The organism is Mesorhizobium sp. ES1-3 (assembly GCF_020164795.1).
Lineage (GTDB): Bacteria > Pseudomonadota > Alphaproteobacteria > Rhizobiales > Rhizobiaceae > Mesorhizobium.
Map to the genome: position 1 here is coordinate 113714 of NZ_JAIUGW010000006.1, position 112667 is coordinate 226380.

A 112667-nucleotide genomic window follows, 5' to 3' on the forward strand; every position below is an offset into this window, starting at 1 on the left:
GCTTGCGTGTGGTCATCAACATGTGTCACCTCATCTGTAACTATGGTCGTCGAGATAAATACCCGACGCTTCACCGCGTCCGCCGTCCCACCGGAAGATCAGCCGCCATTGGCTGTTGACGCGGATCGAATGGAAGCCATCGAGATTGCCGCGCAACTTCTCGAAATGGTTGCTGGGTGGCACACGCAAATCCAGATCGGTCATCGCGTCATCGATCATCTGGAGCTTGCGAAATAACCGGCTTTCAAGGTCGGACGCAATGATGCGGGAGTGAATGTCTTCGACGAAGAAGGCCCGTAGCCATCCGTCCCGAAACCCGACGATCACTTTCGACCTCCAGCGTGGAGGTAATGTACCACCCCTTGGGCCATTCGGCAAACCGTGATTGGCTAACCAGTCGATCCATCCGCGGGATCGTCCGTGGGACCTGAAACGTTGGTCGCCGATCATGTCTCCGATGTCAGATGCCGAGCTTGATGACCGCCAGCCATGCATAGCCCCGATAAAGCGTGCGAAACCGGAAGGTTGCGCCGGTTCGCTTAGCTTCCGATTCCAGGACTCCACGCAGGGATGCACGTGGCGTGACGTGGAATTTATTCAGCCATCCGCGTAGCAAGGTGCGGAACCAGCCCGGCAGACCTTCCTGCTGCCCGAAATCGACTATGTGCAGCGAGCCCGTGGGGGCGAGCGCGGCAAGTGCTGCCGAGACCGTCTTCTCCCAGCCCGGGATCATCGACAGCGAATAGGATACGAAGATGCGGTCGAACCGTTCGATGCCATAAAGCGCGCCCGCGTCGAAATCGGTGGCGTCGCCCCTTGCCAGTGTTACGCGATCCGACAGGCCTTCGCGGTCGATCGCCTTGCCGGCCGTCTCCAGCATTTCGGCCGAAATATCGAGCCCGAAGAAGCGCGCATCGGGATAGCCGCGGGCGGCCAGGATGATGTTGCGGCCGGTGCCACAGCCAAGTTCCAACACGGTACCGCCCGGCGGCAGGTCCAGCCCCGCGATCAGCCGGTCGCGGCCGAGCAGGTAGTATTTGCGGGTCAGGTCGTAGATGTGGCGCTGCCAGCGGTAGACGCCGTCCATCAGTTCGGCGTGGTTGGCCGGCAGCTCCGTCGTGCTCATGCCGCGCGCTTCACATAGAGGTGGAAGCCGCCATAGATGGCGGAGCGGTCACGGGCCGAGAATTCGCGCGATGCTTCATCCTGATAGTCCCACTGATCGAGCAGTGAGCTCGAGACGCGCCCCGGCAGCAGACTGGGCTCGGCGGCGGTGCGGAAGATGACGCGGGCCCCGGTGGAGGCGGTGCGGGTGATCTCCGACCACAGCGCGTTGAGCTGGTCGTCGGTCATCCAGTCTTGTGCGTCGAGCAGGATGAAGCGGTCGACGGCGCCTGCATCCTTGCCGGCGAGGAATTCGATCAGGTTGGCGTGATGGATGGCGACGCGGTCGATATTGCCGCGGATGGTCTCGTAGTTTTGCTTTTCCAGATAGGCGGGCAAGGCGGCCTCGCCGGGCTTGGGATAGCGGCGGGCAAAGGCTTGCCAAGCAAAATAGTTGTTTTCCAAGGGGAAATCGCAGGCGAGCTTTTCCAGCCGGGCCTTCAGCACGCTGGCCATGGTGCCGTCGCCGGAGGTGATCAGCGAATCATACTGCGCCGGCGGGATGCCGAGACCGAACAGGGAAGCTTTTCGCGAGGTCGCCCATTTCAGAAGCTTCTTGTCGAAGACGGGCGCCAGTTCCTCGTTGAAGAAGCGGCGCTGTTCGCCGATGTTCCTGGCGTCCATCATGCGGGCCGGGTTGACGCCGAAGAATTTCGCCGTGCGGTGGCCCATGGCGATGAACAGGCCGAGCAGACCGGTCTGGTAGAAATTGCGGTCGAAAACGCCGATGCGCCTCTTGCCACGCCAGTTGCGGCGCTCCCAGTAATGACGGCTGACGGGGTCGAGATGCGGGGCGATGAAGCGGTCGTAGGCTTCGGAATTGTGGCTTGTGTCCGCCGCACCGAAGAAACGGAACAGGTCGCCCTGCGAAGGCAGATGGCGCACCGCCTCCAGCTTCATGCGGTTCAGCGCGATGTGGGCAGCGTTGAGGTCGACAGCGTCGATCCGTGCCGGCGAGCGGGTGAGGTATGCCAGGATGTTGCAGCCGCCCGAGGCGATGGTGACGACGCGGTGACCCTGGCCAAGCTGCATCGCCTCCATGTCGACGTCGGGGTCTTCCCAGATCTGCGGATAGACGAGGCCGGAAAACAGGAAGGCGAACAGCCGCTCGGAGATGCCGGCTTTCGAAAGCGGGCGGTTCTGGTAGACGGCTTTTCCAACTTCCTTGCCGCGGCGAAAAACCAGATCCGAGGAGACGTCCGTCATAGCAATGTGATTCCCCATTTGCTTTGGCGCAAGCGGGTAACGCAGGCTGATGACAGGCCGGTGACAGCCTGTTGACGCCTTCTTTACAGTCTACCAAATCCCCCCGGCGTCGGCGTGGTCACAATGACAGCCTCGCCGGCATCGAGCACGGTCTGGTCGCAGGCCTTCAGCACGTCGATCGTGCCGTCGTTGCGGCGCACCCTGGTCGAGCCGACCTCGCCGTCGCCGCCGCCGTCCAGTCCTTGCGGCGGGCGGTTGCGGTGCGAGGACAGGATCGCGCATTCCATCTTCTCGAGGAAGCGGATGGTGCGTTTGGTGCCGTCGCCGGCATTCCATTTGCCCTTGCCGCCGGATCCCTGGCGGATATGAAAATCCTCCAGCACCACGGGAAAGCGCAGTTCCAGCACTTCCGGGTCGGTGAGGCGCGAATTGGTCATGTGGGTGTGCACGCCGGAGGTGCCGGCAAAGCCGCGGCCGGAGTTCATATGGCCGGCGGGGGAGCCGGAGCAGATCGTCTCGTAGTACTGGTACTTCTTGTTGCCAAAAGTCAGATTGTTCATCGTTCCCTGCGCGTTGGCCATCGCGCCCATGGCGCCGAACAGCGCGTTGGTGACGTGCTGCGAGGTCTCGACATTGCCGGCGACGACGGCGGCAGGGTAGGTGGGCTTGAGCATACAGCCATCGGGAATGACGATGTTGATCGGCCGCAGGCACCCGGCATTCATCGGGATCATGTCCTCGACCATGACGCGGAAGGCGTAGAGCACGGCGGCACGAGCGACCGGTTCGGGCGCGTTGAAATTGTTCTTCTCCACCTTCGACGTGCCGGTGAAGTCGACGGTCGCTTCGCGCTTTTGCCTGTCGACCGATATCTTGACTTTGATCACTTGGCCGGTGTCGGTCGGATATTCATACTCCGACGTGTCCGGCAGCCGCTCCAGCACGCGGCGCACGCTTTCGGCAGCATTGTCCTGGACATGGCCCATATAGGCCTCGACGACATCAAGGCCGAAATGCCCCACCATCTTGCGAAGTTCCGCCACACCCTTCTCGTTGGCGGCAATCTGCGCCTTCAGGTCGGCAATGTTCTGGTGCGGGTTGCGGGCGGGGTAGCGGTGGTCGGTGAGCAGTGTGTGCAACTCCGTCTCGCGGAATTTTCCGCGGTCGACGATGCGGAAATTGTCGAACAACACGCCTTCCTCGTCGACCGTGGTGGCGAGCGGCGTCATCGAACCCGGCGCGGTGCCGCCAATGTCGGCATGGTGGCCGCGCGAGGCCGCCCAGAAGAGGATGTCTTTCCGGGCATCGTCAAAGACCGGCGTCACCACGGTGATGTCTGGCAGATGCGTGCCGCCATTATAGGGGGCGTTCAAGGCAAAGACGTCGCCGGGATGGATGTCGCCGGAGTTCAGCCGGATAATGGTTTCGACCGAACGATCCATGGAGCCGAGATGCACCGGCATGTGCGGCGCATTGGCGACCAGGGCCCCGGTATGGTCGAAGACGGCGCAGGAAAAATCCAGCCTTTCCTTGATGTTGACGGAATAGGCGGTGTTCTGCAGCGTCACGCCCATTTGCTCGGCAATGGACATGAAGAGATTGTTGAAGACTTCGAGCATCACCGGATCGGCTTGTGTGCCAAGGGCACCGGCGCGCGCTTTCTTTTCCGTGCGGCGTATGACGACGTGATTGAGGTTGGTGATTTCGGCCTGCCAGCCCGGCTCGACGACGATGGTCTGGTTCGGCTCGATGATCAGAGCGGGGCCGGCGACCAGATTGGACGGTCCGAGGTTCTCGCGACGGTAGACGCCGGCTTCATGCCACTGGCCCTCCGTGTAGATACGCCGGGTCTCGGAAGAGGCTGACTTGACCCTCCCCGGTCCGGCGGGCGCATAGGCTTCGGCGGTCGTCTGGCCGGCTTCGGTGCCTTCGACGCCGACCGTCTCGACGATCATCGGTTTGTCGTCATAGACGAAGCCGAATTGTGCCTTGTGGGCGATTTCGAAATCGCGCCTGGCCTGGAAGATCGAGTCTGCCTCGAAATTCACCGGCAGTGCCGTGTCGGTGCCGTCATAGCGAATGTGCAGTACCGGCCTGGTGGCGACCACCCCCTCGGCGATGCCTTGCGCCGCCAACTCCGCGATCACGGCCTTTTTCAAGGTCGCGATGAGGCCGCCGATTTCCGTTCTGGATTCTTCGGCAAGCGGCTTCAGCAGGGCCTGCTGGCGCGAGGCAAAGACCGAGGCCAGGCCGATGCCATAGGCCGAAAGCAGGCCGGAGAAGGGATGGATCAGCACCGCCTCCATGCCGAGCGCGTCGGCGACCAGGCAGGCGTGCTGGCCGCCGGCGCCGCCGAAACAGTTCAGGAGATATTCGGTGACATCGTAGCCACGCTGCACCGAAATCTTCTTGATCGCATTGGCCATGTTCTCGACCGCGATTGTGACGAAGCCTTCGGCGACCGCTTCCGGCGAGAGGCCGTCACCGATCCCGGCGGCAAGAGCCGCGAATTTCGCGCGCACGGTTTCCGCGTCGAGCGGCGCGTCCTGGCCGGGACCGAAGATCGACGGGAAGAAATCGGGCCGCAACTTGCCCAGCATGACGTTGGCATCGGTGACGGCCAAAGGGCCGCCGCGCCGGTAGGCGGCGGGGCCGGGATTGGCGCCCGCGGAGTCCGGTCCGACACGGAAACGGCCGGCCTCGTAATGCAGGATCGAGCCGCCGCCGGCGGCGACGGTGTGGATTCGCATCATCGGCGCGCGGACGCGCACGCCGGCGACTTCGGTATCGAAGGCACGTTCATACTCGCCGTCATAGTGGGCGACGTCCGTTGACGTGCCGCCCATGTCGAAGCCGATGACCTTGTCGAAACCGGCGAGCCTCGCCGTCTCGACCATGCCGACGACGCCGCCGGCCGGGCCCGACAGCAGCGCGTCCTTGCCCTGGAACATGTCGGCGGCGGTGAGGCCGCCAGAGGACATCATGAACATCAGGCGAGGGGATTCGTCGTTTTCTCCCGCCGCGCCCAGTTCTCCCGCCACCCTTTGTACGTAGCGTGAGAGGATGGGCGACAGATAGGCGTCGACCACGGTAGTGTCGCCGCGGCCGACCAGTTTGATCAGCGGCGAGACCTCGTGGCTGACCGAGACCTGGCCGAAACCAAGCTTGCGGCAGACCTTGGCCACCGCCTTCTCGTGATCGGGATATTTCCAGGCATGCATGAAGATGATTGCAACGGCGTCGATGCCATCGGCCTTCGCTTGTTCTATGGCGGGCCGGCAAGCCGATATGTCGAGCAGCCGTTCGACGCAGCCATCGGCGAGCACGCGCTCGTCGATCTCGATGACGCGCTCGTAGAGTTGCTCGGGAAGAATGATCTCCTTGGCGAAGATGTCGGGTCGCGCCTGATAGGCGATCCTGAGCGCGTCGCGAAACCCCTTGGTGATTAGCAACAACACACGGTCGCCCTTGCGCTCCAGAAGGGCGTTCGTGGCCACCGTGGTTCCCATCTTGATGTCGCCGATCAGGCGGGACGGGATCGCGGCGCCCGTTTCAAGGCCGAGCAGGTCGCGAATGCCCTGAATGGCGGCATCGGCATAGGCTTCGGGATTCTCAGACAGCAGCTTGCGCGGATGCAGCCCGCCTTGCGGGTCACGGCCGATGACATCGGTGAAAGTGCCGCCGCGATCAATCCAGAAATCCCATTTCGCGGTCATGCGGCTGTCTCCGGTATTCCGTTTCCGGTGTCGTTGTTAAAGCGCCGAAGCGCCGGCAGCAACGTCGCCTGCATGCTATTGATGTTACAGGTGGAAACGCAACGTTACGAAACCCATGGCCACTTAGGGCATTTCCTCTTCGACCGTTCACCGCAATGTGAGCGTGTGCTGAAGGAGAGATGTTATGAAAAAGCTCATTCTTGCGTCGGTATCGGCGCTTACATTGTTTGGCGTCGCGGCCTGCAGCGACAGCGGCACCGACAAGACCACGACCCAGAGCACCAATCCGCCGCCTGCCGAGCAGCCGATGAAGCCCGCGGCCCCGGCTGACAAGTCGACCAAGCCTGCCGAGCCGGCTCCGGCAACGCCAGCTCCTGCGCCCGCGCAGTAGTTTGTAGCCAGTACGTGTCTTGGGAGAAAGGCCGGCTTTATGCCGGCCTTTTCTCGTGGAGACCGCCATCGGGACCGGCAATCGCCTTTTCGTGCACTTGCCCGGCAGCGGCCGTTATTGGCTTGATAGCGGGGACCGGTTGGCTTTATGAAGCTGGCCATGTCGATTTGGGACCGCCTCGGCGACTTCATCACGCGGGTTTCATCTTCGACCACATCTGGCGTCGCCGACGTGGTCGAGGCTGTGCGCACGGTTTTTTCCGGCGACGCCGACTTGCGCCGCCGCGTCGCCTTCTCGGTTGCGATGATCGCGCTTTCGGCCAAGATGGCCAAGGCCGACGGCATCGTCACCCAGGATGAGGTGCGAGCCTTCCAGGAAATCTTCGAAGTGCCGCCGAAAGAGACGCGCAACGTTGCGCGGCTGTTCCATCTCGCCCAGCGGGACGTGGCCGGTTTCGAAACCTATGCCGAGCGCATGGCGCAACTCTGCGGCTCCGGGCACTCCAATTGCGTGATGCTGGAAGACATACTCGACGGCCTGTTCCATATCGCCAAGGCCGATGGGCTGGTGCATGAGCGCGAAGGCATCTTCCTGCACCGTATCGCAGAGATCTTCCGCATCGATGAGACGCACTACGAATCGATCATGGCGCGGCACGTCAACCTTGGCGCCGGCGACCCCTATGTCGTGCTCGGCATCGAGCGCGGCAAGCCGTTCGAGGAGGTCAGAAAGCGCTATCGCAAGCTGGTGTCGGACAACCATCCGGACCGGCTGATCGCGCGAGGCCTGCCGCAGGAATTCATCAAGATCGCGACGACCAGGGTCGCGGCGATCAACGCCGCTTACGAGATGATCGAGCGGGGCCTGCGGCACGCATGAGCGGCTTCCTGCCCGACGAGCCGAGCGCCGAGGTCAGGGTATCGCCGAATTTCGGGCCAAGGCGCGACGCACAGAAGCCCGACATGATCGTGCTGCACTATACGGGCATGGCAACCGGTGCCGGGGCCGAAGCCTGGCTGTGTGATCCGGCGAGTGAAGTCTCATCGCACTATCTCGTCCATGAGAATGGCCACATCGTGCAGATGGTCCGGGAAAGCGACCGCGCCTGGCACGCCGGCCAGAGTTCCTGGTTCGGACGCACCGACATCAATTCCTGCTCGGTCGGCATCGAAATAGTCAATCCGGGCCACTCACTGGGCTATCACAGCTTTCCGAAACGTCAGATCACGGCGGTCATCGAGCTGTGCAAGGGGATTGCCGCGCGGCATCCGATCGTCGCCGAGCGGGTGCTGGCTCACTCCGACGTGGCGCCCGGTCGCAAGATCGACCCAGGCGAGAAGTTTCCATGGGCCGCGCTGTTCAAGGCCGGTGTCGGCCATCTCGTGCCAGCCGCTCCCGTCAGGCGCGGAACCGCGCTGATGCCCGGCGACCGCGGCGCCGATGTCGAGACATTGCAGTCGATGCTGTCGCTCTATGGCTATGGTGTCGAGATATCGGGCCTTTTCGATGATCGGACACGGGTCGTCGTTGAGGCCTTCCAGCGGCATTTCCGGCCGCGCCGGATCGACGGAGTTGCTGACGGCTCGACGATGCGCACGCTGCAGAAGCTGCTTGCTTCCATCCGGAATTGACCCTGGGGCAATTCCTGATCCAAGTAATCCTCCCTGGCCATAAAGTTACAAACTGTCACTTAAAGTGACTTGCCTCGCCTTCATTGGCGCCAAATCGGGCCTCAAAGGGCTTTTCGTACAGTTTGTCGGACGTCCAGCCCCCCGGGTGTTCCGATATTGATCAAGCGATGCCACGCGAAAATCTTCGCGCGGTCCCAACAGAACAGGATCACATGCAGAAATTGACCGTTTTAACGGCAGCTCTTGCTGCCGGGGTAATGAGTTTTGCCTTCAGTGCAGCCGACGCCGCGCCGTTCAGCCCACGGGCCGACCAGGGCTTCGTCGCGGCATCCGCCAAAGGCAAGGCCATTTCGGCCAAAAGCAGCAAGAGTGCTAAGGCGACGACGAAGAAGGCTTCCACGAAAGTGGAAAAGGCAAGCTGGACCAAGGCAAGGAAATCCTCTGCCAAGAGGCAGAGGAAGCGCGGCCGCAAAACCGTGGACATGACGACGACGGCATCGATCGGTCTCGGCAACGTCGCTGCGGCGACGGCGGCAGTGACGAGCGGCGGCCAGTATTCCGCGATTGTCGCCCGCTACGCGGCGAGCTACGGGGTTCCGGTGTCGCTGGCCCAGGCCGTCATCAAGATCGAGAGCAACTACCGGCCGAACCTGGTCGGCGGCGCCGGCGAGATCGGCCTGATGCAGATCAAGCCGGCAACCGCGCGGATGATGGGTTACAGCGGCTCGGCCAAGGGCCTGTTCGATCCCGACACCAACATCAAATATGGCATGAAGTACCTCGCCATGGCACGCGATCTCGGCGGCGGCACGACCTGCGGCACGATCCTGAAATACAATGCCGGCCATGGCGCCACCCGGATGAACCCGGTTTCGGCGGCTTACTGCAGCAAGGTCAAGGTTCAGTTGGCGGCGGTCGGCGCGCCGGTTTGACAAGAACCGGTCACGACCGGCTTTTTCGGTTGCGTTTTGTGGTGTGAACCCCTTTATACGCCCTGCCAGCTGGCCGGGCGGCCGCACCCGCAAACGCCGAAAGGCCGCGGGTGAGGAAAGTCCGGGCTCCATGGAGACACGGTGCCGGTTAATGGCCGGCGGGGGCGACCCCAGGGAAAGTGCCACAGAAAGCAAACCGCCCCGACTTTGTCGGGGTAAGGGTGAAAGGGTGGGGTAAGAGCCCACCGCGCGACTGGCAACAGGAGCGGCACGGTAAACCCCACCGGGAGCAAGACCGAATAGGGGCGGTGCGAGGGGAAACCCTCGAGGGCTGTTTCCGGCTCACCGTCCGGGTAGGTTGCGTGAGGCGCATGGCAACATGCGCCCAAGATGAATGGCCGCCACGTTCTCGCCTCGCAAGGGGCGAGGGCCATACAAAACCCGGCTTACAGGCCGGCTGGCAATTTTCTTCACGATATATGGATTAAGTCTTTCGTATCAGAAGGTTGCGCCCCACGGGTGCAGCTTCTGATTCAAGGGCGCGGCGCTATTTTGCATCGCCACGTGACAAAGTTCTCCACCGACTTTCTTGAAATTGGTGCGATTAAATCGCACCATCATGGCTCATACATCGGGAGCGTATCATGGGTCAGGTCGACAAACGCAGCATCACGCTTTCGCCCGAACTGGCGCGGGTGGTCGACGATGTGGTCGCGGCAGGAGAATACGCCTCGGCGAGCGAGGTGATCCGCGACGCATTGAGGCAATGGAAAGACCGCCGCGACCTGATGGGCTACACGGTCGAGGAACTGCGCAAGCTGGTGCAGGAGGGGATCGACAGCGGGCTTGCGCAAGACGGCCAGCCAATCATGGAACGATTGCGCGCGAAATACCTGAAGATGGCCGAGGCCAAAGGCTTTCAGGAGTGAAATACCGACTGCTTCCTCAAGCCACCGTCGATCTCGAAAGCATTGGGCCATGACCCGCGCGCTGCTGTTCGCCTCGTAGATGCGCTGGAAAGACGTTGGGATTTGCTGACCTTGCATCCTTTTTCAGGTGCGCCACGCGACGACATAGCGCCGGGTATCCGCCATCTGATTGTCGGCGAATATGTCACCTTGTACCGGGTCGGCGGTGATGCGATCGAAATTCTTCGCGTGCTGCATGGTCGCCGCAACATCGAAGCCGATGACCTCGGCTCGTAATCGATTTGTCAGCCACTGATCCTGTCCAGCGAGGCCTCGATCGCCTTCCAGAGTTCTTCCACGGGCTCACAGCCGACCGACAGGCGCACGAAGCCAGCCGGAACCGCGTCGCCTCGCTTAAGCCGCCGCTCGGCCGAGGTGTGGACGCCACCGAAGGAGGTCGCGGCCTGCATCAGGCTGCAATTGTTGATGAAATCCTCGGCTTTCTGCTCGGAAGCGAGTTCGAAGGAGATGAGGAAGCCGAAGCGCTCCATCTGGGCGCGGGCAAGATTGTGCGAGGGATCTCCTTCCAGTCCGGGATAGCGCAGGCCGGTGATCGCGCGATGCCCCTGCAGCCGCCTTGCGATCACCTCGGCTGACGAACACATGCGGTCGAAGCGCACGTCCAATGTTTCCAGGCCGCGATGCACCAGCCAGGCTTCGAACGGCCCGGGGATGCTGCCCGAGACCTCGCGCCAGCCGGTCACGGCGGCGATGATATCCGCATTGCGGCTGGCGACATGGCCGAACAACACGTCGGAATGGCCGTTGGGCGCCTTGGTGTCGGCAGCGACAACGATATCGGCGCCGTGATCGAGAGGGCGCTGGCCGAAGGGCGTCATCGTCGTGTTGTCGACCACCAGCAGCGCGCCGGCCTTGTGAACGGCTTCGGCGACAGCGGCGATGTCGCAGATGTCCAGCCCCGGATTAGCGGGCGTTTCGACGAAGGCCAGGCGGTAACCAGCGAAGCCGCCATCGAGGAAGGTCGATGTCGGCCTGACATCGTGGGTGACGCCGAGCGGCTTCAGGAAACGATCGGCCAGCGCCCTGGTGGTGTGATAGCCGTCCGAAGGCAGCAGGATATGGTCGCCGGCCTTGAGTACGGCAAAAAATGCCGCCGAGATCGCCGCCATCCCCGAGGGAAAACCGACGCAGGGCGCATCTTCCAAATGGGACAACATGTGTTCGACGGCATCCCAGGTCGGGTTGCTGAAGCGGCCGTACTGGTTGAAGCCGGTGGCATCGCCCGGTGCATGGAAGATGGCGGCCATGGTCAGGGGCAGGGGAATGGAATCGCCCATGGCAAGCCCGCTGCGACGCAAATGGGGCAGGGCTGCAGCGCGCGACTTCGCGGTTTCAGACATCGATTTCAAATCCCTTGGCGGTCGGTGAGATGGACGAGACGCTATGCCCGGCCGCGGCTCACGGCAAGGCGCCTCCAGTTGGGCCAGGCAGGCTCTAAACGCTTCGTTAGGCTTAATGGATCATAAAGACGAGGCGTGCTGTCAAAGCCTTTCTCGTCGGTGTGATGCGCGTGTTTGTGAAGCCTATTCCCGTTGACGCCCATAGTGCCCCATGATATCCCATTTTCATACCAAAGCCTTCGTTCCGCGTCAGGGTAAAGCGTACGCCAATCGGGCAGCCGCGGCGGCTGCGCGTTTGCCGGTTTTCGCCCGTGTGGACGAGGTGGGTGCGGGGCAGGCAACGCGCGGCGGTGGCGCGTGCGACACGACGAAGAGGGGTGCGGCGGCGCAAGCGGCTGCAACGTGTGATGGACCGGTTTCTGTCGAACACGGTGAGCAGGATCGATGCGAAGGGGCGGGTGTCCGTTCCTGCGCATTTTCGTGCCGTGGTGCAGAAGCGCGGCTATTCGGAACTCTATGCGCTGCGCTGCCTGGACCTGCCGGCGATGGATGTCGGCGGGCTAGACCTGCTCGACCGCTACGAGCAGCGCATCGCGCGGGAAGACCCGTTCCTGCAGACGGCGGACGACATGTCGTTCTTCTGCCATGGCGACGGCGCATTCCTGAAACTCGACCAGGACGGCCGTATCACCATGACCGACTTCATTCGCGAGCATGCCGGCATCTCTGCGGAAGTGGCCTTTGTCGGGCGCGGCAATTTCTTTCAGATCTGGGAGCCGGGGCGGCTTGCGGCCTATGGGGCGCAGGCGCGGGCCAGGCTTTTGCAGCTTCGGCAGGGGACGAAGGCTCACGAGGCCAAGGCTGGGGAGCGACCGGAATGACGGTGGGCCACGGCGATGATATCAACGCCGTTGGCGGATCGGTCCGCCACATTCCGGTCCTCCTTGGCGAAGTGCTGGAAGCGCTGGCGCCGGTGGAAGGCGACATCATCATCGACGGTACGTTCGGCGCCGGCGGCTACACCAAGGCCATCCTGGCCGCGGGCGCGTCCGTGGTTGCCATCGACCGTGATCCCGATGCCATAGCGGCCGGCCGCGACCTCGAGGCGCGGTCCGGGGGCCGGCTGAAGCTCGTGCAGGCGCCGTTCTCGACGCTCGACGAACACATCGAAAGCGTCGATGGCATCGTGCTCGACATCGGCGTCTCCTCGATGCAGCTCGACCAGGCCGAGCGCGGCTTTTCCTTCCGCAACGACGGACCGCTCGACATGCGCATGGCGCAGGCGGGCCTCAGCGCCGCCGATGTCGTCAACAGCTTCAAGCCGGGCGACCTTGCCCGCATCTTCGGCTTCCTCGGCGAGGAGCGTCATGCCGGCCGCATCGCCCGCATGATCGAGGCGCGCCGGGAAAAACGCCCGTTCGAGCGCACGCTGGAACTCGCCGACGCGATCGAGACGCATATCGGCCGCGCGCCGAAGGACAAGATCCATCCGGCGACGCGCGTCTTCCAGGCGCTGCGCATCTTCGTCAATGACGAGCTCGGCGAATTGGCCAAGGCGCTGTTCGCGGCCGAACGCGCGCTGAAGCCGGGCGGACGCCTTGTCGTGGTGACGTTCCATTCGCTGGAAGACCGCATCGTCAAGCGCTTCATAGCCGACCGAGCCGACGCCATGACCGGCTCGCGCCACATGCCGGAGGCGCAGGCCCGCACCGCGACCTTCCGCAAGGCTGGTGGTGGCGTGACGGCAGGTGACGCCGAGGTTGCGGCCAACCCGCGCGCCCGTTCGGCCAGGCTGCGTGCCGCGATCCGCACCGAGGCGCCGGCGCGCAGCGGCGATTTTTCGATCTTCGGCCTTCCAAAACTTCCCGGCATCGACCGGCCGGGGGAGAGGTAAGCACGTGTTTCGTACCAGCGATATCATCCTGATCGCCGTCATGGTTTCGGCCGCCGCCCTGACCTACAAGGCCAAGCGCGAGGCCGAGGACCAGTTGACGGCCGTGCAGAAGATCCATGCCGAGATACGCTACGAGGAAGACACGATCGACCTGCTCAAGGCCGACTGGAGCCTGCTCACCCAGCCGTCGCGGCTGCAAAAGCTGGCCGAGCTCTACAAATCGCAGCTCGCACTGGAGCCGGTCAGTGCCCGGCAGATCGTGGGCCTGGGCGACCTGCCGGCCAAGGCGCTCGACATCCAGGACATCCTGAATGGGCGCCAGGGCGCCATGGCCGACAATTCCGACAAGGCGCCCTCGGGCGACAAGGATCCCGTCGTGACCGGAGACATCGCCCAATGATCGGCAAACTGCTGAAGCGCTTCGCCGCGGTAGGCCGCGCCAGGACTGGCGGGGACGGGTCGATCGTGGTCGAAGGCGCCCGCAAGGCGACCGGCGGCAAGGGCAAGGCGCGCATCGTGATGACGATGGCGGTGTTCTTCGGCATCTTCTCTACCATATCGGGGCGGCTGGTCTATCTCGGTTTCCAGACACCGGACCTGTCGGGCGGCCCGCAGAGCCGGGTGACCGCGTCACGCCCGGATATTGTCGATCGCAACGGCGAGGTGCTGGCCACCGACATCAAGACGGCGTCGCTGTTCGCCGAGCCGCGCCGCATCGTCGATGCCGACGAGGCGATCGAGAAGCTGTCGACGGTGCTGCCCGAAATCGACTACGAGCAGACCTATCACAAGCTGAAGAGCGGCGCAGGCTTCGTCTGGCTGCAGCGGCAGCTGACGCCCAAGCAGCAGGCCGACATCATGCAGCTCGGCATTCCCGGCTTCGGCTTCCGCACCGAAAAGCGCCGTTTCTATCCGAGCGGCGAAACCTCATCCTACGTTGTCGGCCTGACCAACATCGACAACCAGGGCATCTCCGGCATGGAGAAATATATCGATGAGCAGGGACTGAGCGACCTGCAGGCATCGGGCCTGGCGGTGGCGAAGGATCTCAGGCCGGTGAAGCTTTCGATCGATCTGCGCGTCCAGCATGTGGTGCGCGACGAGATCGCCGCCGGCCTGGAGCGCTATCGCGCCATCGGCGCCGGCGCAGTCGTGCTCAACGTCAAGACCGGCGAAGTGGTGGCCATGGCCTCGGTGCCGGATTTTGATCCGAACAACCCCTATAATGCACAGGAAAAGGACCGGCTGAACCGGATGTCGGCGGGCCTTTATGAGATGGGGTCGACCTTCAAGAGCTTCACCTCGGCCATGGCGCTCGATTCCGGCAAGGCGACGATGTCAAGCCGCTTCGACGCTTCGCATCCAATCCGGGTCGGTCATCAGGCCATTCACGATTTCCACGGCAAGAACCGTGTGCTGTCGTTGCCGGAGGTGTTCCTCTATTCGTCCAACATCGGGTCGGCCAGGGAGGCCGAACTGGTCGGCATCGAGGCGCACCGTGAATTCCTGCATCGTCTTGGTATTCTGGAAAGGATGCAGACCGAGTTGCCGGAAGTCGCGCGTCCGACTGAACCGAAGGTCTGGAAACAAGTGAATTCGTTCACGATCGCCTTCGGCCATGGCGTGTCGACGACACCGCTGCAGGCGGCTGTCGGCTGCGCGGCGTTGATGAATGGCGGCTTCCTGATGAACCCTACCTTCCTAGTACGCACTCAGCAGGAAGCCATGGCCACCGCCAAGAGGGTTGTGAGCGAAAAGACCGTCGAGGGCATGCGCTACCTCTATTCGCTCAATGCCGAGAAGGGGTCGGCCAGAAACGCCCGGGTTCCCGGCTACCGCGTCGGCGGCAAGACCGGAACGGCCGAGAAGGTCATCAACGGCCGTTACTCGAAGGAGTTGAATTTCAACACGTTTGTCGCCGCATTCCCGATGGACGATCCGCAATATCTGGTGTTCACGATCGCCGACGCCCCGCATCCCGAAAAGCCCGGGATGACGGACGTCGCGGCCAACAATGCGGGGGTTATGGCCGGCAATATTATCAGGCGTGCAGCTGCCATGCTTGGCGTGAAGCCAGATTTCAGCCATGAAAATGGTGCAACGCTGGTTTCCTATCAGTGATTCTTGGGGCGCGCCGGCAACTGCGCGCTATTTTGTTGCGGTGAACGGGACTCGATGAAGCTCAAAGATCTAGCCGGTATCCTGCCAGTCGAAGGAACAGCTTCCGCCGATCTGGAGGTTACCGGCATCTCGTCGGATTCCCGCCAGGTAAAACCCGGCGTCGTCTTTTTCGCGCTCGCCGGAACCAAGGCCGATGGCGCGAGCTACGCCGCCGATGCGGCCCGGCGTGGCGCTGCCGCGATCGTCGCGGACAAAGCCCTTGCCGATCTGCCGGTTCCGGTGCTGGCGGTCGATGATCCGCGCCTGGCACTGGCGTTGAGTGCCGCCCGCTATTTCGGCAGACAGCCGCAAACCATGGTCGCCGTGACCGGTACCAGCGGCAAGACGTCGGTCGCCGCCTTCACCAGGCAGATATGGGAGCAGGCGGGATACGCAGCCGCCTCGATCGGTACCACCGGCGTGGTCGCGCCCGGCCGCAACGAATATGGTTCGCTGACGACACCCGATCCGGTCGCCCTGCACCAGTTGCTGAGGGAATTGGCCGTTGCCGGCGTCACCCACGCCTCGATGGAGGCCTCCAGCCACGGGCTCGACCAGCGCCGCCTCGACGGTGTGAAGCTCTCGGCTGGCGGCTTCACCAATCTCGGCCGCGACCACATGGATTACCATCCGACGATCGAGGATTATCATCGCGCCAAATTGCGCCTGTTCGATACGCTGCTGCCGAAGGGTGCACCCGCCGTCGTCTTCGCCGACGACCCGTGGTCGGAACCGACGATAAAGGCGGCGCGGACCGCCGGGCTCGACGTCCTGACGGTCGGCCGCCATGGCGACTTCCTCAGGCTGAAGCGGGTCGAGCACGAGCGTCATCGCCAGCGCGCCGAGGTCGAGGCCAACGGTGTGATCCACGAGATCGACCTGCCGCTCGCCGGCGATTTCCAGATCGCGAATGCGCTGGTTTCGGCGGGGCTTGCCATTTCCACCGGAACACCTGTCGCCAAGGCCTTGGCTGCATTGGAGAAATTGAAAGGCGCACCGGGCCGGCTCGACCTGGTCGGAACCACGGCGAGCGGCGCGCCGGTCTATGTCGATTACGCCCACAAGCCCGATGCGCTGGAGAATGTTCTGGCCTCGGTGCGTCCGTTCACCACCGGGCGCGTGATTGTCGTGTTCGGCTGCGGCGGCGACCGTGACCGGGGGAAGCGAGCGATCATGGGCGAGATCGCGACACGTCTTGCCGATGTCGTCATCGTCACCGACGACAATCCGCGCTCCGAGGCGCCCGAAACCATCCGCGCCGCCATTCTTGCCGCCGCGCCCGGCGCCATCGAGATCGGCGACCGGCGCAAGGCAATCCACGAGGCTGTCGGCATGCTGCATGCCGGCGACACGCTGATAGTCGCCGGCAAGGGCCATGAGGAAGGCCAGACGATCGGCTCGGAAACCCTGCATTTCTCCGATCACGAGGAAGTGCGCACCGCGCTCACGGAGCGTGCCGCATGAGTTTGCTGTGGACTTCGGAAGCGCTGGTTGCCGCCACGGACGGGCGGCCGCTCGGCCCGATGCCCGAAGGCATATCGGGCATTTCGATCGACAGCCGCAGCCTGCAGCCGGGCGAGGCTTTCTTCGCCATCAAGGGCGAGGCGATGGACGGCCATGACTTCGTCACCGCGGCCATCAAGGCCGGCGCCGGCGTGCTGGTGGTGGCGGAAGGCAAGCTGCCGTCTCTCGGTAGGTTGACCGCGCCGATCGTCGTCGTCGAGGATGTGCTGGTTGCGCTGGAGAAGCTCGGTGTCGCGGCGCGCGCCCGCTCGCAGGCCAAGATCATCGCGGTGACCGGCTCCGCGGGCAAGACCACGACCAAGGAGGCGCTTCGCCACGTGCTTTCGGCCGTCGGCAAGGTGCATGCCTCGGCGCAGTCCTTCAACAACCATTGGGGCGTGCCGCTGACGCTGGCGCGCATGGCGGCCGATTGCGACTATGCCGTGTTCGAGATCGGCATGAACCATCCCGACGAGATCCGGCCGCTGGTGAAGATAGTGCGGCCGCATGTCGCCATCGTCACCATGATCGCGGCCGCGCACCTTGGCTTCTTTCGCAACCTGGACGAGATCGCCAAGGCCAAAGCCGAGATTTTCGAAGGGCTGGAGCCTGATGGCGCCGCGGTGCTCAACCGCGACGACGCGCGTTTCAAGCTGCTGGACAAGATGGCACAGGCTGCCGGCGTCGATCATGTCTATGGCTTCGGCGAGAATGCGCGCTCGACCTTCAAGCTGGTCAAGTGCGAGTTGCATGCCGATCATTCCGACATCGCCGCCAGGATCGGCGGTCACGATATGATCGCTCGTATCGGAGCTCCCGGCCGGCACATGGTGCAGAACGTGTTGGCGGTGCTTGGTGCCGCGCATCTGGTCGGCGCCGATCTCGACAAGGTGGCATTGGCGCTGGCCGATCTGTCGGCCGAGCGCGGGCGCGGCAAACGCCATGTGCTGCGGCACCCCGGTGGCTCGACTTCGAGCCAAGCCGGTGGCTCGATCACGCTGATCGACGAAAGCTACAACGCCAATCCGGCCTCGATGGCGGCCGCCATGGCGCTGCTCAACGCGACGCCGGTGACGGGCGAGGGCCGACGCATCGCCGTGCTTGGCGACATGCTCGAACTCGGCGACCATTCGGCCAAGCTGCATGCCGCTCTTGCCGATCTCATCGTCGGCACGGGCACGCGGACAGTCTTTCTAGGCGGGCCGGAAATGCGGGCGCTGGCGGAAGCGCTGCCGGGCGACATCAGCACGGAATACCGCGCCGGCGTCGAGGAGTTGAAGCCGGTGCTGCTCGCCGCGCTGAAGCCGGGCGACGTGGTGATGATCAAATCGTCGAAGGGCATCGGTTTTGCAAAACTGGTCGATGCGCTGCTGGGCAAATTCCCGGCCGAGACGACAACAAGCAACCAGACCTAGTCGGGGACGAAAAGCGCATGTTCACACTGCTGGTCGATTTCGCGGACAAGGTCTCCGTCTTCAACGTCTTCCGCTACATCACGTTCCGCACCGGCGGGGCGCTGATCACCTCGGCGCTGATCGTTTTCATCTTCGGGCCGACCATCATCAATTCGCTGCGGCTCAGGCAAGGCAAGGGCCAACCGATCCGCGCCGACGGGCCGCAGACGCATTTCAAGAAGGCGGGCACGCCGACGATGGGCGGACTGATGATCCTGTCCGGCATCATCGGCTCGTCGCTTTTATGGGCGAACCTGTCGAGCATCTATGTCTGGGTGGTGCTTTTGGTGACAATCGGCTTCGGTTCGATCGGCTTTTATGACGACTATCTGAAGGTGACCAAGCAGTCGCATCTCGGCTTCTCCGGCAAGGCGCGGCTTGCGTTGGAATTCGTTATCGCCGGCATCGCCGCCTGGGTGATCATGCACAATGGCCAGGCGCCGTTCTCGTCGTCGCTGACATTCCCCTTCGCCAAGGAATTCATCATCAACCTCGGCTGGTTCTTCGTTCCGTTCTCCTGCTTCGTCATCGTCGGTGCCGGCAATGCGGTGAACCTGACCGACGGCCTCGACGGCCTGGCGATCGTGCCGATCATGATCGCGGCGGCATCCTTCGGCGTCATCGCCTATCTCTCTGGCAATGCGGTGTTCGCCGAATACCTGCAGATCCATTTCGTGCCCGGCACAGGTGAACTGGCGGTCGTGCTTGGCGCGGTCATCGGCGCCGGCCTCGGCTTCCTCTGGTTCAACGCGCCGCCGGCGGCGATCTTCATGGGCGACACCGGGTCACTGGCCATGGGCGGCCTGATCGGCACGGTCGCGGTAGCCACCAAGCACGAGATCGTGCTGGTCATCGTCGGTGGCCTGTTCGTGGTCGAGATCTTCTCGGTCATCATCCAGGTCGGCTACTTCAAGATGACCGGAAAGCGCGTTTTCCTGATGGCGCCGATCCATCATCATTTCGAAAAGCTCGGCTGGACCGAAAGCCAGGTGGTGATCCGCTTCTGGATCATCGCCGTCATCCTGGCGCTGGTCGGCCTCTCCACCCTCAAACTCAGATAGGCCGCCATTTGATCCCCGCCGCATCCTTCGCAGGCAAGCGTGTTTCGCTCTTCGGGCTCGGCGGCTCGGGGATCGCCACGGCGCGCGCGCTGATCGAGGGCGGCGCCGAGGTGCTGGCCTGGGACGACAATCCCGACAGCGTCGCCAAGGCGGCCGCCACCGGCATCGCCACCGGCGATCTGCGTGGCGCCGACTGGGCCGGCTTTTCCGCCTTCGTGCTGTCGCCCGGCGTGCCGCTGACCCATCCCAAGCCGCACTGGACAGTGGAACTGGCGCGTGGGGCGGGCGTCGAGGTCATCGGCGATATCGAGCTGTTCTGCAGGGAGCGGTCGCAGCGTGCGCCGGATGCTCCCTTCATCGCCATCACCGGCACCAACGGCAAGTCGACGACGACCGCGCTGACGGCGCATATTCTTCAAGCCTCCGGGCGCGACACGCAGATGGGCGGCAATATCGGCCGCGCGGTGATGACGCTCGATCCGCCGAAGCCTGACCGGCATTATGTGGTCGAGTGCTCGTCCTACCAGATCGACCTTGCGCCCTCGATCAATCCGACGGCCGGTATCCTGCTCAATTTGACGCCCGACCATCTCGACCGCCACGGCACCATGCAGCACTACGCTTCGATCAAGGAGCGGCTGGTGGCGGGCAGCGACACGGCGATCATCGGCATCGACGATTCCTGGTGCGCGCAGATCGCCGAGCGGCTGGAGCGGGCGGGGCGGCAGGTCATCCGCATTTCCAAGCGCCTGCCGCTGACCGACGGCTATTTCGCCGACGGCACAAATCTGATGGAGGCGGTGCATGGCCGCTACAGCCGCGTCGCCTTTCTCGAAGGCATCGGCTCGCTGCGCGGCCAGCACAATGCGCAGAACGCGCTGGCCGCCGTCGCCGCCTGCCTCAAGGTCGGGCTCGACCTTGGCGAGATACAGTCCGGACTGGAAAGCTTCCCGGGTCTCGCCCATCGCATGGAGCAGGTCGGACGCAAGGACCATGTGCTGTTCGTCAACGATTCCAAGGCGACCAATGCCGATGCCGCGGCACCCGCGCTGTCCAGCTTCAGCCGCATCTACTGGATCGCCGGCGGCCTGCCCAAGGAAGGCGGCATCGAGCCGCTGCGCGGCTTCTTCCCGCGCATCGCCAAGGCTTATCTGATCGGCGAGGCGGCACCCGCTTTTTCGGCGACGCTGGGTGAGGCCGTGCCCTACGAGATTTCGGGCACGTTGGCGGCCGCCATCGAGCATGCCGCGCATGACGCGGCCAAAGACGACGGCGGCGAGGCCGTGGTGCTGTTGTCGCCGGCCTGCGCCAGTTTCGACCAGTTCAAGAATTTCGAGGTCCGTGGCGAAGCCTTCAGGCAAGCTGCGAGCGCTATAGATGGTGTCAAACCCATCGGAGGGGCACGATAATGCAGAGCCGTCTCGATAAAAGTCCGGTCGCAACCTGGTGGTGGACCATCGACCGCTGGTTCCTGGCGGCGTTCCTGTCGCTTATGGGGCTCGGCATCGTGTTGTCCTTCGCGGCAAGCCCCGCGGTCGCCGAACGCATCGGCCTCGACAGTTTCCATTTCGCCACCCGGCAGATCATCTTCACCGTCCCGGCACTCGGCGTGATGCTGGCGGTCTCCTTCCTCGATTCCAGGCAGATCCGGCGCATGTCGCTGATCATGCTGTGCCTCATGCTGGTGCTGATGGTGGCGGTGCTCTATGTCGGCGTCGAGGTGAAGGGCGCGCGCCGCTGGGTGTCGCTCGCCGGCCTGTCGATCCAGCCTTCGGAATTCCTCAAACCGGCCTTCGTCATCATGTGCGCGTGGCTGTTCGCCGAACACAAGCGCCAGCCCGACATTCCCGGCAATCTGTTCGCCATGCTGCTGCTGGTGCTGGTCGTGTCGTTGCTGGTGGCGCAGCCGGACCTCGGCCAGACCATGCTGACCACCGGCACCTGGGGCATCATGTTCTTCATGGCGGGGCTACCTTGGCTTTGGATCATCGTGCTGGGCGCCGCCGGCGTCGGCGGCGTCTTCGCCGCCTATACGGTGTTTCCGCATGTCGCGCTGCGTATCGACAAGTTCCTTACCGGCGAAGGCGACACGTTCCAGGTCGACATGGGCCGCGATGCGCTGATCAATGGCGGGTGGTTCGGCGTCGGGCCGGGCGAGGGCACGGTCAAGCGGGTCATCCCCGACAGCCATGCCGACTTCGTCTTCTCGGTCGCGGGCGAGGAGTTCGGGCTGATCATGTGCTTCTTCATCATGTCGATCTTCGCCTTCATCGTGCTGCGCGGCCTCAATAGTGCGCTGAAGGAGCATGATGACTTCACCCGTTATGCGGTCGGCGGTCTCGTCACCGTGTTCGGCCTTCAGGCCGTCATCAACATGTGCGTCAACCTGCAGCTGGTGCCGGCCAAGGGCATGACACTGCCCTTCATCTCCTATGGCGGCTCCTCGCAGATCGCCATCGCCATCTCGATGGGGATGGTGCTGGCGCTGACGCGCAAGCGGCCGGAAAAGCGCAAGCAGATGGGCTTTACCCTGCCGCAGCGCGCCATGCCGGCGGAGTGACATGGCCAGAGGCGTTATCCTTCTCGCGGCGGGTGGAACCGGCGGACATCTGTTTCCAGCCGAAGCGCTGGCGCATGAACTGATCGAGCGCGGCTGGGCGGTGCATCTGGCGACCGACACCCGGGCCGAGCGGTTTGCCGCCCATTTCCCGGCGGCGGCCGTCCATCCGATCCAGTCGGCGACGTTGGGCTCGAAAAATCCTTTCGCCCTGCTTGGCGCCTTCTGGAAAATCTGGAGCGGCGTGCGTCAGGCCTCCGCCATCATCGGCAGGATCAAGCCGGAGGCCGTCGTGGGCTTTGGCGGCTATCCGACCTTGCCGCCCCTCTACGCGGCGACGCGGCGCAAGGTGCCGACGCTGATCCATGAGCAGAACGCGGTGATGGGGCGCGCCAACCGGGCTTTGGCCGGCCGTGTCGATGCCATTGCCGGCGGCTTCCTGCCGCAGGATGAGAGTGCGGCCGGCGCCAAGACGGTGACGACCGGCAATCCGGTCAGGCCGGCTGTGCTCGAAGCAGCCAGGACACCTTACGTGGCTTCAACCGGGGATGAGCCTTTCCGCCTGCTGGTGTTCGGCGGCAGCCAGGGGGCGCAATTCTTTTCCGATGCGATGCCGGGGGCAGTCGCGCTGCTTTCCGATGCACAGCGCAGACGCCTTGTCATTACCCAACAAGCTCGTGCGGACGACGTGGCGCGGGTGAAGGCGGCCTATGCCGCGCTCGGCGTCGCCGTCGAGGTCTCGCCGTTTTTTACCGACATGGCGGCGCGCATAGCGGCGGCGCATCTGGTGATCTCGCGTTCCGGCGCCTCGACCGTGTCGGAGATCGCCGTCATCGGCCGGCCGGCGCTGCTGGTGCCCTATCCCTTCGCGCTCGACCACGACCAGGCGGCGAATGCAGCAGCGCTTGCCGCCGCCGGCGGCGGCGAAGTGCATGTGCAATCGTCGCTCTCGCCCGAGCGTATCGCGGCACTGCTCGGCACCCTGATGGACCAGCCGGAGCGGCTCGCGACGATGGCCGCAGCGGCCAAATCGGTCGGCAGGCCCGACGCGGCACGGTTGCTCGCCGACCTCACAGAGGCTATTGCGTCCCGCAAAACAGTATCGGATTTCAGGAAGAGGACGCACCCATGAAGATGCCGCAGACCATTGGCCTCGTGCATTTCATCGGCATTGGCGGCATCGGCATGAGCGGCATCGCCGAGGTGCTGCACAATCTCGGTTACAAGGTGCAAGGGTCCGACCAGGCCGACAGCGCCAATGTGCAGCGGCTGCGCGACAAGGGCATCGAATGCTTCGTCGGCCACAAGGCCGAGAATCTCGGTGACGCCGAGGTCATCGTCGTCTCGACGGCGATCAAGAAGTCGAATCCGGAACTGAAGGCAGCACGTGAAAAGCTGTTGCCGATCGTGCGCCGCGCCGAGATGCTGGCCGAGTTGATGCGTTTCCGTCAGGCTGTCGCCATCGGCGGCACGCATGGCAAGACGACGACGACCTCGATGGTGGCGGCGCTGCTGGAAGCTGGTGGGCTCGACCCGACCGTCATCAATGGCGGCATCATCAATGCTTATGGCACCAATGCGCGCATGGGCGACGGCGAGTGGATGGTGGTCGAAGCCGACGAAAGCGATGGCACCTTCCTCAAGTTGCCGGCAGAGATCGCCGTCGTCACCAACATCGATCCCGAGCATCTCGATCATTATGGCAACTTCGACAATGTGCGTGAGGCGTTCCGCCAGTTCGTCGAGAACGTGCCTTTCTATGGCTTCGGCGTGATGTGCACGGATCACCCGGAAGTGCAGGCGCTGGTCGGGCGCATCGAAGACCGGCGCGTCATCACCTACGGCGAGAACGCACAGGCCGATGTGCGCTTCACCAACCATCGCATGGCGGGTGCGACCTCGGAGTTCGATGTGATGATCCGCGACCGCAAGGGGCGCGGCCAGACGACGATAGCGGGCCTGCGCCTGCCGATGCCTGGCCACCACAATGTGTCCAACGCGACGGCCGCGATCGCGGTCGCGCACGAACTCGGCCTATCGGCCGAGGCGATCAGGAAGGGCCTGTCGTCCTTCGCCGGTGTCAAACGCCGCTTCACCCACACCGGTTCCTGGAACGGCGTCGACGTGTTCGACGACTACGGCCACCACCCGGTCGAGATCTCGGCGGTGCTGAAGGCGGCGCGCAGCGCCACCAATGGGCGTGTCATCGCCATTGCCCAGCCGCACCGCTTCACCAGGCTGCACGATCTGTTCAACGAGTTCTCCACCTGTTTCAACGATGCCGACACGGTGATGGTCGCCCCGGTCTACGCCGCCGGCGAAGAGCCGATCGACGGCGTGACCTCGGATGCGCTGGTGTCGCGCATCCGCGCCGGCGGCCATCGCGATGCCCGCTATATCGAAGGGCCGGCCGATATCGCGCCTGTCATCCGCGACATCGCCAAGCCCGGCGACTTCGTCGTCTTCCTGGGCGCCGGCAATATCACCCAATGGGCCTATGCGCTGCCGAAGGAGCTCGCCGCCTCATGATGAACGGCCAGGCCCTGATCGACAGACTTGGCGACCGGCTGGCCGGCCTGCGCGGCCGGATCACGCCGAATGCCGAGATGGACAAGATCACCTGGTTCCGGGCAGGCGGCCTTGCCGAGGCGCTGTTCCAGCCGGCCGACGAGGAGGACCTTACCGCGTTCCTCAAGGCGGTTCCCGAAGAGATCCCCCTGACGATTGTCGGCGTCGGCTCGAACCTTCTGGTCCGCGACGGCGGCATTCCGGGTTTCGTCGTCAGGCTTTCCGCCAAGGGCTTTGGCGAGGCCGAAGTCGTTTCCCCGATCAGGATCAAGGCCGGTGCCGCCACGCCCGACAAGCGTGTGGCGGCGGTGGCGCTGGAGGCCGGCATTGGCGGCTTCCATTTCTACCACGGCATTCCAGGCGCCGTCGGCGGCGCGCTCAGGATGAACGCCGGCGCCAATGGCGTCGAGACGCGCGAGCGCGTCGTCGAGGTGCGGGCGCTCGACCGCGCGGGCAATGCCCAGACGTTGAGCAATGCCGAAATGGGCTATGCCTACCGCCATTCGGCGGCACCGTCCGGGCTGATCTTCACCTCGGCTGTGTTTGAAGGCTTTGCCGAGGACAAAGCGGCGATCAAGACGGCGATGGACGCGGTGCAGAACCACCGCGAAACCGTGCAGCCGATCCGCGAGAAGACAGGCGGCTCGACTTTCAAGAATCCCGAAGGCACCTCGGCCTGGAAGGAAATCGACAAGGCGGGTTGCCGCGGCCTGATGATCGGCGGCGCGCAGATGTCGCCGATGCATTGCAACTTCATGATCAACACCGGAACCGCGACCGGCTACGACCTCGAATATCTCGGCGAGACGGTACGCGCGCGGGTGCTCGAGCATTCCGGCATCCGCTTGCAGTGGGAGATCAAGCGCATCGGCAATTTCCGCTCCGGACATGCCGTGCAGGAGTTCCTCGGCCAGCTCCTTTAGCGCATCTTGAAGTTCACGTGATGCGTGAACTTCAACAGGATCGAAATGCCGTGAAACCGTTGCTCCGGGGACTCGGCGACACGGTTTTCGCATCCATTTTCTCAGAAAGTGAATCTCTCGGAATCATAAGTACTTGCCAGTGAATCAACTCTCTGATTCTCTGCCCTAAAGCGTTTCCTGATTTGAGTCGTTCGACGCGTTACTCGCGTTTTCCGTCTGGGGGGCAACCTGCCGGGAGACTCGGACTCAATGTTGCGGAAATCTTGGATTTTGGTCCGCGGTGAGAGGGGATGACGGGGAATGAAGAGCAAGCATGTGGCCGTATTGCTGGGAGGTTTCTCGTCCGAGCGGCCCGTGTCTTTGTCTTCCGGAAAGGCCTGTGCCGATGCGCTGGAGCAGGAAGGGTACCAGGTCAGCCGCGTCGATGTCGGGCGCGATGTCGGCTCGGTGCTTGCCGAGCTTAAGCCCGACGTCGCCTTCAATGCGCTGCATGGACCCTTTGGCGAGGACGGTACCATTCAGGGCATCCTCGAATATCTCGGCATTCGCTACACCCATTCCGGCGTGCTCGCCTCGGCGCTCGCCATGAACAAGGAGCAGGCGAAGAGGATCGTCAAACCGGTCGGCGTTCCCGTTGCCGAATCGAAGGTCACCAATCGCTTCTCCATCCAGAACAAGCACCCGATGAAGCCGCCCTACGTGGTCAAGCCGGTCAGCGAAGGATCGAGCTTTGGCGTCGTCATCGTGTCGGAGGGGCAGTCGCATCCACCGCAGGTGATCGGGTCATCCGAGTGGAAATATGGCGATATCGTCATGGTCGAGCGCTACATCCATGGGCGCGAGCTGACCTGCGCCGTCATGGGCGACGTGGCGCTTGGCGTCTGCGAGATCATCCCGACGGGCCATTCCTTCTACGACTACGATTCAAAATATGTCGCGGGCGGATCAAAACACGAATGCCCCGCAAAAGTTTCACCGAATATTTACCAAAAAATACAGACACTGGCGCTCAAGGCTCACCAAGCTGTCGGCTGTCGGGGCGTTTCCCGGTCGGACTTCCGTTATGACGATCGTCACTCCGAAAATGGCGAGGTTGTATGGCTCGAGGTCAACACTCAGCCGGGCATGACGCCGACGTCTCTGGTGCCTGAAATTGCCGCCCATGCCGGGCATTCGTTTGGTGAATTGTTGAGTTGGATGGTGGAGGACGCTTCGTGTCTGCGTTGAAATGGGGACAGGGCAAGGTGAGGGGCGCGGCCGGGCCGTCGCTGTTCGGCCTGCCATTGTCGTTGGACCATTTCGTCCTGCCGCGCGTGCTTCGCCGCCCCGTGCGCATCCTGACGCGCCTGGGCGACGGTGAATTCCAGGCGCCGCGATTCTCCTCCGCGATCATGTCGGCGGTGCTGCTGGCCTCGAGCGGGGCCTATGGCGCCTACCTTGGCGGTCATGCCGACGGCATCATTCAAAGCATCACCGCCCGCACCGGCTTTGCCGTCGATCAGGTCAAGGTGGTCGGCAATCGTCAGACTTCGGAGATCGACATTCTCGACAGGCTCGAACTCGATGGCTGGACGTCGCTGATCGGCTTCGATGCCGAGGCCGCGCGCGAACGCATCGCGACCCTGCCGTGGATCCAGGTCGCCGCGGTGCGCAAGGTCTATCCGCACACGCTGGAAGTGCGTGTCGAGGAGCGTGCGGCCTTCGCGCTCTGGCAGCAGGGCAATGATCTCTCGGTCATCGAAAAGAATGGCGCTGTCATCGCGCCATTCTCGGGCGGCAAGCAGGTGCTCCTGCCCCTGTTGATCGGCGCCGGCGCGCCCGCGAAGGCGCCCGATTTCCTGGCCAGGGTCGAACAATATCCCGACCTCGCCAGCCGCATCAAAGGCTATGTCCGTGTCGGCGAGCGGCGCTGGGACCTGAAGCTGGACAACGGCATCACCATCAAACTGCCCGAGGACGGCGAGGACCAGGCGCTCGCCGAACTCGTCAAGCTGGACCATGACAAGGGGCTGTTGTCGCGCGACATCGCCGCCGTCGACATGCGCCTGACGGACCGGCTGGTCGTGGAGCTGACGCCGCAGGCGGCAACACAGCGCGAGGCCGCGCTCAACGAGAAACCAAAGACCCTCAAGCACAAGCCGGAGACGAAGATATGAGCTGGCTTGGCGGTTCTGGCGATGCCTCGTCGCGCCGGTCGGGCACCCTGACGGTGCTGGATGTCGGCTCGAACAAGGTCTGCTGCATGGTGGCCAAGCTCAAGCCGTGCGATGACGGGAAACTGTTGCGTGGCCGCTCGCACCGGGTCCAGGTGATCGGCATCGGACACCAGAAATCGCAAGGCGTGAAGTCGGGCGTCGTCGTCGATCTCGATCGCGCCGAGCATGCCATCCGCCTCTCCGTCGATGCCGCCGAGCGCATGGCTGGGCTGACGGTCGACTCGCTGATCGTCAACATGACCGCCGGACGGCTGAAGAGTGAAGCCTTTTCGGCCACCATCAACCTTGGCGGCCACGAGGCCGACGAGGCCGACATCAAGCGCGTGCTCGGCGCCGGCGCCAAGCAGGCGCTCAAGTCCGAACGCGAGGTGATTCATTCGCTGCCTGTCGGCTTTTCGCTGGACGCCGAGCGCGGCGTGCGCGATCCGCGCGGCATGGTCGGCGATACGCTTGGCGTCGACATGCATGTGCTGACCGGTGATGCGGCACCGATGCGCAATTTGGAGCTCTCCATCAACCGTTCGCACCTGTCGGTCGAGCGCATGGTGGCGACGCCTTATGCCAGCGGGCTGGCGGCACTCGTCGACGACGAGCTGGAACTCGGAGCCGCCTGCATCGACATGGGCGGCGGCACGACGACGATCTCGGTGTTTTCGGAAGGCAAGTTCGTTCATGGCGATGCCATCGCCATCGGTGGCAACCATGTGACGCTCGACATGGCCAAGGGGCTCTCGACATCGCTCGATGCGGCCGAGCGGCTGAAGGTGATGCACGGCTCGGCGCTGCCGGGCAGCGCCGACGATCGTGACCTGATCTCGATCCAGCCGATCGGCGACGATGGCGACGTGCCGCTGCAGGTTCCGCGTTCGGTGATGACGCGCATCGTGCGCGCACGCATCGACGAAACGCTCGAACTCCTGCGCGACCGGCTCAACAAATCCGGTTACGGCAATGCGGTCGGCAAGCGCGTCGTGCTCACCGGCGGCGCCAGCCAATTGGCCGGCCTGCCCGAGGCGGCACGCCGCATCCTGGGGCGCAATGTGCGCATCGGTCGCCCGCTCGGCGTGGCGGGCCTGCCCGAAGCGGCGAAAGGGCCGGCTTTCTCGGCTGCGGTCGGGCTTCTGATCTATCCGCAGATGGCGAGCTTCGAGAGCCATCCGGCGAAAGGCATTTCCGGTCTCAGGATGACCGGAACGGGCGGAAAACTGCATCGCATGAGTCAGTGGTTGAGAGACAGTTTCTAATTGACGGGGACAGCCCCATAGGCGGCCGCGGCGGCGAAGCGGCGTGAAAGGCAAAGGACGGAGACAATGACCATCAATCTGCAGAAGCCGGACATCACCGAGCTTAAGCCGCGCATCACCGTGTTCGGTGTCGGTGGCGGCGGCGGCAATGCCGTCAACAACATGATCACCGCGGGTCTGCGCGGTGTCGAGTTCGTTGTCGCCAACACCGATGCGCAAGCGCTGACCATGTCGAAGGCAGACCGGCTGATCCAGCTCGGCGCGCATGTCACCGAGGGGCTCGGTGCCGGCTCGCAGCCGGAAGTCGGCCGCGCGGCGGCGGAAGAGTGCATCGACGAGATCATCGACCATCTCACCAACACCCATATGTGCTTCGTCACCGCCGGCATGGGCGGCGGCACCGGCACGGGTGCGGCTCCGGTTGTTGCGCGCGCAGCCCGTGAGAAGGGCATTCTCACCGTCGGCGTCGTCACCAAGCCGTTCCACTTCGAGGGCCAGCGCCGCATGAAGACGGCCGACTTCGGCATCGAGGAACTGCAGAAATGCGTCGACACCTTGATCGTCATCCCGAACCAGAACCTGTTCCGGCTAGCCAATGACAAGACCACCTTCGCCGACGCCTTCGCGATGGCCGACCAGGTGCTCTACTCCGGTGTCGCCTGCATCACCGACCTGATGGTCAAGGAAGGTCTGATCAACCTCGACTTCGCCGACGTGCGTTCGGTGATGCGCGAGATGGGCAAGGCGATGATGGGCACGGGCGAGGCTTCGGGCGAAGGTCGTGCGATGGCCGCCGCGGAAGCCGCGATCGCCAATCCGCTGCTCGACGAAACCTCGATGAAGGGCGCCAAGGGCCTGCTGATCTCGATCACCGGCGGCCGCGACCTGACCCTGTTCGAAGTCGACGAAGCGGCGACCCGCATCCGCGAGGAAGTCGACCAGGACGCCAACATCATCCTGGGCGCCACTTTCGACGAGGAACTCGAAGGCGTCATCCGCGTCTCGGTGGTCGCCACCGGCATCGACAAGTCGGCCGCTGAAATCGCCGCCGCGCCGATCTCGATCCGTGCCGCTCCGCCGAAGCCGGCTGCCCGGCCGGCCGTCGCCGCGGTGGAAAGCCGCCCGGCGCCGGTCCAGCACACGGTGTATGAGCCACGCGCCGCCGATCCGGTTGCCGAAGCCATCCAGTTGGCCGAAGCGAATGCCGCGGCCATGGCGCAGGCTCGTCCGGCTCCGGTCGCCCATGCGGACGATTTCCGCCCGCAGAGCAAGATCTTCCAGGCGCCACCCGCACAGCCGCAGCCGATGGTGCAGCCTGCTGTCCAGCAGATGATGCAGCCGGCCCCGCAGCCGCGCGAAATCCTGCGTGAGGTTCAGCAACCGGTCGCGATGGCGCCGCAACGCATGCCGCGCGTCGAGGACTTTCCGCCGGTCGTGAAGGCCGAGGTCGACGCCAAGAGCCGTCCGGCCGATCATGAGAACAGCGGGCCGATGGGTCTACTGAAGCGCCTGACCAATGGCCTGACCCGTCGCGAAGAAGAGCCTGCACGGCTGCAGCCGGCGCAGCCGCGCGAGCCCAAGCTGCGCCAGGCCGCACCGGAAGTGCGCCGCCTCGCCAGCCAGGATGCGCAGCTCTACGCGCCGCGCCGCGGCCAGCTGGACGATCAGGGCCGCCTGACGCCGCAGACCAGGGCGACTCAGGACGACGATCAGTTGGAGATTCCGGCGTTCCTGCGCCGCCAGGCCAACTGAGCCGTTAACGGACTGTAACAATTGTTAACAGGCAGGCGAGAAATTGCTTGCCTGTTAACGTTTAAAACGCCGCATAATCAATCAGTTACGGTGCCGTACATGTTCCAGTTCGCGGTTACAAAGAGTAAGAAACCGTGATTTGGAGTCTCTCTGCCGGGACATTATCTTCGCTGCCTACCATAGTCGGTTGGCCGGGATTTCGGGGGAGGTCGCCCAGTCAGCCGATTTAACAAGAGCCGCGCCCTCGGGCTGGAGAAGCGGACCTAGGCATTACGGGCTCATGGGGATTGTCTTGCACGACCACCAGACGACAGTGAAGACGCGCGCGTCGCTTACAGGCACCGGCGTTCACAGCGGCAAAGAAGTTTCCATCAGTTTCCTGCCCGCGGATGCCGACACAGGCATCGTGTTCCAGCTCCTCAATGGAGATGGGCAGGGCCGTGAGTTCCGCGCCCTGTTTTCAGAGATCGGCGCCACCGACCTTTGCACTATGCTCGGCGATCCCTCGGGCGAGCACATCGCGACAGTCGAGCACATCATGGCCGCCCTGTTCGGGCTCGGCATCGACAATGTCATCATCGAGATCGACGGCCACGAGGTCCCAATCCTCGACGGCAGCGCCATGGCATTCGTCGAAGCCATCGACCAGGCCGGCATCGAGGTGTTGGCCGTCAAGCGCCGCTATATCAGGGTGGTCAAGCCGGTCCGCATCGAGAACGGGGCTTCCTGGGCCGAGTTCAGGCCCTATGAAGGGACCCGTTTCGAGGTCGAGATCGATTTCGAAAGCCCGGCTATCGGTCGTCAGCTCTTCGCATCGGACATCAATGCCGATATTTTCCGCCGCGACATCGCCCGCGCCCGCACGTTCGGCTTCATGAAGGACGTGGAACGGCTGTGGGCCGCCGGCTATGCGCTGGGATCCTCGCTGGAAAATTCCCTGGTGATCGGTGACGACAATCGTGTCATCAATATGGGCGGCCTGCGCTATCCCAACGAATTCGTGCGCCACAAGACGCTCGACGCCATGGGCGACCTGGCGCTGGCCGGCGCGCGCTTCATCGGCTGTTTTCGCTCCTATCGCGGCGGCCACAGGCTGAACGCCGCTGCGCTGCGGCGCCTGCTGTCGGATCGCACGGCCTTCGAGATCGTCGAGACGACACGCCGCGAGCGTGGCCGGGGCGCCGAAATGAACGCCGTCAACGCGCCGCTCTATGCGCCCTGGATGATCTGATTTCCTTTATCTTTTTCGGATTCCATGGCGGCGTGGGTGTTGCATGAATGCATCATCCATCAGCGAAATTGCATAGATTGATACGCTGCGGTCCGCCGCCACAAAAATGTGCGATTGGCTGGACATAGCGTTGCCGGGCAAGGCGGTTATGGTTTATGGCTGCTGCCGTCGATCAGTGCATGTCGCTCAAAAGTGGGGACCAGTTTTGGGACAACAGCATGCAAGAGGCATTGAAATAACGCCGAAAGGGCGCAATCCAATCATGTTCTTCAAGCGAGTCGGTCAATCGAAAGCGCCGCAGCGGTCCGTTTTCCTGGCGCTTTCGGTGGTTGTTCCATCGCTCTTTCTGTCGGCCTGCATGTCGTCGGAGAAAGATATCGACCTGTCGACCTATGTCGACCAGACCGAGCCGGCCGACGTGCTCTACAATCAGGGTCTCGCCAACATGAATGCGGGACGCCTGGACGAGGCGAGCAAGAAGTTCGACGCCGTCGACCGCCAGCATCCCTATTCGGAATGGGCCCGCAAATCGATGGTGATGGGTGCGTTCGCCGACTATCGGAAGGGCAGTTACGACGACGCGATCCAGTCGGCAAAGCGGTACCTGGCGCTTTATCCGTCCACGGATGACGCGCCCTATGCCCAGTACATCATTGGTCTCAGCTACTATCGCCAGATCAAGGACGTGACGCAGGACCAGAAGGAAGCACGCCAGACCCTGCAGACGATGCAGGACCTGGTGACGCGCTGGCCGACGTCGGAATATGTCGACGACGCCAAGGAAAAGATCCGCTTCGCCAACGACCAGCTCGCCGGCAAGGAGATGCAGATCGGCCGCTATTATCTGGAGCGCCGCGAATACATCGCCGCCGTCAAGCGCTTCCGCACCGTGGTCGAAAACTATTCCAACACGCGCCATGTCGAGGAAGCGCTCGCCCGCCTCACCGAAAGCTATTACGCGTTGGGCTTGACCTCGGAGGCCCAGACGGCCGCCGCGGTGCTCGGTACCAACTATCCCGACAGCTCTTGGTACAAGGATTCCTACAAGCTGCTGCAGAGCAACGGGCTGGCCCCGCGCGAAAATGCCGGATCGTGGATATCCAAGGCCGGGAAGCTGATCACCGGCGCGTGACCGCAGAGCTCCGAGCGCAGCGCGCTTTTTCGGATTGATCCGAAGCCCAAACAAAAAGATAGTGCGGCGCTGCGACTCCACCTGTCGGCGCCGCCTTTAATCTCTTTGTTCTCGTGCCTGTCGTTATCCCGAGACCGGGTCCACTTTCGGGCGGCATGCAATAGGTCCGGTTTCTCATGCTTTCCAGACTGTCGATCCGAGATATCGTCCTGATCGAAAAGCTGGACATCGACTTCCAGCCGGGTCTTTCCGTGCTGACCGGCGAAACCGGCGCCGGAAAATCCATTCTGCTCGATGCCCTGTCGCTGGCGCTCGGCGCGCGCGGCGATGCCTCGCTGGTGCGCCATGGCGCATCGCAGGGCCAGGTCATCGCCGTGTTCGATGTTCCGCGCAACCATCCGGTGCGCGCGCTGCTTGCCGAAAATGCCATCGAGGACGATGGAGACATCATCCTGCGCCGCGTGCAGACAGCGGACGGCCGCACCCGTGTGTTCGTCAACGACCAGCCGTCCTCCGTGACGCTGATGCGCGATGTCGGCCGCGCGCTGGTCGAGATCCATGGCCAGCATGATGAACGCGCTTTGGTCGATCCCGGCGCGCACCGCGACGTGCTCGATGCTTTCGGCGGCCATCTGGGCGCCGTCCGCTCGACCGGCGAGGCATGGCGGCACTGGCGCGCCTGCGAGCAGGAGCTGACGCGCCATCGCGCCAAGGTGGCCGCCGCCGCACGCGAGGCCGACTATCTGCGCGCCGCGGTTGCCGAACTGACCAAGCTCGACCCGCAGCCCGGCGAGGAAACCGAACTTGCCGAGCTGCGCGCCCACATGATGCGCGCCGAGAAGATCGCTTCCGAAATCCATGATGCGCAGGATGTGCTGTCGGGCCCGTCGTCGCCCTTGCCGCAACTGGCAAGTTTGCTGAGGCGGCTGCAGCGCAAGGCAACGGAGGCGCCCGGCCTGCTCGAGGACGTGGTCAAGTCGCTGGATGAAGCGATGCTGTCGCTCGACGCGGCGCAGTCCGGCGTCGAGGCCGCATTGCGTGCCACCGAATATGACCCGCAACGGCTGGAAAAAGCCGAGGAACGGCTGTTTTCGCTGCGCGCGGCCTCGCGCAAGCACAGCGTCGCCGTCGACGATCTGGCGCAGCTGCGCGACACGATGGTTGCCGATCTCGCCGATCTCGATGCGGGCGAGGAGCGCCTGCATGGACTGGAAAAGCAGGCGGCCGCCGCGCGCGAAACCTATGACATCGCCGCCGCACAGTTGTCCTCGCTTCGCCATGGCGCGGCGGTCGGTCTGACCAAGGCGGTGATGGCGGAATTGCCGGCGCTGAAGCTCGAACGCGCGGCCTTCATCGTCGAGATGAAGAGCGAGGCCGAGGCCCGCATGGAAGAGGGCATCGACCAGATCGAGTTCTGGGTGCGCACCAATCCTGGCACGCGGCCCGGCCCGATGATGAAGGTCGCGTCCGGCGGCGAGCTGTCACGCTTCCTGCTGGCACTGAAAGTGGCGCTTGCCGATCGTGGTTCGGCGCCGACACTGGTTTTCGACGAAATCGACACCGGCGTGGGCGGCGCGGTGGCCGACGCCATTGGCCAGCGGTTGGCGCGGCTGTCGAAGCGCGTCCAGGTGCTTTCGGTCACGCATGCGCCGCAAGTGGCGGCGCGCGCGGCGACACATTTCCTGATCTCCAAATCGGGCAGCACCGACCGTGTCGCGACCGGCATTGCCGAGATGGACAGGACCGCGCGGCAGGAGGAGATCGCCCGCATGCTGGCTGGGGCGACGATCACCGACGAGGCGCGCGCCGCCGCCGAGCGGCTGCTGCGCGAGAATACAAACGCGGCATGAGACTATCCGGCGTCATGGGGCGAGTCAGGATATGGCTCCATCCTGCTGTTCATGAATGATCTTTTCCGAAAACCGGTTCCCACCTTTCGGGATCATGCTCTATGGTGACGCGCCACCGTTCAGGGACAAAAAAATGGCCGAAAAACCCGTTGATGCGCTCAGCGAAAGCGAGGCCGAAGCCGAACTTCAGTGGTTGGCCGAGGAGATCGCCGCTCATGACCGGCGCTACCATGCCGAGGACGCACCCATGATCACGGACGCGGAGTATGACGCGTTGCGGCGGCGCAATCTCGCCATCGAGGAGCGCTTTCCCGGCCTGGTGCGCGAGGATTCGCCCTCGCTCAGGGTGGGTGCCGCACCGGCGGAAGGTTTCACCAAGGTGCGCCATGCCGTGCCGATGCTGAGCCTCGCCAAGGCCTATACCGACGCTGACGTTGCCGATTTCATCGAGCGTGGCCGGCGCTTCTTCGACCGCGACAAGGACCTCGACATCGCTTTCACCGCCGAGCCGAAGATCGATGGCCTGTCGGCTTCGCTGCGTTACGAAAAGGGCGTGTTCATGCAAGGTGCGACGCGCGGCGACGGCGCCGTCGGCGAGGACATCACCGCCAATTTGAGGACAATCGCCGACATTCCCGCGAAGCTCAAGGGATCAGGCTGGCCTGAAACCATCGAGATTCGCGGCGAGGTCTACATGACCTATGCGGAATTCGAGGCACTCAAGGCGCGCTCGGCGGCTGTCGGCGGCCAGGATTACGTCAATCCGCGCAACACGGCGGCCGGGTCGCTGCGCCAGAAGGATCCCTCCGTCACCGCCAGCCGCAATCTCAAATTCTTTGCCTATGCCTGGGGTTATACGACGGCCGATCCAGCACCAACGCAGTACGAATCAGTGCGGAAATTCGCCGATTGGGGATTCAAGATCAGCCCGCTGATGGTGCGCGCGAAGTCGGTCGAGGAACTGGTCGCGCATTATCACCGGATCGAGGAGCAGCGCTCGTCGCTCGGCTATGACATAGACGGCGTCGTCTACAAGGTCGATCAACTGGAGCTGCAGCGCCGCTGGGGCTTCGTCACCGGCGAGCCGCGCTGGGCCGTCGCGCACAAATTCCCTGCCGAACAGGCAATGACGACCGTGCAGAGGATCGACATCCAGGTCGGCCGGACCGGCACGCTGGCGCCGGTCGCGCGGCTTGCGCCGGTGACGGTCGGCGGCGTCGTGGTGGAAAACGTCACGCTGCACAATGAGGACTATATCAAGGGCCTGGACAGCACCGGGCAGCCGATACGCGACGGTATCGACGTGCGCATCGGCGACACGGTCGTGATCCAGCGGGCAGGGGATGTCATCCCGCAGATCGTCAGCGTCGTCATCGACAAGCGCCCGCCCGATGCCGCGCCGTACGAATTCCCGCACACCTGCCCGATCTGCGGCTCGCCGGCGACGCGCGAGATCAACGAGAAGACCGGCAAGGAGGATTCGCGCCGCCGTTGTACCGGCGAGCTGATCTGCCCGGCGCAGGCCGTGGAAGGGCTGCGCCACTTCGTGTCGCGTGGCGCCCTGGACATCGAAGGCCTCGGCGCGGAAAACATCGATACTTTCTTCAATGCCGGGTTGATCAAGACAGCCGCCGACATCTTCACGCTCAGGGACCGCCGCCCCGCCGTGACCAGGGCGCTGGCCGAGCGGCGCGAGGAGCAGGCCAGGCAGCGCGAGGCGGCGTCCGGCAAGGCCCGCAAAAATGTGCGCAGCGTCGAGGACCGCAATTATGAGGGTCTCGACAAGCTGTTTTCGGCCATCGATTCGCGCCGCGCGCCGGAGCTCGACCGCTTCATTTTCGCGCTCGGCATCCGCCATATCGGCGAAACCACGGCCGCCGTGTTGGCCCGCACGTTCTCTACCATCGAGGAGCTTATCCGCGTCGGCAAGGAGACGGCGGCGGCGGAGGATCCGCATGCCGTCTTCCCATCGATCAACGGCATTGGCGACACGGTGATCGATGCGCTTCGCGATTTCTTCGGCAATGAGCGCAATGACGACGTGCTCGACAAGCTGCTGGAGCAGGTCAAACCGAAGCCGTACATCGTCACCGTCTCGGCCGACAGCGAGGTCGCCGGCAAGACGATCGTCTTTACCGGTTCGCTGGAAAAGATGACACGCTCCGAAGCCAAGGCAATGGCCGAACGTCTCGGCGCCAAGGTGGCCGGCTCGGTTTCGGCCAAGACCGATCTTGTGGTTGCGGGGCCGGGTGCGGGCTCCAAGCTCAAGCTTGCCAGTGAACTGGGCGTCGAAGTCATCGACGAGGACAGCTGGCTGCAGCGGGTCGGCAAGTCGTGACGGGCGAAGCGTTCAAAGGGTTCGGCCCCAAGGCCATTCCGTTCCTGAAGGCATTGGATTTCCACCAGAGCCGCGAGTGGTTCCTGGAGAATCGCGACTTGTTCGAAAAGGAATTGCGCGACCCACTGGGCGATCTCGTCGAGACGCTGACGCATCGTTTTACCGAGGCGGGCCTCGGCCTGCGCGGCGATCGCAAGAAGTCGCTGTTCCGCATCAACCGCGATGTGCGCTTCGCCAAGGACAAGCGACCCTACAACCGGCATCTGTCGGCTATCCTGTCGCCGGACGGCACCAAGATGGAGCAGGGTGTGTTCTTCGTCCATATCGGGCTCGAGCGCTGCTTTGCCGGCGTCGCCTGGTGGCAGCCGGCGCCGGAACTGCTGACGGCCATGCGCAAGGCCATCACGAGCCATCCCGAAGCGTTTCGCGCCGTGGTGGCGGCGCTGAGGAAGAATGGCCTCGAACTCGATGCCGAAGGCGGCATGAAACGAACGCCGCGCGGCTTCGAAGAGGTCGCCGACAAGGACCTCGTCGCCGCCATCCGCAACCGGCATTTCGCCGTCCGCCACGCGATCGATCCGGCTGGTATCCACGGGCCAGAACTGGTCGAGGAACTTGTCGATTTCACCATGCGCGCCAAGCCGCTGCTCGATTGGGGCAGGGCGATCGAGGGCAAGACCGAGAAACAATGAGCTTCCACGCAAGCGTCGCGACGATCATTTCCGCTGATCGTTTGGCTCAACCGAATTCGTGTGACACGGCAAACCATGCCACCTAAATACCGCCACTCCCTTTGTTGTCGTGCATGTCGTTGTCCCAAAACCGCTACTCAGTTTTGGGCGACATGCATCAGGAGTGGCCGATGGCGACGGACGTGATTTCAGAGAGCGGCGGCAAAAGCGACTTCTGGCAGGGCGTGCGGCTCTCCATCCCGGTCGTGGTGGCATCGGCGCCGTTCGCGGTGCTGTTCGGCGCGCTCGCCGTCGACAACGGCTTCTCGGTCCTCGAAGCCTTCCTGATGAGCGCGCTGGTCTATGGTGGCGCCAGCCAGATGGTCGGCATCCAGCTGTTCGGCCAGCATGTCGCGCCGTGGTTGGTCGTGTTGTCGATCTTCGCCGTCAATTTCCGCCATGTGCTCTATTCCGCCGGCATCGGCCGGCGCATCGCGCACTGGCCCGTCATTCAGCAGGCACTCGGCTATTTCATCCTCACCGATCCGCAATTCGCGGTCGCCGAGGCACGGGCGCAATCCGGTCAGACCGTGGGCTTCGCCTGGTATCTGGGGCTTGGCCTGCCGGTCTATCTGTTCTGGATCGTTGAAAGCGGGCTCGGCGCGCTGTTCGGCAAGCTCATCCCCGACACCCATGCGCTGGGCATCGATTTCCTGCTGCCGATCTATTTCCTCGGCCTCGTGATGGGGTTCCGCAAGCGGCCGCTGTGGCTGCCGGTGGTCGTCGCCAGTGCCTGCGCCTCGATCGTCGCCTACAAGGCGGTGGGCTCGCCCTGGCACGTGTCGATCGGCGCCGTTGCCGGCGTGCTGCTCGCCGTCATCCTGCCGCCGCACCACAGCGGCGTGGAGACAAGGCCATGAGCACCACATTCTGGATCATCATCGCCGGCGCGATCGCCACCTATCTCACGCGCATCGGCGGGCATCTGGTCATCTCCCGCTTCGAGAACATCCATCCGCGCGTGGAAGCCGGCCTCAATGCCGTGCCGGCTGCGGTGCTGACGACGCTGGTGGCGCCGGAACTGCTGAATGCAGGACCGGCGGAGTGGGTGGCTCTGGTGGTCACGGCCGCGGTTTCGCTGCGCGGCGGGCTGATGGCGATGTTTCTGGCAGGCGCTGCGGTTCTGATCCTGGCGCGGCAGTTCGCGGGGTAGGCGCGATCGGTTTGAATCGTCAGCGCCGCCCCTCATCGCCCTGCCGGGCACTTCTCCCCGTATAGTGACGGGGAGAAGGATGCTGTCATCGACGGTTTCGCCAATCATCAACGTTTCAGGAAAGAACGGGGAGGCTGCAGCCAGCCCCTTCTCCCCGTCACTATACGGGGAGAAGATGCCGGCAGGCAGATGAGGGGCAGCGCCAGCCTTGCAAGCTGAATATCGACCGCCTCAAATCTTCGCGTCGTGCGGCAGCGGTGCCGTCGCCTTTTCCAGCCAGGCCAGCGTTTCGCCGTCGAGCATCGGTCCGATCTCGGCCATCACGCGGGCGTGGTAGGTGTCGAGCCAGTGCAGTTCGTCACGCGTCAGCAAGTCGGTGCGCACCAGCCTGACGTCGATCGGCGCCAGCGTCAGCGTCTCGAAACCGTGCATGGCGATGTCGCCGCCCTCGATCTGTTCGGCCGGCGTCACCAGGATGAGGTTCTCGATGCGGATGCCGTAGGCGCCTTCCTTGTAGTAGCCGGGCTCATTCGACAGCATCATGCCTTCGAGCAGCTTTTCGGTGCCGGTGCGGGCGATGCGCTGCGGACCCTCATGCACGGCCAGATACGAGCCGACGCCGTGGCCTGTGCCATGGGCGAAGTCGCAGCCATGCTTCCACAACGCCATGCGGGCAACCGCATCGATTTCCGAGCCGCGTGTGCCGGCGGGGAAGCGCAGCGTCGAAATGCCGATCATGCCTTTCAGCACCAGCGTGTAGCGTTCGCGCATCTCTTCGGTCGGCTGGCCGATCGGCACGGTGCGGGTGATGTCTGTCGTGCCGTCCTGGTATTGCGCGCCGGAATCGAGCAGGAACAGTTCGCCGGCCTGCAGCTTGCGGCTGGTGGCGCGCGAGACGCGGTAATGCATGATGGCGCCGTTCGGCCCGGCGCCGGAAATGGTGTCGAAAGAGACGTCGCGCAGCGGCATCTGGGTTTCCTCGCCGGTCTGCCGGCGCGTCTCTTCGAGCCTGGTGACAACCGCGATCTCGTCGAGGGAGCCGGGTTTCTGGCGCTCCAGCCAGCACAAAAGCTTCGCCACCGCCGCGCCGTCGCGGCGATGCGCGGCGCGCGAGCCGTTGATCTCGGCAGGGTTTTTGGTGGCGCGCGGGATGCGGGCAGGATCGGGCGCGGCAATCACCGTGCCGCCATTGTCCTCGACCAGCATGCGCAGCCGGTCGGCCGCCAGCACCGGATCGAGCGCGATTTTCGCGCCGCTTTTCGCAAGCGCCACGATCGCGGCTTCGAATTCGCCGGGCTCATGCGGATCGGCAAGCTGGGTGAGGTAGGCCGCGACCTGACGCGAGAACTTGCGCCGATCCATGAACAGCTGGTGCGATCCGTCGGCGGCGAGGATGGCGAAGCCGAGCGCCAGCGGCGTGTGCGGCACGTCGCCGCCACGAATGTTGAAGGCCCAGGCGATCGAGGAGGGGTCGGTCAGCACGGCATGGGTGGCGCCGTCCTTGCCGATTGCCGTTGCCAGCCGCGCCAGCTTGTCCTTGGCGATCTCGCCGGCAAAGCCGATCGGATGCAGCTCGACCGGGGTCACGGGTGCGGCGGGCTGATCCTTCCAGATGATGTCGATCGGGTTCCTGTCGAGCGGCACGAGCACCGCGCCGTTCTTGTCGGCGGAGGCCTGCAGCGCCTTGACCTCGCCGATCGTGTGCAGCCAGGGATCGAAACCCAGCCGCGCCCCTTTGCCGATGTTATCCCTGAGCCAGACAGCGGGCGGGTTGTCGACCAGGCTCTCGATCGAGAAGATGCCGAGGTCGACTTCGCCCCGCACCTGCAGCGTGTAGCGCCCGTCGACGAAGACGAAGGCGCGGTCGCGCAGCACGACGGCGACGCCGGCCGAGCCGCTGAAGCCAGTCAACCATTTCAGCCGGGCCGAACGATCGGCGACATATTCGCCCTGGTGTTCGTCGGCGCGCGGAACGATGAAGCCATCGAGGCCATTGTCGCCGAGCCATTGGCGCAGCAGCGCCACGCGCGGCTTGCCGACCGCCGGGTCGCCCGCGGAATCGAAGGACTGGAACATGGTGGGTCTCCTGGTATTCGCGCGACCGTAACCTATGGGGCTGTAAATCGGAATCGATTTCCAGCCGGCGCAAACTGCTACAGCGTCGCCCGGCTGACAACCGATCGCGCTTGGTCCAGCCATGCCGGAAGGCTGAGGCGAGCGGACGATCTGACCGAGGTCGGATTCCGTGCCAAGCTGGTGCTAGAAGTCATTTTCTCGACGTCAGAAGCGCTCATGTCCATAGCCAATCGGCAACACCTGTGGGTTAAGTTCACCCTAATTTAGTCGCCGGTTGACTGTCTTTGCCGGCGCAAGGCAAACTTGTCACTTGAGGGACAACGGGGGTTTTCATGAAGAGGACATATGAACGGCCGAAACTTGTGAAGCGCGAGAAGCTGTCGACTGTGACCGCATGTCCAACTCCGTCGCTTTGCCCGATTTAGGTCGGAACAAGATAACGCTGCCGCGCAACGTCAATGTTTGAGGTGGATCGTCACCCAGCCCTCGCGATGCAAGGTACTGACGTGGCGGAAATTCTGGCCGACATAGGCCGAGATGACCGCGTCGCGCTGGCGATCGAGAATCCCAGACAGCACGATCGAACCGCCAAGCGTGATGTGGCCCGCCATTTGCGGCGCCAGCCGCATCAGCGGCCGCGCCAATATGTTGGCGACGATGAGGTCGAAGGGGGAGCGCCTGGCGAAGATCGGGTGATGAAAGCCCGGCGCTGTCACCGTCTCGATCAGGCCTTTGACGTGGTTCAGCCGCGCATTGGCGGCGGCGACCTTGACCGCCACCGGATCGATGTCGGTGGCCAGAACCGGAATATGCGCCAGCTTGGCGACGGCGATCGCCAGCACCGCGCTGCCGGTGCCGAGGTCGAGCGCGTTGCGCGGACGCTCGCGCCGCACGACTTTCTCCAGCATTTCGAGGCATCCGGCGGTGGTGCCGTGATGGCCGGTGCCGAAGGCAAGACCCGCCTCGATCTCTATGGCCAGTTCGCCGCTGTGGCGCTTCCTGCTGTCATGCGCGCCATGGACGAAGAAACGGCCGGCGCGCACAGGCTTCAGGCCTTCCAGCGAACGTGCCACCCAGTCGATGTCGGGCAGCGCCTCGCGCTCGAGCGGTCTCGACAAAACGAGGCCGGCGAGAATGTCCTTCAGCCGCGCCTCGACGGCGTCGACGTCGCCATCGGCGTAGAGCGAGACCTCGTGGATGTCGGCGTCTTCGTCGACCTCCAGCACGGCGATCGGCAGGCCTTCATCCTCGAAGGCCGTTTCGAGTGCCGCGAAGATGCGCTCCGCCTCGATCTTTCCGGTGGTGAAGTGGAGCCGCGTCTGGGTCATGTGAATTTTGTCAGCCGTTCGCGGCGAGGCGCTTCAGCTTCTCGACGGCGGTGTCGGCGCTCTCGCCATAGGCGATCGTGCCGGCAAAGTCGCCCTTGGCGTTGAGCAGCAGCACCGAGGCGGTGTGGTCCATGGTGTAATCACCGTCGCCGGTATCGACCTTCTTCCAGTAGATGCCGAACGCCTTGGCCATGGCATGGACCTTGTCCGGGTCGCCGGTGATGCCGGTGATGCGGTCGGAGAAATTGCTGACATAGGCGTTCATGACCTGCGGTGTGTCACGCTCCGGGTCGACCGAGACGAAATAGGCATGCAGGTTCTTGCCGTTATCGCCGAGCGTCTTCAGCCAGCCGGCGAGTTCGAACAGCGTGGTCGGGCAGACTTCGGGGCAATGGGTGAAGCCGAAGAAAACGACGCTGGGCTGTCCCCGGAAAGCGGCCTCGGTGATCGGTGCGCCTTTCTGGTCGACCAGGGTGAACGCCGCGCCGAAAGGCTCGCCGCCATAGTGGCCGCGATACCAGTCGAAGGTCAGCCAGCCGATGCCGGCAGCCATCAGAACGAGAATGCCGACCAGGATAGAACGCATCATCAGAAATGTCCGTCTGTAATGTCATGGGACGCGCCGGCCAAAACGGTGCGCCTCTTGTTCGGCCACAGTCTTAGCGGTTCGACGGGGTACACGCAAAGATGCCGCGTTGACGCAACCGGCTGTGGTGTTGACGCATCTGCTTGCAAAGCCGAACAGTTCGCCCCACCTGAGACCGGCAACTCGAACCGAGGAGGCTTCTTTGCTCGAACTGATTGGGCTCGAACTGACTGGGCGGAAACTGATCGGCGGCGCGTTGGCGGCATTTATCGTGCTTGGCGCCGGTAGCGCCGTTGCCGAGGAAGTCGGCAAGGTCGGCGTCGACTGGGTCGGCAACGACATCATCATCGACGCGATCAAGGACCCGAAGGTGGATGGTGTGACCTGCCATGTCGCCTATTTCGACCGAAGCATCATCGACCGCCTGCACAAGGGCAATTGGTTCGAGGATCCCAGCGATTCCTCGATCTCGTGCCGTCAGACCGGGCCGATCACCATCGGCGACATCGACATGAGCGAGAGCGGCGAGGAGGTGTTCAAGCAAGGCCTCAGCCTGATCTGGAAGAAGCAGGTGGTGAACCGCATCTACGACAAGAAGAGCGAGACGCTGATTTATCTGTCGCACTCGCGCCAGGTGCAGAACGGCTCGGCCAAGATGTCGGTTACGACGGTGCCGCTCTACGGCCAGAACGTGGTGTGGAGCAAAGCCACGCCGAAATAGGCGGGTCGGACTCCTCCTGGTCCTGTTCCGACGGACGATTGGCCCCGCTTGCGGGACCAATCGTCCTGACGTAAAGCCGCCGGCATGGACCGTTCCGAAGATCTCGTTGCGAAAGACCCCGAGCCGCGTATCCATCCTACCGCGGAGATGAAGGGCTGCAAGCTTGGCCGCTATGCCGCGATCGGCGAACGCGTCGTGCTGCGCGAGGTCATCGTCGGCGATTTCTCCTATTTCGAACGCCATGCCGAGGCGATCTATACGACGATCGGCAAATTCTGCTCCATCGCCGCCAACAGCCGCATCAATGCGCTGGAGCATCCGATCGAGCGGCTGACCCAGCACAAGGTCAGCTATCGGCCGAACGAGTATTTCCGCTGGCTGGGCGTCGATGCCGCGTTCCGCGAGCGGCGGCGGTCGAAGGCCGTGACCATCGGCCATGATGTCTGGATCGGCCACGGCGCGGTCATCTTGCCTGGCATCGCCATCGGCAACGGCGCGGTCATTGGCGCCAATGCGGTGGTGACGCGTGACGTGCCGTCCTACACGATCGTCGCCGGCGTGCCGGCCAAACCGATCAGGCCGCGCTTCCCCGTGGCCGTCGCGGCCCGGATCGAGGCTCTCGCCTGGTGGGACTGGCCGGTCGAGAAACTCGCCAAAGCGGTTCCCGACATGCAGGCAATGCCGATCGAGGCCTTCCTCGACCGCTGGGAAAACGACGCCGTTTAATCTCCCGCAGAGAACGGTTTGGACCTGCCGTCACGGCCGTGCAGGGAACTATTCTTGGCGCTCTGTGAAATGAAACCCCTTCCGCCATGCGGGGATGGCGCGGCGGAAGGGGCTGGAGGTAAACCGCCGTGAAGCGGAAGGAACAGGCTCTTGCCTGCGCGGCTACCATGACATTGAACCGATAAGGTGTGTTTTGTGCCGAATGCGCGCGCCGCGTGCATTTAATTGCATCGGTTGTATTTTTTGCGCGCGGGAACCCGAATGGCTGCCGGTTGTTTCTTCCGGCGTACCGAACGGCGCGGCGCTGTTTTGAGGGAGCCCATGATCGAGAAGCTTTTCACCAAAATCGCCAACCGGGTAGCTCACCTTGCTGGCCTGTCGCCGACATTCGCAGTCTGCTGCCTGATCGTCGTCGTCTGGGGAGTAAGCGGGCCACTCTTCGCCTTCTCGGACACCTGGCAACTGGTGATCAACACCGGCACGACCATCATCACCTTCCTGATGGTGTTTCTCATTCAAAACACTCAGAATCGCGACGGCGCGGCGATCCAGGCCAAGCTCGACGAGCTGATACGGGTCGGCGCGGCCAAAAACACCTTCATCGGCATCGAGCACCTGACTGAAGCCGAGGTCCAGGAGATCCGCGCCAAATGCGAGCGGGCGGCGAAGCGGCATGACGAGAAAGTCGCGACCATAGCGGCCAAGAAGGCGGTTGCCCAGAAGCGGGGCGCGAAAAAGAGCGCGGCTTGAGGCTCAGTCTTTCATGAACGCCGCGAATGCATCCTTGTGGTCGGGATGCCAGCGCGACAGAGCAGGACGGTTTTCGATGATGTCGCCGATCGCCCAGGCCATGCGCTTTTCGTCCAGTGGCCGCGCCACCTCATTGTCGGGACACAGGATGTAGAAGTCACCCCTGACCAGCGATTCCAGCATGAAATCAATGACCTGCTCACCGGTCCAGGCGCTGGCGGGCTTTTCCGTCGCGCCTTCGGTCAGGCCGGTATAGGTGAAGCCGGGGATGAGCAGATGCGCCGACAGGCGGGCGCCGGGCTCGTTGCGCAGCGCATGCGCCAGGCCCTCGGTAAAGGTCTTCACGCCAGCCTTGGAAACGTTGTAGGCGAGGTTGCCAGGCGGCGTGGTGATGCCTTGCTTGGAGCCGGTGTTGACGATCAGGCCTGGCTTGGCTGACGCCAGCATGCGTGGCGCGAAGGCTTCTACGCCATGCACGACGCCCCAGAAATTGATATCGAGCAGCCGTTTCCAGCCGTCGCGGTTTTCCCAGGGTTTTCCCGGGTTGTCGCCGATGCCGGCATTGTTCATCAGCAGCGAGACCTCGCCGAAGGCGCCGAATGCCCGGTCGGCCAAACGATCGACCTCATCGGCCTTCGACACGTCCGATGCAACGGCAAGCACGGCGTCTTCGCCGGCGATCGCGGCAACGGCCCGCGAGGCATCGTCGAGGCGCGGGCCGCCAATGTCGGCGAGCACGATCTTCATGCCCATCAGCGCCAGCCGTTTGGCCGCCGCAAGGCCAATGCCGCTGGCGGCGCCGGTGATGACGACGGTATTGCCTTGGCCAAGCGCTGGCAGGGCGGTCTGGATCTCGGCGTCGGGGATCATCTGCGATGGCTTCCTTTTTCGATGGCGCCGAACTTAGCGCCGGAACGGGCTTGTGCAAGCCTCCGTCAGGCTTGTCGGGTTGACCACTCCGGTCGTGGCTGCGCATGCTGCGACGCCAAAAGGGAGATTTCCGATTGACGGATTGGGTTGCAATTCTGAAGGAGCAGACCGCCACCGGCGACCAGATGGGGCGCGAGGTGCCGCAGATGCTGGCCAACCCGGACATCAGCGAAGCTCAGGTGAAAACCTTGTTCTCCGAATTGGAAAAGCAAGCGGAATTCGTCGAGAAACTGCGCATGGCTCTGGAGAAGTTCGGCCATGATTTCTCGATCATCAAGTCGGCGGAGCGGCTGGAAGAGCGCTATGCCGATCTAGCTGCTTCGGTGGCGGAGAAGCTGAAGGCGATGCGTAAATAGAATTACTTCTCCAGGACCCGTGCAAAGCGCGTGTCCGGCACCAGCCAGACCAGGGCGACGGCAACATAGAGTGCGACGCCGATCCACCGGTCGAGGAAGGTCAGCCCAACGGCCGCTATGTAGATGGCAAGCGAAATCCTTCCCTTGCGGTCGCGGCCGATGGCCTTGGCGAATGCGGTATCCGGCCCATGCAGCCGATGCAGCGCAATGACCAGGATGAAGTAGGCGGTCGCACACATTGCAAGGTCGAAACCGTAGACCGCGACGGGAACCGTGGCGAAATGGTTCTCGCCCATGAAGGCGGTCGTCACCGGCATCAGGGACAGCCAGAACAACAGATGCAGGTTCGCCCACAGCACGCGGCCGTCGACACGCTGCACCGTGTGGAACATGTTGTGCAGATTGTTCCAGTAGAGGCCGACATTGATGAAGGAGAGCACGTAGCATAGGAAGATCGGCCACTGCGGCAGCAGCGCCGAAAAATCCTCGCCTTCCGGTACCTTCAACTCCAGCACCATGATGGTGATGATGATCGCCACCACGCCGTCGGTGAATGCCTCGACCCTGCCTTTGCCCATGATCAAAACCCGGTCCGCGATGAATTGCTGAAAGATAGTAAATCGTTAGCGGATGTTGGGGCGCCGATAAACAGTGCGAGGAAAATTCCTCAACAATAGGCCCGGTTTCCTGCAAGTAGGACTGATTGCATTTGATACGGCACAAGGGATGCCGTGATGGATCGGGGCCGCTGGCCCCGATCCGCAATTGTGAGATCATCGGCTTGCCTGATCGGGCAAGGCCCACCGTGGTGTCAGGAGCCTGGACGTTCACTGGAACGCCGGCGGTAAGGGTGCGTTAACCTCGCGATCCCTGAAACTGGTGACGAGGTTGGCGATGGCCTTTCGTGATTTGGCGCAAACTCAGAACGAGGCCGGCAACGTCCTCGCGATCCCGACTGTCGCGGCGATGATCGCGGTGCTGTTTGCCGGCAGCACGGCGCTGACGCCCCTCTATATCATCTACAAGCAGCAATTCGGCTTTTCGCAGATCACCTTGACGCTGATCTACGCGGTCTATGTTGTCGGCAATCTCGGCGCCTTGCTGGTGTTCGGTGGCGTGTCGGATGTGGTCGGACGCCGACCCGCAGCGCTGGCGGCGATGATCGTGGCCATTGTCAGCGCGCTTATCTTCCTGTTCGCCGGGAATGTCGTCTCGCTCGACGTGGCGCGCATCCTGAGCGGACTTGGCATCGGCATCGGCGCGGGGACGGGGACCGCCTGGATTGCCGAGCTTCTCCCCGCCCCCGACAAAGCGCGTGCCAGCGTCATCACTACAGGCACCAACTTTCTCGGTCTCGGTTTCGGGTCGTTGATATCGGGCCTGTTGGCTCAATACGAGCCCTGGCCGCTGCGGCTGGTCTTCATCATCTATCTCATGGTGCTCGCGGTGGTGGCGGTCCTGGTCTGGCGCACCCGTGAAACGGTGGCCAAGCCGGGTGGCCTCGGGCGGATTTCGATGCGGCCGCGCCTCTCCGTACCCCAGAAGATACGCACCCGCTTCGTCGCGCCGGCGGTGACCGGTTTCGGCGCGATGGCGTTGGTCGGCTTCTATGCCGCGGTGGCGCCGAGCATCCTGGCGCAGCAGCTGCACGAAACGAACCATGCCGTTGCCGGCGCACTGTTCTTTGAACTGGCGATCGTCGCGGCGGCCAGCATCGTGGTGCTGATGCGCGTGCAGAGCAGCAAGGCGATGCTGGCCGCCCTGGCCTTGATGATCCCGAGCGTGCTGCTGGTGGTGGCGGCGCAGATTCTGGCCTCGATGGCGCTGATGATCGTGGCGACGGCCTGCTGCGGTGTCGTGGCCGCACTCGGCTACCGAGGCGGCCTGCAGGTGGTGAACGAGATCGCGCCGCAGGACCGCCGTGCCGAGGTCGTATCCAGCTTCTTCGTCTGCTGCTTTGTCGGCAACGCCTTGCCTGTCATCGGCATCGGCGTCGTGTCGACCTATGCAAGCCCTGTCGCCGCGAGCCTGGCCTTCGCGGCCATGATCATCGTGTTCGCGCTGGTGGCGCTCGCCTTCGGGCTCAGACAAAGGCGCTGAGACAGCCGCGCCAGCATGCGTGCTTCAGCCGTTCGGCGTCTGAGGTGCCATGTTCGCGCGCTGGCGCGGCACGCCGAGCCCGGTGTCGGGCGGTTCTCCGGCCGCTGGCCTGTTCTCGATCATGTGCAAGGTGCGCCAGCCGCCGAAGCGGTAGTAGGCCGCGGCCAGGGCCAGCGAGGCGATCGAACCGGCCGGGAAACTCCACCACAGCGCCTCTTCGCCGATCACGCCGCGCATATAATAGGCAAAGCCGGTGCGCACGATGAGCACCGAGATCACCAGGATGATCAGCGGCGGCATCACGGCCCCCGTGGCGCGCACGGTGGCGAACAGCACGATGGTGATGCCGAACAGGATGAACGACCAGGACGCGACCGTGTTGATGTGGGCGGCAATGTCGATCGCTGCGCTGTCACTGCTCAGGAACAAGCTCAGGATCGAGCGGTCGAAGACCCATAGCAGCGCGACGAGAGCGCCGGTCAGGACGAGGTTGAAGCCGACGCCGGAAGCGGCAACGCGGCCGATCCGGTCCCAGCGGCCGGCACCGACATTCTGGGCCGCCATGGAAGAGACCGCGGCGCCGATCGCGAGCGCCGGCATCTGGATGTAGGTCCAGAGCTGCGCGGCGATGCCGTAGGCGGCGGCGACCTGCGAACCGTACGAATTGACGATGCCCATCACCGTCAGTGCCGCCGCCGAGATGACGATCATCTGCAGACCCATCGGCACCCCCTTGAAGACGACGATGCGCAGCAGCGCCGGATCCGGGCGCAGCAGGACGAGATTGGCGCCGGCCAGCCGCAACGGATGCTTGCGCGTGTAGAGCACGACGAGGATGGCGATGACACTGACGGTCTGACCGATCAGCGTCGAGGTGGCGGAACCGGCGATGCCGAGTTCGGGAAACGGGCCGATGCCGCGGATGAGCAAGGGATTGAGCGCGATGTCGAGAACGACCGCCAGTGCCATGAAGATGAAGGGCGTGCGTGAATCGCCGGCGCCGCGCAGCACGGTCATGACGAAGGACAGAAGGTTCATCATCGGCACGGCGACGAAGATGATGCGCAGGTAGGAGTGCGCGAGCGCCAAGGCGTCGGCCGGCGTGCCAAGTGCGCCCAGGATGGCATCGACCCAGATCCAGCCGCAGACCGCGAAGACCACCGAAACGAGGAAGAAGAAAGTGGCGCTGGTGCCGACGATGCGGCGCGCCTCGGGCAGGTCGCGGGCGCCGACCGACTGCGCCACCAGAATGGTGGCCGCCATGCCGATGCCGAACACAGTGCCGAGGATCAGGAACAGAACGAGATTGGCGTTGGATGTCGCGGTCAGCGCCGAGTCGCCGAGGAAGCGGCCCACCCAGACGGCATTGACCGAGCCGTTCAGCGATTGCAGCACGTTGGAGCCGAGCACCGGCAAGGCGAAGAGCAGCAGCGTGCGTGGGATCGGGCCGCTGGTCAGGTCGCCGGTGCGCCGACGCGCGGGCATTTTTTCGTCCATGGGCGATAAGGCCTATCTCGAGTCCGGTGCGCGATGATCGCATGATTCAACCGAACAGGTCGATGCGGGGGCGGGGAGCTTCGTGCGCGGTGTCGGCTGCCGGCAAGGTCATCGAGCAGGACGGCCGAACCGATCGATGCGGGCGTGCCGAAGGACGCCGAGTTCTTGAAGTGAGTCTTCACGACCTGCTCAGGCGGACGCGCCAGGCGCGCCCGCTTGTGCAGTGATCGTTACTTCTTGCCGAGGCCGGGCAGCGTGACCTGATAGACCAGGAACATGGTGTCGACATCGGCGCCGTCATCGGCCTTGTAGGGCGCGCCGACCTGGAATCCGTCCTGGGCGAGGAAGTCATTGTCGTTGGCGACGAACAGGAAATAGTCGTCGGGCTGCTTCGGGTCGAGGACGCTGGCAACCGACATCGCTTCCCATTTTTCCGAAAGCTCGTTGCGGTCCTTCGCCCCACCATTGTGCAGGCCGAAGCGGCCAAGCTGCGCGGCGTCGTTTATGTCGATGAACGGCGTCAGCTTGGCCGGCGTCACCGAGGGATCAAGCACGCCCTTGGGCGCCACCGGCTTGTCGGCCGCGTCGAAGGGGCCGCCCGCGATGTCGGTCGCGCCGGACACGTCGACGATGTTGATCTGGCGGTAGAGCGAAGCGTCACCCTTCTTCAGGCCCTGGCCGTTGCCGCTGTCGCGGGCCAGCATCAGGAAGGCCGTGTCGGAAAGCGCCATGATCTCGCTCTGCGCGGCGACCTTGGTCTTGCCCTTGGCATCCCTGAACACCGGCAGCGGCACGACATACTCATGCGCGAGCTTCAGATGGGCGAGGTCGGAGGCATCGTAGACCAGCGCCCGGGTGTTCTGCCGCGTCGCTGGGGAATCGCCGCCGTCCTGCCTCGGCGCCGACTGCAGCACGGCGATCAGGAACTTGCCGTCCGGCGTCATCGCCATGCCTTCGAGGCCCTGGTTGTTCTGGCGGCCGGTCTCGGGATCCTTCGGATCTGGATCGGCGGCACCGGGGCCGGGGTTGTCGGAGGAGAAATTCGGCGCTCCCTTGCGCATCGGCACGAGGGCTGCCGGCGGCTGGGTCGCCGACATCAGCCGGCCTTGCGCGGAGAACCTGTAGATGTTGGGGCCGTACTCGTCGGAGATGAACATCGAACCGTCGGGCAGCCGCGCGATGGCCTCGTTGTCGAGAGCGAGCTTGCCGTTGGTGGCGACGGGCAGCATCGGCATGTCGCTGGTGGCCGGGCGTACATCCGACAATGGATCGAGGCCGGTGGCATCGACGCCCTTGTCATCGGTGAGCAGTATCGTGTCGGCAAGCGTCGCCTTGACGCCCGCCTGCTCCTGGCCGGCGGCGGGAGCGGCGTCCGGCGCGACAGGCGTGAATTCGATGCCGATGGCGTTGAGGCGCGGCCGGTAGTCGGTGGTGCCGCCGACGTTGTAGCCACGGTCGGGCAGGAGCCAGAGCGACCCCTTGTAGGTACCCGCTTCATGCGTCCAGCCTGATGTGTCGATCGCCATGCCTGAGGCGGAGCCAAAGGTCTCGCCGAACTTGTCGCGCTGGTCGGCGGGGATGCGGCCGACGCCAACCAGGCCCTTGTTGACGTAAGCCACGCCGTCGGCAAGCGCCGGGGTGAGGGCGGTGAACAAGACCAGCGCGACGCCGAGCGAGGCGGTTCGGTGCAGGTGTTTCATGGACAATCCTCTTTGTGACGAAGCGTGCCGGAGCGGCCGAAGGACAAAAACGAAAAGAGGTGCCGCATCGACGATGCCGCGCGTGCCTCCCCGAAACCGATCTAAGGCGTGAACATGATGCTTGCGTGACAGTGCGCGAAGCGGGTCCGCCAGCGCACTAGACACATATGTCTAGTACGTATAGGGTGCCGCTTCGAACTCACCAGGAAGGAATCCTTGAGGCCGCCGCGTCGGCTTCGTCACCTCGGGCGGATTTGGCTACACGATCGGCAAGAGCGTCGCGCTGGCGTTGGTGGACGACGATTTCGCCGGGGAGGGGACGGCGCTTTGCGTGCACATTGTCGGCGTCGAGCGGACTGCGCGGGTCATCGCGGCCTCGCCCTATGATCCCCAGGGCAAGGCGATGCGGCAATGAGGAGGAGTTTCTGATGATCGATGACGCTGCACGAGACAGCAGGCGCGAACGCCGGCGCGGACGCATGGGCGAGGCCGGCAGCGAATCAAGCCGCAAGCCCAATTACCGGTCGCTGAAGAACCCGTTCCTGCCGCAGCCGATCTTTTCCGACGACCAGGTGGCGTCGATCCACGACACGGCGCTGCGCGTGCTGGAGGAGCTCGGCATCAAGGTGCTGTTGCCGCAGGCGCGCGAGGTGCTCGCCCGCGCCGGCGCGCTGGTCGATCCCGACACCGACATGGTGCGCATCGGCCGCGACATGGTGTTGGCCGCACTCGCCTCGGCGCCGCGATCGATCCAGGCCAATGCAGGCGCGCGTGCTCGCGATCTGTCGCTCGAACTGGGCTCGATGACGTTCCTGGCGGGCTCCGGCGCGCCCAACGTCACCGATCTCGACCGCGGCCGGCGGCCCGGAACGCTGGCCGCCTTCGAGGAACTCATCAAGCTGGTGCAACATTTTGATGTGTTGCACATGCTGGGGCCGTGCATCGAGCCGCAGGACATCGACAATCGCCTCCGCCACTATGCCGTCAACCGGGCGCAGCTGACGCTCTCCGACAAATTCCCGTTCGTGTTCGCACGCGGTACGCCGCAGGTCGATGACAGTTTCGAGATGATCAGGCTGGCCCGCGGGCTGTCCGAAGACGAGTTCCGCACGGGCGCGCATTGCTACACCGTCATCAACACCAACTCGCCGCGCCAGCTCGATATTCCGATGGCGCAAGGCATCATCGACTTCGCCAAGGCGGGCCAGGTCCTGATCATCACGCCGTTCTGCCTGGCCGGTGCGATGGCGCCGATCACGGTGGCCGGCGCCCTGACGTTGCAGCATGCCGAAGCGCTGGCCGGGCTGACGCTGGCGCAGATCGTGCGGCCGGGCGCGCCGGTGGTCTACGGTTCCTTCTCCTCCAATGTCGACATGAAATCCGGTGCACCCGCCTTCGGCACGCCGGAGCATGTCAAGGCCACGCTGGGTGCGGGCCAATTGGCGCGCTTCACCGGTCTGCCCTGGCGCTCGGGCGGCGGCAGCGCGGCCAACATTTCGGACGCGCAGGCCGCGCACGAGACGCAGTTCGCGCTATGGGGCTCGGTGCTGTCGGGCGCCACCGTCTGCATCCATGCGGCCGGCTGGCTGGAAGGGGGCTTGAGTGTTTCCCTGGAAAAGCTGGTCACCGACATCGAGGCGCTGCAGACGGTCGCGGAACTTTGTGCCGCGACCCCCGGCGACGACGACGCAATAGGCTTCGAGGCGATCGCCGAAGTGCAGCCGGGCGGCCACTTCTTCTCGGCCGGCCACACCATGGCGCGCTACCGCACCGCCTTCTACGAGCCGCTGGTGGCCGACTGGTCGAATTTCGGCAACTGGACGCAAAGCGGCTCGAAGAACGCGACCGAACGCGCCACCGGCATCTGGAAGCGCATCCTTGCCGATTTCGAGCCGCCGGCAGCGGCCGCCGCCACGTCAGGCGTGCTCGACGCATTCATCGCGCGGCGCACGGAAGAGGGCGGCGCGGCGCCGGTTTCGTGAGATAGCTCGCAGATCCATCGTCCAGAATTGTGGCCGCGATCCCGGAACCCGCGGCGCGTCCCACGCATTCATGGAAGCGGGCCAATGCCTGGCTCCATTCGCGAGCCGTCGAGGGAGGACGACATGGGTTTCGACCAGTATCACGAACCGCCGGAAGAACTGTCGCAGGAAGTGCGGACCTTTGCCCGCATGATCACCTCGCTGATCGAGGAGGCGGAAGCGATCAGCTGGTACGAACAGCGCATGTCGGTGGAGAAGGACCCGCAGGCCAAGGCGATCATGAAGAACGCGCAGAGCGAGGAGTTCAAGCATTTCGGCATGGACCTGGAATTCCTGCTGCGCCAGAAGACGGACTGGCGCGTGGAACTGAAGGAAATCCTGTTTACGACAGGGGATATCGTGAAGGCTGGGGAGAAGGGCGAGAAGAAGGTGGATTGAGGCGGAAAGCCGGCTTTCCGAGGCCAGCCGCATTCAACTCACACCGCCGCGACAAACCCGTCCAGCACGCGCTTCTGGCCGGCCTTGTCGAAGTCGATCGTCAGCTTGTTGCCTTCGATGGCCGCGATGTTGCCGTTGCCGAATTTCTGGTGGAAGACGCGGTCGCCGACGTTGAAGGCCGACGGCGTGTCGGAGACGGATTTGGCGACCAGTTCGCCGTCGATGGTGCGGCCCTTCACGCTGGTGCGGCCGGCGCCGTAGCCGGAGTCTGTTTCGCCATAGCCGATGCGCTCGACCTGATGGCCCGAGCGCGTGCCCCAATTGCGGTCGGTCGCCTCGGTGCGGTTGGCCTGTGCGCGCTGCCAGCCCGGCGTCGAATAGGTGTTGGAGAAGGCGCCGGATTTTTCCGTGTTGGCACCAACATTGTCGAAGCGCGAGGCGCCGTAGGGGTTCTGTCTTCCTGCCCCCTGGCCGCCGCGGCCGGACGCGAACGAGCCGCCGCCATAGGGATTGCCGTAGCCGCCGTAGGAGTTGCCGGCTTCGGCGACCTCGACATGGGCTTCCGGGAGTTCCTCGAGGAAGCGTGACGGGATGGTCGATTGCCACAGGCCGTGGATGAGGCGATTGGAGACGAACCAGATATGCAGATTCTTCTTGGCCCGCGTCAGGCCGACATAGGCGAGCCGCCGCTCTTCTTCGAGCCCGGAACGGCCACCTTCGTCCAGCGCACGCTGGTGAGGAAAGAGGCCTTCCTCCCAGCCGGGCAGGAACACGGTCTCGAATTCGAGGCCTTTGGCCGAGTGCAGCGTCATGATGGAAACGGCGTCTTGTCCGGCGTTCTGCTCGGCATCCATGACCAGCGCGACATGTTCGAGGAAGGAGCGCAGCGACTCGTACTGCTCCATGGAGCGAATCAGTTCCTTCAGGTTCTCCAGCCGGCCGGGCGCCTCGACCGAACGGTCGTTCTTCCACATGTCGGTGTAGCCGCTCTCTTCGAGAATGGTCTCGGCGAGCTCGGTGTGCGGCGTGGTTTCCAGCGCCTTCTGCCAGCGCTCGAAATTGGCCGCCACCTCGCGCAACGCGGCGCGCGGCTTCGGCTTCAACTCGTCGCTTTCGGCGAGATTGCCGGCGGCTTCCAGCATGGGGATGCGCAGGGCGCGGGCCGTGTCGTGGATCTGGCGGATGGTGGCTTCGCCCAGACCGCGCTTCGGCACGTTGACGATGCGCTCGAAGGCGAGGTCGTCGGCGCCTTGCGCGACGACGCGGAAGAAGGCCATCGCGTCGCGGATTTCCATGCGCTCGTAGAAACGCGGGCCGCCGATGACGCGGTAGTTGAGGCCGAGCGTGGTGAAGCGCTCCTCGAAGGCGCGCATCTGGAAGGACGCGCGGACGAGGATCGCCATGTCGTTCAAATTATGCTTCTGGCGCTGGTAGGCCTCGATGGTCTCGCCGATGGCGCGGGCTTCTTCCTCCGAATCCCAAGCGGCATGCACGTTGACCTTGCCGTCTTCCGGATCGTTGCGGTCAGTGAACAGCGTCTTGCCGAAACGGCCCTCATTATAGGCGATGAGGTGGGAGGCGGCGCCCAGTATGTGCGCGGTCGAGCGGTAATTGCGCTCCAGCCGGATGATGGTGGAGCCGGGAAAATCCTTGTCGAAGCGCAGGATGTTGTCGACCTCGGCACCGCGCCAGCCATAGATCGACTGGTCGTCGTCGCCGACGCAGCAGATGTTTACGGTGGCGCGGGCTTCGGCCGAAGAGCGCCCAATCTCCCCCCATGTGGGGGAGATGTCGCCGGAGGCGACAGAGGGGGGCGCTGTCCCGCCGGCCTGTCGGTGCGAGGCGCCCCCCTCTGTCCTGCCGGACATCTCCCCCTCAAGGGGGGAGATCGGCTTGCCTTGCGGCCTTTGCGCCAAAAGCCGCAGCCACATGTACTGGGCGGTATTGGTGTCCTGGTACTCGTCGACGAGGATGTATTTGAAGCGCCGGTGATAGTCCTTCAGCACATCGGGATTGGCGCGGAAGATGCGGATCGGGTGGCAGAGCAGGTCGCCGAAGTCGCAGGCGTTCAGCGTCTGCAGGCGCTCCTGATAGGCCTTGTAGAGCTCGCGGCCCTTGCCGTTGGCGAAGCTGCGCGCATCGCCCTCGGCGATGTCGACCGGACCCTGGCCCTTGTTCTTCCAGCCGTCGATCATCTGGGCGAACTGCTTTGCGGGCCAGCGCTTGTCGTCCAGCCCCTCGGCCTGGATCAGCTGCTTGATCAGCCGCACGACGTCGTCGGTGTCGAGGATCGTGAAGTCGGATCTCAGGCCGGCAAGCTCGGCGTGGCGGCGCAGCAGCTTCACGCCGATCGAGTGGAAGGTGCCGAGCCACGGCATGCCTTCGACATTGCCTTCGCCGATCAGGATGCCGATGCGCTGCTTCATCTCGCGCGCGGCCTTGTTGGTGAAGGTCACTGCCAGGATCTGCGACGGGAAGGCCTTGCCGGTGGCGAGGATGTGGGCGATGCGGGTGGTCAGCACGCGGGTCTTGCCGGTGCCGGCGCCGGCAAGCACCAGAACAGGGCCTTCGGTGGTCTCCACCGCCAGCCGCTGCTCGGGGTTAAGCCCCCGGAGATAGTCCGGCGCATTGTTTTGACCGCCGCGGGCAGCCATGGCGCGCGCGGCAATGCCCGACGGGGCCGTGGGCCGCGCATCGGGTTCGTCGAAAAAGGGCATGTCTTCGGAAAAGCCGGACATCGCCCCCGAATGTAGTGATTCGGCAGCGAAAGACCAGAACTGTCTACGTTTTGTTCCGGTAAAGTGCCTGATACGACCAGTTGAGCGACATGGCAGCCGGCGTTGTGAACAAACGAGGGTTGCTGCCGCGGACCCATGGCCAACGCTTGACAGGCGCGGCGGTCGGGAGAAAGTTGCGTAGGGGGCGGCACGCAATGCCGGGTTGCCCAGGGCCGCCACCATGCGCGCAACAGTCGAAGGAGTATCATCTTGGCTGTCACCATCACCTCCCTCATCCTCTTCCTCATTGGCCTGGCACTTGGCGCCGGCGGTATCTGGTTGGCTTCGCTGGGCGGCAGCTGGTACTACATCATTGTCGGCCTCGCCTTCCTGATCGCCGCCTGGCTGCTCTACCGGCGCCGTTCCACTGCGCTCTGGCTCTATGCGGCGATCGTGCTCGGCACGCTGGCCTGGGCGGTCTGGGAGACCGGTTTCGACTGGTGGGAGCTCGGCCCGCGCGGCGGCATCATCGTGCTGGTGGCGCTGTGGCTGCTGACGCCGTGGGCGCGGCGCGGCCTTGCCGGGCCGGACGGGCGCGCGCCTCTGATCCTTGCCGTGCTGGCATCGCTGGCGGTGGCCGGCTATTCGATGACCGCAGATCCGAAGGATATCGCCGGCGCGCTCGATACCGACAAGGTGATCGCCAACGCCAATCTCGGCGGCGATGTGCCGGCGGGCGAATGGCATTATTACGGGCGCACGCAGTTCGGCCAGCGCTATTCGCCGCTCGACCAGATCACGCCGGACAATGTCGCCGACCTGAAGCCGGCCTGGACCTACCGCACCGGCGACGTGAAGGGACCGGACGATGTCGGCGAGACCACCTACCAGGTGACGCCGCTCAAAATTGGCGACACGCTCTATATCTGCACGCCGCACAATTTCGCCATCGCCGTCGATGCCGCGACCGGCAAGGAGAAGTGGCGCTACGATCCCAAGATCAAGCTCGACAAGGATCGCCAGCACCAGACTTGCCGCGGCGTCTCCTATTATGCCGATGCCGCGGGCGCCGCCGGCCAGCCCTGCGCGGCGCGCGTCTACCTGCCGACCTCGGATGCGCGGCTGATCGCGCTCGATGCCGCCAACGGGCAGGTTTGCCCGGCCTTTGCCGAGGCCGGCACGCTCAATCTGTTGACGAACATGCCGTATCCCAAGTCGGGCTATTATTACTCGACTTCGGCGCCGCTGATCGCGGGCGGTAAGATCATCGTCGGCGGCGCGGTCAACGACAATTATTCGACGCAGGAGCCGTCCGGCGTCATCCGCGCCTATGATGCGAGCACCGGCAAGCTGCTGTGGAACTGGGATTCCGGCAATCCGGACCAGACGACGCCGCTGGCGGCCGGCCAGACCTACACCGCCAACTCGCCCAATATGTGGTCGACGCCGAGCGCCGACGAGAAGCTCGGCCTGCTTTACGTGCCGCTCGGCAACCAGACGCCGGACCAGCTCGGCACGGGCCGCAGCGCCAATGTCGAAAAATTCTCCTCCTCGATCACGGCGCTCGATCTCAACACCGGGCAGTTGAAATGGGTTCGGCAGACCGTGCACCATGACCTCTGGGACATGGACGTGCCGGCCCAGCCGAGCCTGATCGACATCACCAAGGCCGACGGTTCCGTGGTGCCCGCGCTGGTTGGGCCGACCAAGCAGGGCGACCTCTATGCGCTCGACCGGCGCACCGGCGAGCCGGTCATCCCCGTCAAGGAGGTGCCGGCACCGGGCGGAGCTATCGAGGGCGACCACACATCGCCGACGCAGCCGGCATCCGACCTTTCCTTCAACCCGCCGCCGCTGACCGAGGCCGATATGTGGGGCATCACCATGTTCGACCAGCTGGCCTGCCGGATCGCGCTCCACAAACTGCGCTATGAAGGCCGCTACACGCCGCCCTCGCTGCAGGGATCGCTGATCTATCCCGGCAATTTCGGCACTTTCAACTGGGGTGGCGTGGCGGTCGATCCGGTGCGACAGGTGATGTTCGGCATGCCGACCTATCTCGCCTTCACGTCGCGGCTTGTGCCCCGCGCGGACGTGCCGCCCCCGGGCGACGCCAAGGGCAGCGAGCAGGGGCTGAACCGCAACGAAGGCGCGCCCTACGCGGTGGTGATGGGACCGTTCCTGTCGCCGCTGGGCATTCCGTGCCAGGCGCCGCCATGGGGCTATGTCGCGGGCGTGGACCTGAGGACCGGCACGATTGCCTACAAGCACCGCAACGGCACCGTCTACGATATGACGCCGCTGCCGTTGCCGCTGAAGGTCGGGGTGCCCGGCATTGGCGGGCCGATGATCACCGCCGGCGGTGTCGCCTTCCTGGGTGCCGCCGTCGACGACTATCTGCGCGCCTACGATCTGACATCGGGCAAGCAGCTCTGGCGGGCGCGGCTGCCGGCCGGCGGGCAATCGACGCCGATGACCTATACGGTCGCGGACGGGCGCCAGTTCGTGGTCATCGTCGCCGGCGGCCACGGCTCGATTGGCACCAAGCCGGGCGACTATGTGATGGCCTACGCGCTGCCGAAATAGGGGCAAGATTCTGGCTGGATGGGTGACCCGCCAGGTTTGCAATTCCGGCAACTTTGGCGCCGCCCCTCATCGCCCTGCCGGGCACTTCTCCCCGTATAGGGACGGGGAGAAGGACGCGTCATCGATGGCTTCGGCAATCGCCGGCGTTGCAGGAATGGCGCAGCGCTGAAGTTGCCTCTTCTCCCCGTCCCTTACGGGGAGAAGGTGGCGGCAGCCGGATGAGGGGCGGCGCTAACCATGGTCAGTAAAGAGTCGCAATGCGGCACGCCCTCCCGCCAGCGACTGCCGGTTGGCCGTGCCTCTCTAGAGCGGTTCAGCGCTTGATAGAATCGCCGAACCGCTCTAACTCTTTGTTTTTACGCAATTTCGGACGGAAAACCGCTACGCACTTTTCCTGGAATTGCTCTAGCCGAGCCCCAGATGGCTCTTCAGGCTAGGCACCGAGCCGAGCACCTGGTTGGTCAAATCGGGGCCGGCGGCGGCCTCGGCCTGTTGGACGAGCGTCTCGCCGGCCTTCTGGATCTGCGCCATGTCGAGGCCGGAGGCCTTGAGCGCGGCGAGGCCGTTGACCAGCGCACCCGCCTTTTCGCCGAGCACGCCGCCAAGCGCGCCCTGCAGCGACGACAGGAAGCCGCCGCCGCCGGCCGGGGCGGCCATGACGTCATATTGGTGCGCGAGGTCGTCGGCGCCGGGGATCTTGGCGAAAAACGAAGACGCGCTTGTGCCTTCGGCTTCATGCTCCAGCACAGAGAAGATGGTGCCGACGACTTTCTCAGTCGTTGCCTGGTCGAGGCCCGCCTTCTGCGAGACGGAGTTGATGATATCCTGGATGTTCATGGTCTCACCTCAGCCTTGGATTTTCTGGTTCGTGCGGTGGTTGCGGACCCTGACCATCGACCGCCTACCTGCCTGCACGACCATGGAGCGTAGCGCCAGGGCAGCCGCGGCGGCAAGGACGAATGCACCGGCGAGGATCGGGGAGGGCATGGTCATCGGCATCGCTCCTTGTGACCGGAACGTGAAGGCACGGGTACCGCGCCATCGATCGCCGGCAGTTTTCCTCACTATCGTGGCGGCGCCAGCAGGTTTCTCGCCGATGAACAAAATGTGATGACACGGACGCGCGTGTTGCCGACTTCACGGGCTTGCAGGCAATGCCCGCCGCAGCGCTCGTCCGGGCTGGACCCGCCCGGCCGCGTCCCTATCTAGCTCGGATATCGAAATTCGAAGCCGAGGAAATGTACCATGTCGAAATCAGCCGTCGCGACACCCGCCCAGCCTGTCATCACCCAGGCGATGATCGACGCCTATAACGAATACACGCATCTGACCCTGGACCGCCGCCGCTTCATGGGGCAGTTGACTAGGCTTGCCGGATCAAGCGCGGCGGCGGCCGCGATCGCGCCGATGCTGGCGGCGAACTCCGCCCAGGCGGCGATCGTGGCCGAAAACGATCCCCGCGTGAAAGGCGAGGACATCACCTATCCCGGCAGCGGCGGCGAGATGAAGGGGTATCTGGTCAAACCGGCGAACCAGACCGGCAAGCTCGGCACCGTCATCGTCATCCATGAAAACAGGGGGCTCAACCCGCATATCCGCGACGTCGCCCGGCGCGTGGCGCTGGAGGGCTTCGTGGCGCTCGCGCCCGATTTCCTGTCGCCGCTCGGCGGCACGCCCACCGATGAGGACAAGGCGCGCGACATGTTCGGGAAACTCGACCCGGCGCAGACCGTGGCCGACGGCGTGGCGACGGTCGCGTTCCTCAAGGCCGACAAGGACGGCAATGGCAAGGTCGGCGCCATCGGCTTCTGCTGGGGCGGCGGCACGGCCAACATGCTGGCCGTCAATGCACCTGACCTCGCAGCCAGCGTCGCCTATTACGGCATGCAGCCGAAGGCCGCCGACGTCTCGAAGATCAAGGCTGCGCTGCTGCTGCATTATGCGGGCCTCGACGAGCGCACCAATGCCGGCATCGACGCCTTCAAGAAAGAGCTCGACGCCGCGCATGTCGAATACACGGTCTATGTCTATGAGGGCGCCAACCATGCCTTCAACAACGACACCTCGGCGGCGCGCTACGACAAGAAGGCGGCCGACCTCGCCTGGGGCAGGACGATCGCCTTCCTCAAGCAGAAGCTGGCCTAGGCGCGATCGGCCACCGGTTTGTGGAAGGCGACACCGGCCACGACCAGCGCGACGCCGAGGCAATCGCCGAGGCTTGGAATCTGCTGCAGCACGACGACGCCAATCAGCGTCGCGGTGACCGGCAGCAGCGACAGCATCAGTGCGAAACTCGAGCGCGGCAACCGAGACATTGCGAGTTGATCGCAGACATACGGTATGACCGAAGAACAGATGCCGACGCCGATGGCCGCGATGAGCAGTGGGGGCGAGAAAAAGGCGGGCAACGCGTCGCTGAAGCCGATCGGAAGCACGACGACGAAGGCGACCGCCATGGCAGCCCCCAGGCCGGCGACGCCGTCGCCGGCGCCCGCGCGGGCGACACGGTGGCCAAGCACGATGTAACCGACAAAAAGCGCGCCGTTGAGGAAGGCCCAGAACAGCCCGACCGGGTCGCTTGACCACTTCACGTCAATCAACAGCAAGGTGCCGGTGACGGCGATGGCGAGAGCGGCCAGATTGCGGGCGGTCCTGAGGCCGACCAGCGCAATGGCGATGGTGCCGACGAATTCGATCGCCGCCACCAGCGAGATCGGCAGGCGGTCGAGCGCCAGGTAGAACGAGCAGTTCATCACCGCCAGACAAGCGCCGAAGGCGATGAGCAGGAGCCGCGTCCGGGATTCGGCTCTTGCGAAGATTCGCAAAGGGCGGGTAAGTGGCGCGAAGATCAGCGCCGCGGTGGCAATGCGCAGCCACGCTATGCCGAGCACGCCGACATGCGGGAAAAGCAGCACGGCGAAGGCCGGCCCGAGATAGTGGAAGACCGCGCTGACCGCGAACCAGAGATGCGGCGGCAGCCTTGTCGCCAGGCTGTCGGGGCCGGCAAGGGCAGGCCAGGTGGCGCCGGGACCGGCAGTCGGGACTTGCGTCTGGTCGTCCATCGGATCAGTATCGCAGTCGATCTTTCCGGTTTATATGGATGATGAGTGGCACATAAGGTCATTTATGCTCCGGAACCAAGGAATTTTCTGTGAAACGCCTTCGAACCGAAAATGCCGATCTTGATGCGGCCGACATGAAGATATTGCGCCTGCTGGAAGAGGACGCGCGCATCAGCACGGCGGAGCTGGCGCGCTTGGTCGGCCTGTCGGCGCCGAGTGTGGCCGAGCGCATCAAGCGGCTGCAGGAGAACGGCGTGATCGAAGCCTATTGCGTCAAGATCAATCCCGCGGCGCTTGGCCTGAAACTATCGGCATGGCTGCGCATCCGGCCGGTGCCGGGGCAATTGGCTGTTGTCGCCGAGATCATCCGCGACCTGCCGGAAATCGCGCAATGCGACCGGGTGACCGGCGAGGACTGTTTCATAGCGTTGGCGCATGTCGGCTCGGTCGCCGAACTCGAACGGGTGATCGACCGCATCATCCCCCATGCGATGACCAACACGGCGATCATCCAGTCTTCGCCGGTGATCGCGCGCTCGCCGCTGGCGGCGATCAAGCGGCAGGTTTGATCCGTGAGATGTTGCTTGAAACGTCGCGCCGCCCTCGTGAGGGGCGGCGCCAATCTACGAGAAAAATGTCGGCGCCAGACGGCGATCGAAATCGCCAGCCTCACGCGTGGCCGCGCTTCAGGCGGGCGCGCTTCAGGATGCTGCGCCAGCGGATCATGTCGAACGGAATCGGTTCGTTGTTGTTGGCGATGTGAAAGATCTCGTTGTCGACATTCTTGAGCGAACGCCAGAAATCATAGTCTGATATGCGCGGATCGGCCGCCAGCCTGTCCACCTCGATCTTGATGTCGGTTTTCATGCACGTTCCTCGAACCGGCTTCGCCTCGCCGCCCGTAAAACAACCCCTGTGCGGACGTTTTCAACCGCTCCGCTGAGTCGTTCAACGGCTCAAATGGCTTGTTCCCGTTAAAACCTCGGTAAGGTTAATGCCGGCGCGAACCCGCTTCAAGCGCAGGTGCCGGCGGATATCGGCGGTTCTGCGATTTTGAGTTTCGGGTGTGGCTTTGAGGCCAGCCCGGTCTCCGCGCCGAGGGGCGAGATGGATGCCGGCTCAGCCCTGTTTGCGCTTGATCCCGATCGAGCGGCCGGCGCGTTCGGGCATTGGAAGCGCCGAATGGGCGGCGCGCATGGCTTCGATCCTGGCCAGCACATCGGGCGGGAAGGGCGCCACCTTCGGCCCCGACATGTCGACATGCAAGGACACGGTCTCCGAAGTGGCGGCGAGCCAGCCATCGACATGGCGGATTTCCTGATAGGCCCGCAGCCGCTTCTCGTCATGATCGATGAGCTGGAAGGAGACCGTGACCTTGTGGTCAAGATGCAGCTCCTGCACGTAGCAGACATGGACTTCGGCGGTGTAAATGGTGAGCCGCCGCTCTTTCACATAGTCCAGCCCCATGCCCATCGCCTCGAAGGCCTCGTCAGAGCAGCGGTCGAACAGCACGTTGTAAAAAGCCATGTTGAGATGGCCGTTATAGTCGATCCAATCCTTCTCGATGTCCATTGGCCTGGAGACGAAGGGGGCGGGGATGGACATCGAAACTTCCTTGTTCTGGTGCTGGACAGAGCGTAGCCGGTGAGACTACGCATCCATAATCGCATAACAAGCATGCATGCTGGTCCATTCGCGGAGGAATTCATGGCTCTGAGCGACCTCAATCCGGTCGAACGCAACGAGGAAGGCATCGCGGCGGTGCTCGGCATCCTCAAGCAGCGGCTGGGCGAGCGCTTCCAGACCGGACAGGCCATCCGCTCGCAGCACGCGCATACGACGACCTACATTCCGACGCAGGCGCCCGACGGCGTTGCCTTCCCGGAGACGACGGCCGAGGTGCAGGAGATCGTGCGTGCCTGCGCCGCGCATCGCGTGCCGGTGATCGCGTTCGGCGTCGGCTCGTCGCTCGAAGGCCACACCAATGCGCCGGGCGGCGGCATCTCGGTCGATACGTCGCGGATGAACCGCATTCTTTCGGTCAACCCGCAGGATCTCGACTGCACCGTCGAACCCGGCGTGACGCGCGAGGACCTGAACCGGCATCTGCGCGACACCGGGCTGTTCTTCCCGATCGATCCGGGCGCCAATGCCTCGCTCGGCGGCATGGCGGCGACGCGGGCGTCCGGCACCAATGCGGTGCGCTACGGGACGATGCGCGAGAACGTGCTGTCGCTGACGGCCGTCATGGCCGACGGCGAGACGGTTACGACAGGCAAACGGGCGAAGAAGAGTTCCGCTGGCTACGACCTGACACGGCTGCTCGTGGGCTCCGAGGGCACACTCGGCATCATCACCGCGCTAACCCTGAAGCTGCAAGGCATTCCGCAGGCGATCTCCGGCGGCGTCTGCCCATTCCCGAGCGTCGAGGCGGCCTGTAACGCGGTCATCGCGACGATCCAGATGGGCATTCCGGTGGCGCGCATCGAACTCGTCAATGCGCTGCAGATGCGGGCGATGAAGACCTATTCCAAGCTCGATTATCCCGAGAGCCCGTGCCTGTTCGTCGAGTTCCACGGCAGCGACGCCGGCGTTGCCGAGCAGGCCGAGACCTTCGGCATGATCGCGGAAGAAAATGGTGGCGGGCCGTTCCTGTGGACCAGCGTCGCCGAGGAGCGGACCAAACTGTGGAAGGCCAGGCACGACGCCTACTGGGCGTCGCTGACCTTGCGGCCGGGCGCCAAGGGCCTGTCGACCGATGTCTGCGTGCCGATCTCGCGCTTTGCCGAATGCGTCACCGAAACCGAGGCCGATATCGCCGAAATGGGGCTGATCGCGCCGATCGTCGGCCATGCCGGCGACGGCAATTTCCACGTGCTGGTGCTGATGGATGTCAACGATCCCCAGGAGATCGCGCTGTCGGAAAAATTCGTCGCGCGGCTCAACATGCGCGCGATCGCCATGGAGGGCACCTGCACCGGCGAGCACGGCATCGGCCAGGGCAAGATCGGCTTCCTGCGCCATGAACTCGGCCACGGCGTCGACATCATGCGCACCATCAAACAGGCGCTCGATCCGCAAAACATCATGAATCCGGGCAAGATCCTGCCTGTCGCGGGCTAAAGGGCACCGTGAAAAGCGCGTCTTGACCGCGCCACCATTCGGGTCGAGGCTCCTCAAGTGGCAGGCTTGGAAAGACAGGCGTGCCGGCTGAGGAGGACTGTCATGGCCATTTCACGCAAGGAAGAAGCGCGCGCGCTGAGCGCCGACGAACACGAGATGGTGGAGAAATCGCACCATCCGGCGGTGCAGGAGCTTTCCGACTCCGACCTCTCCGGCCTGGTCAAGCTGTTGCGGGAGCGGCGCGACAAGGCGCAGACCGAAGCACATCGCAGGCGGCGCGAAATACGCGGCAAGGGCGCGGCAAAGGGCGCTACGCCGTCAAAGGCCGACGGCGGTTCACAAGTGAAGCTCGCGGTGCTGGCGATGGCGATGCGGCGGCTGAACGGCGAGGCCGAACGGCGCCGCCAGCTGGCGGCCCGCATTTCGCTGATCGACAATGCGCGCAAGGCGCTGGCCTTGAAGCAGAAAGCTCCTGACGGCCCCACGCACAATTCGCGCACGGCGCACAAGGGGATGCGAGCCGTGGCCAACCAGAAGGTTCCAAGCCTGGTTAGACCGGCGGAACTCGGCCGGCAGCGCAAGGCGGCCAAGGTGGCGCAGGCAAAGCGCGACGCACGTTGAGGGGCAATGAAATAGATGGCCGAGGGCGAAACGCTTCTGAAAATCGAAGCACCACAATCGTCCTTGGGGGCGCCTTTGCCGCATCTCTTCGCCGACGAGGAAAGGCTTGTTGTTGCCTATCTGGTCGACACGCCGCATCCCGATTTTGGCGGGACCAATCCCCGATCAGTGAGGCCCACCGACGAGGGCAACCAGACAGCGATCCTGGTCGTCGAGCCCTGCAAGGCATTCCAATTCGGGCCACCCAACGACGAGGCGATTGCAGGGCATCGCCTCTATTCACTAGGCCTCGAACCCTACTCCGCGTTCGAGGTGCGGAATTCGAGATGGATTGATAGCTTGGAGAAAGCGAACCGGGTCCACAGCGGGCACATGCCGGAATGGTTTGCTTCATACCGCCATTTCATTTTCACCTTCCATGATTCGACGCTTGAATTTGTCGCCAAGAATTTTTCGACGACCCTTCGTAGAGGATCGCCCCGGTCGTTGATCATTGAGGTGATCAATAGAGCCATCTCGACGTAGCGGGAAAGTTCGGACGGCTGTGAGCTTCTCTTACTTCGCCTGCACAAGCGTCTGCAGCATGGGGCGGGTCGGGGCGAAGAAGGTCGTGCCGGTGTGCGGCGTCGAGACATCGAGCAGCCGGTCGTAGGCGCCCGGCGGATCGCCCACATACATGCGCTGCAGCATCTTTTCGGTGACCCAGAGATATCTGCTGTAGCCGATGAAGTAGGTGCCGAACTCGTTCTGCCCTGGCCTGCCGAACGGCATGTTGTCGCGCAATATATCGTATTCGTTGCCGTCGGCATCCTCGATGGTTGCCAGTGACTTGTGCGATTTGCGGGGCGCGTCGTCATCGTCGATTTCGATGTTGTCGATCTTGGTGCGGCCGATGATCGCCTCCTGCTCGGGCGTCGGAATGCGCGCCCAGGCCTTGAGATCATGCAGGTATTTCTGGACCACGACATAGCTGCCGCCGGCAAAGTCGGGATCCTCGTCACCGACCCGCGCCGAGGCGGGCAAATCGAGGCCGGCCGGGTTGGCTGTGCCGTCGACAAAACCGAGCAGGTCGCGGGCATCGAAATAGCGAAAGCCCGTCACTTCGTCGACGACGGTCACGCCGGGACCAAGCCTGTCGAGCAGGATACGTTCGAGTTCGAAGCACATGTCGGGCCGCTCGGCGCGGATGTGAAAGAGCAGGTCGCCCGGTGTCGTTGGCGCCGAATGGACCGCGCCCTTGATCGGCGCGAACGGCTTCAACTCCAGCGGCCGCCGGCCGGGGCTGAGCCGGTTCCAGAGATCGCGGCCGATGCCGGCGATACAGGACAGGCGCCCGCCAAGGTCGCGGAACCCGACAGCCTTGACCAGATCATCGAGTTCGCCGAGCACGGAACAAACCCTGGCCAGGGCCGGCTGTTCGCCGGCGACTGTGACGACAAGGAAAATCGCCGACTGCGATAGCGGGGCATCGACGCTCTGCGCATCGATCGGCACTCGATCCCAGTTCTTGCCCGACATCCAAGAATCTCCGCTTGTTCACGGATTTGTTTCAGATCGTCCGACATCAGGCAACACCGGATGAATTGCCTCTTTATCGACACGCGGATGCGGGTAGAGTGCGACAGAATTTCAATCAACCTGTTCGGAGCGGATGCTCGCACGCCTGTTCGTGATCTTCGGTGGCCTGTTCGTGCTGGTGCTGCTAGCGGCGCTGGTGGTGCCGTATTTCGTCGACTGGACCGGCTATCGCGCCGAGTTCGAGCGCGAGGCAAGCGCCATCCTTGGCCGCAAGGTGACCGTACGGGGCGACGCCACGGCAAGGCTGTTGCCGTTTCCCTCGGTAACCTTTTCAAACGTCGCCGTTGCTGGTGGCCCTGACGGCCAGCCGGCCATGACCGTCGAGACGTTTTCGATGGATGCCGAACTGGCGCCCTTCCTGCGCGGCGAAGTGCTGATCTTCGACATGCGGCTGGTGCGACCGAAGGCGACCATAGATATCGCCGCCAATGGTACCGTCGACTGGGCGATGCGCCCATCCTCGCCCTTCGACCCCAGCCAGATCTCGATCGAAAAGCTGACGGTGACGGAAGGGCAAGTCGAATTGCGCCATGCCGCCGGCGGCCGTAGCCACATCTTTTCCGAGATCAACTCGACCATTTCAGCCAAGTCGCTGGCCGGTCCGTGGCGCATGGACGGCACGCTGCGGCTGGACGGGTTGCGGACGACGGTCGCGGCGTCGACCGGCAAGGCCGAACCCTCCGGGCAGATGCGGTTGCGGGTGAAGGCGGACCCCGATGCCTATCCACTGGTCATCGAGACCGACGGCAATGCCGGCATCGTCAACGGTGCCGCCGTCTATTCCGGCCAGTTCAAGATTTCGGGTGCCGACAAGGATAGTGCCAACAAGAATTCAGCCGAGTTGCGCGGCACGGATGGCGAGACGGTCAAGGTCAGCGCCGGCAAGCCCGATCCGGGTTTCCGGCTGAACGGCAAGTTCTCGCTCGACCACCACAAGCTTGGCGTCGATGAATTCCGTTTCGAGACCGGTCCGCTCGACAATCCCTACACCGCCGACGGCAAGGCTTCGATCGATCTCGGCCAGAAACCGAGCTTCGCCATCGAGGCCAACGGCGCACAGGTGCAATTCGACGAGGCGGTGGGTGCGCCGGCCGGCGCCGGCCTGACGCTCGACCAGCGTATCGCCGGGCTCGAACAGGCGCTGCTCGATCTGCCGAAGCCGACCATTCCCGGCACGGTCGAGGTCAAGCTGCCAGCGGTGGTGGCCGGCGACACGACGGTGCGCGATGTTCATCTTTCGGCCGAGCCGGTCGGTGACGGCTGGTCGGTGAAATCGCTGGCCGCGACCTTGCCGGGCCGCACCAAACTGGAGGCCGACGGCAAGGTCATGCTCAACGTGCAGGGCCGTTTCGGCTTCACCGGCTCGTTGCTGCTGGCCGTGGCGCAACCTTCGGGTTTTGCGGCGTGGCTGTCGAAGGATGTCGACGAGGCGATCCGCCGTCTGCCTGCCGCAGGCTTCAAGGCCAAGGTCGATCTCTCCGAAAACCATCAGTCCTTCAGCGACCTCGAATTGATCCTGGGCAAGGCGAAGTTTTCCGGCCGCATCGATTCCAGCCAGCCTGAGGACGCAAAGCCCTCGGTGCTGATGCGGCTCGAGGGCGGTGACCTCGATGTCGACGGGCTGACGGCCTTCGCCTCGATCTTCGTCAGCGACAAGGGCGCCAACCGCTTTGCCAACAGCGACCTCGATTTCCAGATCAAGGCCGGCCCGGTCAGCGCCGGTGGCTTGACCGCCGATACCGTCGATACCGCGCTCAGGCTGCGGAACGGGCTGCTCGAAATCGACCGGCTGTCGGTCGGCGGACTGGCCGGCGCCTCGATCAGCGCCACCGGCCGGATCAAGGATTTCCCGGCGAGCCCGACCGGCAAGCTCGATGCGTCCGTTGTCGCGGTCGACCTCAAACCGCTGATCGACGTCGCCGCGCAGCATTATCCTGACAATGCCGTGCTGAAGGGGCTCGCGGGCCGCGCCGCCGCTTATCCCGACCTGTTCCAGGATGCGCGCATCGACCTCGTGGCCAGTGCCGCCGACAATGGCGACGGCACCACGGGCCTGGCGGTGAGCGGCCAAGGCAAGGCCGGCGGCTCGGCGTTTTCGGCGTCGCTGTCGGGGAAGGGCGCGGTGGACAAGCTCGCCGACGCGCCGGTGACACTGACTTTCAATGCCAGGAACCCGGACGCGACCGCCTTGCTGGCGCTCTACGGCCTGCCGGCGCTGCCGCTCGGCATGCTGGGCGAAGCAAGCACCGATATCCAGGCCAAGGGCACGTTTGGCGGCGGCCTGGCGACGACCTTCAGCCTTGCCGGCAACGACTTCAAGGCCGGCTTCGAGGGAACGGTCGCAGACACGCCGCAAGGTCCGACGGCCAAGGGCAAGGTCAATCTCGACGCGTCCGACATCGAGCCGTGGCTAATGACGACGGGAATCGGCCTGCCCGGCATGGGCGCCGGCATGTCGACATCGCTGGCCGCGCAGGCCGATTACGGCAACGGCCTGCTGGTGCTCTCCGGGCTCAGCGGCGCCATCAACGAGGCGGCTGTGTCGGGCGACATCAACCTCGATGTCAAGCAAGGGGTCGACGGCAAGGACGGCGTGCCGCATCTGGCCGGCGCACTGGCGCTCGACGAACTCGACCTCGATCCGATGGCGGTGGCGCTGTTTGGCGATTCCGCTTTTCTCATGGACAAGAATGGGGCCGACAAGAGTGAGAAGGCCGGTGCGTGGCCGTCGGCGCCGTTCAGCCAGAAGTCCAGCCTGCCGTTCACCGCCGATCTCGACCTGACCACGGCTTCTCTGGCCGCCGGCCCTTTGGCCACCGCCTATGATGCGGCCTTCTCGCTCAAACTCGACCCGGAAGGCATTCGGGTCGCCGATCTCAAAGCCAAATTCCTCGGCGGGGCGCTCTCTGGCCTGTTCGAATTGAAGAACAATGACGGCACCGGGCTTCTCACCGGACAGATGAAACTGGCGGGTGCCGATCTGGCTGATGTGTTGCCGAACGCGGGCATCGGCGGCAGCGGCGATTTCTCCACGACGCTGTCGACCAGCGGCAAGTCGGTCGATGCGATGATCGCCGCTCTGTCGGGATCCGGAACGGCGACGCTGAAGGGCTTGCAGATCGCCGGCGTCAATCCTGACGCGTTCGGCGCATTCCTCGCCAAGGCGGATGCGATCGGCCGCGATATCGACGCCGCCAAGACCGCCAGCTTCGCGCCTGGCATCGCCGCCGCCGGCAGCTTCGCCGCAAAAGACGCCGAGGTCGCCTTCACGATTGCCGGCGGCACGCTCAGGGCGCCGCCGATCAGCCTTGAAAATCCGGCGGCGACCTTGTCGGCCGACATCACGGCCGACCTCAATGCCAGCACGGTTTCGGCCAAGGGCGCGGTCACCTATCGGCCCGGCGACGCGGCGCTGGTCGGCTCCGAGCCGGTCGTGAATTTCACCGCGGAGGGCCCGTTCGGCGCCGTGAAACGGCGTTTCGACAGCGAGCCGCTGGCGCAGTTCCTGACCCAGCGCGCGCTGGAAAAAGAACAGCAACGCGTCGAGGCGATGCAGGCCGCGCTGCTGGAGAAACAGCGGCTGCGGCGCGAGGTGCGCTACTACGCGGCACTCCAGGATGCCCGCGACAAGGCCGCTGAGGAACTGCGCCAACAGGAGGAAGCGGCGCGCCTGAAAGCAGAGGCCGACGCCAAGGCGAAAGCGGAAGCCGACGCTCAGGCCCAGGCTGAAGCGGATGCCAAGGCGAAGGCCGACGCGGAAGCGAAAGCCAAGGCGGATGCAGAAGCGAAAGCGAAGGCCGATGCCGATGCCAAGGCTGCGGCGGAACAGCAGGCGGCGGACGAGGCGGCCAAGGCGCAGGCCGAGCAGGAGCGTCAGAGGGCGGAGGAGGCGATGCGCATTGCCTCCCAGGAGAAAGCCAGGCTCGAAGCCGAGCGCAAGGCGGCGGAACAGGCGCCCAAGGTCGAGCGCGTGCCCGCCAACGACAATCCGTCTCCGGCCAAGCCGAAAGCCAATCCGTTCACGGTCGACAACCTGTTGAAGTCGCTGCAATAGGGCCAGGCTGTCCGGCTGCTCACCCGAGAGGCATCGTCTCGAACGTTTCGGCGCCGTCAGCGACGTATCTGGCGTGGCGGAAGTCGCGGATGGTGGCAAGCTTGCCGCCCTGCCAACCCAGCAGGATAAAGTATGTCGGCGCTGCCTTCGGGTCGTTGGAATCGCGCACGAGGATTGCAGGACGGCCTTCGACGAAACCAGGCTGGAAATGCCAGTCCTGTACCCGGGAATAATTGCCGAAATAGGTGGCCACCTCCTTACGGCCGTTCAGCCTTGCCCTGGCCACCAGTTCCAGCCGCACTTCATCGGCCAGCATGTCCCGCACGGCGTCGAAATCGCGGGCGTTGAAGCGATCGACATAGGCGTCGAGCAACAGGCGCTCCGATGCACTCAGCCGAGGAACAGGACGATCGTCCTGTTCCTCGGCGATCTCACGCAACCGGCCACGGCCGCGATGCAGCGCGGCCTTGATCGCGGGGATGCTGGTGTCGAGCATGGTGCTGATCTCCTGCAGCGAATAGCCCAGGACATCCATCATGATGACGCTGCTTCGTTGCGTCACGGGAAGGCGCATGAAACTGTGCAATCCGGCCGCCGCGGCCTGCCGTGCGGCGATGGAATTTGCCGGGTCGGCGATCATGTCCGGCTCCTCGTCGGAGAAAGTCTTCTCACGGGCGCGGCGGCGCAGGAAATCGAGCGCCGCATTGTGAGCGATGCGAAACAGCCAGCCTTCGGGATTGGCGATCGGCCCGGCGCCGGGCAAGGCCTCGAATGCCTTGGCCAAGGCCTCCTGCAAGACGTCCTCACCATCGACGACCGAACCTGTCATGCGGGCGCAGTAGCGATGCAGCTTGGGACGCAATTCGCCGAACAAGCGGTCGAAAGGCTCGCGGATTTCGCCTTGACTGTTCATGCAGCGGCCGTTGTTGACATGGTTCTATCCAGGCTACTCGTCCAGCATCCGATAATGGCCCACCACTGTCATCACGTCACGATGCGGAGGGTCGATGCAGCGATCCCTGATGCCGTTCTGGAAGGCCTCGAAAGCGGCAAGTCCTGTGGTGATGTCGGCATGCCCGTCGGTTTCGATCTCGACGAGATGGACGAAAGTGCCGTCGCCGGAGCGCCAGGTCATGTAGCGAACGCCTTCCGGCGATTTGCCGCGCAGTTCCTCGAACACAGCCTTGACCAGGCGCTCGTTCTCGTCGGCCCGGTCCGGCTTCGTCTTGTAGCGTATCAGATGGTGTTTCATCGCGTCGGCTCCTTTGGCTATCGCGTGTCCAAGACGCCGCGGCCAAGCCAAAGGATTCGGATTCCGAATAAATTGTTCGATATCGGCCCGTACCGACGCCGAGCGTCAGTATTGGTCCCCATCGAGCAGGCGCCGCAGCATGGGTTCTATGCGCGAGAGCTCGTCGAGATGCGCGGCGGACAATTCGGCAAGGCAATCGTCGGCGCGCTCGGTCAGCCGCAGCAGCACGCGGCGGTGGTCGTCCTTGTCCTGGTCGCGCACGACCAATCCCGCCTCGCCGAGGCGGTTGACCAGTTCGACGGCGCTGTGGTGGCGGATGCGCAGGCGTTCCGCCAGGTCGCCGACCGTCACCGGCCCGCCGCCGGGAAATCCCTTGATCGCCAGCAGCGCCTGGTGCTGGCGCGGGGTCAGGCCGGCGTCCTCGGCCTGCACCTGGCTGAATTCGAGGAAGCGGCGGATCAGGTAGCGGAACTCGGACAGCCGCTGGTAGTCGGATTGCCTGATGGTGGGGCGTGGTGTCTTGGGCGGCTGCTTCATATCGGAGATGTCTTCGTTTTCCGGTGAAAGCTCAAACGAAATTTCGAGCAAAACCAGCTTGAATAGATATATCGTGTTACGATACATAGCCGACCGACAACCGGCTGGCCACTTCGACCGTGCCGCAGAACCAGACACGGCCGCCGCCAGGAAGCAAAGCCACCATGAAGACCCATCACTCCAATCCCGGTCATCTCAGGGATTTCACCACGGATGCCCGAGTGCTGCTCGTCGCCGCGATAGCGGTGGTGGTGGCGACCGCCGGGCTGTTTGCCGGCATCGTGCTTCTGAAGCTGATCCGGCTGGCCACCAACATCGCCTATTTCGGTCAGTTCTCGCTTGCCGACTTGAAGCTGCAGGATACGCCGCTCGGGCTTGCCGCCGTCATTCCGGTCGTCGGCGCGCTGATCATCGGCCTGATGGCGCGCTATGGCAGCGAGAAGATTCGCGGCCACGGCATTCCCGAGGCCATCGAGGCGATCCTGCTCGGGCGTTCCAGACTGGACGCCAAGGTGGCGATCCTGAAGCCACTGTCGTCGGCGATCTCGATCGGCTCCGGCGGGCCGTTCGGCGCCGAGGGGCCGATCATTATGACCGGCGGCGCCATCGGCTCGCTGATCGCGCAGATGCTGCCGGTCAGCGACAACGAGCGCAAGACATTGCTGGTGGCGGGGGCCGCGGCCGGCATGACCACCGTGTTCGGCACGCCGATCGCCGCCATCATGCTGGCGGTGGAACTGCTTTTGTTCGAATGGACGCCACGCAGCTTCATTCCCGTGGCGGTGGCGGCCATCGTGGCGGAGGTGGAGCGCACGATGCTGCACATGCCGGGGCCGATCTTTCCGTTCCAGGGCAGCATGGCGATTTCTTTCCTCGGCCTTGGCGGCTGGGTGCTGATCGGCATCTGCGCAGGTCTTTTGTCGGGACTGCTGACGCAGATGGTCTATGCCTGCGAGGACGGCTTCCAGAAGCTGCCGATCCACTGGATGTGGTGGCCGATGCTCGGCGGCCTGGTGGTCGGCATCGGCGGCTTGATCGACCCGCGGGCGCTCGGCGTTGGCTATGACAACATCGCCGACATGCTGGACGGCCGCACGATCGCCACCGCGGCACTGCTGCTGCTGGTGGTCAAAGCCATCATCTGGTCGGTGGCGCTCGGCTCGGGAACCTCGGGCGGCGTGCTGGCGCCGCTGCTGATCATGGGTGGCGCAATGGGCGCGGTGCTTGCCGGAATCCTGCCGGCGGCGGACCCGGGCTTCTGGGCCCTGCTGGCCATGGCCGCCACCATGGGCGGCACGATGCGCGCGCCGCTGACGGCCACTTTCTTCGCAGTCGAGCTGACCGGCAACACGCATGTGCTGGTGCCGCTGATCGCGGCTTGTGCGGCGGCTCATGCGGTCACCGTATTGTTGATGAAGCGTTCGATCCTGACCGAGAAGATCGCCAGACGGGGACATCATCTGGTTCGCGAATATCGCGTCGACCCATTCGCGCTCACCAGGGTGCGCGAGGTGATGACGTCGGACGTCGAGAGCGTGCCGACGACGATGACGCTGCATGGCGCGGCCGCCTTCCTGACCGCGCCGGAAACCCGGCATCCGAGTTTTCCCGTGGTCGATGAAAACAGGCAGGTGCTCGGTCTTATCGATCCGCCGGCGATCCTGCGCTGGCGCCGTGCCGGCAAGCACCGGACGACGACGCTCGGCGAACTGCTGGCCGGAAGCAAGGTGACGCTGGCCTATCCCGACGAATATCTGGAAGGCCTGTCGGACAAACTGTTGACGGCCAATGTATCGCATCTGCCGGTCGTGGCGCGTGAGGATGGAAGACTGGTCGGCTATGTCGGCTGGAAGGATCTGATGCGCGTGCGCTCGCGCAAGCAGGCCGAGGAGCGCGAGCGTTCGACCTTGCTCGGCTTCGGCACCAGACGCAAGAGTGAGGAAGGCACGGTTTCGTCTTAAGTATTGCCGGCGCCGCGCTTCGCCCACTCCAGGACATGGAGCCTCAGCGCCGAGGACAGGTTGGTGTCGCGCGGCCGGATCTCGTCGACTTCGGCAACGAGGGCGGCGAGCGTCAGCTTTCTCGCCGCTGCGATGGCGACGAGATCGTCATAGAAGGGCTTTTCGAGGGAATAGCTGGTGCGATGGCCGCGAATGGTCACCGAGCGTTTTTCGACGGCGCTCATTGACCGTCTGGTTGGCTGGGATCGTCAGATTGGCTGGGGTCGCAAGGTTCGCCGGGCTTTTCGCGGTGATGGCCCGCGACGAATTTTTCGCTCCTGTCGGCGATCAGGCGGTCGCGCTGCTTTTCGGCCTTGGTGCGGCCGTGCAAGGCACGATTCTGGCTGGCCGCTTGTTCCTTGTCGTCCCGCGCCTTCTGCTTGCGAGCCTGGCGGAGATTGACGATGTCGGCCACGGACCGCGAAGCCTATTTCTTGCGGAAGGCGTCGAGCGAGACCACTTCTGCGCCCTTGGCGCCGGCATCGGCAGGGGCGGGCTTCTTCTCCGCTTCGGCTGCGGCCTTCTTCTCGGCCTTCGGCTTCTTCTCGGAGACGATGGTCAGCGGCTCGGGCGCCGGTGCTGCCGGTTCCTCGTCGGGCTGCACATCGGTCTTGACGTCGAATTCGAGTTCGAAATTGACCGAAGGATCGTAGAAGCCGCGCACGGCCGAGAACGGGATCTCGAGTTTCTCAGGCACGTCGGAGAAGGAGAGACCGACCTCGAATCCAGTGTCCGTCACCTTCAGGTCCCAATACTGGAACTGGATGACGATGGTCATCTGCTCGGGATAGCGCTCCCGCAGGCGCGACGACACGCGCACGCCCGGCGCGCCGGTCAGGAAGGTGATGAAGAAATGATGGTTGCCGGGGAGGCCGGTGCGCGCGACCTCGGCCAGGACCTTGCGCATGACGCCGCGCAACGCCTCCTGGGCCAGAATGTCGTAGCGGATGTGGTCGTCGGCCATGAGTTGGTCGGGTTCCGTTGAATCGTCCGCATAGCTGTAATCAAGCTTGAGCGCGGCGTAAACCTGATATAGACCGCCGCCGCACCGAAGCGAAGACTATTGCCAACGATTTGATCGGCAAGGCGGCTTCGCCGCAATCGCAAATGTCATGCGTTAGCCAGCGCAGTGTGCTTTTTCGCGCCGGCCGGGGAAGGGCGCTTGCCGAAAGCGCGCAGGAAGGTGCGCACGCCGTTGGTTGCCGATTGCACCACCTCGTCCTCGCGCGGCGTCCCGCCAAGCATGAAGGTGGTTTGCAATTCGGCATTGACAAGGCCGAGGAACTGGCGTGCCGCCACGTCGGGATCGTCGATCGTGAGGTGGCCGCCATAGGCGAGGCGGGCGAAGCGGGCAGCGATTGCCGGCCATGTCCGGCCCGGGCCCTGTTCGCGCCATTCGGCAAAGAGTTCGGGATAGCGCTCGCCCTCGGTCTGGATCAGCTTGCGCAGGAACTTTCCGTCGCGATTGCAGATGCAGTTCTGGTTCAGGCGCACGGCAAAACCGATCAGGTCTGCTTCGAGATCGCCGGGCCGATCGGGGAAGGTGGCGATGGTGGCGAAAATGCCGGCGTTGCAGCGCTCGGTCAGGTCGCGCACGACGGCGATGAACAGTTTTTCCTTGTCGCCATGGTGGTTGTAGACGGTCTGGCGCGACACGCCCGCCTCAATCGCGATCAGGTCGATGTTGGCGCCGGCGAAGCCCTCGCGGCAGAACACACCGGCGGCGGCGTCGATGATCGACAGACGCTTGGCCTCATGGCCGCGTGGCGGGAAAATGTCAGGAGAAACGCCCGGTCTCATGAAAATCTATATAGAGGTGATTGACGATTTAGACAAGGCTGTCTAAATTTGTGGACACGACATAAGGGGATTTCGCTCCAGAGGGACGAATAAATTCGCTCCAGGAGTCGGAATTCCACGGGATGGAACGTCCTGGGGTCAGACGTCGCCTGGCGACGGCAACCAGATTCGAAAGAAGCCATTATCATGAGTCCCAAATTCCTCCGCATCGCGGTCGTGCTCGGCCTGTTGTCCGCCATCGGCCCGTTCGCCATCGACATGTATCTGCCCGCGCTGCCGTCGATCGGCACCGATCTGCATGCCGGCACCGCCGCCGTGCAGATGAGCCTTCTGATCTTCTTCCTGTCGATGGGCTTCGGCCAGATCGTCGTCGGGCCGATCTCGGACATGGTCGGCCGCAAGCTGCCGCTCTATGGCGGCCTGGCGCTGTTCATGGCCGGTGGCATCGGTTCGGCAATGGCGCCGACCATCGAGTGGCTGATCGCCTTCCGCTTCCTACAGGGGCTTGGCGCCAGCGCCGGCATGGCCATTCCGCGCGCCATCGTGCGCGACCTGCACACCGGCAATGAGGCGGCCAAGCTGATGTCGCTGCTGATGCTGGTGTTTTCGGTGTCGCCGATCCTGGCGCCGCTGACCGGCAGCCAGATCATCGAGAATTTCGGCTGGCGCGCCGTGTTCTGGACGGTGACCGGCGCGGCGGTGCTTGCCACCATCCTGCTCGCGACCTCACTCAAGGAGACGCGGCCGGCGGAAGAACGGGTCGGGTCCTCCTTCGGCACCGCGCTTGCCGGCTACCGTTTCCTGATGGGCGACCGGAATTTCCTTGGCCTGGTGGCGATCGCCGGCTTCGGCATTGCGAGCTTCTTCGTCTATCTGTCGAGTTCGTCCTTCATCCTGATCGACCACTACGGGCTGTCGCCTTCGGTCTACAGCGTGTTCTTCTCGATCAACGCGGTTGCCTTCATCGGCATGTCGCAGTTGACCGGCCTGCTTTCCGAGAGGTTCGGGCTGAAGCGCGTGGTGTGGGTGGCGGTGACCGGCTACGCCACGACGATGGTTGTGCTGTTCGCCATCATGGCGACGGGTGTCGACCGGCTCGACGTGATGGCGGCCCTGCTGTTCGTCGGCTACGGCTTCCTCGGCCTGGTGATCCCGACCACGTCGGTGCTGGCCATGGAAGAGCATGGCGAGATCGCCGGCACGGCGTCGGCGCTGATGGGCACACTGCACTTTGCCATCGGCGCACTCGCCATGGGTGTCGCCGGCGTGTTTTTCGACGGCACGCCGCTGCCGATGGTCGCCGGCATCACGCTGTGCGCGGTGACATCGTTCGCACTGGCCAAGGCCACGCTTGGCCGTTCGCGGGAAGCGGTCGAGGCGCCTGCGGAATAGGAAATCCTCAATGAACCAGGAAGGGCCGGGTCGATCCCGGCCTTTTTTGTGCCGGAGGCACGGCGGACGACACAGGCTGCAGTCGTTTAACCCGGTGCAGATCCGGCGTTTGCTCTTGGGTTTACGACTGCCCTCTGGCTGCTGACGGTGCTCAGTTGAGTTCCTGGGCGAGGCCGATGAGGAGCCCTTCAGGCCCGCGGATGTAGCAGAGCCGATACACGTCCTTGTACTCGACCACTTCGCCCACGAGCTCAGCGCCGCGCGTGCCGAGCCTTTCAAGCGTATCGTCGATGTCGTCCACGGTGAACATGACGCGAAGGTAGCCCAGGGCGTTGACCGGGGCGTTCCGGTGATCCGCGACGACAGGCGGCGTGAGGAAGCGGGAGAGCTCCAGCCGGCTGTGGCCGTCGGGTGTGCGCATCATGGCAATCTCGGCATGCTGATCGCCCAGCCCGGTGACACGTCCGGCCCATTCTCCTTCGATCGTGGCCCGCCCCTCGAACTCGAGGCCGAGTTCGCGAAAGAAATCGATCGCCGCTCCGAGGTCTTCGACGACGATTCCCACATTGTCCATCCGCTTGAGCGCCATGTGTCCGATCTCCAAGATGTCGGCTCAATCCATAAGGTATCGCCTGGTTCCAACAACGCGCATGAAAGGTCGGATCTGTCCGCCTCTTCATGTCCGTGATGTCGGCGGCAATCCAGCAGCGTCGGGTAGGAAACGCGCGCGCTCCGCGACCGGCGCGAGCGGCAAGGTCACCAATTCGTAGCCGAGTTCGTCGTAAACGCCTGCCACCGATCGGCAAGTGCGCTCGGCCTCGTCGAGCGTTTGCCTGCGTTCTTCGTCCTGGGTGAAAATCTCCGGCCATGGCGGGGCGATGAAGACGCGACGCGCATAGCGGAATTCCATGGCGGCACTGGTGAGGTGACCCGGCACCGGCAAGCCGCAGAGCCTGAGATAGCCGATCGTGTCCGGCACGCCGCGATCAAAGAAGACCGGCCCGGCCAGCTCGCGGGCCGCACGATACGAGCGCATCTCCCAAGACAGCATCAGTTCGGCGAACAATGCGCGATCGCTCCAGGGCAGGCCGGTTCCACCAATGGCGGTTTGGTCGCGGATGATGCCGCGTCCGGCCTCGACGGATGTCGCAAAGCCCGCCTGCTGCAAGGCTTCGATCAGAGTGGTCTTGCCGGAGCCCGGGCCGCCCGTCAGCACGAAGAATCGATCGGAATCGTTTTGCATCTCTGTCCATGGAGAAAGAGGCACGCGACGCAGCGGCTTCGCGGCTTCTACAGCATGTCGCGGCGAATAGGATTCGCCCGGCCTGCTGTAAGCTTCTGATTTTATGCATGTCGTTATCCCGGAACCGAGGACACTTCCGGGCGACATGCATTGGGCCGTGCGAAGTCTTGACGGCGGGAGCCGTTGTGCGTGACGCAAATTGAAGGGGGAGAAGTGGAGGTTTCTGTTGCCAGGTACCTCCGAACCCCGCCTAGAAGTGCGAACCCCTAGGGCTTGATTTGAAGCTATCGCACTGCATTAAGCAGCGAGACGTGCTTCCGCATAGTTGTCGTTGGCAACTATAAGTTTAGCCCGATAACGGTGGTACAATGCCGGGCAAAAGTACGATCTTTACACCTTCGTCGATCCTATTTCGCCCCCAGCAAAAACCGCTCCGTCTTCAACAGCGGCTTTTGGTGGAGGCGCCGGGTACCGCCCCCGGGTCCGAACGGCTTATTTCATCGCCCATTTATCGCCATAGTCGGTCAAGCCGACGAAGCGAATATAGGGTGCGTCGCGTGGAAATGAAAGGCCGCAATGGCGCTTTGTCCCTGTGTCAAATCGCGACGCCGAGGGTTGACTTGGGAGCGGTCTCAACCGAAGCTTTGCGAGCGGTGAGGAGTTACCGACCTAGCGCATAAGTTGCGAAGCGCGCCACAGCCCTCGCCGATCGGATCCGTGGCGCCGACGAGGGGAATTTTGATGGCCGACTATCTTGCGGATGTGAAGAAATATGACGCCGCGGCAAACGCCGACGCGGTCGAAAAGATCGTCAAGCATCTGGGCATTGCGCTGAGGAACCGCGACTCCTCGCTGGTGTCCTGCACGGACCCGAAGGAATTGGCACGGGTCAAGGAGAACTGGGTGGCCAAGAAGCTCGGCGTCAGCGACGGGGCGAAAGCCGACGCGGCGATCGAGAAGACCTGCAAGGCGATGCACGCCGACAACACCAAGAACCGCGTGACCTTCTACTATCTGGTGGCCAAGGACCTGGGCAAGCTCGGTTCCCTCTAAGGATTTGGTGGCATGGCGACGCTGGTGGCTGAATGCGTCGCTTCAGTGTCGATTCTGCTACTTGCCGGATGTAGGCGCCGCCCCTCATTGCCCTGCCGGGCATTTCTCCCCGTATAGTGACGGGGAGAAATGGGCTGGCCGCAGCCTCGACGTGTATTTATCGCTGACAATTGGCGAATTCACGGACGATAGCGTCCCTCTCCCCGTCACTATACGGGGAGAGGATGCCGGCAGGCAGGTGAGGGGCAGCGCTAACCTTTGAAGAGTGATGGGGGCAAGCGACGCCTCATCCCCTTTTGGTGTGTTCGGCAGCCCGCTCGGCAGCTATAATACCCACACTCTCGAATCGAGCCCGGAACCGATGCGCCAATATCTCGACCTCTTGCAGCATGTGCTGGACAACGGCGCCGATCGCGGCGACCGCACCAGCACCGGTACGCGCTCCGTCTTCGGCTACCAGATGCGTTTCGATCTGGCGCGCGGCTTTCCGGTCACCACCACCAAGAAGCTGCACCTGAAGTCGATCATCCATGAACTCCTATGGTTCCTGGCCGGCGACACCAACATCAAATACCTGACCGATCACGGCGTTTCGATCTGGGATGAATGGGCCGACGAGAATGGCGACCTCGGTCCGGTCTATGGCAAGCAGTGGCGGTCCTGGCCGGATGGCCACGGCGGCTCGATCGACCAGATCGCCAATCTTCTCAAGGAGATCCGCCGCAATCCTCAATCCCGGCGGCTGATCGTCTCGGCCTGGAATCCCGCCGAGGTGGAAGCCATGGCGCTGCCGCCTTGCCACTGCCTGTTCCAGTTCTACGTGTCCGAGGGCCGGCTTTCCTGCCAGCTCTACCAGCGCTCCGCCGACATCTTCCTCGGCGTGCCGTTCAACATTGCGTCCTACGCACTGCTGACGCTTATGGTGGCGCAGGTGACCGGGCTGAAGCCGGGCGATTTCGTCCACACGCTCGGCGACGCGCATCTCTACTCCAACCATTTCGAGCAGGCGCGCGAACAGTTGCAACGCATACCGAGGGCGCTGCCGACGATGTGGATCAACCCGGAGGTGAAGGACCTGTTCGCCTTCCGCTTCGAGGATTTCCGGCTGGAAAACTACGTCGCCGATGCGTCGATCAAGGCGCCGATAGCGGTCTGAGCCGCGGCTTTTCAGTCGATGCCGACCATCACGCCCGAAGCCGTCACCACGGCATAGGCCTGCTTGCCGGTTTCGAGCTGGAGGTCGGCGACGGTTTCGTTGGTGATCGAGGCGGTGACGATGGCGCCGCCTCCGATGTCGATTCTGACATGCGAGGTGGTAGCTCCCTTGACGATTTCGGTGATCGTTCCGTCGAGGACGTCCACGAGCCTCACTCGACCAGATGAGTTCCAGCAGCGCAGGCCTTCCCTTGTTATATCCATGCGGATATATCGGTTGGAGGGCTTGAGCCGACCGGATTTCAAACCCAGGGAGAGTCTTCGATGACGCGCAAAGGTTTCGGGTTGAGGACGATCGCCATTGGCGGTTTTGCGGCGGCGTTGATGGCGGCAATGCCGGTAGCGCACGCGGAAGGCAAGGTCGTGGTGTTCGCGGCAGCCAGCCTCAAGGACGCGCTCGACGCGGTGAACAAGGCCTGCGAGGCCGATGTCGGCGAGGCCGCGACCATTTCCTATGCCGCGAGTTCGGCGCTGGCCAAGCAGATCGAGGGCGGGGCGCCGGCCGACGTCTTCATCTCGGCCGATCTCGACTGGATGAAATACCTCTCGGACAAAAAGCTGATCAAGCCCGATACGGAAGTGAAGTTGCTCGGCAACGAGATCGTGCTGGTGGCGCCGAAGGATTCGACTGACGAAGCCAAGATCGAGAAGGGCTTCGACCTCGCCAAGCTGGTCGGCGACGGCAAGCTCGCCATGGGCGACTTCAAGGCGGTGCCGGCCGGAAAATACGGCAAGGCGGCGCTTGAATCGCTCGGCGTCTGGTCCTCGGTCGAGGGCAAGGTGGCGCAGGCCGAGAATGTCCGTGCGGCGCTCAAGCTGGTTTCGACCGGCGAGGCGGCCCTCGGTATCGTCTATGCCACCGACGCGCACGCCGAAAAGGGGGTCAAGGTGGTCGGCACCTTCCCCGAGGATTCGCATCCGCCGATCATCTATCCGGTTGCCCAGACCGCCGATTCGAAGGACAAGGATACGCCAGCCTTCCTGAAGTGCCTGCAATCCGCCAAGGCAGGTGCGCTCTTCAGGGAACAGGGTTTTACCGTGCTCACGCCGAGCAACTGAGTTCGAAAGGCCCCGATACCGCGAGATGACCTGGCTGCTGGACCTCACTCCCGACGAATGGAATGCGGTCCGGCTGTCGATCAAGGTGGCGACGGCCGCGATGCTCGCCAGCCTGCCGCCGGGCATAGCGATCGCGCTGCTGCTTGCCCGGGGGGAATTCTGGGGCAAGACACTGCTCAACGGGCTGGTGCATCTGCCGCTGATCCTGCCCCCCGTGGTGACCGGTTATCTCTTGCTTTTGACTTTCGGCAGGCGCGGCCCGGCCGGCGCATTCCTCGCCGAACATTTCGGCATCGTCTTCTCGTTTCGCTGGACGGGTGCGGCGCTCGCATGCGGCGTCATGGGCTTCCCCCTGATGGTGCGCGCGATCCGGCTGTCGATCGAGGCGGTGGACCGAAAGATGGAGGCGGCCGCGGGAACGCTCGGAGCCAACCCTTTGTGGGTGTTCGGCACCATTACGCTGCCGCTGATCCTGCCCGGGCTGATCGCCGGCGCCATTCTGGCCTTCGCCAAGGCGATGGGCGAGTTCGGCGCGACGATCACTTTCGTCTCCAACATTCCTGGCGAGACGCAGACGCTGCCGACGGCGATCTACACCTTTACCCAGGTGCCGGGCGGCGATGAAGGGGCGCTGCGGCTGACGCTGATTTCCATCGTCATCTCGATGGCGGCACTGGTCGCCTCGGAAGTGCTGGCGCGGCGGGTCGGGCGGCGGATGGACATCGAATGAGCGTCCGTGTCGACATTAGCCACCGGCTTGGCGATTTCGCCATCGACGCCCACTTCGAGAGCGCCGGACGGCTGACGGCGCTGTTCGGGCCGTCGGGTTCCGGCAAGACGACGCTGATCAACATGATCGCGGGACTGATCCGGCCGGACAAGGGACGCATCGAGGTCGACGGCCGGGTGCTTGTCGACACCGGTGCCGGCATTTTCGTGCCAAGGCACAAGCGCCGCATCGGCATGGTGTTCCAGGATGCGCGCCTGTTTCCGCATATGAGCGTGAAGAGCAATCTGCACTACGGCCGTTGGTTCACGCCGGCGGCGGAACGCTACGCGGACATGGACAGTGTTGTCGAACTGCTCGGCATCGGCCCGTTGCTCGGGCGGCGACCGGCAAAGCTCTCGGGCGGCGAGAAACAGCGCGTGGCGATCGGCAGGGCATTGCTTGCCAGCCCGAGGCTACTGCTCATGGACGAGCCGCTGGCCTCGCTCGACGAAGCGCGCAAGGCTGAGATCCTGCCCTATATCGAACGGCTGCGCGACGAAACGAAGATCCCGATCGTCTATGTCAGCCATTCGGTTGCCGAGGTGGCGCGGCTGGCCAGCGACGTGGTGATGCTGGCGCACGGCAAGGTCACCGCCGGCGGCCCGACCGAGGCTGTCATGCGAAGGCTCGACCTGTTGCCAGCCGAAGAGCGCGGCGAGGGTGGCGCCGTGCTGGACACCACGGTGCTGCGCCACGACGAGACTTTCGGCATGACCGTGCTCGGCTCGGCCGCCGGCGAGATCCGCGTCCCGCGCCTTGCAATGAAGCCCGGGGCTCCCGTGCGTGTCCGCATTCGCGCTCGCGACGTGATGATCGCGACGGAGAAACCGACCGGCCTCAGCGCGCTCAACATCCTGCCCGGCACGGTCGTCGCGATCAGCCCGGGCGAGGGCCCAGCGGTCGAAGTCGGCATCGACTGCAACGGCGCAACCGTGCTGGCCCGCATCACGGAACAGTCGCGGCAGGTGCTTGAGCTGCGGCTCGGCGGCAACGTCTTTGCGGTGGTGAAGACCGTGAGCTTCGACCGGGCGAACACCGGCGCCGGCTTGCCGCTCGTGGTCGACGGCTGACAGCAGCGGTGATCGCCGCTATATTGTTTTGGAATAACGGTCGCCTAAGCTGAAGCGATCGCGGAGGAGCAAAGATGCCGTCGCTGAGCTTGCGGATAAATCTCGATCCGGACGGACGGATAGGCCCTGGCAAGGTCGAGCTTCTGGAGCACATCGCCACCTTCGGTTCGATCTCGGCAGCCGCGCGCGGCATGGAGATGTCCTACAAGCACGCCTGGGATCTGGTCGAGGACATGAACCGGGTGTTCGGCAAGCCGCTGGTCTCGGCGCAAACCGGAGGCCACAAGGGCGGCGGCGCGCAACTGACGACGGTCGGCCTGGCGGTGGTCAGCCGTTTTCGCGCCATCGAGCGCGCGGCGACCGCCGCGGCAGCGACTCATATGGATGCGTTGCAGGCGGAGATTGAAGCGGGGTAGGGGAGTAAGGGAATAGGCAGTAGGCAGTAGGGCACCTAGTCCAATTTCTGGCCGGCAGAGATCTTTGTTCCGAATCATATCTGACGCGCGTCTAGTGTTCTTCCCTACTGCCTACTGCCTATTCTTCCGGCTTCCGCAGCAAATACGTATCCATGATCCAGCCTTTTTCCCGGCGGGCTTCGTCGCGGCGCTTTTCGATCTCGGTGCCGACATCGCCGAGGCGGCCGGAGATGATGATCTCGTCCGGCGTGCCGAGATAGGCGCCCCATTGGATGAAAAGGTTCTTGTCCGCGAGCGTGTTGAAGGCGCATTTGCCGTCGAGCATGACGACGGCGCTGCCGGCATTGTCCGGCATGCCTTCCTCGGCCAGGCGGCGGCCGGTGGTGATCAGCACGGGATCGCCGATGCGGTTCAGCGCCGTCTTGTGGCTGGCGGCCAGCGCCTGGATGGCCGTTATGCCGGGGATGACTTCCAGGTCGAAGGCAACATTGCCCCTCAGGCGCACGCGCTCGAGGATGCGCAAGGCGCTGTCGTAGAGCGAGGGATCACCCCAGATCAGGAAGGCGCCGCAACCATCGGCGGCAATCTCGTCGCGGATCAGTCCCTCGTAGATGGCGGCGATGGCTTCGTGCCAGTCGTCGACGGTCGAGCGATAGGAAGACGTTGGTTCGGCGCGCACCGGCACGTCGAACCCGACCCGGCGTGAGGTCGGGTTGGTGACGAAGCGGTCGCAGATTTCGCGCCGCAGGTTGGCTAGGTCGGTCTTGTCGGCGCCCTTGTCGGGAATAAACAGGACGTCCGCCCGGTTCAGGCCTGATATGGCCTGGACGGTCATGTGGTCGGGATTGCCGGCGCCGATGCCGATGACGAGAAGCTTGCGCATGGCGCGAAGTCCTGCCCGATCGTAACCTGTTAGTCCAGACCGCATGCGTGTCCAGACCGCACGCGTGTCCAGACCGCATGCGTGAACACTGACGCGGAAGGACTTTGAAACGCCGCGTTGAAACGGCTAGGGTCCCGCGGGCATTCTCGCCGAGGAGGCTTTCATGCTGCGATATGTCCTGACCACCGTGCTGGCCCTGTCGGCGGCGCCTGCAATCGCCAATGATTCGGTTGCCGAGCTTGGCACCGGCGGCCTGATCCTGTCGCGCAGCGATGCCGTGGCGATGCAAAGCGAGGATCTTTTCATCTCGCCCGAAAAGGTGACGGTGGACTACGTCTTCCACAACAACACCGACAAGGATGTCGAGGCGATCGTCGCCTTCCCGATGCCTGACATTTCGGGCGATCCCGAAGAGATGCCGGCGATCCCCGAAAACCAGAGCGATAATTTCCTCGGCTTCGAGGTGACGATCGACGGCGCGCCGGCAAAGCCGCAACTCGAGCAGAAGGTGTTCGCGCTCGGCATCGATATCAGCGCCGATTTGAAGGCGCAAAACGTGCCCTTCAATCCCTTCGGCGACGCCGCCAAGGCGACGCTCGCGAAACTGCCGCAAACGGTGGCTGACGACTGGGTCGACCGCGGCATCATCATCGAGGATCCGGAAACCGAGAGTGGGCAAAAACCCGGCTATGCGCCGTTCTGGCAATTGCGCTCGACCTATTGGTGGCGCTCGACTTTTCCGGCCAACAAGGACGTTCACGTCTCGCACCGCTACAAGCCGAGTGTCGGCGGCACGTCGTCGGTGAGCTTTTTCAATGAGGGCCAGTTCCAGGGCTCATACGCAGCCTACAAGACCCGCTACTGCATGGACGACACCTTCGAGAATGCGGTGCGCAAGGCGGCGAAGGCCAATCCGGACGGTTATCCCAAATTCTACGAAAGCCGCATCGCCTATATCCTGACCACCGGCGGCAACTGGGCGGCGGGCACCATCGGCAAGTTCAAGCTGACCGTCGACAAGGGCAATCCAAAAGCCCTGGTCTCGTTCTGCGGCGACAACGTCAAAAAGGTCGGGCCGACGAGTTTCGAGATGACGGCGCACGATTTCTATCCCGAGCACGATATCGACATCCTCCTGCTCGAACCATCTGACAGCAATGGCGGGGACGCAAACTGATGCATGTCGCGATCTATGTCGCCATTGCCGAGAACGGCGTGATCGGGCGGGACGGCGGGTTGCCCTGGCGGCTCTCCACCGACCTCAAGCGCTTCAAGGCCGATACGATGGGCAAGCCCATCATCATGGGCCGCAAAACCTATGAAGGCATCGGCCGGCCCCTGGCGGGCAGGCTGAACATCGTCGTTACGCGCGACAAGGCCTGGCGCGCCGAGGGCGTCGAGGTGGCGCATACTCTGGAAGCCGCGATCCAACTGGCCACCGTGCGCGGACGCTGCATGACAGGCGTCGACGAGGTCTGCATCATCGGCGGCGGCGAGATCTATGCCCAGGCGCTGCCGCTGGCTGACCGTCTGCACGTCACCCATGTGCTGGCCGCCGTCGATGGCGATGCGCATTTCCCGCCGATCGACCCTGATACATGGCACGTGGTCGGTTCGCAGGAGGTCCCATCAGGAGAAAAGGACAGCCACGCGACTCGCTATACGGTTTACGAGCGCCGCCGCGAGATGGTTTGAAGGCAAAAACGCGATTGTAGGACGACAAAGGGTCGCTACCGGCCCAAAACGGATGAAGTCGACGGGCATCGCGTTGAAAGCGTGCCGTGGCGTCCCTATAGAAGAACGACACTGGATTTGCGCCGTCACCGCGGCGCTTGAGGGAATTCCAAGCGAAAGGACATTCATGCCCTGGAACGACAAAGGTGGCGGAGGCGGCGGCCCGTGGGGTGGCGGCGGCAACAATCAGGGACCCTGGGGGCAGGGACCCAAGGGGCCGAGCGGCCCGCAGGGGTCGCCTCCCGACCTCGAAGACATCATTCGCCGTGGCCAGGATCGGCTGAGGCGCGTGCTGCCCGGCGGCGGTGGCGCCAGTCCGGCCGTGTTCGGGCTGATCGCCGCGGTGCTGGTCGTTTTGTGGGCCTTCCAGGCGGTCTATACCGTGCAGCCCGACGAGGTCGCGGTCGAACTGCGCTTCGGCAAGCCGAAGGCCCAGCTTTCCCAGCCAGGCCTGCACTTCCACTGGTGGCCGCTCGAGACCGTCGAGACGGCCAAGATTTCAGAGCAGCTCGTAGACATTGGCGGTGGCAATACCAGCGGCAACGGCCTGATGCTTTCGGGCGACCAGAACATCGTCAATGTACAGTTTTCGGTTGCCTATCAGGTCTCCGATCCCCGCGCTTACCTGTTCGATGTCTCCGACCCGGACGGCATGCTGAGGCAGGTTGCCGAAAGCGCCATGCGCGAAGCCGTCGGCCGCCGGCCGGCGCAGGACATTTTCCGCGACGACCGCCAGGGCATTGCCGCCTCGGTGCGCGAGATCATCCAGACGACGCTGGACGGCTACAAGGCCGGCCTACAGGTCAATGCCGTCTCCATCGAGGATGCGGCACCGCCACGCGAGGTTGCGGACGCGTTCGACGAGGTGCAGCGCGCCGAGCAGGACGAGGACAAGTTCGTCGAGCAGGCCAATCAGTATTCCAACCAGAAGCTCGGCCAGGCGCGTGGCGAGGCGGCCCAGGTCCGCGAAGACGCGGCCGCCTACAAGAACCGTGTGGTGCAGGAAGCCGAAGGTGAGGCCCAGCGCTTCATCTCGGTCTATGACGAATATGTCAAAGCCCCCGATGTCACGCGCAAACGCCTTTATCTGGAAACCATGGAGAGGGTTCTGAAGGACTCGAGCAAGGTCATCGTCGAACAGGGCAACGGACAAGGTGTCGTGCCTTATCTGCCGCTGCCCGCATTGCAGCCGAAACCGCCGGCGCCTGCTGCGCCCGCTGCGAAAACGGGAGGTACCCAGTGATGGCCAACCGTCTTCCCATCTTCGTCGTCGTAGTCGCGGTCATCCTGTTCCTGATCTATTCCTCGGTCTTCGTGGTCAATGCGCGCCAGCAGGCGCTGGTGCTGCGCTTCGGCGAGATCGTCGACGTCAAGACCGAACCCGGCATCTACTTCAAGGCGCCGTTCTCGTTCTTCGACGCCGACACGGTGCAACTGATCGAGAACAGGGTGCTGCGCTTCGATCTCGACAACATCCGCGTCCAGGTGTCGGGCGGCAAGTTCTACGAGGTCGATGCCTTCATCGCCTACCGCATCTCGGATCCGCGCGTCTTCCGTGCGGCGGTGTCCGGTCAGATCGAACTGGCTGAAGCGCGGCTCAGGACGCGTCTCGACGCTGCCTTGCGCCGCGTCTACGGCCTGCGCGATTTCGAGGCCGCGCTCTCCGAAGAGCGTGCCGTGATGATGCGCGAAGTTCGCGATCAGCTCAGGCCCGACGCCACGTCGCTCGGCTTGCAGATCGAGGACGTCCGCATCCGCCGCACCGATCTGACGGCCGAAGTCTCGCAGCAGACCTACGACCGCATGAAGGCGGAACGCCTGGCGGAGGCTGCGCGGCTGAGGGCACGCGGCAACGAAGCGGCACAGCGCATCACCGCGCGCGCCGATCGTGAAGTGGTCGAGATCGTTGCCGAAGCGCGGAAGGAGTCCGAGATCCTGCGCGGCGAGGGCGAAGCCCAGCGCAGCGCCACCTTCGCGGGAGCCTATCAGCGTGATCCGGCCTTCTTCGACTTCTACCGGTCGATGAACGCCTATGGCACCGCGCTGGATAACACCGGGACGACGATGGTGCTGTCGCCGAGCTCGGAGTTCTTCCGCTTCTTCCGCGATCCCGACGGCAAGGAAGGGCCGGCGAAGCCGCCGGCCCCCGCCGCGCCAGCTGCGGCACCTGCTGCGCCGACGACGGCACCTGCCGCGCCGACGACACAACCCAGCACCGGCCAGTAAAGGCCGGTGCAGGATTTCTTCGCGGCGATAGGCCTGGTCCTCGTCATAGAGGGCCTGGTCTACGGCGGCTTCCCCGGCTTTGCGAGGAAACTCGCGGGCGAAGTGCTGTCGATGCCGGAGAATGCACTGCGGATTGGCGGGCTGGTGGCGATCGCCATCGGTGTCGGCGTCGTCTGGCTGATCCGAGGCGGGTAGAGGCGGGCGGTTTGCGGAATAACGCTCGATTTACACTCTGCCGATAGCCATAGCCGCAAACGTGCCGTATTTCTTGCCATCATGGCGCAACACGGCGTTTTCGTCGAAGCGCTTTTCTCTTTCAGAAATGCCGGGAGGCTTCTCGATGACATCCAACACCCTTTTGCGCGCCGCTCGACGGACGTTGGTCGCCGGCGCGGCAGCGCTTGTCCTGGGCACCGCCGCCGTTCCGTCCTTCGTGACGCCGACATTCGCCGCCGATGGACCTGCCTCGGTGGCCGACCTGGCAGAAGGCGTGCTCGGCGCGGTGGTCAACATCTCGACCTCGCAGACGGTGAAGGGCACCGAAGGTCCGGGCGCCGTGCCGATGCCGCAGCTGCCCGAAGGCTCGCCGTTCCAGGATTTCTTCGATGACTTCTTCAAGAACCGCGGCGGCAACAAGGACAATGGGTCGCAGAAGGTGCAATCGCTCGGTTCGGGTTTCGTCATCGACGCCGAGCAAGGGATCGTCGTCACCAACAACCACGTGATCGCCGATGCCGACGACATCGAGGTCAATTTTTCCGATGGCGTGACCTTGAAGGCTACCCTGGTCGGCACCGACACCAAGACCGACGTCGCGGTGCTGAAAGTCGATCCGAAAGGCCACAAGCTGACGGCGGTGAAATTCGGCGATTCCACCAAGATGCGCGTCGGCGACTGGGTGATGGCGGTCGGCAATCCGTTCGGCCTCGGCGGCACGGTCACGGTCGGCATCGTCTCGGCGCGCAACCGCGACATCAATTCCGGTCCCTATGACGATTTCATCCAGACCGACGCGGCGATCAACCGCGGCAATTCGGGCGGACCGCTGTTCAACAGCGCCGGCGAGGTCATCGGCATGAACACCGCGATCATTTCGCCGTCCGGCGGCTCGATCGGCATCGGTTTCTCCATTCCCTCGCAACTCGCCGCGGGCGTCGTCGAGCAGTTGCGCCAATATGGCGAGACGCGGCGCGGCTGGCTCGGCGTGCGTATCCAGCCGGTGACGGACGACATCGCGGAAAGCCTCGGCATGACGACCGCCAAGGGCGCGCTGGTGGCCGGCGTCATCAAGGGCGGGCCTGTCGACAACGGCACTATCCAGGCCGGCGACGTCATCATCAAGTTCGACGGCAAGGACATCCATGAAATGCGCGACCTGCCGCGCGTCGTCGCTGAAAGCCCCGTCGGCAAGGCCGTCGATGTGCTGATCGTGCGCAAGGGCGTCGAGCAGACGGTGAAGGTGACTCTCGGGCGGCTCGAGGATGGCGAGAAGCTCGCCAGCGGCGAGAATGGCAACACCGACCAGAACAAGGGCGGCGACAAGGCTCCGGCCGTCTCGACTGCCGCGGTGCTCGGCATGACGGTCGGCGAACTCAACGACGAGACGCGCAAGAAGTTCAGCATCGCCGGCGATGTCTCCGGCGTCGTCATCACCGATGTTGCCAAGGACTCCGCCGCCGCCGAACGCGGTATCCAGCCGGGCGAAGTGATCACCGAGATCGCGCAGGAATCGGTCGCCACGCCCAAGGACGTCATGGACCGGATTGGCGCCCTGAAGGAGCAGGGGCGCAAGAACGCGTTGCTGATGCTGGCTTCGAAGACCGGTGAGCTCCGATTCGTGACGATCCGGATGGATTGATCCGGTAGGGCCTGCAAAAATCTGATTTTGATGGAAGGGGCGGTTAGAGAGCCGCCCTTTTTCTCGCCTGCCAATCCTGGCGAGACAGCCGGTAGAACACATGCCGCTTGAGCGCGGGGTGGCTGTCGGGAATGTCGGGATGGTCGAAGTCGCTGGCCGGCTCGGCGCTCATGCCGAGGCGTTTCATGACGGCGGTGGAGCGATGATTGTCGGCCACGGCGAAGGAGACGATCTCGTTGACGCCCAGCGTCTCGAAGCCGTAGGCGAGCCAGGCCTCCGCCGCCTCGGTGACGTAGCCCTTGCCCCAGTATTCCGGTGCCAGCCGCCAGCCGATCTCGATCGTGCCGGCCGGCAGGGAGGGCACATGATCGGTTTCGAGGAGGCCGACGAAGCCGATGCACTCGCCGGTGGCCGCGACCTCGGCGGCGGCAAAACCATAGCCGTCCTCGGCGATCCAGGATCGGAACTCATCCATCTTGGCGTCGGCGGTGGCACGGTCGCGGCGGAACGGGAAGAACTCCATCACGCGTTCATCGGAATTGATGCGGTGAAAGAGTTCGCGGTCGCGATCCTCCCAATTGCGCAGGATCAGGCGTTCGGTACGGATTGGTTTCATTGCACGAATTCTTCCTTCCTGTAGCCCTGCAGATAGAGCAGCGCGGTTAGGTCGGCATGGTCGATCCGGACTTTTGCCTGCGCCGCGACGCTAGGCTTGGCATGGAGCGCGACACCGGTGCCGGCCAGGCGGATCATGTCGAGATCGTTGGCGCCGTCGCCGACGGCGATGGCATCGGCCGGCGTCAGGCCAAGGCGCGCACAGATTTCGAGCAGCGCCTCGGCCTTGGCGGCGCGGCCGAGGATCGGCTCGCCGACCAGCCCGGTGAAGCGTCCATCCTGGTCGAGCAGGCTGTTGGCGCGGTTTTCCTGAAAGCCAAGCATCGCAGCGATGCGCGTGGTGAACACCTCGAAGCCGCCCGAGACGAGCGCCGTCCAGGCGCCGTTGGCGCGCATGGTCTGGACCAGCGCGCGGCCGCCCGAAGCCAGCGTCAGCCGATTGGCGACGATATGCTCGACCACGGCGGCATCGAGACCCTTGAGCAGTGCCACGCGCTCGCGCAGCGCCGGCTCGAAGGCGATCTCGCCATTCATCGATCGCGCGGTGATGGCGGCCACGTGATCCTTGACGCCGATCTCGTCGGCCAGTTCGTCGATGCACTCCTGGTCGATCATGGTCGAATCCATGTCGGCGAGAAGGATTTTCTTGCGACGTGTTTCGGCCTGCTGGACGATCACGTCGATGGGCTCGACGGCCAATGCGGCACGAAGGTTTGCAATCGTTTCATCAGCCTGCGCCACTGGCGGCAAGGCAAGATCGCAGGCAATCCCCTCGGCCAGCCAGATGACAGCGCTTGCGCCCACCGACCGTGAGGCCATATTCGCAAGCGACGGCGACAGAGTGCGGTCAGCGGGATGGGAAACAAGCGTGGCAATGAGCGGCATCGAGAATTCCGGGACGGATGCGGGCAAAGGCCGCGTGAAGAACGCGATCCTGATAGCCGGGCCAACCGCCAGCGGCAAGTCGGCGCTGGCGCTCGAACTGGCCGAACGCACAGGCGGCGTCATCGTCAACACCGATTCCATGCAGGGCTATTCGGTTCTCGACGTTCTGACCGCCCGGCCGGAGGCGACCGAGCTCGCACGAGCGCCGCATTTTCTCTACGGGCATGTGCATCCCAGCTCCGCCTACTCGACCGGTGCCTGGCTGCGCGACGTGCTGAAACTCATCGATGACGGCACGTTCTTCGAACGGCCTGACGAAGCGTTCTCGCGGCGGCCAATCTTCGTCGGCGGCACAGGCCTTTATTTTCGCGCGCTGGCCGAGGGCATTTCGGAAATACCTGATATCCCGCAGCGGATACGCGACCGCTGGCGCTATGAATTGAAGGAGCACGGCGCGGTCAAATTGCATGGCATCCTGCTGCACGAGGATTCGAAAGCCGCCATGCTGTTGAAGCCGACCGACAGCCAGCGCATCGTGCGGGCGCTCGAGGTGCTCGACGCGTCCGGCCGGTCGATCCTCGAATGGCAGGCCGAGCGCGGCCGGCCGCTGATCGACAGGCAGAGCGCGCATTTCCTGGTCATCGAGCCGGATCGGGCTGCGCTGGTCGACCGCATCGAAAGACGTTTCGACCGGATGCTGGACAAGGGCGCGCTGGAGGAAGTCAAGCAGCTTGCGGCCCTTCATCTGGATCCAGACCTGCCGGCGATGAAGGCGATCGGGGTTCGCGAGCTGCAGGCCGCAATGGCAGGGCAATCGAGCTTTCCCGAGGCGATCGAGCGCGCCAAGATCGCGACCAGGCAGTATGCCAAACGGCAGGCGACCTGGTTTCGACATCAGCTGGGGCCGGAATGGCGAAGATTGCGCCCCGATGACAATTTCGAAACCACGATCCAAACACTTGTTGCTAATGCAACTTGAAAAGTTGATCTTGAGGGCAAGGTTCCCGCCGAAGTTGCCGGAATTAACGCTCCGTAAGCCGGTCCATGCCATAAGGTCCTGGGGTACTTTTCCATCGGGGAGCAGATGCGTTTCCACAAGGCGGAATCCGCTTTCTTCGTCTTCATCTTCGTGATCCTGGCTGCCGGCCTGGTGACGCTGCACTCCTATGGGCTCTTGCAATCCTTTGCCCCGGAACTCCATACGCAGTCGGGCCTGGACAAGGTCATCTACCTCAACAAGCTGTTGTTCGCGACGGGCGTGCTGCTTGCGACCGCGCTGTTTTTCGGCGTCTTCTTCATCTACCCGCTGATCCGCAAACAGGCGACGGAAGAAGGCAAACTTCGCGCCATGACGGTTTCGCTCAGCGCCCGCTCCGAAACGCTCGAGCACGCCGCCCTGACCGATGGCCTGACCGGCATGCAGAACCGACGCTATTTCGATGACGCGCTGAAGGAATATCTCGAGGAGTTCCGCCGCATCGAAAAGCCGGTCGGGCTGATGATCCTCGATCTCGACCATTTCAAGCAGGTCAACGACACGCATGGCCACGATGTCGGCGACGAGGTGCTCAGGGCGGTCGCCAGTTGCCTCAAGGACATGACACGCTATCACGACGTCGTGGCGCGCCTGGGCGGTGAGGAGTTCGCCGTTGTCACGCCCAATATGGAGGCGGACCTTCTGGCCAAATTCGCCGAGCGCATCCGCAAGGCGATCGCCAACATGTCGATCCTCTCCGGCAACAATGTCCGGCTCAAGATCACGACCAGCGTCGGGCTTGCCGTCTGGGACCGCAAGGAAACGGCGGAGGAGTTCTATCGCCGCGCCGACCGCCAGCTCTACGAAGCCAAGAGGCAAGGCCGCAATCGCGTCTGCGCCTGAAATCCCGTCACTAAATTCGTGATGCTGGCCGCTTGATGCCGACTTCTGCGCTTCCGGTGCTCACGGACCAAACGTCCGCTCCGCTCCGGTTCTCGAAGTCGACACCAATCGACTCAGCCTGACGAATTTCCTGACGGGATTTACCCAAGCTGTCCAACGAAGCAGAAACCACGGAAATTTGACGCGAAAGCAGCGGTTAAGCTCAATCGTTCTGCGGGCGCAGGCCGAAGGTGGCGGGTTTGAGGCCGTAGCGCGTGTCGAAATCTTCGTCCGACTGCACGCGGGCCGCCGATGACGGTTTGCGGTAGTCGGGGTCGCCGGCCTGCCGGCCGGAATCGACCACCTCGGCGAAGGCCATCGCCTGGCTCTGCGGTTTCGGCACGTTGCGCAGCCGCTCGACGATCGCCACCAGATCGACCTCGCCGGCTTTCGACGTCACTTCTTCGTCGCGCTTGGCCGTGCCGGGAAGCAGGTGAGCGGGCAGTCTTTCGAATTTCAGCCGCATGGTCGTCGCCACGCCTTCGCCAAAGGCGATTGCTTCGCGCTGGCCCATGGAGGACAGGAACGCGAGCGTGGAGGCGGACGAATCGGCTATTGCCGAGCGGATGATCGCCTGGTCCTGCTCGTTGGCGAGCCGCATGGCGAAGAAGGTCGAGCATTGCGACAGGATGGTCGGGTCGAGCTCGCCGGGGCGCTGGGTGACGACGCCGAGATAGCAGCCATATTTGCGGCCTTCCTTGGCGATGCGCGACAGCGCATGCCGGGTCGGCGCGAAGCCGAGACGCGCATCGGCCGGCATGTAGCGGTGCGCTTCCTCGCATAAAAACAGGAGTTGCAGCTTGCCTTCGCTCCACAGAGCGAGGTCGAAGGCCAGGCGCGCCAGCACCGAACAGACGGAGTTGACCACTTCCGAAGGCATGCCGGCCATCTCGAAGCAGGTTACCGGGCGACCATGATGCGGCACGCGGAAGATGTTGCCGATCGTCTCGTGGATGGTGTCCTCGATGAGGCGCGAATTGAACATGAAGCGGTAGCGCGGATCGGCAGCCGCGGATTCGATGCGCGTCTTCAACGATTTTAGCGTCGGGCGATCGTTCTTGCTTTCGAGCAAGCCCATGCGCTCGTCGATCTGCTTGAGCAGGTCGGCGATGCGATAAGGCACCGGCGTATCGGCGGTCAGCGCATCGCTGCCGCGCCTGAGGTAGGCGCCGGAATTGGGGTTGCGATAGAGGTTTTTGGCCATCGGAACGAGGTCGCGAAGAGCGTCGATCTCTTCCGGCACCGTTTCGCGTCCGCGAAACAGCACCTCGGCGAATTCCTCCAGCGTGAACATCCAGAACGGCAGGTCGAGTGTCTTGGAATCGACCCTGACGCAATATTCGGGTAGCGAGGCCGCGAATTCGTTGTGCGGATCGAGGATCAGGATGCGCAGGTCGGGTCGCGCCGCGATCGACTTGCGCAGCAGCAGCGACACGGCGGTCGACTTGCCGACGCCGGTCGTGCCGACAATGGCGAAATGGCGCGCCAGCGTGTCGTCGATCGCGATGTTGGCGGCGATGGCCTCGTCCTGCGCCAGCGAGCCGATGGTAAGGGAATGGCGGCCGGCCAGGTCATAGACTGCCTGCAGGTCGCGGGTGCGGATGCGGTGCGCGACGGCGCCGATATGCGGATAGCTGGTGATGCCGCGGTCGAAGATCGGCTTGGCGCCGGGCTCGGCGCCGTCGCGCACTTCGCCGATCAGCTCGATGCTGACCTCGATGGCGTTCTGGCCCTCATTGCTCCAGGCGCGATCCGACTTGCCGATCGCATAGACCAGGCCAACGGTGCGCGTGGTGCCCAGATTGATGGAGATCATCTTGCCGACCGTCCACAGGCCGGTGACCGCGCCGTCGACATCCTCGGCATAGGCACTGATGGTGGCGCGCGCGCCGTCGCATTGCACGACGTTGCCCAGGATGCGCCGGTCGTTCTGCTCTGCGTTGCGGCGCTCCTGCGATGTCGGTTCTCCGACGGAAGCCTCGCGTTCGACATACATGGACAGGCCAATCCCCATTTCCCTGGAGACCGGACCCTACAGGATCGGGGGTTAAGGTCGGATGAGGTCGGATGGTGTAGAGAGGATTAAGGTCCGGGTGAAAATTATCGTGAGATGGCTCTTCACTCGGGTTCCTGTTTCGCTATAATGGACGAATGGATGATATAGCGAACGATATTTCCACGACCATCGGCAGGCGCATTCACGCCGAGAGAATCATGCGGGATTGGTCGCTGGCCGAACTCGCCGAGAGGTCCGGCGTTTCCAAGGCGATGCTGAGCACGATCGAGCGCGGCATGACCAGCCCGACCGCCGCGCTTCTGGTGCGCATTGCGGCGGCCTTCGGCATGACGCTCTCGACCCTCATCGCGCGCGCGGAATTGCAAGGCGGCGGGCTGCTGCGCACGGCCGACCAGCCGGTGTGGCGCGACCCCGATACGGGCTATGTCAGGCGGCATCTGTCGCCGGCCTGCGACATGCCGCTCGAACTGATCAAGGTCCATCTGCCGGCAGGCGCGAAAGTCAGCTTGCCGGCGGCTTCCTACGCCTTCATCAAGCAACAGATCTGGCTGATTTCGGGAAAACTCGAATTCACCGAGGGGGATCAGGTGCACAGGCTCGAGCCCGGCGACTGCCTGGCACTTGGGGCGCCGTCGGATTGCACCTTCCATGCGCTGGAGCCGGGCGCCGACTATCTCGTCGCGCTGGTCAGGGGCTGACATCATGGCAAGACGGCCAAAGCGCTCCCACAATGGGGGGCCGCCCCTTGACGACCACAAGGGACCGCCATGGGGCAAGGGCGATCCTTACATCTTCCTGGCCTGGCAGGCGGCGCACGCCAAGGCATGGAAGGCGCCGAGCCGCGAAGTGATGCTGATGCGCATGGACAAGGCTGAACGGCTCGGCCTGACCTATGAGGAATACACGCTCGAAATCCTCGAGCGCGGTCGGCATCTCAGGGAAGAGGACACCGAACGCATCAGCGCCATCAAGGCCGCGCGCAAGCGGCGGCGTGTGCGCCATCTCGACTGACGCCAGCGCTGTCGATCCCGTCAATCGTTTCCAGAGGACCAGATATGAATGCCATAGAAATCGGGCCGTTGACCGCCAGCCAGGAAACACTCGCACTGCTGACGGATCTGCTGGTCGAAACGGTTGCCGCCGGCGGATCGGTCAGCTTCATGCATCCGCTGGCGCCGGAGGCGGCAAGGGCATTCTGGGAGACGTCGCTGGCCGCGGCGGCACGAGGGCAAAGAGTGGTGCTTGGGGCATCGGACGGTGGGACTCTGGTCGGCACCGTCACCTTGCTGCTCGACTGCCCGCCCAATCAGCCGCATCGGGCCGAGATCGCCAAGCTGATGACATCGGTCGAGCAGCGGGGCAAGGGTGTCGGGACACGCCTGATGCGGGCCGCCGAACGCCTCGCGGTGGAGAAGGGGCGCACGCTGCTGGTTCTGGATACGGGGACGGAGGAGGGTGCTTCAGGACTTTATGAGAAGCTCGGCTTCACCCTGGCCGGCGAGGTACCGGGTTATGCGCTGAAGCCGCATGGCGGGCTGACGGGCACGCTGATCTACTGGAAGCGTATCGGCACAGCATCGCGGTAGCGCCAGTCAGGTCTGGGCATTTCCGGCAAGGCGCTTCAGCAGCCAGTGGCGGAAATCCTGCTCGGCGCTGGTCAGATGCGCGGTCGACGGCCTGGTCAGAAAATGCCCCGACGTGCTGGGGAGCTCAAAATCGGAAAGCGGGACCAGCGCCCCACTGTCGAGCGCCGCGTCGATCAACGGGCGCGACCCCAGAAGCACGCCGGCACCGGCGCTCGCCGCCTCCATCGCGGCGACGAAACTGTCGAAGCGATGAGACCGCTGGGGATGGCCGGCCAATCCGGCCGCCGCGAACCATTCCGACCACATCTCGCGCGCGCCGGCCACGAGAAGCAGCGGCAGCGATGTCCAGTCGGCGGCCTTGGCCAAAGCCGGACTTGCCACCGGTACAAGCCGCTCGGCGGTCAGCCTCTCGGCCTCGCGTCCAGGAAAGGATCCATTGCCGAAACGAATGTCGAGCGCCGAGCCCGGCAGATCGTAGTCGGTCGGGCGGTGGATCGTCGCCAGATCGAGCTGGATACGCGGCAGCGCCTCGGCGAGATCGGGCAGCGCCGGAACCAATGCCAGCAAGGCAAACGAGATCGGCGCCCGGATCTGGACGGTCCGGACGGCGCGCGGTTCGAACAATTCCGTGGTGCTGCTGCCAATGGTGGCGAAGGCCGACTGGATGTGCGGCAGGTAGGCGGCGCCCTCGGGCGAGAGCGCGACCCCACGCGCCAGCCGCGAGAACAGCCGCGTCTTCAGCCGTTCCTCGAGCAGCCGGATATGCTGGCTGACGGCCGCCTGGGTCAGGCCGAGTTCGGCAGCCGCCGCGGTGAAATTCGACAGCCGTGCCGCGGCCTCGAAACTGCGCAGCCAGTCGAGTGGAGGCAGCGTGGGGATAAATCTCCGAGCCATTACGAGAATTCGGCCTTTGGCTAAAAAATGATAATTTGAGTTATGCCTGCGGTGCGCTCAACATGCAATCGAAGCCCAGGATCTGGCCGTGGGCGGATAAACACAGGACCTGATCTCCATGTTGACCCACGCGCTGATCGGCGACGAAGGCAGAACAATCGAACTTGGCTGGCAGGATGGAAGGCGCACCCGCTTTCACGCCATCTGGCTGCGCGACAATGCGCTCGACGACAAGACGCGCAGCGCCGGCAATGGCCAGCGCTTGGTCACCATCCTCGACATTCCGGCCGGTACGAGAATTGGCGCTGCTTCGATCAAGGCCGAAGCGCTGGAGATCAGCTTCGAACCGGAGGGAAAAACGGTCAGCTTTCCCGCCCAATGGCTTGATGCAAACGCCTATGATCGCGACGAGACACGCCAGCCCGGTTGGACAGGCGATGTCATCCAGCGCTGGACCAAGGCGACGATGCAGAACTCGGTGCCGCGCGCCAGCTATCCGGCGGCCTTCCATGGCCGCAGTGTCCTGCGCGAATGGCTTTCGGCGGTGAGGACTTACGGGTTTGCAGTGATGGACGGGCTGCCGGCCGAATCCGGGGCGCTGTGCAAGGTATCCGACTTGTTCGGCTACATCAGGGAGACCAATTACGGGCGCTGGTTCGAAGTGCGCGCCGAGGTCAATCCGAACAACCTCGCCTACACCAATCTCGGCCTGCAGGCGCATACCGACAATCCCTATCGGGATCCGGTACCGACGCTGCAGATCCTGTCCTGCATCGAGAACACGGTGAAGGGCGGTGAATCCAGCGTCGTCGACGGCTTTGCCGTGGCGGCCGCCTTGCAGGCGGAAAATCCCGAAGGTTTTCGGCTGTTGAGCTCCCATGCGGCACGGTTCGAATATGCAGGGTCGTCCGGTGTGCGGCTGCAGTCCAAACGGCCGATGATCGAGCTCGGACCCGATGGCGAATTGATCTGCATCCGCTTCAACAACCGCTCGCTGGCGCCGACCGTCGATGTGCCGTTCGCCGACATGGATCGCTACTATGGCGCCTACCGCCGCTTCGCCGAACTGATCGAGGATCCGTCCTTCGAAGTCACCTTCAAGCTTGAGCCCGGCCAGGCCTTCATCGTCGACAACACCCGCGTCATGCATGCCCGCAAGGCGTTTTCCGGCACCGGCAAGCGCTGGCTGCAGGGATGCTACGCGGACAAGGACGGCCTGCTGTCGACGCTCGCCGCGATCGAACACGGCTTCAAGGAGGCTGCGGAATGAGCGGCCAGGATCTGAACGCGGACACCATCGTCGAATTCATCGCCGACATTTTTGAGCGCCGGGGTGCCGAATCCTATCTCGGCGAGCCGGTGACGATGTCCGAGCACATGCTGCAAGGAGCTTGGCTGGCGGAACAGGACGGAGCGCCCGAGGTGCTGGTGGCCGCCGCGCTGCTGCACGACATCGGCCACTACACCAGCGAGTTCGGCACCTATTCCCCCGACGATGTCGAGGACAAGCACCATGACGAGGCCGGCGGCGAGGTGCTGGCGCCGTTCTTCCCGCCTGTCATCGTCGAATGCGTCCGGCTGCACGTCGCCGCCAAACGCTATCTCTGCGCCACGGACCCGACCTATTTCTCCAGGCTGTCGCCGGCTTCGGTCCACACCTTGTCGCTGCAGGGCGGACCGATGAGTGCCGACGAGGTCGCCGTGTTCCGCAAGAACCCGTTCCACGAGGATGCGGTGCGGGTTCGCATCTGGGACGAGGGCGGCAAGGTCGCCAATATGCGAACGCGGGCGTTCCGCGACTATGTGCCGTTGCTGCAGCGCGTCGTGCACGACTTCGCCAATCGTGCCTGACGCAACGAGTCACCAGAGAAGACAGCCCATGTATTCGTGCTTCGATGGTGAAAGCTCGGTGGCCGCATACCGGCCGGAGACCTGCGGCGAGCGTTTGGCTGACGTAAGTGCTTCCGCCCCGGTTGTCGATCATCCGAGCGGCGGGCCCAGCCGTCCCGCCGCCGCGGTTTCGTTCAAACCCCAAGAGGCAGGACTAAGCCTTGTGATGGACCTCCTGCAATCCGTAGACCGGTGTGGGCAAGCCAGCTTGCCGGGCTTTTAGCTGCAGCGCCAGATATTGCGAATAGTGGCGCGACTGATGGAGGTTGCCGCCATGGAACCACAGCGCCTCCTGCTGGGTCGGCTTCCACATGTTGCGTTGCTCGCCTTCCCAGGGGCCGGGATCCTTGGCGGTGTCGGAGCCAAGACCCCAGACCTTGCCGACCTTGTCAGCCACCTCCTGCGAAATGAGGTCCGCCGCCCAGCCGTTCATCGAGCCGTAGCCGGTGGCATAGATGACGAGATCCGCCGGCAATTCGGTTCCATCGGCGAATTTGACACCGGTTTGCGTCAGCTCCTGAACCGCGGCGCCTGGTCCGCTCTTGAGCTTGATCGAACCGTCGATGACGAGGTCGCAGGCGCCGACATCGATGTAGTAGCCTGAACCACGGCGCAGATATTTCATGAAGAGGCCCGAGCCGTCATCGCCCCAGTCGAGCAGGAAGCCGGCCTTTTCCAGGTCCGCGTAGAACTTGGCGTCGCGTTCCTTCATCTGCTGGTAAAGCGGGATCTGGAATTCGTGCAGGATGCGGTAGGGCAGGGAGGCGAAGATCATGTCGGCTTTGCGCGTCGTCATGCCGTTCTCGACCGCCTGCTCCGAGTAGAGCGCGCCGAGCCCAATATCCATAAGGGTGTCGGACCTGACGATGTGCGTGGAGGAACGCTGCACCATGGTGACGTCCGCGCCACCCTCCCAGAGTGCCGCGCAGATGTCGTGGGCGGAGTTGTTGGAGCCGATGACAACGACCTTCTTGCCTCGGTATTTGTCGGGACCTGGATGGGTCGAGGAATGCTGCTGCTCGCCCTTGAAGATGTCCTGGCCCTTGTATTTGGGCCAGTTCGCCTTGCCGGACATGCCAGTGGCCAGCACCAACTGCTTGGGCTTGAGCACGATCTCTTCGCCGTCGCGTTCGACCACGACGGTCCATTCCTTGGCCTTCTCGTCGTATTTCGCGGATTTCGCCGAGGTGGAGGACCAGTAATTCAGCTCCATCACCTTCGTGTACATCTCGAGCCAGTCGCCGATCTTGTCCTTGGGCGCGAAGACCGGCCAGTTCTTGGGGAAGTCGATATAGGGCAGATGGTCGTACCAGACCGGATCGTGCAGGCAGAGCGACTTGTAGCGCTTGCGCCAGGAATCGCCGGGGCGCTCGTTCTTCTCGATGATGATGGCTGAAACGCCGAGCTGGCGCAGGCGCGCGCCGAGCGCGATGCCGCCCTGGCCGCCGCCGATGATCACGACATAAGGCTGCTTGCTGCGGCCGAGTTCGGCGAGTTCATCGTCACGTTCCTCGCGCCAGGATTTCCTGTCCTTGCCGTGGCCGTGCTTGGCGCCAAGCGGGCGGGTGAACCCCGCCTTTTCCTCATGGCCCTTGAGTTCGGCCATGGTGGTGAGCAAGGTCCAGATCAGGTCGCCCTTGAACCGTACCAGGCCGAAGCCGCGCGCCACTTCGGTTTCGAAGGTGATCCAGGCGGTGGTGACGCCGTCCGCCTCGGTCGCCTCCTCGCCTTCGGCCAATTTCCAGTCGCTCGGCTTGGTCCCAGCCAGGGTTGCCGTCAGCATGTCGCGCACCTGATCCTGGCCCTCCATCGTCCTCAGGTTCCAGGTGAAGGTGACGAGGTCGCGCCAGTAGCAATCCGCCTGGAAACAGTTGACGGCCGCGTCGATGTCGCCGGTCTCCAGCGCCTTGCCAAACTTGTCGAGCAGCGCTTGTGCCTTCGTTGTGGGTGTTCTCTCGAGCATGGTTTCTCCTCCGGTTGTCGGTTTCCAAGAACGCCTGTTCAGGCTTCCACTGGAACAGCAAGCGGCCGGCCAGGACCTCCCTACCTGGGGAAGGGACTCCCATTCGCCGGCAACGCGTCTCCTCCCAGGCACGTCGTCAGCCCGGGATAGTGGTGCGTCGATGGGACGGGCTCAACTGTACTATGGTAGCGCGTGGCGGAACCCCATCTCACAGGCGAGTGAATTCGTGCCGTACCCCATTGACGACCCCGCGCGTTCGCCTTTATGGTCCGCCACCATGAAAACGGCACTCATTCTCGTAGGAAGGCGCGTGGGCAAGGCGGTGTAACCGCCGGGCGAAGACCTCCCATGCGCACACACAGGCTCCCTCGGGGGCCTTTTTTATTGCCTGAAACACGACTAAACGACCAGCAACGCCCAAATGGCGGCAGTACGGGACCAGACCGATGAACAATGGACAGAGTGAGCGGCGCGAAGTGCCAAGTAGGGAAATGACTGGCGCCGAAATGGTGGTGCAGGCGCTGAAGGATAATGGCGTCAAGCATGTCTTCGGCTATCCGGGCGGCGCCGTTCTTCCGATCTATGACGAGATTTTCCAGCAGGACGAGGTCGAGCACATTCTCGTGCGGCACGAGCAGGGCGCCGGCCACGCAGCCGAGGGCTATGCGCGGTCGACCGGCAAGGCCGGCGTCATGCTGGTGACATCGGGTCCCGGCGCGACCAATGCGGTGACACCGCTGCAGGACGCGCTGATGGATTCGATCCCGCTGGTCTGCCTGACCGGCCAGGTGCCGACTTCGCTGATCGGTTCCGACGCGTTCCAGGAATGCGATACGGTCGGCATCACGCGCCCCTGCACCAAGCACAACTGGCTGGTGAAGGACGTCAACGAGCTCGCCGCGACCATCCACGAGGCCTTCCATGTCGCGACGACCGGCCGTCCCGGTCCGGTCGTGGTCGACATCCCGAAGGACGTGCAGTTCGCCAAGGGCTTCTATGTCCCGCCGCAGATCGCGCCGCGCACCAGCTACCAGCCGAAGGTTCAGGGCGACCTGGAGAAGATCAAGGCGGCGGTCGAACTGATGGCCACCGCCAGGAAGCCGATCATCTATTCGGGCGGCGGTGTCATCAATTCCGGCCCGGAAGCGAGCCATCTCCTGCGCGAACTGGTGGACCTCACCGGTTTCCCGATCACCTCGACGCTGATGGGTCTCGGCGCCTACCCCGCCTCGGGCAAGAACTGGTTGGGCATGCTGGGCATGCACGGCACCTACGAGGCCAATATGGCCATGCATGATTGCGACGTGATGATCTGCATCGGCGCGCGCTTCGACGACCGTATCACTGGCAGGCTGAATGCGTTTTCGCCGAACTCGCGAAAAATCCATATCGATATCGATGCGTCCTCGATCAACAAGAACGTCCACACCGAAGTGCCTATCATCGGCGATGTCGGCCGGGTGCTGGAAGACATGGTGCGGCTGTGGCGGGCAACCGCCAAGACCGACAAGAAGGCGCTCTATCCCTGGTGGGAGCAGATCGCCAAATGGCGCGCGCGCGATTCACTCGCCTTCAAGATGAACAACGACGTGATCATGCCGCAATACGCCATCCAGCGGCTCTATGAACTGACCAAGACCATGGACACCTACATCACCACCGAGGTCGGTCAGCACCAGATGTGGGCGGCGCAGCACTATCATTTCGAGAGGCCGAACCGCTGGATGACGTCGGGCGGGCTGGGCACGATGGGCTACGGCCTGCCGGCCGCGCTCGGCGTGCAGATCGCGCATCCCGATGCATTGGTCGTCGACATCGCCGGCGACGCCTCGGTGCAGATGACCATGCAGGAGATGAGTGCGGCGGTGCAGCACGACGCGCCGATCAAGATATTCATTCTCAACAACCAGTATATGGGCATGGTGCGGCAGTGGCAGCAACTGCTGCACGGCAATCGTCTGTCGCATTCCTACACCGAGGCGATGCCGGACTTCGTCAAGCTGGCCGAGGCCTATGGCGGCCACGGCATTCGCTGCGACAAGCCCGACGAGTTGGACGACGCGATCAAGGAGATGATTTCGGTCAGGAAGCCGGTGCTGTTCGACTGCCGCGTGGCAACGCTCGCCAACTGCTTCCCGATGATCCCTTCGGGCAAGGCGCATAACGAGATGCTGTTGCCCGACGAGGCGACCGACGAGGCGGTTGCCAATGCCGTCGACGCCAAGGGCAGGGAACTGGTGTAGACGACGAGCCGAGGCAGGGCTTGTCAAAAGAAGCCGTGCGAAAACAGATAATTAGATCCAGAATTTGAGATTCATGTCATGAACGCACAGCACCTTCAACCCACCGGGTCCGCCTACTTCATCGCCAAGGAGACGGAGAGGCCGGAAAACCACACGCTTTCAGTGCTGGTCGATAACGAGCCGGGCGTGCTTGCCCGGGTCATCGGCCTGTTTTCGGGGCGCGGCTACAACATCGAGAGCCTGACCGTCTCGGAGACCGAGCACGAAAAACACCTGTCGCGTATCACCATCGTGACGCGCGGCACGCCGCATGTGCTGGAACAGATCAAGCATCAGCTCGAGCGCATCGTGCCGGTCCACCGCGTCGTCGATCTCACCGTGCGTTCGCACGAGTTCGGGCAGGAGCGGCCGCTGGAGCGGGAACTGGCGCTGGTCAAGGTTGCCGGCACCGGCGAGGCCCGGGTCGAAGCGCTGCGGCTGGCGGACGCCTTCCGCGCCAGTGTCATCGACGCCAACACCGAGCATTTCATCTTCGAGATCACCGGCAAGGGCTCCAAGATCGACCAATTCATCGCCATCATGAAGCCGCTCGGCCTGGTCGAGATCTGCCGCACCGGCGTGGCGGCGATGAACCGCGGCTCGCAGGGGATGTAGGCCGACACGGATCAGTCCTCGGGTTTTGCCGATGGGGCCTCGACCTTGCCGCTGGCCAGGGCCTTGCTTTCCCTTTTCAGCGGCCGCGACACCGGGCAGACATCCTGAACGAAGCCGTTCAGGGTGTTCACCAGATTGTTCTCGACCAGCGAGTAGTGGATGAACTGTCCCTGACGCTCCCTGGCGATGAGGCCGGCCGTCTCCAGAATGTTCAGGTGCTGCGAGATCGATGGCTTCGACATGTCGAAGCGCGCCGCGATCTCGCCCGCAGTCAGCGACGAGTGGGCGAGGTAGGCGAGAATCCTGCGCCGGGGCGCCGACGACAGCGCCTCGAACACGCGCTGGATCGCCCCGCTGGCGGCGATGCCGGCCTCAGCCTCCTGTTCTGCTTTCTCGACCACTGTGCGCACCTCGTAATCGCAGACATCGTCGAGACGCCTGCCGGTATTTTCCCGAACGTCATTTAGACTATTGCCTAAATACCTAATCCGGCATAATAGATGATTAGCTTATTGCCTAAATACTGGCCGGGACGCCAAAAGGCAAGGCTGTGGTTCGGAAAATGTTCATGCGAGGAGGGGTTCCCGATGAAGACCATATCCACGGGCAGAATGATTTCTCGACAAGACAGCGACGCGCGCGATGGCAGGGTTGTCTGGATGCCGGCCAAGTCGATCTGGGTCGGCGCGATGACGGTTGTCGCCATCGTGTTCGGACCGCTTACCTTCAGCTGGAGCGCCTTTCTCCTGTTCGTCGTCACGAGCGCGGTGACGATCTGCGCCGGGCATTCGGTCGGCATGCACCGGCTGCTCATCCATCGCTCCTTCAAGGTCCATATCTGGATCGAACACGCGCTGGTCTATCTCGGCGTTCTGGTCGGCATGGCCGGCCCTTTCGGGATGATCCATGCGCATGACATCCGTGACTGGGCACAGCGCCAGGCGGCCTGCCACGACCTGCATGCGCACCGCCGGCCGTTTTTCATCGACGCCTTCTGGCAGATGCATTGCGCGGTCGTCTTGCGCGATCCGCCCGATTTCGTCATCGAGCCGTCGATCAGGAATGACCGGTTCTACAAATTCCTGGAACGCACATGGATGCTGCAGCAGCTGCCATGGGCCGTTCTGTTCTTGGCTGTCGGCGGCTGGAGCTGGGTCGTCTGGGGCATCGCGGTGCGTGTTTCGGTATCCCTCACCGGACATTGGCTGGTCGGCCATTTCGCGCATCGGGGCGGGGACCAGGGATGGTGCGTGGATGGCGTGGCGGTGCAGGGCTACAATCTGCCACGGTTCGGATTGGTCACGTTCGGCGAGAGTTTTCACGGCAATCATCACGCCTTTCCCGAATCGGCGCGGCTCGGCCTGGAGCGGGGGCAGATCGACCTTGGCTGGATCTTCATCCGGGTTCTTGCCGGCCTCGGTCTCGCTCACGGCGTAAAGCTGCCGGAGAATACGCCAAGGCGGAAGGGGTTGCGCCGGCTACGCGGCAGGGAGCAGGGCATGGCTGTCGTTGACAGGCGGTTGCCGGCTTCATGATCATGGGCAGCCAGCGGCCGCGAGTGGACCAACGGATTGCTGTTGCGGCAGGTGCTTCGGGTATCTAAGTCAATATTGCTGACCTTCCTGTTTTTACGCAATTTCGGATGGAAAACCGCTACGCACTTTTCCTGGAATTGCGCTAGTGAGCCCGATGTCACTCGATGCATTCCTCGCACTGCTCGTCTATGCCTTCGTGACGTCGATCACGCCGGGGCCGAACAACCTCATGCTGCTGGCCTCCGGCGTCAATTTCGGACTGGTCAGAAGCGTGCCGCACATGCTCGGCATCAGCATCGGTTTTCTCGTCCTGTTGCTCGCCGTCGGCTTCGGGCTTGGCGCGGTGCTGACCGCGTTCCCGACGCTGCACACCGGGCTGAAGATAGCCGGCGCCGTCTATCTGCTCTACCTGGCCTGGAAGATCGCGATGTCACGCTCGCTTGGCGGCAAGGGTGAGACGGATGCGCGGCCGATGCGCTTCATCGATGCGGCGGCTTTCCAATGGGTCAATCCCAAGGCCTGGGTGATGGCGATCACCGCGATGGCCGTCTACACCAATCCGGAGCGGCCGTTCCTGTCCGTCGTCCTGATTGGCATGGCTTTCACCGTGGTCAATCTTCCCAGCGTCTCGGTCTGGGCGGGATTCGGTACGGCGTTACGCGGTTTCCTGTCCGACCCGATGCGGCTGAAATGGTTCAACATAGCCATGGGCGTGCTGCTGGCGGCGACGCTTTGGCCAATGCTGCGGTAAGTTAAGGCCTTCAGGCGCGGCACGCACAAAGCGGGGGCATTCTGTAAACTCTGGTTCACATCTATTTTGACTATTTGTGAACTATGGATTACAAAGCGATCCATGATCGAAGTCCGGAAAACAGCTGAATTCGCCGGCTGGTTAAAGTCCCTCAAGGATGTCCGCGCCAAGGCTCGCATTCAGATTCGGATCGATCGTGTCGAGCTTGGCAACCTTGGCGATGCCAAGTTTTTCGATGGCATCGGCGAATTGCGGGTCGACCATGGTCCGGGCTATCGCATCTATTTCGTCAAGGCGAGCAACACGATCATTATCCTGCTCTGCGGCGGCGACAAGTCATCACAAAAGGCTGACATCAAGAAAGCCATCGGCATGGCGAAGGAGGTCAAATGACCATCGAAACCACCAAATGGGACGCTTCAGAATTCCTCGACAGCGAGGAGGCAATCTTCGCTTATATCGAAGCGGCCTTCGAAGACGGCGATCCCGCCCTTATCACCCATGCGCTCGGCAACGTGGCCAGATCTCGGGGCATGACATCCATTGCCAAAGACGCTGGCGTGACACGTGAGGCGCTGTACAAGGCTCTAAGCGACAAGGGCGATCCCAAACTTTCAACCCTGCTCGGCGTCATGAGGGCACTCGGGCTCAGATTGACGGCGGAGGCCGTACCAAAGGACAATCATGCCGAGGCACGCCTCGCAGGCTAGCTCGCCATAAAAGCGACGTAACCAACGTGGCGCCGATGGCTTCGACGAGATGGCTTGCCAAGTAACTCACGGCATGAAAGCCCCCAAAGCCGGCCTGGTTGAGGCCGGACGAAAGTGCGTGATCTCGTCTCACGACGCTGAATGTGTCCCATCGGCCCGGCTGCACAACTATTGTGCAGTGCACATTAAATCTTCGTAATGCCGTGTTTTGGCCCTTTTCGGACAAACCCACGTCCTATCTATTCGGCGAAATCGCGGCAATGAGCCGTGAATTGCGCTAGAATACGACCACCTGGCTATGGCGTGTCGGACGGAGAGGTCTTTTTGTCGATGCGTGGAAAAGTCATTCTATCCTTGCTTGCGGTCGCATGTGTCGGCGCGGCCTGGCTCTATCTGTCGCCAGACGCGCCGAACAAGGCACGGCAGATCATCGGCGCAAAGCAGGTCGCCGCGACAGACAAGCCGGCGGCCGACAAGCCGGCAGGCGGCAAACAGGCCGGTGGCGGCGGTGGCGCCCGTTCGGCCTCGATCGTTTCGGCGACGGCAACGACGGCCGACTTTCCGATCCGCCGCTATGCCATCGGCTTCGTCTCCTCTCCGGCCGTGGTCAACATCAACGCGCGCGTCTCCAGCCAGATCGTGTCGATCGACGTCAAGGACGGGCAGATGGTGAAGGCAGGCGACCTCCTGTTCTCGCTTGACGACCGGGCGCTGAAGGCTCAACTCGCCAAGGACCAGGCAACACTTGCCAAGGACCAGGCGCTGCTCGCCAGTTCGAGTTCCGATCTTCAGCGCGCCAAGGACCTTGTCGCCAAACAGGCCGGTACGCAGCAGACTTACGATCAGGCCGTTGCCGCGCAGAAGGCGGCGGCGGCGACCGTCGATGCCGACAAGGCGACGATCGACGCGGACAATGTCCAGCTTGGCTTTGCCACCATCACCGCGCCGATCGCCGGCAGGCTGGGTGCCGTGAATGTCGCCGTCGGCGACCTCGTGACTGTCAGCAATGGCAACAGCAGCACGGCGACGCCGCTGGTGACCATCACCCAGATGGACCCGCTGCAGGTCAACTTCAATCTGCCGGAAAGCGACCTTGCGCTGCTGCACAAGGCGCTTGCCAATCCACAGCAGAACGCCGTGACGTTGACCCAAAGCGGCGACCCGACGCCGATCGGCAAGGGCACGCTCGATTTCGTCGATTCCAGCGTCGACACCGCGTCGGGCACAATCGCCACACGGGCAAGCATTCCCAATGCCGATCTTTCGCTATGGCCCGGCCAGTATGTGAACGTCGTGCTCGACGCCGGCGTCATGCCGCGGATGACCTCGGTTCCGACCGTCGCGGTCCAGCCCAGCCAGAAGGGGTCGTTCGTCTATGTGGTCAAGCCCGACAACACCGTCGAGATGCGGCCGGTCCAGGTGGCGCTGACCGAAGGCCAAAACAGCGCCATCAGCCAAGGGCTGAAAAGCGGTGAGAAGGTCGTCACCGAAGGCCAGACAAGGCTGAAGGACGGTGCGGCGGTGCATGAAGGCAAGGCCACGGCGAATGCCGCGCCCAAGGTGGCCGAGGCGACCAACGCCGGCGAGGCGGCCCAATGATTTCCGAATTCTGCATTCGCAGGCCCGTCGCAACGCTGCTGATGTCGTTCGCCCTCATTCTGGGCGGTATTTTCGCTTACAAGTTCCTGCCGGTGGCGGCACTGCCGAGCGCGGAGTTCCCGGTGGTCAACGTGTCGGCACAGCTGCCTGGCGCATCGCCGGAAACCATGGCCACATCCGTGGCGACGCCGCTGATCAAGCAGTTCGCGACCATCGCCGGCATCGATTCCATTTCGACCACCAACTCGCTCGGTCAGACTTCGATCGCCATCCAGTTCGTGCTCAACCGCGACATCGACGCGGCCGCGGCCGACGTCCAGGCGGCAATCGCGCGCACGCAGCGGCAACTGCCGCCGGAGATGACGGCCCCGCCCAGCTACCGCAAGGTGAATCCGGCCGACGCGCCGATCCTTTTGATGTCGCTGGTCAGCGATACGGTCCCGCTGACGGATCTCGATGCTTTCGCGGAAAATGTCATCTCGCCTTCGCTTTCGACGATCGATGGTGTGGCGCAGGTTTCGATCTATGGCCAGCAGAAATATGCGGTGCGTGTCCAGATTGATCCGACCGCGCTGGCGGCGCGCGGCATCTCGATCGACCAGTTGCAGACGGCGATCGCATCCGCCAACAGCAACACGCCGCTCGGCGTGCTGCAGAACAACAAGCAGCAGCTCACCATCACCGCCAACACCCAGCTCACCAACGCTGCCGGCTTCTCCAACCTCATCATCGCCACCAAGAACGGCCATCCCGTGCGGTTGGGGGAGGTGACACGTGTCATCGATTCGGTTCAGACCACCACGACGGCGAGCTGGTATGATGGCACCCGCGCC

At 63.7% G+C, this 112667-nt stretch carries 110 protein-coding genes, 2 other RNA genes and 1 pseudogene (2 of these 113 running past the window's edge); 74 read left to right on the forward strand and 39 right to left on the reverse strand.

Annotated features, from left to right (window positions below; translation table 11 throughout):
• The 5 genes from LB536_RS11595 to LB536_RS11615 all read right to left on the reverse strand — a co-directional run.
• Positions 1–22, reverse strand: the beginning of a protein-coding gene (locus LB536_RS11595; RefSeq protein WP_140758980.1) for a HigA family addiction module antitoxin. It extends 287 nt beyond the left edge of the window; the window shows 22 of its 309 coding nt (coding positions 1–22); the start codon lies at positions 20–22; the stop codon falls past the left edge of the window.
• 8 nt (positions 23–30) lie between these two features.
• Positions 31–327: a type II toxin-antitoxin system RelE/ParE family toxin gene (locus tag LB536_RS11600; protein ID WP_224592125.1), complete on the reverse strand. Its 297-nt coding sequence runs from the start codon at positions 325–327 to the stop codon at positions 31–33.
• Between the two features lie 133 nt (positions 328–460).
• On the reverse strand, positions 461–1126 hold the full coding sequence (locus tag LB536_RS11605) for a class I SAM-dependent methyltransferase (protein ID WP_224592128.1): 666 nt from the start codon (positions 1124–1126) through the stop codon (positions 461–463).
• On the reverse strand, positions 1123–2370 hold the full coding sequence (locus LB536_RS11610) for a DUF3419 family protein (RefSeq protein WP_224592131.1): 1248 nt from the start codon (positions 2368–2370) through the stop codon (positions 1123–1125). The genes LB536_RS11605 and LB536_RS11610 overlap by 4 nt, the downstream gene beginning before the upstream one ends.
• An 83-nt stretch (positions 2371–2453) precedes the next feature.
• The gene (locus tag LB536_RS11615; protein WP_224592133.1) at positions 2454–6086 is read right to left on the reverse strand and encodes a hydantoinase B/oxoprolinase family protein; all 3633 of its coding nucleotides are present in this window, start codon (positions 6084–6086) and stop codon (positions 2454–2456) included.
• Positions 6087–6270: 184 nt separating this feature from the next.
• Here LB536_RS11615 and LB536_RS11620 point away from each other — a divergent pair, with 184 nt between their 5' ends.
• From LB536_RS11620 to LB536_RS11655, 7 genes are all read left to right on the forward strand, one after another.
• Positions 6271–6477, forward strand: a complete 207-nt coding sequence (locus LB536_RS11620) for a hypothetical protein (protein ID WP_140758975.1) — start codon at positions 6271–6273, stop codon at positions 6475–6477.
• 159 nt (positions 6478–6636) lie between these two features.
• Positions 6637–7356: a J domain-containing protein gene (locus LB536_RS11625; protein WP_140758974.1), complete on the forward strand. Its 720-nt coding sequence runs from the start codon at positions 6637–6639 to the stop codon at positions 7354–7356.
• Positions 7353–8108: an N-acetylmuramoyl-L-alanine amidase gene (locus LB536_RS11630; protein ID WP_224592136.1), complete on the forward strand. Its 756-nt coding sequence runs from the start codon at positions 7353–7355 to the stop codon at positions 8106–8108. Before LB536_RS11625 ends, LB536_RS11630 begins: the two co-directional genes overlap by 4 nt.
• Positions 8109–8320: 212 nt before the next feature.
• Entirely contained in the window at positions 8321–9040 is a 720-nt protein-coding gene (locus LB536_RS11640) for a transglycosylase SLT domain-containing protein (protein WP_263489005.1), read from the forward strand.
• Between the two features lie 65 nt (positions 9041–9105).
• Positions 9106–9505, forward strand: an RNA gene (rnpB, locus tag LB536_RS11645) — RNase P RNA component class A.
• Between the two features lie 179 nt (positions 9506–9684).
• A complete protein-coding gene (locus LB536_RS11650) occupies positions 9685–9969 on the forward strand; it encodes a type II toxin-antitoxin system ParD family antitoxin (RefSeq protein WP_224592139.1) in 285 nt (94 codons plus the stop codon).
• Between the two features lie 42 nt (positions 9970–10011).
• The gene (locus LB536_RS11655) at positions 10012–10245 is read left to right on the forward strand and encodes a type II toxin-antitoxin system RelE/ParE family toxin (RefSeq protein WP_224592141.1); all 234 of its coding nucleotides are present in this window, start codon (positions 10012–10014) and stop codon (positions 10243–10245) included.
• Between the two features lie 8 nt (positions 10246–10253).
• On the opposite strand, the gene LB536_RS11660 is transcribed toward LB536_RS11655, so the two are convergent.
• Positions 10254–11369: a cystathionine gamma-lyase gene (locus LB536_RS11660; RefSeq protein ID WP_224592144.1), complete on the reverse strand. Its 1116-nt coding sequence runs from the start codon at positions 11367–11369 to the stop codon at positions 10254–10256.
• Between the two features lie 407 nt (positions 11370–11776).
• On the opposite strand from LB536_RS11660, the gene mraZ reads away from it, so the two are divergent.
• The 23 genes from mraZ to LB536_RS11775 all read left to right on the forward strand — a co-directional run bounded on the left by mraZ (position 11777) and on the right by LB536_RS11775 (position 39136).
• Complete coding sequence (mraZ, locus tag LB536_RS11665; RefSeq protein ID WP_140758165.1) at positions 11777–12250, forward strand: division/cell wall cluster transcriptional repressor MraZ; 474 nt, start codon at positions 11777–11779, stop codon at positions 12248–12250.
• A complete protein-coding gene (gene rsmH / locus LB536_RS11670; protein ID WP_224592146.1) occupies positions 12247–13263 on the forward strand; it encodes a 16S rRNA (cytosine(1402)-N(4))-methyltransferase RsmH in 1017 nt (338 codons plus the stop codon). Before mraZ ends, rsmH begins: the two co-directional genes overlap by 4 nt.
• Positions 13264–13267: 4 nt before the next feature.
• The gene (locus LB536_RS11675; protein WP_140758163.1) at positions 13268–13663 is read left to right on the forward strand and encodes a hypothetical protein; all 396 of its coding nucleotides are present in this window, start codon (positions 13268–13270) and stop codon (positions 13661–13663) included.
• The gene (locus LB536_RS11680; protein ID WP_140758162.1) at positions 13660–15384 is read left to right on the forward strand and encodes a peptidoglycan D,D-transpeptidase FtsI family protein; all 1725 of its coding nucleotides are present in this window, start codon (positions 13660–13662) and stop codon (positions 15382–15384) included. The genes LB536_RS11675 and LB536_RS11680 overlap by 4 nt, the downstream gene beginning before the upstream one ends.
• A 54-nt stretch (positions 15385–15438) precedes the next feature.
• The gene (locus LB536_RS11685; protein ID WP_224592150.1) at positions 15439–16887 is read left to right on the forward strand and encodes a UDP-N-acetylmuramoyl-L-alanyl-D-glutamate--2,6-diaminopimelate ligase; all 1449 of its coding nucleotides are present in this window, start codon (positions 15439–15441) and stop codon (positions 16885–16887) included.
• A complete protein-coding gene (locus LB536_RS11690; RefSeq protein ID WP_224592153.1) occupies positions 16884–18341 on the forward strand; it encodes a UDP-N-acetylmuramoylalanyl-D-glutamyl-2,6-diaminopimelate--D-alanyl-D-alanine ligase in 1458 nt (485 codons plus the stop codon). The genes LB536_RS11685 and LB536_RS11690 overlap by 4 nt, the downstream gene beginning before the upstream one ends.
• A gap of 17 nt (positions 18342–18358) precedes the next feature.
• Entirely contained in the window at positions 18359–19441 is a 1083-nt protein-coding gene (gene mraY, locus LB536_RS11695; RefSeq protein ID WP_140758159.1) for a phospho-N-acetylmuramoyl-pentapeptide-transferase, read from the forward strand.
• An 8-nt stretch (positions 19442–19449) separates the two neighbouring features.
• Positions 19450–20850 carry a UDP-N-acetylmuramoyl-L-alanine--D-glutamate ligase gene (gene murD / locus LB536_RS11700; RefSeq protein WP_224592157.1) on the forward strand — a complete coding sequence of 467 codons (1401 nt, stop codon included), beginning with the start codon at positions 19450–19452 and terminating at the stop codon, positions 20848–20850.
• Positions 20850–22001, forward strand: coding sequence for a putative lipid II flippase FtsW (gene ftsW, locus LB536_RS11705; RefSeq protein WP_140812646.1), 1152 nt, complete (start codon positions 20850–20852; stop codon positions 21999–22001). Before murD ends, ftsW begins: the two co-directional genes overlap by 1 nt.
• A gap of 1 nt (position 22002) precedes the next feature.
• On the forward strand, positions 22003–23130 hold the full coding sequence (gene murG, locus LB536_RS11710; protein ID WP_224592160.1) for an undecaprenyldiphospho-muramoylpentapeptide beta-N-acetylglucosaminyltransferase: 1128 nt from the start codon (positions 22003–22005) through the stop codon (positions 23128–23130).
• Positions 23127–24527, forward strand: a complete 1401-nt coding sequence (murC, locus tag LB536_RS11715; RefSeq protein WP_140758156.1) for a UDP-N-acetylmuramate--L-alanine ligase — start codon at positions 23127–23129, stop codon at positions 24525–24527. Before murG ends, murC begins: the two co-directional genes overlap by 4 nt.
• Positions 24524–25489 (forward strand): UDP-N-acetylmuramate dehydrogenase, encoded by a 966-nt coding sequence (murB, locus tag LB536_RS11720; RefSeq protein WP_224592162.1) that lies wholly within the window; start codon positions 24524–24526, stop codon positions 25487–25489. The genes murC and murB overlap by 4 nt, the downstream gene beginning before the upstream one ends.
• A gap of 300 nt (positions 25490–25789) precedes the next feature.
• Complete coding sequence (locus LB536_RS11725) at positions 25790–26716, forward strand: D-alanine--D-alanine ligase (protein ID WP_140812642.1); 927 nt, start codon at positions 25790–25792, stop codon at positions 26714–26716.
• Positions 26704–27645, forward strand: a complete 942-nt coding sequence (locus LB536_RS11730) for a cell division protein FtsQ/DivIB (RefSeq protein WP_224592165.1) — start codon at positions 26704–26706, stop codon at positions 27643–27645. The genes LB536_RS11725 and LB536_RS11730 overlap by 13 nt, the downstream gene beginning before the upstream one ends.
• Positions 27642–28949: a cell division protein FtsA gene (gene ftsA, locus LB536_RS11735; protein ID WP_224592167.1), complete on the forward strand. Its 1308-nt coding sequence runs from the start codon at positions 27642–27644 to the stop codon at positions 28947–28949. The genes LB536_RS11730 and ftsA overlap by 4 nt, the downstream gene beginning before the upstream one ends.
• Before the next feature lie 66 nt (positions 28950–29015).
• Positions 29016–30701 (forward strand): cell division protein FtsZ, encoded by a 1686-nt coding sequence (gene ftsZ / locus LB536_RS11740; RefSeq protein WP_140758151.1) that lies wholly within the window; start codon positions 29016–29018, stop codon positions 30699–30701.
• Positions 30702–30981: 280 nt separating this feature from the next.
• On the forward strand, positions 30982–31932 hold the full coding sequence (gene lpxC, locus LB536_RS11745) for a UDP-3-O-acyl-N-acetylglucosamine deacetylase (RefSeq protein WP_224592206.1): 951 nt from the start codon (positions 30982–30984) through the stop codon (positions 31930–31932).
• Positions 31933–32194: 262 nt separating this feature from the next.
• Positions 32195–33064 carry an outer membrane protein assembly factor BamD gene (locus LB536_RS11750; RefSeq protein WP_140812637.1) on the forward strand — a complete coding sequence of 290 codons (870 nt, stop codon included), beginning with the start codon at positions 32195–32197 and terminating at the stop codon, positions 33062–33064.
• 176 nt (positions 33065–33240) lie between these two features.
• On the forward strand, positions 33241–34914 hold the full coding sequence (gene recN, locus LB536_RS11755) for a DNA repair protein RecN (protein ID WP_140812636.1): 1674 nt from the start codon (positions 33241–33243) through the stop codon (positions 34912–34914).
• A gap of 133 nt (positions 34915–35047) precedes the next feature.
• Positions 35048–37252, forward strand: coding sequence for an NAD-dependent DNA ligase LigA (gene ligA, locus LB536_RS11760; RefSeq protein WP_224592209.1), 2205 nt, complete (start codon positions 35048–35050; stop codon positions 37250–37252).
• On the forward strand, positions 37249–37944 hold the full coding sequence (locus tag LB536_RS11765; protein WP_140812634.1) for a DUF2461 domain-containing protein: 696 nt from the start codon (positions 37249–37251) through the stop codon (positions 37942–37944). Before ligA ends, LB536_RS11765 begins: the two co-directional genes overlap by 4 nt.
• A 170-nt stretch (positions 37945–38114) precedes the next feature.
• Complete coding sequence (locus LB536_RS11770; RefSeq protein WP_224592211.1) at positions 38115–38843, forward strand: AzlC family ABC transporter permease; 729 nt, start codon at positions 38115–38117, stop codon at positions 38841–38843.
• Positions 38840–39136, forward strand: a complete 297-nt coding sequence (locus tag LB536_RS11775; protein ID WP_224592213.1) for an AzlD family protein — start codon at positions 38840–38842, stop codon at positions 39134–39136. The genes LB536_RS11770 and LB536_RS11775 overlap by 4 nt, the downstream gene beginning before the upstream one ends.
• 231 nt (positions 39137–39367) lie before the next feature.
• Here LB536_RS11775 and LB536_RS11780 read toward each other — a convergent pair whose 3' ends face one another.
• The 3 genes from LB536_RS11780 to LB536_RS11790 all read right to left on the reverse strand — a co-directional run bounded on the left by LB536_RS11780 (position 39368) and on the right by LB536_RS11790 (position 43129).
• The gene (locus tag LB536_RS11780) at positions 39368–41212 is read right to left on the reverse strand and encodes an aminopeptidase P family protein (RefSeq protein ID WP_224592218.1); all 1845 of its coding nucleotides are present in this window, start codon (positions 41210–41212) and stop codon (positions 39368–39370) included.
• Positions 41213–41667: 455 nt separating this feature from the next.
• The gene (locus LB536_RS11785; protein WP_224592221.1) at positions 41668–42540 is read right to left on the reverse strand and encodes a 50S ribosomal protein L11 methyltransferase; all 873 of its coding nucleotides are present in this window, start codon (positions 42538–42540) and stop codon (positions 41668–41670) included.
• A 10-nt stretch (positions 42541–42550) separates the two neighbouring features.
• A complete protein-coding gene (locus LB536_RS11790) occupies positions 42551–43129 on the reverse strand; it encodes an SCO family protein (RefSeq protein WP_140758141.1) in 579 nt (192 codons plus the stop codon).
• Positions 43130–43328: 199 nt separating this feature from the next.
• On the opposite strand from LB536_RS11790, the gene LB536_RS11795 reads away from it, so the two are divergent.
• The 3 genes from LB536_RS11795 (at position 43329) to LB536_RS11805 (ending at position 45323) form a co-directional block, all read left to right on the forward strand.
• Complete coding sequence (locus LB536_RS11795) at positions 43329–43847, forward strand: CreA family protein (protein WP_140758140.1); 519 nt, start codon at positions 43329–43331, stop codon at positions 43845–43847.
• Between the two features lie 84 nt (positions 43848–43931).
• On the forward strand, positions 43932–44573 hold the full coding sequence (locus LB536_RS11800) for a DapH/DapD/GlmU-related protein (RefSeq protein WP_140758139.1): 642 nt from the start codon (positions 43932–43934) through the stop codon (positions 44571–44573).
• A gap of 321 nt (positions 44574–44894) precedes the next feature.
• Positions 44895–45323: a low affinity iron permease family protein gene (locus LB536_RS11805; protein ID WP_224592492.1), complete on the forward strand. Its 429-nt coding sequence runs from the start codon at positions 44895–44897 to the stop codon at positions 45321–45323.
• 3 nt (positions 45324–45326) lie between these two features.
• On the opposite strand, the gene LB536_RS11810 is transcribed toward LB536_RS11805, so the two are convergent.
• A complete protein-coding gene (locus tag LB536_RS11810; RefSeq protein ID WP_224592224.1) occupies positions 45327–46193 on the reverse strand; it encodes an SDR family NAD(P)-dependent oxidoreductase in 867 nt (288 codons plus the stop codon).
• A gap of 134 nt (positions 46194–46327) precedes the next feature.
• Between LB536_RS11810 and LB536_RS11815 the strand changes: the two genes are divergently transcribed.
• Positions 46328–46609, forward strand: coding sequence for a hypothetical protein (locus tag LB536_RS11815; protein WP_224592226.1), 282 nt, complete (start codon positions 46328–46330; stop codon positions 46607–46609).
• Positions 46610–46611: 2 nt separating this feature from the next.
• Here the strand turns inward: LB536_RS11815 and LB536_RS11820 are convergent, their stop codons facing one another.
• Positions 46612–47187, reverse strand: a complete 576-nt coding sequence (locus tag LB536_RS11820) for a TMEM175 family protein (protein ID WP_224592228.1) — start codon at positions 47185–47187, stop codon at positions 46612–46614.
• A gap of 316 nt (positions 47188–47503) precedes the next feature.
• On the opposite strand from LB536_RS11820, the gene LB536_RS11825 reads away from it, so the two are divergent.
• The gene (locus tag LB536_RS11825; protein WP_224592231.1) at positions 47504–48709 is read left to right on the forward strand and encodes an MFS transporter; all 1206 of its coding nucleotides are present in this window, start codon (positions 47504–47506) and stop codon (positions 48707–48709) included.
• Positions 48710–48733: 24 nt separating this feature from the next.
• On the opposite strand, the gene LB536_RS11830 is transcribed toward LB536_RS11825, so the two are convergent.
• Positions 48734–50194: an MATE family efflux transporter gene (locus tag LB536_RS11830; RefSeq protein ID WP_224592232.1), complete on the reverse strand. Its 1461-nt coding sequence runs from the start codon at positions 50192–50194 to the stop codon at positions 48734–48736.
• Positions 50195–50436: 242 nt separating this feature from the next.
• Positions 50437–51906: an esterase-like activity of phytase family protein gene (locus LB536_RS11835; protein WP_224592234.1), complete on the reverse strand. Its 1470-nt coding sequence runs from the start codon at positions 51904–51906 to the stop codon at positions 50437–50439.
• A 220-nt stretch (positions 51907–52126) separates the two neighbouring features.
• Between LB536_RS11835 and LB536_RS11840 the strand changes: the two are divergent.
• The 3 genes and pseudogenes from LB536_RS11840 to LB536_RS11850 all read left to right on the forward strand — a co-directional run.
• Positions 52127–52321, forward strand: a pseudogene (locus LB536_RS11840) (glycine cleavage T C-terminal barrel domain-containing protein); the annotation flags it as partial.
• Positions 52322–52334: 13 nt separating this feature from the next.
• On the forward strand, positions 52335–53888 hold the full coding sequence (locus LB536_RS11845) for a trimethylamine methyltransferase family protein (RefSeq protein WP_224592236.1): 1554 nt from the start codon (positions 52335–52337) through the stop codon (positions 53886–53888).
• A gap of 123 nt (positions 53889–54011) precedes the next feature.
• The gene (locus LB536_RS11850; protein WP_149902611.1) at positions 54012–54326 is read left to right on the forward strand and encodes a hypothetical protein; all 315 of its coding nucleotides are present in this window, start codon (positions 54012–54014) and stop codon (positions 54324–54326) included.
• 38 nt (positions 54327–54364) lie between these two features.
• On the opposite strand, the gene LB536_RS11855 is transcribed toward LB536_RS11850, so the two are convergent.
• Positions 54365–57064: an ATP-dependent helicase gene (locus LB536_RS11855; protein WP_224592238.1), complete on the reverse strand. Its 2700-nt coding sequence runs from the start codon at positions 57062–57064 to the stop codon at positions 54365–54367.
• A gap of 249 nt (positions 57065–57313) precedes the next feature.
• On the opposite strand from LB536_RS11855, the gene LB536_RS11860 reads away from it, so the two are divergent.
• On the forward strand, positions 57314–59629 hold the full coding sequence (locus LB536_RS11860; protein ID WP_224592241.1) for a glucose/quinate/shikimate family membrane-bound PQQ-dependent dehydrogenase: 2316 nt from the start codon (positions 57314–57316) through the stop codon (positions 59627–59629).
• A gap of 405 nt (positions 59630–60034) precedes the next feature.
• Here the strand turns inward: LB536_RS11860 and LB536_RS11865 are convergent, their stop codons facing one another.
• Together LB536_RS11865 and LB536_RS11870 are read right to left on the reverse strand one after the other, a co-directional pair.
• Positions 60035–60466, reverse strand: a complete 432-nt coding sequence (locus LB536_RS11865) for a hypothetical protein (RefSeq protein ID WP_224592244.1) — start codon at positions 60464–60466, stop codon at positions 60035–60037.
• Positions 60467–60475: 9 nt separating this feature from the next.
• Positions 60476–60622, reverse strand: a complete 147-nt coding sequence (locus LB536_RS11870; protein ID WP_181178470.1) for a hypothetical protein — start codon at positions 60620–60622, stop codon at positions 60476–60478.
• Positions 60623–60874: 252 nt separating this feature from the next.
• Between LB536_RS11870 and LB536_RS11875 the strand changes: the two genes are divergently transcribed.
• Entirely contained in the window at positions 60875–61774 is a 900-nt protein-coding gene (locus LB536_RS11875; RefSeq protein WP_224592247.1) for a dienelactone hydrolase family protein, read from the forward strand.
• On the opposite strand, the gene LB536_RS11880 is transcribed toward LB536_RS11875, so the two are convergent.
• Positions 61771–62691 (reverse strand): EamA family transporter, encoded by a 921-nt coding sequence (locus LB536_RS11880; RefSeq protein WP_224592250.1) that lies wholly within the window; start codon positions 62689–62691, stop codon positions 61771–61773. The two genes, LB536_RS11875 and LB536_RS11880, sit on opposite strands and share 4 nt — an antisense overlap.
• An 89-nt stretch (positions 62692–62780) precedes the next feature.
• Between LB536_RS11880 and LB536_RS11885 the strand changes: the two genes are divergently transcribed.
• The gene (locus tag LB536_RS11885) at positions 62781–63260 is read left to right on the forward strand and encodes an Lrp/AsnC family transcriptional regulator (RefSeq protein WP_224592253.1); all 480 of its coding nucleotides are present in this window, start codon (positions 62781–62783) and stop codon (positions 63258–63260) included.
• Between the two features lie 100 nt (positions 63261–63360).
• Here LB536_RS11885 and LB536_RS11890 read toward each other — a convergent pair whose 3' ends face one another.
• A complete protein-coding gene (locus tag LB536_RS11890) occupies positions 63361–63558 on the reverse strand; it encodes a hypothetical protein (protein ID WP_140758125.1) in 198 nt (65 codons plus the stop codon).
• Positions 63559–63810: 252 nt separating this feature from the next.
• Complete coding sequence (locus tag LB536_RS11895; RefSeq protein ID WP_224592255.1) at positions 63811–64296, reverse strand: thioesterase family protein; 486 nt, start codon at positions 64294–64296, stop codon at positions 63811–63813.
• 102 nt (positions 64297–64398) lie between these two features.
• Between LB536_RS11895 and LB536_RS11900 the strand changes: the two genes are divergently transcribed.
• The 3 genes from LB536_RS11900 (at position 64399) to LB536_RS11910 (ending at position 66960) form a co-directional block, all read left to right on the forward strand.
• On the forward strand, positions 64399–65814 hold the full coding sequence (locus LB536_RS11900; RefSeq protein WP_224592256.1) for an FAD-binding oxidoreductase: 1416 nt from the start codon (positions 64399–64401) through the stop codon (positions 65812–65814).
• Positions 65815–65916: 102 nt separating this feature from the next.
• Positions 65917–66435, forward strand: coding sequence for a hypothetical protein (locus tag LB536_RS11905; protein WP_224592258.1), 519 nt, complete (start codon positions 65917–65919; stop codon positions 66433–66435).
• A 15-nt stretch (positions 66436–66450) separates the two neighbouring features.
• Positions 66451–66960 carry a hypothetical protein gene (locus tag LB536_RS11910; RefSeq protein WP_224592259.1) on the forward strand — a complete coding sequence of 170 codons (510 nt, stop codon included), beginning with the start codon at positions 66451–66453 and terminating at the stop codon, positions 66958–66960.
• 30 nt (positions 66961–66990) lie between these two features.
• Here LB536_RS11910 and LB536_RS11915 read toward each other — a convergent pair whose 3' ends face one another.
• Positions 66991–67953: a Dyp-type peroxidase gene (locus tag LB536_RS11915; protein WP_224592261.1), complete on the reverse strand. Its 963-nt coding sequence runs from the start codon at positions 67951–67953 to the stop codon at positions 66991–66993.
• A 133-nt stretch (positions 67954–68086) separates the two neighbouring features.
• Here LB536_RS11915 and LB536_RS11920 point away from each other — a divergent pair, with 133 nt between their 5' ends.
• Positions 68087–72067, forward strand: a complete 3981-nt coding sequence (locus LB536_RS11920; RefSeq protein WP_224592264.1) for an AsmA-like C-terminal region-containing protein — start codon at positions 68087–68089, stop codon at positions 72065–72067.
• Positions 72068–72086: 19 nt separating this feature from the next.
• Here the strand turns inward: LB536_RS11920 and LB536_RS11925 are convergent, their stop codons facing one another.
• The 3 genes from LB536_RS11925 to LB536_RS11935 form a co-directional block, all read right to left on the reverse strand.
• Complete coding sequence (locus LB536_RS11925; RefSeq protein ID WP_224592266.1) at positions 72087–72980, reverse strand: sigma-70 family RNA polymerase sigma factor; 894 nt, start codon at positions 72978–72980, stop codon at positions 72087–72089.
• Between the two features lie 33 nt (positions 72981–73013).
• Positions 73014–73319, reverse strand: a complete 306-nt coding sequence (locus tag LB536_RS11930) for a hypothetical protein (protein WP_224592269.1) — start codon at positions 73317–73319, stop codon at positions 73014–73016.
• Positions 73320–73424: 105 nt separating this feature from the next.
• Entirely contained in the window at positions 73425–73856 is a 432-nt protein-coding gene (locus LB536_RS11935) for a MarR family winged helix-turn-helix transcriptional regulator (RefSeq protein WP_224592272.1), read from the reverse strand.
• 164 nt (positions 73857–74020) lie between these two features.
• On the opposite strand from LB536_RS11935, the gene LB536_RS11940 reads away from it, so the two are divergent.
• Positions 74021–75817, forward strand: a complete 1797-nt coding sequence (locus LB536_RS11940; protein WP_224592292.1) for a chloride channel protein — start codon at positions 74021–74023, stop codon at positions 75815–75817.
• Here LB536_RS11940 and LB536_RS11945 read toward each other — a convergent pair.
• The 4 genes from LB536_RS11945 to LB536_RS11960 all read right to left on the reverse strand — a co-directional run bounded on the left by LB536_RS11945 (position 75814) and on the right by LB536_RS11960 (position 77656).
• Positions 75814–76041 carry a ribbon-helix-helix domain-containing protein gene (locus tag LB536_RS11945; RefSeq protein WP_140758116.1) on the reverse strand — a complete coding sequence of 76 codons (228 nt, stop codon included), beginning with the start codon at positions 76039–76041 and terminating at the stop codon, positions 75814–75816. The two genes, LB536_RS11940 and LB536_RS11945, sit on opposite strands and share 4 nt — an antisense overlap.
• Complete coding sequence (locus LB536_RS11950; RefSeq protein ID WP_140758115.1) at positions 76038–76271, reverse strand: DUF4169 family protein; 234 nt, start codon at positions 76269–76271, stop codon at positions 76038–76040. Before LB536_RS11950 ends, LB536_RS11945 begins: the two co-directional genes overlap by 4 nt.
• 12 nt (positions 76272–76283) lie before the next feature.
• On the reverse strand, positions 76284–76820 hold the full coding sequence (locus LB536_RS11955; RefSeq protein WP_224592295.1) for an SspB family protein: 537 nt from the start codon (positions 76818–76820) through the stop codon (positions 76284–76286).
• A 146-nt stretch (positions 76821–76966) separates the two neighbouring features.
• The gene (locus LB536_RS11960; RefSeq protein WP_224592298.1) at positions 76967–77656 is read right to left on the reverse strand and encodes a TetR/AcrR family transcriptional regulator; all 690 of its coding nucleotides are present in this window, start codon (positions 77654–77656) and stop codon (positions 76967–76969) included.
• 186 nt (positions 77657–77842) lie between these two features.
• On the opposite strand from LB536_RS11960, the gene LB536_RS11965 reads away from it, so the two are divergent.
• Positions 77843–79048, forward strand: a complete 1206-nt coding sequence (locus LB536_RS11965) for a multidrug effflux MFS transporter (RefSeq protein ID WP_224592301.1) — start codon at positions 77843–77845, stop codon at positions 79046–79048.
• Between the two features lie 151 nt (positions 79049–79199).
• On the opposite strand, the gene LB536_RS11970 is transcribed toward LB536_RS11965, so the two are convergent.
• From LB536_RS11970 to ssrA, 3 genes are all read right to left on the reverse strand, one after another.
• Complete coding sequence (locus LB536_RS11970; protein WP_224592319.1) at positions 79200–79637, reverse strand: VOC family protein; 438 nt, start codon at positions 79635–79637, stop codon at positions 79200–79202.
• An 87-nt stretch (positions 79638–79724) separates the two neighbouring features.
• Positions 79725–80291, reverse strand: coding sequence for an AAA family ATPase (locus LB536_RS11975; protein WP_224592321.1), 567 nt, complete (start codon positions 80289–80291; stop codon positions 79725–79727).
• A gap of 212 nt (positions 80292–80503) precedes the next feature.
• Positions 80504–80864: a transfer-messenger RNA gene (ssrA, locus tag LB536_RS11980) on the reverse strand.
• A gap of 168 nt (positions 80865–81032) precedes the next feature.
• On the opposite strand from ssrA, the gene LB536_RS11985 reads away from it, so the two are divergent.
• Both LB536_RS11985 and LB536_RS11990 read left to right on the forward strand, forming a co-directional pair.
• Positions 81033–81344, forward strand: coding sequence for a DUF2853 family protein (locus tag LB536_RS11985; protein WP_224592324.1), 312 nt, complete (start codon positions 81033–81035; stop codon positions 81342–81344).
• Positions 81345–81705: 361 nt separating this feature from the next.
• Complete coding sequence (locus LB536_RS11990) at positions 81706–82500, forward strand: thymidylate synthase (protein ID WP_224592498.1); 795 nt, start codon at positions 81706–81708, stop codon at positions 82498–82500.
• A gap of 11 nt (positions 82501–82511) precedes the next feature.
• Here the strand turns inward: LB536_RS11990 and LB536_RS11995 are convergent, their stop codons facing one another.
• Positions 82512–82706, reverse strand: a complete 195-nt coding sequence (locus LB536_RS11995; protein WP_224592326.1) for a molybdopterin-binding protein — start codon at positions 82704–82706, stop codon at positions 82512–82514.
• A 117-nt stretch (positions 82707–82823) separates the two neighbouring features.
• Here LB536_RS11995 and modA point away from each other — a divergent pair, with 117 nt between their 5' ends.
• The 4 genes from modA (at position 82824) to LB536_RS12015 (ending at position 85873) form a co-directional block, all read left to right on the forward strand.
• The gene (gene modA / locus LB536_RS12000) at positions 82824–83618 is read left to right on the forward strand and encodes a molybdate ABC transporter substrate-binding protein (protein ID WP_224592328.1); all 795 of its coding nucleotides are present in this window, start codon (positions 82824–82826) and stop codon (positions 83616–83618) included.
• A 25-nt stretch (positions 83619–83643) separates the two neighbouring features.
• A complete protein-coding gene (modB, locus tag LB536_RS12005; RefSeq protein ID WP_140812599.1) occupies positions 83644–84348 on the forward strand; it encodes a molybdate ABC transporter permease subunit in 705 nt (234 codons plus the stop codon).
• Entirely contained in the window at positions 84345–85457 is a 1113-nt protein-coding gene (gene modC, locus LB536_RS12010; RefSeq protein ID WP_224592330.1) for a molybdenum ABC transporter ATP-binding protein, read from the forward strand. Before modB ends, modC begins: the two co-directional genes overlap by 4 nt.
• Before the next feature lie 74 nt (positions 85458–85531).
• On the forward strand, positions 85532–85873 hold the full coding sequence (locus LB536_RS12015; RefSeq protein ID WP_140758104.1) for a winged helix-turn-helix domain-containing protein: 342 nt from the start codon (positions 85532–85534) through the stop codon (positions 85871–85873).
• Between the two features lie 118 nt (positions 85874–85991).
• Here the strand turns inward: LB536_RS12015 and cobF are convergent, their stop codons facing one another.
• Positions 85992–86756, reverse strand: a complete 765-nt coding sequence (cobF, locus tag LB536_RS12020) for a precorrin-6A synthase (deacetylating) (protein ID WP_224592332.1) — start codon at positions 86754–86756, stop codon at positions 85992–85994.
• Positions 86757–86919: 163 nt separating this feature from the next.
• On the opposite strand from cobF, the gene LB536_RS12025 reads away from it, so the two are divergent.
• From LB536_RS12025 to LB536_RS12045, 5 genes are all read left to right on the forward strand, one after another.
• The gene (locus LB536_RS12025; protein ID WP_224592334.1) at positions 86920–87933 is read left to right on the forward strand and encodes a DUF4424 domain-containing protein; all 1014 of its coding nucleotides are present in this window, start codon (positions 86920–86922) and stop codon (positions 87931–87933) included.
• Positions 87933–88451 (forward strand): dihydrofolate reductase, encoded by a 519-nt coding sequence (locus tag LB536_RS12030; RefSeq protein ID WP_224592337.1) that lies wholly within the window; start codon positions 87933–87935, stop codon positions 88449–88451. The genes LB536_RS12025 and LB536_RS12030 overlap by 1 nt, the downstream gene beginning before the upstream one ends.
• A 166-nt stretch (positions 88452–88617) precedes the next feature.
• Positions 88618–89733, forward strand: a complete 1116-nt coding sequence (gene hflK / locus LB536_RS12035; protein ID WP_140758100.1) for an FtsH protease activity modulator HflK — start codon at positions 88618–88620, stop codon at positions 89731–89733.
• Positions 89733–90716, forward strand: a complete 984-nt coding sequence (hflC, locus tag LB536_RS12040; protein ID WP_140758099.1) for a protease modulator HflC — start codon at positions 89733–89735, stop codon at positions 90714–90716. Before hflK ends, hflC begins: the two co-directional genes overlap by 1 nt.
• Before the next feature lie 6 nt (positions 90717–90722).
• Complete coding sequence (locus tag LB536_RS12045) at positions 90723–90911, forward strand: DUF2065 domain-containing protein (RefSeq protein WP_140758098.1); 189 nt, start codon at positions 90723–90725, stop codon at positions 90909–90911.
• A gap of 30 nt (positions 90912–90941) precedes the next feature.
• Here LB536_RS12045 and LB536_RS31080 read toward each other — a convergent pair whose 3' ends face one another.
• Complete coding sequence (locus LB536_RS31080; protein WP_263489008.1) at positions 90942–91067, reverse strand: hypothetical protein; 126 nt, start codon at positions 91065–91067, stop codon at positions 90942–90944.
• Between LB536_RS31080 and LB536_RS12050 the strand changes: the two genes are divergently transcribed.
• Positions 91057–92574: a DegQ family serine endoprotease gene (locus LB536_RS12050; RefSeq protein ID WP_140758097.1), complete on the forward strand. Its 1518-nt coding sequence runs from the start codon at positions 91057–91059 to the stop codon at positions 92572–92574. The two genes, LB536_RS31080 and LB536_RS12050, sit on opposite strands and share 11 nt — an antisense overlap.
• A 43-nt stretch (positions 92575–92617) precedes the next feature.
• On the opposite strand, the gene LB536_RS12055 is transcribed toward LB536_RS12050, so the two are convergent.
• The gene (locus LB536_RS12055; RefSeq protein WP_224592340.1) at positions 92618–93190 is read right to left on the reverse strand and encodes a GNAT family N-acetyltransferase; all 573 of its coding nucleotides are present in this window, start codon (positions 93188–93190) and stop codon (positions 92618–92620) included.
• Complete coding sequence (gene serB, locus LB536_RS12060) at positions 93187–94074, reverse strand: phosphoserine phosphatase SerB (protein ID WP_224592343.1); 888 nt, start codon at positions 94072–94074, stop codon at positions 93187–93189. The genes LB536_RS12055 and serB overlap by 4 nt, the downstream gene beginning before the upstream one ends.
• On the opposite strand from serB, the gene miaA reads away from it, so the two are divergent.
• Both miaA and LB536_RS12070 read left to right on the forward strand, forming a co-directional pair.
• Complete coding sequence (gene miaA / locus LB536_RS12065) at positions 94064–95053, forward strand: tRNA (adenosine(37)-N6)-dimethylallyltransferase MiaA (protein ID WP_224592357.1); 990 nt, start codon at positions 94064–94066, stop codon at positions 95051–95053. The two genes, serB and miaA, sit on opposite strands and share 11 nt — an antisense overlap.
• A gap of 105 nt (positions 95054–95158) precedes the next feature.
• Complete coding sequence (locus LB536_RS12070) at positions 95159–95953, forward strand: GGDEF domain-containing protein (protein WP_140758093.1); 795 nt, start codon at positions 95159–95161, stop codon at positions 95951–95953.
• 202 nt (positions 95954–96155) lie between these two features.
• Here the strand turns inward: LB536_RS12070 and LB536_RS12075 are convergent, their stop codons facing one another.
• Positions 96156–97988, reverse strand: a complete 1833-nt coding sequence (locus LB536_RS12075) for an ATP-binding protein (protein WP_224592359.1) — start codon at positions 97986–97988, stop codon at positions 96156–96158.
• A gap of 155 nt (positions 97989–98143) precedes the next feature.
• On the opposite strand from LB536_RS12075, the gene LB536_RS12080 reads away from it, so the two are divergent.
• The 3 genes from LB536_RS12080 to LB536_RS12090 are packed head-to-tail and all read left to right on the forward strand — an operon-like array spanning position 98144 to position 99595.
• Positions 98144–98707, forward strand: coding sequence for a helix-turn-helix domain-containing protein (locus LB536_RS12080; RefSeq protein WP_224592360.1), 564 nt, complete (start codon positions 98144–98146; stop codon positions 98705–98707).
• Positions 98708–98711: 4 nt separating this feature from the next.
• Entirely contained in the window at positions 98712–99020 is a 309-nt protein-coding gene (locus tag LB536_RS12085; protein WP_224592362.1) for a hypothetical protein, read from the forward strand.
• A gap of 44 nt (positions 99021–99064) precedes the next feature.
• Entirely contained in the window at positions 99065–99595 is a 531-nt protein-coding gene (locus LB536_RS12090) for a GNAT family N-acetyltransferase (protein ID WP_224592364.1), read from the forward strand.
• 6 nt (positions 99596–99601) lie between these two features.
• Here LB536_RS12090 and LB536_RS12095 read toward each other — a convergent pair whose 3' ends face one another.
• A complete protein-coding gene (locus LB536_RS12095) occupies positions 99602–100489 on the reverse strand; it encodes a LysR substrate-binding domain-containing protein (RefSeq protein WP_224592367.1) in 888 nt (295 codons plus the stop codon).
• 118 nt (positions 100490–100607) lie between these two features.
• On the opposite strand from LB536_RS12095, the gene LB536_RS12100 reads away from it, so the two are divergent.
• Both LB536_RS12100 and LB536_RS12105 read left to right on the forward strand, forming a co-directional pair.
• Positions 100608–101759 (forward strand): gamma-butyrobetaine dioxygenase, encoded by a 1152-nt coding sequence (locus LB536_RS12100; protein ID WP_224592370.1) that lies wholly within the window; start codon positions 100608–100610, stop codon positions 101757–101759.
• On the forward strand, positions 101756–102340 hold the full coding sequence (locus LB536_RS12105; RefSeq protein WP_224592373.1) for an HD domain-containing protein: 585 nt from the start codon (positions 101756–101758) through the stop codon (positions 102338–102340). The genes LB536_RS12100 and LB536_RS12105 overlap by 4 nt, the downstream gene beginning before the upstream one ends.
• Before the next feature lie 193 nt (positions 102341–102533).
• Here the strand turns inward: LB536_RS12105 and LB536_RS12110 are convergent, their stop codons facing one another.
• Complete coding sequence (locus tag LB536_RS12110; protein WP_224592375.1) at positions 102534–104342, reverse strand: NAD(P)/FAD-dependent oxidoreductase; 1809 nt, start codon at positions 104340–104342, stop codon at positions 102534–102536.
• Positions 104343–104788: 446 nt separating this feature from the next.
• Between LB536_RS12110 and LB536_RS12115 the strand changes: the two genes are divergently transcribed.
• Both LB536_RS12115 and ilvN read left to right on the forward strand, forming a co-directional pair.
• Positions 104789–106585, forward strand: coding sequence for an acetolactate synthase 3 large subunit (locus tag LB536_RS12115; RefSeq protein WP_263489011.1), 1797 nt, complete (start codon positions 104789–104791; stop codon positions 106583–106585).
• Between the two features lie 78 nt (positions 106586–106663).
• Positions 106664–107239 (forward strand): acetolactate synthase small subunit, encoded by a 576-nt coding sequence (gene ilvN, locus LB536_RS12120; protein WP_140758083.1) that lies wholly within the window; start codon positions 106664–106666, stop codon positions 107237–107239.
• Between the two features lie 11 nt (positions 107240–107250).
• On the opposite strand, the gene LB536_RS12125 is transcribed toward ilvN, so the two are convergent.
• Positions 107251–107640 (reverse strand): metalloregulator ArsR/SmtB family transcription factor, encoded by a 390-nt coding sequence (locus LB536_RS12125; RefSeq protein WP_224592378.1) that lies wholly within the window; start codon positions 107638–107640, stop codon positions 107251–107253.
• Between the two features lie 186 nt (positions 107641–107826).
• Here LB536_RS12125 and LB536_RS12130 point away from each other — a divergent pair, with 186 nt between their 5' ends.
• From LB536_RS12130 to LB536_RS12155, 6 genes are all read left to right on the forward strand, one after another.
• Positions 107827–108774 (forward strand): acyl-CoA desaturase, encoded by a 948-nt coding sequence (locus LB536_RS12130; protein ID WP_224592381.1) that lies wholly within the window; start codon positions 107827–107829, stop codon positions 108772–108774.
• Between the two features lie 154 nt (positions 108775–108928).
• The gene (locus tag LB536_RS12135) at positions 108929–109525 is read left to right on the forward strand and encodes a LysE family translocator (protein WP_224592383.1); all 597 of its coding nucleotides are present in this window, start codon (positions 108929–108931) and stop codon (positions 109523–109525) included.
• A 102-nt stretch (positions 109526–109627) separates the two neighbouring features.
• On the forward strand, positions 109628–109918 hold the full coding sequence (locus LB536_RS12140; protein WP_224592386.1) for a type II toxin-antitoxin system RelE/ParE family toxin: 291 nt from the start codon (positions 109628–109630) through the stop codon (positions 109916–109918).
• On the forward strand, positions 109915–110235 hold the full coding sequence (locus LB536_RS12145) for an addiction module antidote protein (protein WP_140812671.1): 321 nt from the start codon (positions 109915–109917) through the stop codon (positions 110233–110235). The genes LB536_RS12140 and LB536_RS12145 overlap by 4 nt, the downstream gene beginning before the upstream one ends.
• A 330-nt stretch (positions 110236–110565) precedes the next feature.
• A complete protein-coding gene (locus tag LB536_RS12150; RefSeq protein WP_224592390.1) occupies positions 110566–111834 on the forward strand; it encodes an efflux RND transporter periplasmic adaptor subunit in 1269 nt (422 codons plus the stop codon).
• Positions 111831–112667, forward strand: partial view of an efflux RND transporter permease subunit gene (locus LB536_RS12155; protein ID WP_140812673.1) — the beginning only. 2325 nt of this gene lie beyond the right edge of the window; only the first 837 of its 3162 coding nucleotides appear in the window; its start codon is at positions 111831–111833; the stop codon falls past the right edge of the window. The genes LB536_RS12150 and LB536_RS12155 overlap by 4 nt, the downstream gene beginning before the upstream one ends.

Excerpts from the sequence above, each read along its gene's own strand:
- LB536_RS11605 (WP_224592128.1), bottom strand. The coding sequence starts at position 1,126 with ATGAGCACGACGGAGCTGCCGGCCAACCACGCCGAACTGATGGACGGC.
- LB536_RS11610 (WP_224592131.1), bottom strand. The coding sequence starts at position 2,370 with ATGACGGACGTCTCCTCGGATCTGGTTTTTCGCCGCGGCAAGGAAGTT.
- LB536_RS11615 (WP_224592133.1), bottom strand. The coding sequence starts at position 6,086 with ATGACCGCGAAATGGGATTTCTGGATTGATCGCGGCGGCACTTTCACC.
- LB536_RS11620 (WP_140758975.1), top strand. The coding sequence starts at position 6,271 with ATGAAAAAGCTCATTCTTGCGTCGGTATCGGCGCTTACATTGTTTGGC.
- LB536_RS11625 (WP_140758974.1), top strand. The coding sequence starts at position 6,637 with ATGTCGATTTGGGACCGCCTCGGCGACTTCATCACGCGGGTTTCATCT.
- LB536_RS11630 (WP_224592136.1), top strand. The coding sequence starts at position 7,353 with ATGAGCGGCTTCCTGCCCGACGAGCCGAGCGCCGAGGTCAGGGTATCG.
- LB536_RS11640 (WP_263489005.1), top strand. The coding sequence starts at position 8,321 with ATGCAGAAATTGACCGTTTTAACGGCAGCTCTTGCTGCCGGGGTAATG.
- LB536_RS11650 (WP_224592139.1), top strand. The coding sequence starts at position 9,685 with ATGGGTCAGGTCGACAAACGCAGCATCACGCTTTCGCCCGAACTGGCG.
- LB536_RS11660 (WP_224592144.1), bottom strand. The coding sequence starts at position 11,369 with ATGTCTGAAACCGCGAAGTCGCGCGCTGCAGCCCTGCCCCATTTGCGT.
- mraZ (WP_140758165.1), top strand. The coding sequence starts at position 11,777 with ATGGACCGGTTTCTGTCGAACACGGTGAGCAGGATCGATGCGAAGGGG.
- rsmH (WP_224592146.1), top strand. The coding sequence starts at position 12,247 with ATGACGGTGGGCCACGGCGATGATATCAACGCCGTTGGCGGATCGGTC.
- LB536_RS11680 (WP_140758162.1), top strand. The coding sequence starts at position 13,660 with ATGATCGGCAAACTGCTGAAGCGCTTCGCCGCGGTAGGCCGCGCCAGG.
- LB536_RS11685 (WP_224592150.1), top strand. The coding sequence starts at position 15,439 with ATGAAGCTCAAAGATCTAGCCGGTATCCTGCCAGTCGAAGGAACAGCT.
- LB536_RS11690 (WP_224592153.1), top strand. The coding sequence starts at position 16,884 with ATGAGTTTGCTGTGGACTTCGGAAGCGCTGGTTGCCGCCACGGACGGG.
- mraY (WP_140758159.1), top strand. The coding sequence starts at position 18,359 with ATGTTCACACTGCTGGTCGATTTCGCGGACAAGGTCTCCGTCTTCAAC.
- ftsW (WP_140812646.1), top strand. The coding sequence starts at position 20,850 with ATGCAGAGCCGTCTCGATAAAAGTCCGGTCGCAACCTGGTGGTGGACC.
- murG (WP_224592160.1), top strand. The coding sequence starts at position 22,003 with ATGGCCAGAGGCGTTATCCTTCTCGCGGCGGGTGGAACCGGCGGACAT.
- murC (WP_140758156.1), top strand. The coding sequence starts at position 23,127 with ATGAAGATGCCGCAGACCATTGGCCTCGTGCATTTCATCGGCATTGGC.
- murB (WP_224592162.1), top strand. The coding sequence starts at position 24,524 with ATGATGAACGGCCAGGCCCTGATCGACAGACTTGGCGACCGGCTGGCC.
- LB536_RS11725 (WP_140812642.1), top strand. The coding sequence starts at position 25,790 with ATGAAGAGCAAGCATGTGGCCGTATTGCTGGGAGGTTTCTCGTCCGAG.
- ftsA (WP_224592167.1), top strand. The coding sequence starts at position 27,642 with ATGAGCTGGCTTGGCGGTTCTGGCGATGCCTCGTCGCGCCGGTCGGGC.
- ftsZ (WP_140758151.1), top strand. The coding sequence starts at position 29,016 with ATGACCATCAATCTGCAGAAGCCGGACATCACCGAGCTTAAGCCGCGC.
- lpxC (WP_224592206.1), top strand. The coding sequence starts at position 30,982 with ATGGGGATTGTCTTGCACGACCACCAGACGACAGTGAAGACGCGCGCG.
- LB536_RS11750 (WP_140812637.1), top strand. The coding sequence starts at position 32,195 with ATGTTCTTCAAGCGAGTCGGTCAATCGAAAGCGCCGCAGCGGTCCGTT.
- recN (WP_140812636.1), top strand. The coding sequence starts at position 33,241 with ATGCTTTCCAGACTGTCGATCCGAGATATCGTCCTGATCGAAAAGCTG.
- ligA (WP_224592209.1), top strand. The coding sequence starts at position 35,048 with ATGGCCGAAAAACCCGTTGATGCGCTCAGCGAAAGCGAGGCCGAAGCC.
- LB536_RS11770 (WP_224592211.1), top strand. The coding sequence starts at position 38,115 with ATGGCGACGGACGTGATTTCAGAGAGCGGCGGCAAAAGCGACTTCTGG.
- LB536_RS11775 (WP_224592213.1), top strand. The coding sequence starts at position 38,840 with ATGAGCACCACATTCTGGATCATCATCGCCGGCGCGATCGCCACCTAT.
- LB536_RS11780 (WP_224592218.1), bottom strand. The coding sequence starts at position 41,212 with ATGTTCCAGTCCTTCGATTCCGCGGGCGACCCGGCGGTCGGCAAGCCG.
- LB536_RS11785 (WP_224592221.1), bottom strand. The coding sequence starts at position 42,540 with ATGACCCAGACGCGGCTCCACTTCACCACCGGAAAGATCGAGGCGGAG.
- LB536_RS11790 (WP_140758141.1), bottom strand. The coding sequence starts at position 43,129 with ATGATGCGTTCTATCCTGGTCGGCATTCTCGTTCTGATGGCTGCCGGC.
- LB536_RS11800 (WP_140758139.1), top strand. The coding sequence starts at position 43,932 with ATGGACCGTTCCGAAGATCTCGTTGCGAAAGACCCCGAGCCGCGTATC.
- LB536_RS11805 (WP_224592492.1), top strand. The coding sequence starts at position 44,895 with ATGATCGAGAAGCTTTTCACCAAAATCGCCAACCGGGTAGCTCACCTT.
- LB536_RS11810 (WP_224592224.1), bottom strand. The coding sequence starts at position 46,193 with ATGATCCCCGACGCCGAGATCCAGACCGCCCTGCCAGCGCTTGGCCAA.
- LB536_RS11820 (WP_224592228.1), bottom strand. The coding sequence starts at position 47,187 with ATGGGCAAAGGCAGGGTCGAGGCATTCACCGACGGCGTGGTGGCGATC.
- LB536_RS11825 (WP_224592231.1), top strand. The coding sequence starts at position 47,504 with ATGGCCTTTCGTGATTTGGCGCAAACTCAGAACGAGGCCGGCAACGTC.
- LB536_RS11830 (WP_224592232.1), bottom strand. The coding sequence starts at position 50,194 with ATGCCCGCGCGTCGGCGCACCGGCGACCTGACCAGCGGCCCGATCCCA.
- LB536_RS11835 (WP_224592234.1), bottom strand. The coding sequence starts at position 51,906 with ATGAAACACCTGCACCGAACCGCCTCGCTCGGCGTCGCGCTGGTCTTG.
- LB536_RS11845 (WP_224592236.1), top strand. The coding sequence starts at position 52,335 with ATGATCGATGACGCTGCACGAGACAGCAGGCGCGAACGCCGGCGCGGA.
- LB536_RS11850 (WP_149902611.1), top strand. The coding sequence starts at position 54,012 with ATGGGTTTCGACCAGTATCACGAACCGCCGGAAGAACTGTCGCAGGAA.
- LB536_RS11855 (WP_224592238.1), bottom strand. The coding sequence starts at position 57,064 with ATGTCCGGCTTTTCCGAAGACATGCCCTTTTTCGACGAACCCGATGCG.
- LB536_RS11865 (WP_224592244.1), bottom strand. The coding sequence starts at position 60,466 with ATGAACATCCAGGATATCATCAACTCCGTCTCGCAGAAGGCGGGCCTC.
- LB536_RS11870 (WP_181178470.1), bottom strand. The coding sequence starts at position 60,622 with ATGACCATGCCCTCCCCGATCCTCGCCGGTGCATTCGTCCTTGCCGCC.
- LB536_RS11875 (WP_224592247.1), top strand. The coding sequence starts at position 60,875 with ATGTCGAAATCAGCCGTCGCGACACCCGCCCAGCCTGTCATCACCCAG.
- LB536_RS11880 (WP_224592250.1), bottom strand. The coding sequence starts at position 62,691 with ATGGACGACCAGACGCAAGTCCCGACTGCCGGTCCCGGCGCCACCTGG.
- LB536_RS11890 (WP_140758125.1), bottom strand. The coding sequence starts at position 63,558 with ATGAAAACCGACATCAAGATCGAGGTGGACAGGCTGGCGGCCGATCCG.
- LB536_RS11895 (WP_224592255.1), bottom strand. The coding sequence starts at position 64,296 with ATGTCCATCCCCGCCCCCTTCGTCTCCAGGCCAATGGACATCGAGAAG.
- LB536_RS11900 (WP_224592256.1), top strand. The coding sequence starts at position 64,399 with ATGGCTCTGAGCGACCTCAATCCGGTCGAACGCAACGAGGAAGGCATC.
- LB536_RS11905 (WP_224592258.1), top strand. The coding sequence starts at position 65,917 with ATGGCCATTTCACGCAAGGAAGAAGCGCGCGCGCTGAGCGCCGACGAA.
- LB536_RS11910 (WP_224592259.1), top strand. The coding sequence starts at position 66,451 with ATGGCCGAGGGCGAAACGCTTCTGAAAATCGAAGCACCACAATCGTCC.
- LB536_RS11915 (WP_224592261.1), bottom strand. The coding sequence starts at position 67,953 with ATGTCGGGCAAGAACTGGGATCGAGTGCCGATCGATGCGCAGAGCGTC.
- LB536_RS11920 (WP_224592264.1), top strand. The coding sequence starts at position 68,087 with ATGCTCGCACGCCTGTTCGTGATCTTCGGTGGCCTGTTCGTGCTGGTG.
- LB536_RS11925 (WP_224592266.1), bottom strand. The coding sequence starts at position 72,980 with ATGAACAGTCAAGGCGAAATCCGCGAGCCTTTCGACCGCTTGTTCGGC.
- LB536_RS11930 (WP_224592269.1), bottom strand. The coding sequence starts at position 73,319 with ATGAAACACCATCTGATACGCTACAAGACGAAGCCGGACCGGGCCGAC.
- LB536_RS11935 (WP_224592272.1), bottom strand. The coding sequence starts at position 73,856 with ATGAAGCAGCCGCCCAAGACACCACGCCCCACCATCAGGCAATCCGAC.
- LB536_RS11940 (WP_224592292.1), top strand. The coding sequence starts at position 74,021 with ATGAAGACCCATCACTCCAATCCCGGTCATCTCAGGGATTTCACCACG.
- LB536_RS11945 (WP_140758116.1), bottom strand. The coding sequence starts at position 76,041 with ATGAGCGCCGTCGAAAAACGCTCGGTGACCATTCGCGGCCATCGCACC.
- LB536_RS11955 (WP_224592295.1), bottom strand. The coding sequence starts at position 76,820 with ATGGCCGACGACCACATCCGCTACGACATTCTGGCCCAGGAGGCGTTG.
- LB536_RS11960 (WP_224592298.1), bottom strand. The coding sequence starts at position 77,656 with ATGAGACCGGGCGTTTCTCCTGACATTTTCCCGCCACGCGGCCATGAG.
- LB536_RS11965 (WP_224592301.1), top strand. The coding sequence starts at position 77,843 with ATGAGTCCCAAATTCCTCCGCATCGCGGTCGTGCTCGGCCTGTTGTCC.
- LB536_RS11970 (WP_224592319.1), bottom strand. The coding sequence starts at position 79,637 with ATGGCGCTCAAGCGGATGGACAATGTGGGAATCGTCGTCGAAGACCTC.
- LB536_RS11975 (WP_224592321.1), bottom strand. The coding sequence starts at position 80,291 with ATGCAAAACGATTCCGATCGATTCTTCGTGCTGACGGGCGGCCCGGGC.
- LB536_RS11985 (WP_224592324.1), top strand. The coding sequence starts at position 81,033 with ATGGCCGACTATCTTGCGGATGTGAAGAAATATGACGCCGCGGCAAAC.
- LB536_RS11990 (WP_224592498.1), top strand. The coding sequence starts at position 81,706 with ATGCGCCAATATCTCGACCTCTTGCAGCATGTGCTGGACAACGGCGCC.
- modA (WP_224592328.1), top strand. The coding sequence starts at position 82,824 with ATGACGCGCAAAGGTTTCGGGTTGAGGACGATCGCCATTGGCGGTTTT.
- modB (WP_140812599.1), top strand. The coding sequence starts at position 83,644 with ATGACCTGGCTGCTGGACCTCACTCCCGACGAATGGAATGCGGTCCGG.
- modC (WP_224592330.1), top strand. The coding sequence starts at position 84,345 with ATGAGCGTCCGTGTCGACATTAGCCACCGGCTTGGCGATTTCGCCATC.
- LB536_RS12015 (WP_140758104.1), top strand. The coding sequence starts at position 85,532 with ATGCCGTCGCTGAGCTTGCGGATAAATCTCGATCCGGACGGACGGATA.
- cobF (WP_224592332.1), bottom strand. The coding sequence starts at position 86,756 with ATGCGCAAGCTTCTCGTCATCGGCATCGGCGCCGGCAATCCCGACCAC.
- LB536_RS12025 (WP_224592334.1), top strand. The coding sequence starts at position 86,920 with ATGCTGCGATATGTCCTGACCACCGTGCTGGCCCTGTCGGCGGCGCCT.
- LB536_RS12030 (WP_224592337.1), top strand. The coding sequence starts at position 87,933 with ATGCATGTCGCGATCTATGTCGCCATTGCCGAGAACGGCGTGATCGGG.
- hflK (WP_140758100.1), top strand. The coding sequence starts at position 88,618 with ATGCCCTGGAACGACAAAGGTGGCGGAGGCGGCGGCCCGTGGGGTGGC.
- hflC (WP_140758099.1), top strand. The coding sequence starts at position 89,733 with ATGGCCAACCGTCTTCCCATCTTCGTCGTCGTAGTCGCGGTCATCCTG.
- LB536_RS12050 (WP_140758097.1), top strand. The coding sequence starts at position 91,057 with ATGACATCCAACACCCTTTTGCGCGCCGCTCGACGGACGTTGGTCGCC.
- LB536_RS12055 (WP_224592340.1), bottom strand. The coding sequence starts at position 93,190 with ATGAAACCAATCCGTACCGAACGCCTGATCCTGCGCAATTGGGAGGAT.
- miaA (WP_224592357.1), top strand. The coding sequence starts at position 94,064 with ATGAGCGGCATCGAGAATTCCGGGACGGATGCGGGCAAAGGCCGCGTG.
- serB (WP_224592343.1), bottom strand. The coding sequence starts at position 94,074 with ATGCCGCTCATTGCCACGCTTGTTTCCCATCCCGCTGACCGCACTCTG.
- LB536_RS12070 (WP_140758093.1), top strand. The coding sequence starts at position 95,159 with ATGCGTTTCCACAAGGCGGAATCCGCTTTCTTCGTCTTCATCTTCGTG.
- LB536_RS12075 (WP_224592359.1), bottom strand. The coding sequence starts at position 97,988 with ATGTATGTCGAACGCGAGGCTTCCGTCGGAGAACCGACATCGCAGGAG.
- LB536_RS12080 (WP_224592360.1), top strand. The coding sequence starts at position 98,144 with ATGGATGATATAGCGAACGATATTTCCACGACCATCGGCAGGCGCATT.
- LB536_RS12085 (WP_224592362.1), top strand. The coding sequence starts at position 98,712 with ATGGCAAGACGGCCAAAGCGCTCCCACAATGGGGGGCCGCCCCTTGAC.
- LB536_RS12090 (WP_224592364.1), top strand. The coding sequence starts at position 99,065 with ATGAATGCCATAGAAATCGGGCCGTTGACCGCCAGCCAGGAAACACTC.
- LB536_RS12095 (WP_224592367.1), bottom strand. The coding sequence starts at position 100,489 with ATGGCTCGGAGATTTATCCCCACGCTGCCTCCACTCGACTGGCTGCGC.
- LB536_RS12100 (WP_224592370.1), top strand. The coding sequence starts at position 100,608 with ATGTTGACCCACGCGCTGATCGGCGACGAAGGCAGAACAATCGAACTT.
- LB536_RS12105 (WP_224592373.1), top strand. The coding sequence starts at position 101,756 with ATGAGCGGCCAGGATCTGAACGCGGACACCATCGTCGAATTCATCGCC.
- LB536_RS12110 (WP_224592375.1), bottom strand. The coding sequence starts at position 104,342 with ATGCTCGAGAGAACACCCACAACGAAGGCACAAGCGCTGCTCGACAAG.
- LB536_RS12115 (WP_263489011.1), top strand. The coding sequence starts at position 104,789 with ATGAACAATGGACAGAGTGAGCGGCGCGAAGTGCCAAGTAGGGAAATG.
- ilvN (WP_140758083.1), top strand. The coding sequence starts at position 106,664 with ATGAACGCACAGCACCTTCAACCCACCGGGTCCGCCTACTTCATCGCC.
- LB536_RS12130 (WP_224592381.1), top strand. The coding sequence starts at position 107,827 with ATGAAGACCATATCCACGGGCAGAATGATTTCTCGACAAGACAGCGAC.
- LB536_RS12135 (WP_224592383.1), top strand. The coding sequence starts at position 108,929 with ATGTCACTCGATGCATTCCTCGCACTGCTCGTCTATGCCTTCGTGACG.
- LB536_RS12140 (WP_224592386.1), top strand. The coding sequence starts at position 109,628 with ATGATCGAAGTCCGGAAAACAGCTGAATTCGCCGGCTGGTTAAAGTCC.
- LB536_RS12145 (WP_140812671.1), top strand. The coding sequence starts at position 109,915 with ATGACCATCGAAACCACCAAATGGGACGCTTCAGAATTCCTCGACAGC.
- LB536_RS12150 (WP_224592390.1), top strand. The coding sequence starts at position 110,566 with ATGCGTGGAAAAGTCATTCTATCCTTGCTTGCGGTCGCATGTGTCGGC.